At 64.3% G+C, this 114822-nt stretch carries 106 protein-coding genes and 2 tRNA genes (2 of these 108 cut by a window edge); 39 read left to right on the top strand and 69 right to left on the bottom strand.

Annotated elements, in window-relative coordinates; translation table 11 throughout:
* A protein-coding gene (gene recD, locus C41B8_RS03115) for an exodeoxyribonuclease V subunit alpha (protein ID WP_232225981.1) crosses the window boundary here: on the bottom strand, positions 1–1040 show its 5' portion. 955 nt of this gene lie to the left of the window's left edge; only the first 1040 of its 1995 coding nucleotides appear in the window; its start codon is at positions 1038–1040; its stop codon lies beyond the left edge, outside the window.
* Between recD and C41B8_RS20345 the strand changes: the two genes are divergently transcribed.
* Both C41B8_RS20345 and C41B8_RS03105 read left to right on the top strand, forming a co-directional pair.
* Positions 1020–1238: a hypothetical protein gene (locus C41B8_RS20345; protein WP_156962390.1), complete on the top strand. Its 219-nt coding sequence runs from the start codon at positions 1020–1022 to the stop codon at positions 1236–1238. The two genes, recD and C41B8_RS20345, sit on opposite strands and share 21 nt — an antisense overlap.
* Positions 1239–1354: 116 nt before the next feature.
* Complete coding sequence (locus tag C41B8_RS03105) at positions 1355–1639, top strand: HigA family addiction module antitoxin (protein WP_037333699.1); 285 nt, start codon at positions 1355–1357, stop codon at positions 1637–1639.
* 1190 nt (positions 1640–2829) lie between these two features.
* Here C41B8_RS03105 and recB read toward each other — a convergent pair.
* Both recB and recC read right to left on the bottom strand, forming a co-directional pair.
* The gene (recB, locus tag C41B8_RS03100; RefSeq protein WP_037333696.1) at positions 2830–6528 is read right to left on the bottom strand and encodes an exodeoxyribonuclease V subunit beta; all 3699 of its coding nucleotides are present in this window, start codon (positions 6526–6528) and stop codon (positions 2830–2832) included.
* On the bottom strand, positions 6525–9932 hold the full coding sequence (gene recC, locus C41B8_RS03095; RefSeq protein ID WP_037333694.1) for an exodeoxyribonuclease V subunit gamma: 3408 nt from the start codon (positions 9930–9932) through the stop codon (positions 6525–6527). Before recC ends, recB begins: the two co-directional genes overlap by 4 nt.
* A gap of 441 nt (positions 9933–10373) precedes the next feature.
* On the opposite strand from recC, the gene C41B8_RS03090 reads away from it, so the two are divergent.
* On the top strand, positions 10374–11084 hold the full coding sequence (locus C41B8_RS03090; RefSeq protein ID WP_037333691.1) for a PEP-CTERM sorting domain-containing protein: 711 nt from the start codon (positions 10374–10376) through the stop codon (positions 11082–11084).
* A 619-nt stretch (positions 11085–11703) separates the two neighbouring features.
* Complete coding sequence (locus C41B8_RS03085) at positions 11704–12135, top strand: GFA family protein (protein WP_037333688.1); 432 nt, start codon at positions 11704–11706, stop codon at positions 12133–12135.
* On the opposite strand, the gene C41B8_RS03080 is transcribed toward C41B8_RS03085, so the two are convergent.
* The 5 genes from C41B8_RS03080 to C41B8_RS03060 all read right to left on the bottom strand — a co-directional run bounded on the left by C41B8_RS03080 (position 12132) and on the right by C41B8_RS03060 (position 16079).
* Entirely contained in the window at positions 12132–12941 is an 810-nt protein-coding gene (locus C41B8_RS03080) for a TOBE domain-containing protein (protein ID WP_037333685.1), read from the bottom strand. The two genes, C41B8_RS03085 and C41B8_RS03080, sit on opposite strands and share 4 nt — an antisense overlap.
* Before the next feature lie 36 nt (positions 12942–12977).
* Positions 12978–13054: transfer RNA gene (locus C41B8_RS03075), tRNA-Arg, on the bottom strand.
* A gap of 107 nt (positions 13055–13161) precedes the next feature.
* Positions 13162–13899, bottom strand: a complete 738-nt coding sequence (locus tag C41B8_RS03070) for a ribonuclease T2 family protein (protein WP_037333682.1) — start codon at positions 13897–13899, stop codon at positions 13162–13164.
* 88 nt (positions 13900–13987) lie between these two features.
* Positions 13988–15256: a phospholipase D-like domain-containing protein gene (locus C41B8_RS03065; protein ID WP_084188415.1), complete on the bottom strand. Its 1269-nt coding sequence runs from the start codon at positions 15254–15256 to the stop codon at positions 13988–13990.
* 10 nt (positions 15257–15266) lie between these two features.
* Positions 15267–16079, bottom strand: a complete 813-nt coding sequence (locus C41B8_RS03060) for a 5'-nucleotidase, lipoprotein e(P4) family (RefSeq protein WP_051882887.1) — start codon at positions 16077–16079, stop codon at positions 15267–15269.
* A 222-nt stretch (positions 16080–16301) separates the two neighbouring features.
* Here C41B8_RS03060 and C41B8_RS03055 point away from each other — a divergent pair, with 222 nt between their 5' ends.
* Positions 16302–18308: an erythromycin esterase family protein gene (locus C41B8_RS03055; protein ID WP_084188414.1), complete on the top strand. Its 2007-nt coding sequence runs from the start codon at positions 16302–16304 to the stop codon at positions 18306–18308.
* A gap of 13 nt (positions 18309–18321) precedes the next feature.
* On the opposite strand, the gene C41B8_RS03050 is transcribed toward C41B8_RS03055, so the two are convergent.
* Positions 18322–18702, bottom strand: coding sequence for a TraR/DksA family transcriptional regulator (locus C41B8_RS03050; RefSeq protein WP_037333678.1), 381 nt, complete (start codon positions 18700–18702; stop codon positions 18322–18324).
* Between the two features lie 164 nt (positions 18703–18866).
* Between C41B8_RS03050 and C41B8_RS19320 the strand changes: the two genes are divergently transcribed.
* Positions 18867–19304, top strand: a complete 438-nt coding sequence (locus tag C41B8_RS19320) for a host attachment protein (RefSeq protein ID WP_051882885.1) — start codon at positions 18867–18869, stop codon at positions 19302–19304.
* A gap of 19 nt (positions 19305–19323) precedes the next feature.
* Here C41B8_RS19320 and C41B8_RS03040 read toward each other — a convergent pair whose 3' ends face one another.
* From C41B8_RS03040 to C41B8_RS03030, 3 genes are all read right to left on the bottom strand, one after another.
* Complete coding sequence (locus C41B8_RS03040; protein WP_051882883.1) at positions 19324–20340, bottom strand: lysylphosphatidylglycerol synthase transmembrane domain-containing protein; 1017 nt, start codon at positions 20338–20340, stop codon at positions 19324–19326.
* Between the two features lie 3 nt (positions 20341–20343).
* On the bottom strand, positions 20344–22884 hold the full coding sequence (mgtA, locus tag C41B8_RS03035; protein ID WP_051882881.1) for a magnesium-translocating P-type ATPase: 2541 nt from the start codon (positions 22882–22884) through the stop codon (positions 20344–20346).
* Positions 22885–22989: 105 nt separating this feature from the next.
* The gene (locus tag C41B8_RS03030; RefSeq protein ID WP_051882879.1) at positions 22990–23865 is read right to left on the bottom strand and encodes a S1/P1 nuclease; all 876 of its coding nucleotides are present in this window, start codon (positions 23863–23865) and stop codon (positions 22990–22992) included.
* Positions 23866–24327: 462 nt separating this feature from the next.
* On the opposite strand from C41B8_RS03030, the gene C41B8_RS03025 reads away from it, so the two are divergent.
* Positions 24328–26541 carry a TonB-dependent receptor gene (locus tag C41B8_RS03025; RefSeq protein ID WP_198025021.1) on the top strand — a complete coding sequence of 738 codons (2214 nt, stop codon included), beginning with the start codon at positions 24328–24330 and terminating at the stop codon, positions 26539–26541.
* On the opposite strand, the gene C41B8_RS03020 is transcribed toward C41B8_RS03025, so the two are convergent.
* On the bottom strand, positions 26538–27089 hold the full coding sequence (locus C41B8_RS03020; RefSeq protein WP_037333673.1) for a DUF924 family protein: 552 nt from the start codon (positions 27087–27089) through the stop codon (positions 26538–26540). The genes C41B8_RS03025 and C41B8_RS03020 overlap by 4 nt on opposite strands.
* A complete protein-coding gene (locus C41B8_RS03015) occupies positions 27086–29461 on the bottom strand; it encodes a bifunctional acetate--CoA ligase family protein/GNAT family N-acetyltransferase (RefSeq protein WP_037333671.1) in 2376 nt (791 codons plus the stop codon). Before C41B8_RS03015 ends, C41B8_RS03020 begins: the two co-directional genes overlap by 4 nt.
* 123 nt (positions 29462–29584) lie before the next feature.
* Here C41B8_RS03015 and C41B8_RS19315 point away from each other — a divergent pair, with 123 nt between their 5' ends.
* Both C41B8_RS19315 and C41B8_RS03005 read left to right on the top strand, forming a co-directional pair.
* Positions 29585–30190 (top strand): MOSC domain-containing protein, encoded by a 606-nt coding sequence (locus C41B8_RS19315; RefSeq protein WP_156962388.1) that lies wholly within the window; start codon positions 29585–29587, stop codon positions 30188–30190.
* A 233-nt stretch (positions 30191–30423) separates the two neighbouring features.
* The gene (locus C41B8_RS03005) at positions 30424–31122 is read left to right on the top strand and encodes an EAL domain-containing protein (protein ID WP_232225980.1); all 699 of its coding nucleotides are present in this window, start codon (positions 30424–30426) and stop codon (positions 31120–31122) included.
* Between the two features lie 46 nt (positions 31123–31168).
* On the opposite strand, the gene C41B8_RS03000 is transcribed toward C41B8_RS03005, so the two are convergent.
* Genes C41B8_RS03000 through C41B8_RS02985 form a run of 4 tightly spaced genes read right to left on the bottom strand, consistent with a single transcriptional unit; the run spans position 31169 to position 34144 of the window.
* Positions 31169–31486 (bottom strand): DsrE family protein, encoded by a 318-nt coding sequence (locus C41B8_RS03000; protein WP_037333668.1) that lies wholly within the window; start codon positions 31484–31486, stop codon positions 31169–31171.
* Between the two features lie 14 nt (positions 31487–31500).
* Positions 31501–32238, bottom strand: a complete 738-nt coding sequence (locus C41B8_RS02995; protein WP_037333949.1) for an ABC transporter ATP-binding protein — start codon at positions 32236–32238, stop codon at positions 31501–31503.
* Positions 32235–33029, bottom strand: a complete 795-nt coding sequence (locus C41B8_RS02990; RefSeq protein ID WP_232225979.1) for an ABC transporter permease — start codon at positions 33027–33029, stop codon at positions 32235–32237. Before C41B8_RS02990 ends, C41B8_RS02995 begins: the two co-directional genes overlap by 4 nt.
* 2 nt (positions 33030–33031) lie before the next feature.
* Complete coding sequence (locus C41B8_RS02985) at positions 33032–34144, bottom strand: ABC transporter substrate-binding protein (protein ID WP_156962387.1); 1113 nt, start codon at positions 34142–34144, stop codon at positions 33032–33034.
* Positions 34145–34437: 293 nt separating this feature from the next.
* Between C41B8_RS02985 and C41B8_RS02980 the strand changes: the two genes are divergently transcribed.
* The 5 genes from C41B8_RS02980 (at position 34438) to C41B8_RS02960 (ending at position 39492) form a co-directional block, all read left to right on the top strand.
* Positions 34438–35361 (top strand): recombination-associated protein RdgC, encoded by a 924-nt coding sequence (locus C41B8_RS02980; RefSeq protein WP_037333666.1) that lies wholly within the window; start codon positions 34438–34440, stop codon positions 35359–35361.
* A 10-nt stretch (positions 35362–35371) separates the two neighbouring features.
* Complete coding sequence (locus C41B8_RS02975) at positions 35372–35947, top strand: gamma-glutamylcyclotransferase (RefSeq protein WP_037333664.1); 576 nt, start codon at positions 35372–35374, stop codon at positions 35945–35947.
* 97 nt (positions 35948–36044) lie between these two features.
* Positions 36045–37571, top strand: a complete 1527-nt coding sequence (locus C41B8_RS02970; RefSeq protein WP_037333662.1) for a DHA2 family efflux MFS transporter permease subunit — start codon at positions 36045–36047, stop codon at positions 37569–37571.
* Between the two features lie 113 nt (positions 37572–37684).
* On the top strand, positions 37685–38752 hold the full coding sequence (locus C41B8_RS02965) for a glycosyltransferase family 2 protein (protein WP_051882874.1): 1068 nt from the start codon (positions 37685–37687) through the stop codon (positions 38750–38752).
* 32 nt (positions 38753–38784) lie between these two features.
* Positions 38785–39492 carry a polysaccharide deacetylase family protein gene (locus C41B8_RS02960; protein WP_198025018.1) on the top strand — a complete coding sequence of 236 codons (708 nt, stop codon included), beginning with the start codon at positions 38785–38787 and terminating at the stop codon, positions 39490–39492.
* 21 nt (positions 39493–39513) lie between these two features.
* Here the strand turns inward: C41B8_RS02960 and lon are convergent, their stop codons facing one another.
* The 9 genes from lon to C41B8_RS02915 form a co-directional block, all read right to left on the bottom strand.
* Positions 39514–41922: an endopeptidase La gene (lon, locus tag C41B8_RS02955; RefSeq protein ID WP_084188412.1), complete on the bottom strand. Its 2409-nt coding sequence runs from the start codon at positions 41920–41922 to the stop codon at positions 39514–39516.
* Positions 41923–41926: 4 nt separating this feature from the next.
* Entirely contained in the window at positions 41927–42331 is a 405-nt protein-coding gene (locus C41B8_RS02950) for an Hsp20/alpha crystallin family protein (RefSeq protein ID WP_037333939.1), read from the bottom strand.
* A gap of 72 nt (positions 42332–42403) precedes the next feature.
* A complete protein-coding gene (locus tag C41B8_RS02945) occupies positions 42404–43123 on the bottom strand; it encodes an LrgB family protein (protein WP_037333656.1) in 720 nt (239 codons plus the stop codon).
* Between the two features lie 3 nt (positions 43124–43126).
* Entirely contained in the window at positions 43127–43486 is a 360-nt protein-coding gene (locus C41B8_RS02940) for a CidA/LrgA family protein (protein WP_037333653.1), read from the bottom strand.
* 87 nt (positions 43487–43573) lie between these two features.
* Positions 43574–44665, bottom strand: coding sequence for a M42 family metallopeptidase (locus tag C41B8_RS02935; protein WP_037333650.1), 1092 nt, complete (start codon positions 44663–44665; stop codon positions 43574–43576).
* A gap of 120 nt (positions 44666–44785) precedes the next feature.
* Complete coding sequence (locus C41B8_RS19310; RefSeq protein WP_156962386.1) at positions 44786–45229, bottom strand: MliC family protein; 444 nt, start codon at positions 45227–45229, stop codon at positions 44786–44788.
* Between the two features lie 180 nt (positions 45230–45409).
* A complete protein-coding gene (locus C41B8_RS02925) occupies positions 45410–46024 on the bottom strand; it encodes a flavin reductase family protein (RefSeq protein ID WP_037333647.1) in 615 nt (204 codons plus the stop codon).
* Between the two features lie 194 nt (positions 46025–46218).
* A complete protein-coding gene (locus C41B8_RS02920) occupies positions 46219–46623 on the bottom strand; it encodes a DUF4168 domain-containing protein (protein WP_037333644.1) in 405 nt (134 codons plus the stop codon).
* A 123-nt stretch (positions 46624–46746) separates the two neighbouring features.
* Positions 46747–48408: a Na+/H+ antiporter gene (locus C41B8_RS02915; protein ID WP_037333641.1), complete on the bottom strand. Its 1662-nt coding sequence runs from the start codon at positions 48406–48408 to the stop codon at positions 46747–46749.
* A gap of 523 nt (positions 48409–48931) precedes the next feature.
* Here C41B8_RS02915 and C41B8_RS02910 point away from each other — a divergent pair.
* A complete protein-coding gene (locus tag C41B8_RS02910; RefSeq protein WP_037333935.1) occupies positions 48932–49747 on the top strand; it encodes a creatininase family protein in 816 nt (271 codons plus the stop codon).
* On the opposite strand, the gene ribA is transcribed toward C41B8_RS02910, so the two are convergent.
* Positions 49744–50883 carry a GTP cyclohydrolase II RibA gene (gene ribA, locus C41B8_RS02905; protein ID WP_037333933.1) on the bottom strand — a complete coding sequence of 380 codons (1140 nt, stop codon included), beginning with the start codon at positions 50881–50883 and terminating at the stop codon, positions 49744–49746. The two genes, C41B8_RS02910 and ribA, sit on opposite strands and share 4 nt — an antisense overlap.
* Before the next feature lie 111 nt (positions 50884–50994).
* Between ribA and C41B8_RS02900 the strand changes: the two genes are divergently transcribed.
* Positions 50995–51819 (top strand): RibD family protein, encoded by an 825-nt coding sequence (locus C41B8_RS02900; protein ID WP_051882869.1) that lies wholly within the window; start codon positions 50995–50997, stop codon positions 51817–51819.
* Between the two features lies 1 nt (position 51820).
* Here the strand turns inward: C41B8_RS02900 and C41B8_RS02895 are convergent, their stop codons facing one another.
* From C41B8_RS02895 to C41B8_RS02880, 4 genes are read right to left on the bottom strand one after another with little or no spacing between them, the layout of a single operon-like run.
* Positions 51821–52678: a class I SAM-dependent methyltransferase gene (locus C41B8_RS02895; RefSeq protein WP_051882867.1), complete on the bottom strand. Its 858-nt coding sequence runs from the start codon at positions 52676–52678 to the stop codon at positions 51821–51823.
* Positions 52675–53733 (bottom strand): glycosyltransferase family 4 protein, encoded by a 1059-nt coding sequence (locus tag C41B8_RS02890; RefSeq protein ID WP_037333638.1) that lies wholly within the window; start codon positions 53731–53733, stop codon positions 52675–52677. The genes C41B8_RS02895 and C41B8_RS02890 overlap by 4 nt, the downstream gene beginning before the upstream one ends.
* Entirely contained in the window at positions 53730–54128 is a 399-nt protein-coding gene (locus C41B8_RS02885) for a 6-pyruvoyl trahydropterin synthase family protein (protein ID WP_037333635.1), read from the bottom strand. Before C41B8_RS02885 ends, C41B8_RS02890 begins: the two co-directional genes overlap by 4 nt.
* Complete coding sequence (locus C41B8_RS02880; protein WP_037333632.1) at positions 54116–55120, bottom strand: zinc-dependent alcohol dehydrogenase; 1005 nt, start codon at positions 55118–55120, stop codon at positions 54116–54118. The genes C41B8_RS02885 and C41B8_RS02880 overlap by 13 nt, the downstream gene beginning before the upstream one ends.
* Before the next feature lie 166 nt (positions 55121–55286).
* On the opposite strand from C41B8_RS02880, the gene C41B8_RS02875 reads away from it, so the two are divergent.
* A complete protein-coding gene (locus tag C41B8_RS02875) occupies positions 55287–56519 on the top strand; it encodes an SAM-dependent methyltransferase (RefSeq protein ID WP_051882865.1) in 1233 nt (410 codons plus the stop codon).
* 152 nt (positions 56520–56671) lie between these two features.
* Here the strand turns inward: C41B8_RS02875 and C41B8_RS02870 are convergent, their stop codons facing one another.
* The 12 genes from C41B8_RS02870 to gspC all read right to left on the bottom strand — a co-directional run bounded on the left by C41B8_RS02870 (position 56672) and on the right by gspC (position 68341).
* Positions 56672–57430, bottom strand: a complete 759-nt coding sequence (locus tag C41B8_RS02870) for a type II secretion system protein N (protein WP_084188410.1) — start codon at positions 57428–57430, stop codon at positions 56672–56674.
* Entirely contained in the window at positions 57427–57930 is a 504-nt protein-coding gene (gspM, locus tag C41B8_RS19305; RefSeq protein WP_051882864.1) for a type II secretion system protein GspM, read from the bottom strand. The genes C41B8_RS02870 and gspM overlap by 4 nt, the downstream gene beginning before the upstream one ends.
* Complete coding sequence (gene gspL / locus C41B8_RS02860) at positions 57927–59150, bottom strand: type II secretion system protein GspL (protein ID WP_037333626.1); 1224 nt, start codon at positions 59148–59150, stop codon at positions 57927–57929. The genes gspM and gspL overlap by 4 nt, the downstream gene beginning before the upstream one ends.
* Positions 59151–59289: 139 nt before the next feature.
* Positions 59290–60225 carry a type II secretion system minor pseudopilin GspK gene (gene gspK, locus C41B8_RS02855; RefSeq protein WP_037333623.1) on the bottom strand — a complete coding sequence of 312 codons (936 nt, stop codon included), beginning with the start codon at positions 60223–60225 and terminating at the stop codon, positions 59290–59292.
* On the bottom strand, positions 60222–60857 hold the full coding sequence (gene gspJ / locus C41B8_RS02850; RefSeq protein ID WP_037333620.1) for a type II secretion system minor pseudopilin GspJ: 636 nt from the start codon (positions 60855–60857) through the stop codon (positions 60222–60224). Before gspJ ends, gspK begins: the two co-directional genes overlap by 4 nt.
* Entirely contained in the window at positions 60854–61297 is a 444-nt protein-coding gene (gene gspI, locus C41B8_RS02845; protein WP_051882862.1) for a type II secretion system minor pseudopilin GspI, read from the bottom strand. Before gspI ends, gspJ begins: the two co-directional genes overlap by 4 nt.
* On the bottom strand, positions 61294–61902 hold the full coding sequence (gene gspH / locus C41B8_RS19300; RefSeq protein WP_051882859.1) for a type II secretion system minor pseudopilin GspH: 609 nt from the start codon (positions 61900–61902) through the stop codon (positions 61294–61296). Before gspH ends, gspI begins: the two co-directional genes overlap by 4 nt.
* 17 nt (positions 61903–61919) lie before the next feature.
* Positions 61920–62387, bottom strand: coding sequence for a type II secretion system major pseudopilin GspG (gene gspG / locus C41B8_RS02835; RefSeq protein ID WP_051882857.1), 468 nt, complete (start codon positions 62385–62387; stop codon positions 61920–61922).
* Between the two features lie 38 nt (positions 62388–62425).
* A complete protein-coding gene (gene gspF / locus C41B8_RS02830; protein WP_037333616.1) occupies positions 62426–63646 on the bottom strand; it encodes a type II secretion system inner membrane protein GspF in 1221 nt (406 codons plus the stop codon).
* Positions 63647–63669: 23 nt separating this feature from the next.
* Positions 63670–65229 (bottom strand): type II secretion system ATPase GspE, encoded by a 1560-nt coding sequence (gene gspE / locus C41B8_RS02825; RefSeq protein WP_037333613.1) that lies wholly within the window; start codon positions 65227–65229, stop codon positions 63670–63672.
* A 35-nt stretch (positions 65230–65264) separates the two neighbouring features.
* A complete protein-coding gene (gene gspD, locus C41B8_RS02820; RefSeq protein ID WP_051882855.1) occupies positions 65265–67415 on the bottom strand; it encodes a type II secretion system secretin GspD in 2151 nt (716 codons plus the stop codon).
* On the bottom strand, positions 67412–68341 hold the full coding sequence (gene gspC / locus C41B8_RS02815; RefSeq protein WP_084188408.1) for a type II secretion system protein GspC: 930 nt from the start codon (positions 68339–68341) through the stop codon (positions 67412–67414). The genes gspD and gspC overlap by 4 nt, the downstream gene beginning before the upstream one ends.
* Before the next feature lie 362 nt (positions 68342–68703).
* Between gspC and C41B8_RS19295 the strand changes: the two genes are divergently transcribed.
* The 3 genes from C41B8_RS19295 to C41B8_RS19290 are packed head-to-tail and all read left to right on the top strand — an operon-like array spanning position 68704 to position 72028.
* On the top strand, positions 68704–70611 hold the full coding sequence (locus tag C41B8_RS19295) for an ExeA family protein (protein ID WP_051882854.1): 1908 nt from the start codon (positions 68704–68706) through the stop codon (positions 70609–70611).
* Positions 70612–71394, top strand: coding sequence for a general secretion pathway protein GspB (locus C41B8_RS02805; RefSeq protein ID WP_037333608.1), 783 nt, complete (start codon positions 70612–70614; stop codon positions 71392–71394). It abuts the gene before it with no gap.
* Positions 71375–72028 carry a DUF2845 domain-containing protein gene (locus C41B8_RS19290; RefSeq protein ID WP_332254097.1) on the top strand — a complete coding sequence of 218 codons (654 nt, stop codon included), beginning with the start codon at positions 71375–71377 and terminating at the stop codon, positions 72026–72028. The genes C41B8_RS02805 and C41B8_RS19290 overlap by 20 nt, the downstream gene beginning before the upstream one ends.
* Before the next feature lie 21 nt (positions 72029–72049).
* Here the strand turns inward: C41B8_RS19290 and C41B8_RS02795 are convergent, their stop codons facing one another.
* The 3 genes from C41B8_RS02795 to gloA form a co-directional block, all read right to left on the bottom strand.
* Positions 72050–72997, bottom strand: a complete 948-nt coding sequence (locus tag C41B8_RS02795) for an electron transfer flavoprotein subunit alpha/FixB family protein (RefSeq protein WP_037333605.1) — start codon at positions 72995–72997, stop codon at positions 72050–72052.
* Complete coding sequence (locus C41B8_RS02790) at positions 72994–73740, bottom strand: electron transfer flavoprotein subunit beta/FixA family protein (protein ID WP_037333602.1); 747 nt, start codon at positions 73738–73740, stop codon at positions 72994–72996. Before C41B8_RS02790 ends, C41B8_RS02795 begins: the two co-directional genes overlap by 4 nt.
* Positions 73741–73884: 144 nt before the next feature.
* Positions 73885–74397, bottom strand: coding sequence for a lactoylglutathione lyase (gloA, locus tag C41B8_RS02785; protein WP_037333599.1), 513 nt, complete (start codon positions 74395–74397; stop codon positions 73885–73887).
* 144 nt (positions 74398–74541) lie between these two features.
* Here gloA and C41B8_RS02780 point away from each other — a divergent pair, with 144 nt between their 5' ends.
* A complete protein-coding gene (locus tag C41B8_RS02780) occupies positions 74542–76197 on the top strand; it encodes an acetolactate synthase large subunit (RefSeq protein WP_037333598.1) in 1656 nt (551 codons plus the stop codon).
* Between the two features lie 71 nt (positions 76198–76268).
* On the opposite strand, the gene C41B8_RS02775 is transcribed toward C41B8_RS02780, so the two are convergent.
* The 8 genes from C41B8_RS02775 to gph all read right to left on the bottom strand — a co-directional run bounded on the left by C41B8_RS02775 (position 76269) and on the right by gph (position 83813).
* Positions 76269–76355 (bottom strand) — tRNA-Leu (locus C41B8_RS02775).
* 146 nt (positions 76356–76501) lie between these two features.
* Entirely contained in the window at positions 76502–77170 is a 669-nt protein-coding gene (locus C41B8_RS19285; RefSeq protein ID WP_051882850.1) for a response regulator transcription factor, read from the bottom strand.
* Positions 77171–77310: 140 nt separating this feature from the next.
* A complete protein-coding gene (locus C41B8_RS02765) occupies positions 77311–79512 on the bottom strand; it encodes a xanthine dehydrogenase family protein molybdopterin-binding subunit (protein WP_037333595.1) in 2202 nt (733 codons plus the stop codon).
* Between the two features lie 22 nt (positions 79513–79534).
* The gene (locus C41B8_RS02760; RefSeq protein WP_037333592.1) at positions 79535–80518 is read right to left on the bottom strand and encodes an FAD binding domain-containing protein; all 984 of its coding nucleotides are present in this window, start codon (positions 80516–80518) and stop codon (positions 79535–79537) included.
* A gap of 4 nt (positions 80519–80522) precedes the next feature.
* The gene (locus C41B8_RS02755) at positions 80523–81194 is read right to left on the bottom strand and encodes a (2Fe-2S)-binding protein (protein WP_037333910.1); all 672 of its coding nucleotides are present in this window, start codon (positions 81192–81194) and stop codon (positions 80523–80525) included.
* A 169-nt stretch (positions 81195–81363) separates the two neighbouring features.
* The gene (locus C41B8_RS19280) at positions 81364–82005 is read right to left on the bottom strand and encodes a nucleotidyltransferase family protein (protein ID WP_198025016.1); all 642 of its coding nucleotides are present in this window, start codon (positions 82003–82005) and stop codon (positions 81364–81366) included.
* Between the two features lie 67 nt (positions 82006–82072).
* Positions 82073–83062: an XdhC family protein gene (locus C41B8_RS02745; RefSeq protein ID WP_232225978.1), complete on the bottom strand. Its 990-nt coding sequence runs from the start codon at positions 83060–83062 to the stop codon at positions 82073–82075.
* A 55-nt stretch (positions 83063–83117) separates the two neighbouring features.
* On the bottom strand, positions 83118–83813 hold the full coding sequence (gph, locus tag C41B8_RS02740) for a phosphoglycolate phosphatase (RefSeq protein WP_051882846.1): 696 nt from the start codon (positions 83811–83813) through the stop codon (positions 83118–83120).
* A gap of 178 nt (positions 83814–83991) precedes the next feature.
* Here gph and C41B8_RS02735 point away from each other — a divergent pair, with 178 nt between their 5' ends.
* Positions 83992–85278 (top strand): MATE family efflux transporter, encoded by a 1287-nt coding sequence (locus tag C41B8_RS02735; protein ID WP_051882915.1) that lies wholly within the window; start codon positions 83992–83994, stop codon positions 85276–85278.
* Complete coding sequence (locus C41B8_RS02730) at positions 85275–85979, top strand: hypothetical protein (protein ID WP_051882845.1); 705 nt, start codon at positions 85275–85277, stop codon at positions 85977–85979. Before C41B8_RS02735 ends, C41B8_RS02730 begins: the two co-directional genes overlap by 4 nt.
* On the opposite strand, the gene C41B8_RS19275 is transcribed toward C41B8_RS02730, so the two are convergent.
* Complete coding sequence (locus C41B8_RS19275; protein ID WP_051882842.1) at positions 85974–86561, bottom strand: SRPBCC family protein; 588 nt, start codon at positions 86559–86561, stop codon at positions 85974–85976. The genes C41B8_RS02730 and C41B8_RS19275 overlap by 6 nt on opposite strands.
* A gap of 120 nt (positions 86562–86681) precedes the next feature.
* Between C41B8_RS19275 and C41B8_RS02720 the strand changes: the two genes are divergently transcribed.
* The 7 genes from C41B8_RS02720 to C41B8_RS19270 all read left to right on the top strand — a co-directional run bounded on the left by C41B8_RS02720 (position 86682) and on the right by C41B8_RS19270 (position 92501).
* Complete coding sequence (locus C41B8_RS02720) at positions 86682–87305, top strand: LemA family protein (protein WP_051882913.1); 624 nt, start codon at positions 86682–86684, stop codon at positions 87303–87305.
* A complete protein-coding gene (locus C41B8_RS02715) occupies positions 87305–88111 on the top strand; it encodes a TPM domain-containing protein (protein WP_156962385.1) in 807 nt (268 codons plus the stop codon). Before C41B8_RS02720 ends, C41B8_RS02715 begins: the two co-directional genes overlap by 1 nt.
* A gap of 3 nt (positions 88112–88114) precedes the next feature.
* The gene (locus tag C41B8_RS02710; RefSeq protein WP_037333587.1) at positions 88115–88732 is read left to right on the top strand and encodes a TPM domain-containing protein; all 618 of its coding nucleotides are present in this window, start codon (positions 88115–88117) and stop codon (positions 88730–88732) included.
* Between the two features lie 90 nt (positions 88733–88822).
* Entirely contained in the window at positions 88823–89314 is a 492-nt protein-coding gene (gene purE, locus C41B8_RS02705; RefSeq protein WP_037333585.1) for a 5-(carboxyamino)imidazole ribonucleotide mutase, read from the top strand.
* Positions 89311–90474 carry a 5-(carboxyamino)imidazole ribonucleotide synthase gene (locus C41B8_RS02700; protein WP_037333581.1) on the top strand — a complete coding sequence of 388 codons (1164 nt, stop codon included), beginning with the start codon at positions 89311–89313 and terminating at the stop codon, positions 90472–90474. Before purE ends, C41B8_RS02700 begins: the two co-directional genes overlap by 4 nt.
* On the top strand, positions 90467–91612 hold the full coding sequence (locus C41B8_RS02695; RefSeq protein WP_156962384.1) for an FUSC family protein: 1146 nt from the start codon (positions 90467–90469) through the stop codon (positions 91610–91612). The genes C41B8_RS02700 and C41B8_RS02695 overlap by 8 nt, the downstream gene beginning before the upstream one ends.
* An 82-nt stretch (positions 91613–91694) precedes the next feature.
* Positions 91695–92501, top strand: coding sequence for a hypothetical protein (locus C41B8_RS19270; RefSeq protein ID WP_051882841.1), 807 nt, complete (start codon positions 91695–91697; stop codon positions 92499–92501).
* A gap of 60 nt (positions 92502–92561) precedes the next feature.
* Here the strand turns inward: C41B8_RS19270 and C41B8_RS02685 are convergent, their stop codons facing one another.
* Together C41B8_RS02685 and C41B8_RS02680 are read right to left on the bottom strand one after the other, a co-directional pair.
* Complete coding sequence (locus tag C41B8_RS02685) at positions 92562–93419, bottom strand: N-acetylmuramoyl-L-alanine amidase (RefSeq protein WP_232225977.1); 858 nt, start codon at positions 93417–93419, stop codon at positions 92562–92564.
* Positions 93416–93829 (bottom strand): acyl-CoA thioesterase, encoded by a 414-nt coding sequence (locus C41B8_RS02680; protein ID WP_037333578.1) that lies wholly within the window; start codon positions 93827–93829, stop codon positions 93416–93418. Before C41B8_RS02680 ends, C41B8_RS02685 begins: the two co-directional genes overlap by 4 nt.
* 214 nt (positions 93830–94043) lie before the next feature.
* On the opposite strand from C41B8_RS02680, the gene hrpA reads away from it, so the two are divergent.
* Together hrpA and C41B8_RS02670 are read left to right on the top strand one after the other, a co-directional pair.
* The gene (gene hrpA, locus C41B8_RS02675; RefSeq protein ID WP_051882839.1) at positions 94044–98027 is read left to right on the top strand and encodes an ATP-dependent RNA helicase HrpA; all 3984 of its coding nucleotides are present in this window, start codon (positions 94044–94046) and stop codon (positions 98025–98027) included.
* Positions 98028–98406: 379 nt separating this feature from the next.
* Entirely contained in the window at positions 98407–98937 is a 531-nt protein-coding gene (locus C41B8_RS02670) for an invasion associated locus B family protein (protein ID WP_037333575.1), read from the top strand.
* Positions 98938–98994: 57 nt separating this feature from the next.
* On the opposite strand, the gene C41B8_RS02665 is transcribed toward C41B8_RS02670, so the two are convergent.
* The 3 genes from C41B8_RS02665 to C41B8_RS02655 are packed head-to-tail and all read right to left on the bottom strand — an operon-like array spanning position 98995 to position 100736.
* Entirely contained in the window at positions 98995–99576 is a 582-nt protein-coding gene (locus tag C41B8_RS02665) for an acyl carrier protein phosphodiesterase (RefSeq protein ID WP_051882835.1), read from the bottom strand.
* On the bottom strand, positions 99573–100115 hold the full coding sequence (locus C41B8_RS02660) for a GNAT family N-acetyltransferase (protein ID WP_084188403.1): 543 nt from the start codon (positions 100113–100115) through the stop codon (positions 99573–99575). Before C41B8_RS02660 ends, C41B8_RS02665 begins: the two co-directional genes overlap by 4 nt.
* A gap of 6 nt (positions 100116–100121) precedes the next feature.
* Positions 100122–100736: a carbonic anhydrase gene (locus C41B8_RS02655; RefSeq protein WP_037333572.1), complete on the bottom strand. Its 615-nt coding sequence runs from the start codon at positions 100734–100736 to the stop codon at positions 100122–100124.
* 152 nt (positions 100737–100888) lie between these two features.
* Between C41B8_RS02655 and C41B8_RS02650 the strand changes: the two genes are divergently transcribed.
* Both C41B8_RS02650 and C41B8_RS02645 read left to right on the top strand, forming a co-directional pair.
* Positions 100889–102610: a phospholipase C gene (locus C41B8_RS02650; RefSeq protein WP_037333569.1), complete on the top strand. Its 1722-nt coding sequence runs from the start codon at positions 100889–100891 to the stop codon at positions 102608–102610.
* A 123-nt stretch (positions 102611–102733) separates the two neighbouring features.
* Positions 102734–104347 (top strand): multicopper oxidase family protein, encoded by a 1614-nt coding sequence (locus C41B8_RS02645; protein WP_037333565.1) that lies wholly within the window; start codon positions 102734–102736, stop codon positions 104345–104347.
* A gap of 66 nt (positions 104348–104413) precedes the next feature.
* On the opposite strand, the gene C41B8_RS02640 is transcribed toward C41B8_RS02645, so the two are convergent.
* Complete coding sequence (locus tag C41B8_RS02640; RefSeq protein ID WP_037333562.1) at positions 104414–104998, bottom strand: acetate uptake transporter; 585 nt, start codon at positions 104996–104998, stop codon at positions 104414–104416.
* A gap of 827 nt (positions 104999–105825) precedes the next feature.
* Positions 105826–106128 (bottom strand): putative quinol monooxygenase, encoded by a 303-nt coding sequence (locus C41B8_RS02635; protein WP_037333876.1) that lies wholly within the window; start codon positions 106126–106128, stop codon positions 105826–105828.
* A gap of 156 nt (positions 106129–106284) precedes the next feature.
* Here C41B8_RS02635 and C41B8_RS02630 point away from each other — a divergent pair, with 156 nt between their 5' ends.
* Entirely contained in the window at positions 106285–107469 is a 1185-nt protein-coding gene (locus tag C41B8_RS02630) for an iron-containing alcohol dehydrogenase (RefSeq protein WP_037333872.1), read from the top strand.
* Positions 107470–107590: 121 nt separating this feature from the next.
* On the opposite strand, the gene C41B8_RS02625 is transcribed toward C41B8_RS02630, so the two are convergent.
* From C41B8_RS02625 to pnuC, 4 genes are all read right to left on the bottom strand, one after another.
* Entirely contained in the window at positions 107591–107974 is a 384-nt protein-coding gene (locus tag C41B8_RS02625; RefSeq protein ID WP_037333559.1) for a DUF4168 domain-containing protein, read from the bottom strand.
* Positions 107975–108088: 114 nt separating this feature from the next.
* The gene (locus tag C41B8_RS19955) at positions 108089–108484 is read right to left on the bottom strand and encodes a DUF3015 family protein (protein ID WP_084188402.1); all 396 of its coding nucleotides are present in this window, start codon (positions 108482–108484) and stop codon (positions 108089–108091) included.
* Positions 108485–108671: 187 nt separating this feature from the next.
* Positions 108672–109232 carry an AAA family ATPase gene (locus tag C41B8_RS02615; protein ID WP_051882833.1) on the bottom strand — a complete coding sequence of 187 codons (561 nt, stop codon included), beginning with the start codon at positions 109230–109232 and terminating at the stop codon, positions 108672–108674.
* The gene (gene pnuC / locus C41B8_RS02610; protein ID WP_051882831.1) at positions 109229–109837 is read right to left on the bottom strand and encodes a nicotinamide riboside transporter PnuC; all 609 of its coding nucleotides are present in this window, start codon (positions 109835–109837) and stop codon (positions 109229–109231) included. Before pnuC ends, C41B8_RS02615 begins: the two co-directional genes overlap by 4 nt.
* 272 nt (positions 109838–110109) lie before the next feature.
* Here pnuC and C41B8_RS02605 point away from each other — a divergent pair, with 272 nt between their 5' ends.
* The 4 genes from C41B8_RS02605 to C41B8_RS02590 all read left to right on the top strand — a co-directional run bounded on the left by C41B8_RS02605 (position 110110) and on the right by C41B8_RS02590 (position 113289).
* Positions 110110–111351 carry an NAD(P)/FAD-dependent oxidoreductase gene (locus C41B8_RS02605; RefSeq protein WP_037333553.1) on the top strand — a complete coding sequence of 414 codons (1242 nt, stop codon included), beginning with the start codon at positions 110110–110112 and terminating at the stop codon, positions 111349–111351.
* Positions 111352–111517: 166 nt separating this feature from the next.
* Positions 111518–111844 carry a hypothetical protein gene (locus tag C41B8_RS02600; protein WP_037333550.1) on the top strand — a complete coding sequence of 109 codons (327 nt, stop codon included), beginning with the start codon at positions 111518–111520 and terminating at the stop codon, positions 111842–111844.
* A 145-nt stretch (positions 111845–111989) separates the two neighbouring features.
* Positions 111990–112880, top strand: a complete 891-nt coding sequence (locus C41B8_RS02595; RefSeq protein ID WP_037333547.1) for a cation diffusion facilitator family transporter — start codon at positions 111990–111992, stop codon at positions 112878–112880.
* Positions 112881–112989: 109 nt separating this feature from the next.
* Positions 112990–113289, top strand: coding sequence for a helix-turn-helix transcriptional regulator (locus C41B8_RS02590; RefSeq protein ID WP_037333545.1), 300 nt, complete (start codon positions 112990–112992; stop codon positions 113287–113289).
* A gap of 133 nt (positions 113290–113422) precedes the next feature.
* On the opposite strand, the gene C41B8_RS02585 is transcribed toward C41B8_RS02590, so the two are convergent.
* Both C41B8_RS02585 and C41B8_RS02580 read right to left on the bottom strand, forming a co-directional pair.
* Positions 113423–113809, bottom strand: a complete 387-nt coding sequence (locus C41B8_RS02585; RefSeq protein ID WP_037333542.1) for a hypothetical protein — start codon at positions 113807–113809, stop codon at positions 113423–113425.
* Positions 113810–114193: 384 nt separating this feature from the next.
* Positions 114194–114822, bottom strand: partial view of a LysR family transcriptional regulator gene (locus C41B8_RS02580; RefSeq protein ID WP_037333540.1) — the 3' portion only. It continues 262 nt past the right edge of the window; 629 of the gene's 891 nt are visible here — the last part of the coding sequence; its start codon lies off the right edge, out of view; it ends in the stop codon at positions 114194–114196.

The raw sequence follows: 114822 nt of genomic DNA, 5'->3' as shown, positions 1-114822 counted from the left end.
GCCATCATCGGCAGGTCCACCATCGAGGCTTCGTCGACGATCACCACGTCGTAGGGCAGCGGGTTGCCGGCGTTGAAGCGCGGTCGGGTGGTCACACCGGTCAGGCCGAGCAGGCGGTGCAGGGTGCGGGCGGTCTGCGGGATGTGCTCGCCGACGGCGACGTGGTCGAAGTTGGTATCCGCGTCCATGTCGTCGAGGCCGTTGCGGACCGATTCGAGCATGCGGGCGGCGGCCTTGCCGGTAGGGGCGGCCAGGGCGATTAGCGGCGGCGTGTCGCCTTTCTCGATTGCGGCTTCGATCAGCACGCGCAGCAGCCGCACGATGGTGTAGGTCTTGCCCGTGCCGGGGCCGCCGGAGATAACGGTGAAATGATGGCGCAGGGCCGCGAAGGCGGCGACGGCCTGCCAATTGGTGGCGTTCGGGTTGGCTTTATCCGGCACGAACAGGCCGTTGCCGGGTTTGAGCGTATCGACGTTGACCGGATTCGGTTCGGCCGCCATCAGCTCGCGCAGGCGTTCGGCGAGCTTGGTTTCGTAGGCGTGGTAGCGCTGCAGGTAGAGGCGGTCGTTTTCCAGGATCAGCGGTTTGACCTCACCCGGTTCACCCACGAGATCGCTCGCCGCCAGGGCGGTGGGTAGTTCGGCCTGATTGGCGGCGCTCATCAGGCCGGTGGGGATCGCATCCAGCGCCAGGCAGGTATGGCCCTGGGCGACGGCCCAGCTCGCCAGGGCAAAGGCGCGGGCGACGAGGCGGTCGGCGCCGTGGCGGCGGGCCCAGTGGGCCAGGGCGAGATCTAGATCCGCAAGCGAGGCATCTTCTGCGGGGTACAACTCGGATTGCTCGACATCCGTGTGCGGCGTGTCGTCGTGTTCTATTTCCGGGATGTCGTCGAAAAGGTCTTTCATGGGCGCCGACCTGTATTGCACTCGTTGATCGACCTCACTGGGCTGCACATGCTCGCCGCCTCGCGGCGATGATAGGCTCGTAAACCATGTCGGGGCCTGTGGGGACGGCGAATCTTGAACGCGCTCAACGAACAACTCTCGTATCTCCGACTTTGGCTCGGGATTATGGTTGTCACGGGGATCAGCCTGATCGGCTGGCTACTGACCAGCCTCAACGCAGCGCCGTGGTATCTTTTAATTGGCGGTATCGTCGCGCTGATGTCCATTGCATTCGCTTGCTGGGCACTACACTTCAAAATCGAGAGCAAGATCGCAGAGATTTCGGAGCTTTGATTATGGAAATCTTGATGACTGTGGTTCTTGTGGCTGCGGGCGGTTTTCTTACGTATCTGGCATTGGATGCCGTCCGCCGCGCGAAATAGCGGCGAGTTCGATACCGGTTGATCCGCATGATTCCGGCAACTCGTATATCGACGCATCCCGGGATGGTTCTTTCCGCCGAGTTTCTGGAGCCGCTTGGCTTGAGCCAGAAGGCGCTGGCGACTCATCTGGGCATTTCGGTTCAGCGGGTTAACGAGATTATTCGTGGCAAGCGGGGCATTTCGGCGGATACGGCCTGGTTGCTGTCCGAGGCGTTCAATACGTCGCCGGAGTTCTGGATCAATTTGCAGACGACGTACGATTTGTCGGCGCATCGGTCGACGCGGCATGTTGAGCCGATTGTGGCGGCTTAGCGCGCTGCGGAGCGGGTAGACATTGGCAGACCTCCGGCCTGTTTGGGTCGGGTTGGTTTTAATGTCCTGCGGCTTTAATTGGCTGTGAGTTGTGTTTGAGTTGGGGTTTCGCGCTGATGCGCGAGTCACTTTCGTTTGCTTGTCCAAACGAAAGTGACCAAAGGAAAGGACACCCTGTCTTGCGTCGATGCTTCGCATCGATGCCCTGCGCGGCTCCGGCCGCAAGAGGGACAGCCGCGAAACTCGCGCCGCTGCGCGGCCCTCAGACACACGGCTGTCTTTTTCCTCTTGCGGCCTCCACTGCTCGGCGCTGCGCCCAAGGGGACCCGAATACAGCGCGGGCCCGTTATGCCAGGGGAGGGAGTGCCTGTATTCCATCCCGTTACACGGCGACGGAGACGCGCAGCGGCGGCGGGTGTCCGGCGCATTGCGCCGGTGCGGCAAGGTGTTTGAGGACGGCCAAAGCCGTCCGAGTTTTTGCCGCATCCCGTCGCCGCGAGCATCGCAGTGCACCGGCGTAGCCGGCGCCGTGTCGGGTGCCCTTCTTTTGGTGACTTTTCTTGGGCAAGCAAGAAAAGCCACTCGCGCATCAGCGCGAAACCCCAGCTTTGAAATCAGCATCGTAGCCGGAACGTCGATACCGCTAAGTTGACTGCTCGACTCGCCAGCCGCGTTGGCCAGATTAGCGAAGCGTAATCCGACGTAGGTTAGGGCCGTCGTGTGGTGGTGCGCGTGGCCATGTCGGCTTACGGCCTGCGGCCTAAGCCGACCTACGTGTAGTGTCCGCAGCGGCCCGGCGCGATGCCGGAGGCCGGCACGTACCGTCTGTATTCGGCCCCGTTGTACGGCGACGGAGAGGCGTAGTAGCGACGGGTGTCCGGCGCACGGTGCCGGTGTGCGCAGCCTGTTTGAGGATCGCCAAAGCGATCCGAGTTCTGCGTGCAGCCCGTCGATGCTGCGCATCGGAGTGGACCGGCGAAGCCGGCGCTGTGCCGGGTGTCTTTTTCTTTGCTTACTTTCGTTTGGACAAGCAAACGAAAGTGAGTCGCCCATCAGGGCGAAACAGAGGGTTCGATGAACTGGTGAGTGCCGAAAGACTCGCGGTTTGAGCCGCGACGGTGAGTGCCTCGGGCCATGGCCATGTCGGCTTACGGCCTGCGGCCTAAGCCGACCTACGTGGGGTTGGGTGGTCATGCCGAGATTTTCCGGTCCGCGGATTGCCCGTCGAACAACGCATCGAGTGCTTCGACGAGCTCGATCGGGGGGCGATCGGCAAATACGCCGATATCGCTTTTGCCATCCATGGCCCGCACGAACAGATACTGCACGCCGCCCAAATGCACGGCGGGGTCGTAGGCCTCGCCGAGGCAGCGCCGCAGGTGCCGATGCAGGGCGACGGTGTAGATCAGGTACTGCAGGTCGTAATGCGCCCGGCCGATGGCGCGGGCGAGTGCGTCGTCGCGATAGGCGGCGGGCGTGTCGCCGAGGCGGTTGGTCTTGTAGTCGAGGATGACGTAGGCGCCGTCGACTTCCACCACCAGATCAATGAACCCCTGCATGAGCCCGTAGAGGGTTTGCGCCGGGTGGCCGCCGAGGGCGGCGGGCAGGTAGCCGGCGTCGCGCAGGGTTTCGACGAGCGCGCCGAGGCGATGGCCGCCGAGGCGCAGCATGAATTCCATTTCCGTGAGCAACTGGCCGTGATCCAGCCCGGCCAGGGGGCCGATGCCGGGCAGCGGGGTATGCAGGGTGCGGGCGACGAGATCGGCGGTGTCGTCGATGCGCGGGTCGGTTTCGTCCTCGGCGATGAGGCCGTATTTGCGCAGGATGTCGTAGACCTGCCGGCGCTGGGCGTGCGCAAGCGCTTCGCCGGGGGCCGGCCAGGGGCCGTGTTTCGGGTTCTTGAGCTGGGCTTCCAGCAGATCGTGCACGGCAGAGCCGAAGCGCACGCCGGACAGGCGATCGTCCAGTTTCGGCAGTTCGCCTTCGGCCTCGGCTTCCAGCGTATCGGCGGGTTGGCTGGCGAGTTCGTCTTCTGCGCCGGGCTCGGGCAGTTCGGCCGGGGCCGAATCGGCCGGTGCGTGGGCCAGCCGCGAGAAGCTGTAAGTAGACCAGCGCGGGCGGCCGGCCGGTAGATCGGCGCGGGCGGCGATGAGCCGTTCGGCGTCCATCGGTTCGGCGGCTTCGACGGCGGGCGGCAACTGGGCGACGTCGATGGGCTCAATGGCGATCGCGTCCGGCGCGGCCTGTCGCAGGCGATCGAGCGCGCCGCCGCCGGCGACCCCGTTGCGATAAAGCAGATCGCCGAGCGCGCCGCTCACACCGTAGTCATCCGGTTCGCGCCAGCCGACGATGAGCGCCTGTTCGGCGCGGGTCAGCGCCACATAGAGCAGGCGCAGCGCCTCCGAACGGGCTTCGACCACGGCCTGGGTGACGTTCGCGGGGTCGTCGCCGACGAGGTCGATCATGGCCTGGCTGTCGGTGTCGTTTTCGCCTTGGGCGTGAAAGATCAGCGGCGGCTTGCCCGGCGCGCCGGCGGTGCCGAGCCATTGGGCGAACGGCAGGAACACGATCGGGTATTGCAGGCCCTTCGATGCGTGCACGGTGCTGATGCGCACGAGATCGGCATCGGATTCCAGACGGAGCTGGCTTTCGTCCTCGGCGCCGAGCGCGCCATCTTCGGCGGCGGCGATGCGGTCGTCCAGCCAGCGCACGACGCTTGCCATGCCGAAGCATTCGGCTTCCGCATTCGCGAGCAATTCGCCGAGCTGGAGATAGTTGCTCATGCGCCGCTCGCCGTCGGTGAGCGCAAGCAGACCGGGCGCGGCGGCCACGAACAGGTCTTCCAGCGCCGAGAGCACGCCGCGCTTGCGCCAGGCATCGTACAGCGCATGGAAACGCTCGATGGCGAGCTGCATGGCGTGGTCGTCGTCGGCCAGGGCGATGAGATCGGCCAGGCGCTGGCCGAGCAGCGCGGTCGGCTGGGCCGCACGCACGGCGGTGGCATCGTCCGGCTGGGCCATAGCGCGGAGGATGAGCCGCAGGTCGGCCGCTTCTTCGCTGGCAAACACCGAATCGCGATGCTGGCAGACCGCGCGAATGCCCCGAGCGGCGAGCGCCGCCTGTAGCGTGGTGGCCTCGTGATGATTGTTCACGAGCACGGCGATATCGCGGGCCGCCACGGGGCGTGTGGTGTCGTCCGCCATCTGCCAATGCGCCGAGTGGCCGTCCAGCAGCCGGCCGATGGCGGCGATGGTTTCGTCGATCAGCCGGCCGTTGTCGTCGGCCTTGGACGGGTTCTTGGTCTTGCCGTTCTTCAGCTCGCTCTCGTTGCCGTGGAGCTGCCAGAAGGTGAGGGCGTGTCGTTCGTGGCCGTCGGCCATGACGAGGCGGCGATCGCCGCTGCTGCGGCCGGCGTCCACATGCGGAAAATCGATTTCGGAGACGATGAACGGATCGGCGCCCGGCATGCCGTAGAGCGCCTCGATGGCGTCGAGGACGTGCTGCGTGGAGCGGAAGTTGGTGGTCAGCGTATAGCGGGCCTCGCGGGCGGCATGGGCCGCGGCGAGATAGGCATAGATATCGCCACCGCGGAAGCCGTAGATGGCCTGCTTCGGGTCGCCGATGAGCAGCAACGCGCCGTGTTCGCGCGGCGGTTCAAGATAGATACGCGACAGGCTGGCGTACTGCAGCGGGTCGGTATCCTGAAATTCGTCGACCAGGGCGTAGGGCCAGCGGGCGTGCAGGGCATCGGCCAGGGCATTTCCCGTGCGCTCGTGGGTAAGAGCGGCGTGCAGGGCGACGATGAGATCGTCGTAGCTGTATTGCCGGCGCTCGATCTTGCGCGCGGCGGCACGCTCGGCCACGGCGCGCGCGGCGGCATCGATGGCGACCAGCCGGGCCAGTGGCTGGAGTTCGATCAGCACCGCGAGCGCGTCTTCGATCGCCGCCAGTGGTTCGGCGTAGGCCTGGTGCTTGGCGGCCTTCTTGAACTGGCTGGCCGGATCGGCCAGCGCGAGCAGCCATTCCGGCAGCGCCGGCGGCGTGTCGGCCTCGATGGCGGCGGTGATGCGCGTATCGAGATCGGCGAGCATCGCCGGGATGTCGGCCTGGGCCGCCAGCGTCTTGTACAGATCGCCGCTCTTGAGCAGCGCATCGGCTTCGAATGCTTCGCCCAGCGCGGTGGCCAGCGGCTCGGCCGTGCCGGGCCAGGTTTCGCCCAATTTGGTTTGCAGTGTGGCCAAGCGGCTGTGATCGATGCCGGCCAGCCGTGCATGCGGGCGAGCGAGCACCGGTGCGATGGTCTGGTAGAGCGCGTCGGGCGAGGGCCAGAGGGCGAGTACATCGCCGGCGGCTGCCTCGGCACCAAACACATGCTCGCGCCAGTAGTCGGCGGCGGCCTCGCGATACAGGCTCGGGTCGTCCACCGCGTCGCCGCGATCGAACGCCAGCGCGGATTCGAAGGCATTCTCGGTCGCCGCGCGCTGGGCGAAGCCGTGGATGGTGACGATGGTGGCTTCGTCCACCCGCGCGGCGGCATCGGCGAGCCGACGGGCCAGCGCTTCGGCGGGTTCATCGCAGCCGGCGATGATTTGCTGCGTAAAAGCATGCTCGGCGTTGTTCGGATCGGCCAGTTCCGGCGCATGGGCGATGCGCGCGGCATCGGCCAGCCGGGCACGGATTCGCTCGCGCAATTCCTGGGTGGCGGCCCGGGTGAACGTCATCACCAGCACGTCGCGCACCGAGGCGCGTTCTTCGACGATCAGGCGCAGGTACAGCCCGGCGAGCGAAAACGTCTTGCCGGTGCCGGCACTCGCCTCGATCAGGCGCAGGCCGGATAGCGGCAGCGTCGCGGCATCGAACGGCTGGCTGACGTGGGCTGAGTCGTTCATGCCGGCGCCTCGGCATCGCTCTCCGCGGGGCGAATCGTCTGGTTCATGGGGCCGCTGACAGCATCGATGGCCGCAATGAACGGGCTGTCGTCCTCGGTTTCGCCGAGCGGCGCGTCGGGCGGGCCGAGCAGCATGGCGAAGTAGGGATCGCGCAGCAGGTGGTGCGGGTGGTACGCCGCCGGCTTGAAGCGAAAGCCGAGGTTGTCGAACGCTTTGTTCTGGTGCGGGTTGTAGCTGTCGTCCAGATCGGGGTGATAAGCGATCGGCCGGGTCTGGCCCTGGATATACAGCCGCACGAGATGGGCCAGCTCGGCGTGGGCGGTGTCGCAATCGATCCGGCCGGCATATTCAATCCGCTCGGCGGTCTTCTTGTCGGGCGCGAAACCGGCCATGTGTAGATCGAGTTCGTGGCCGGCGGCCACCGTCGCCAGATACTCGATCCAGTAACGCAGGCGAAAACGCGTCTTGAGCTTGCCGGTGCGTAGCCGACGCATGGCCTTCGGCCAGCACTGGGCAACGCGGCCGGTGACGCGGATTACGCCGAGTTCATCGATATCCAGATCGAGCTGGATATCGAGCGTCTCGGGTGTGCCTTCGGCTTTCCAGCCCTGCCAGATCGGCAGCAGTTCGTTCACGGCCTCGGCCTGCGCGGCATAGTTTGGCGCGGCCAGTGGCGGGGGCGGCAGCGTGCCGCGGGCGCGTTCGAGCGCGGTGGGTTCGAGGTCGATCTCAGCTTCGCCGGTCTGGTCGGCGGTCTCGAACAGCCGGTCGCGCAGCTGGGCGGCAGCGAGCGGGTCGAGCGCGATGGGCTCGGCGTCGTCGACCTGGTGATCCTCGATTTCGAGATTGAGCTTGATGCGCTCGCGAAAGAACGCCCGCGGCGGGTGGTCGAAAAAGCGCTTGAGCGTGTCGAGGTCGACCGCTTCAATGGCTTCGGTCACCGGCGCGGTGCTGTCGTCGAGCAGTGGCTCGCGGGCTTGCCGGGCCCCGATGGACGCGCGCGTGGCATCGCGCCAGTCGCCGGCATAGGTGAACACGCGCGAATCGTCTTCCTCCGGCGAGAAATAACGCAGCGAGAACGGCTGCATCGGCTGGTGATGAATCAACCGGCGCTCGAAGGCTTTCTTGTCGTCGCCCGCGAAATAATACCGGCGCAGGAACTCCAGCGTCTCGCCCACGATCGGCGAGGGGGGCAGTTCCTCGCCGGTATTCATGTCCTGGCCGATATAACTGATATAGAAGGCATCGCGCGCGGCGGTGAGTGCCTGCAGGAACAGCAGCCGGTCGTCGTCGCGGGTGTTGCGGTCGCCCAGGCGCGGGGCGTCGAACATCACGTTGAAGGCCCGGCCAGTGTCCTGGCGCGGGAAGGCGGAGTCGTTCATGCCGAGCACGCAGACCATGCGGAACGGCACGGCGCGCAACGGCACCATGCCGCAGAAGGTGATGCCGCCAGCCAGGAATGGTTGGCGCTCGGCTGCCGTTTCCAGCGTGGCGCGCAGGCTGTCGCGCACCGCCGGCCAGGACAAATCCCGGTCGGCGGCGAGCGGCTTGTCGCGGGTGCAGTTTTCGGCCGTGTCGAACCGGGCGAAGACGTTGCGCAAGGAATCCACGGCGCGTTGTTCGTCCGGCGCGTCCATCGATGGTTCGATGAGCAGATCGACCATCGTGTTGAGCCGGGTCTGCCATTCGCCCGGCGTGGCCGGCTGGGCGAGGCCGTCGGCGACGGTGGCGAGGGTGTCCTCGAAGCGCCAGAGCTTGCCGAGCGCGGCGGTGATGCCGCCTTCCAGATCGGACCAGGGCGCAACGCCGTCGGTGAGTGTCTCGTCGTCCGACTGGGCTACGCCGAGTAGCAAGCGGTCGAGCCCGAAGCGCCAGCTGTTTTGTTCGAACGCGCCGGCGCCGAGTTCGGCGCGATGGTCTTTGTCCCGGCCCCAGCGGATGCCGGCTTCTCCCACCCAGTCGGTGATCGTGTCCAGTTCGCCGGCCGACAGCCCGAAGCGCCGCATGACGGCCGGCACCGCCAGTAGATCCAGCAGCTCGCTGGCGGCCCAGCGCGACAGCGGCAGGTCGAGCAGAGCGGAGACACAGGTCACGATCGGGTGGGCGGCCGAGCGGGCACGATCGGCGAGACCAAACGGCAGATAGCGATCGGGCGCCGCACCGCCGAACACGGCCTGGATCGCCGGGGCATAGGCGGCTACATCCGGCAGCATGACGATGATGTCGCGCGGAGCGAGGCGCTCGGTTTCGCTGATTTTGCCGGCGGCGACGCGCTTGTCGTCTGCGGCCAGCCGATCCAGCAGCTGATCCTGTAGCACCTGAATCTCGCGCAGCGGGCTGTGGCAGGCATGGACCTCGAACGACGTATCGGCGTTATCCATGCCCTGCGGCGAGGCGCTGCAATCCAGTTCGACGATATCGGCCTGCACGCGATGCAGCAGCGTGTCGGCGGCCGGCACGTCGTAATCCATCAGATCGCCCAGCTCGGGCTCGATCATGCCGGCGAACTCGTCGGAATACAGCACGCGCAGGGTGTCGCGCGCCATGCGGCCGAGCGCGGACAGCAGCGGATGACCGGCCTCCACCGCGGCTTCGCCGGGCAGCAGGGCGTCGTCGTCCGGCGTGGTGGTATCGGGCAGCTCGAGCGGCAGCCGGCCCGCGGTGATATCGCCCCAGTAGGCCGCGCTAGGGTTGGGCAACAGGAAATGCACGTCGACATGCTCGGCCAGCGCATAGAGCAGGCGTAGATGATCGGGCGCGAGCGCCACCAGGCCGAAGCAATAGAGCTCGTCCGGGCAATAAGCGATCACGCGTTGCTGCAGGCCGCGATCGTTGCCAAGCCGCGTGATGAAGTTCGTGAGCACGCGGGCGCGATGGGTGGTGCCGAGCCGGTGGTTGCGCGTCAGCCAGTGCCAGACCCGGGCCTGCCAGCGGCCGGGGTTGGCGGCCGGCACCTCGCCGGCTTCCCAGGCAGCCAGCATGTCGGCGCGATAGATCAGGTATTGGTCGAAGACATCGGCAAGCTGGCGGGCGAGCTGATAGCGCCGGACCTCGTCCACCGGCGTGCCGAGATAATCGGCGACCGCCGGCACTTCACGCGCGATCTCGGGCAGCGCGGCGTAAAGATGCCAGGGCAGACAATCCGGCTCGAAGTGATCGCCCGCGTCGGCGTCATCCATCGTGGCGTGCAGCATGTCCCAGATGAATTCGCCGGGCAGGCGCCCGTCGATATTGGCTGCGATGCCTTCGCTCTCGGCGAGCTGGATGCGCAGCCAGCGGCCGATGCCGGCGTTGGGCGCCAGCACGGTATCGATCCCCAGCGGGGCGCGGGCGCGCCGTCCACGCAGCGCGCCGAACAGTTCGGCCAGACGCGATAGATCGTTGTGGTGATAGAGATAAAACATGCGCCGGGCGTCGCCCTCTGTTGCAACGTTCGCCAGTCTAACGAGACGGCGGGTCAGATTGTGACCCTTGGAGAGTGGCCTGAACGAATTCGGCTACCGAGGCGAGCACTCGCTCGTTTACAGACCTTCATGCGCAGACTTGTTTGGTTGGTGTCGAGCATCAGCCTGCGACGCGGCAGGCTCGGTGTCGGACAATCTTACGCCATTGCGGCGGCCGGTCCGGGCCACGCGGAGCTGCGCGTCGGCTCATCTAACACCATCCACTGCAGGTGCTTCTGCGCTGCTGGGGAGGCTGAAAAATAAATAAATAATATCAAATAGATAAAAGAATTTAGCAGTGTTCTTTTGCTAGGAATGGTTTTTGCGGCAAGGGGCCGACACGTCGGTTGCGTCTATTTCGCGCTGTCGGCTTGTGACCTGCAAAGCGTTCTAGGAGATTTCATGCAGTTCAATCATCTCGCTGCAACAACGGCGGCCATCGCCGCCCTTGGGCTGAGCGTCTCGGCTTCGGCTTCTGTGATCAATTTCGACCAGCACGGTGCGGCGGCGCCGGCCGGTTCGGTCAGCTATGACGGCAACGGCGGCCCGCTCGTTGGCTCCGGCATTTCGTTTGACGAGATCAATAGCGACGCGGCGAACAGCCCGAATACCCTCACCTGCAACAGCTGCACCATCAGCATTACCAGCGGAGCGAATACATCCGAAGGCCCGAGCGAGTGGGATTTCGGCGCCAACACCGATCCCTACGCCCTGACGCTGTCCGGTACGGCAATGACCAAAGACAGCAACAAGGTCATCGCATCGGGCGCGCTGTTCCATGGCTCGATCAGCAGCGCGACGGTGTTGAATTCCCCGTCGGCGTCCCGCCTGACCAGTATCGTGGTAGGTGAGGACGACATTAACTCCGGTCTGGCCAATTACTACGGTCTCGATTCGTCGGCCGGCTTCAACTTCACGAACACCGATATTGCGCTCGGCAACGCCACGTTCGGCGACAACGGCAGCTTTGACAGTGGTCAGCTGCAGAACGCCGATGTGACCGTTGAGCATTCGGTGCCGGAACCCTCCCAATTCGGCATGTTCGGCGTCGGGTTGGCGCTGGTCCTGGCCGGGCTTGGTTTCCGCCGGAAGCAGAGCGGCAGCGCGGCCTGATAGCGGCTCGCCGAGCCCGGTTTCATAACCCGGCTCCGGCGTTCCCGGAATAGAAACGGCCTCGCCCCTGGGCCGTTTTTTTGTCGCAGGTCTGGCGGCGTATAGCTGCGATTCAATCAGCGGTCGGCTTGAATCGCCAGATCTGACGCCGGCGGGGGCTGCCGAGAGGATCGGCCACGGCCGACACCTCGCGTGCGATCATCGCCCGCGTCGCGCTCCGAACACAGGTCGGCCGGACGCGGCAGGGCGTGAAATGAGCGGGAGTTCAAATCTGGTGAGCTACCTCCACCACGGTGGTAAACAGATGGTACGGGCCTGCTGAGTCGGAATTTCTTACACGCCGGGGTGTTCCTGTTTGTGCGTTTTCGGCGACGCCGAATTTTTTCATCGATAAATCAGGGCGCTATAAAGAAAACGGCGTCGCTGGGCGAACTGGCGCGGAAATTGCTCAGTTATCCACGGGTGGCGTGCAACCTGTCTTGCGAGACAGGGCCATAATAAAAACAATAGCTCCCTGCAGCCGGGTTCTCGATCCGGCTCTCCGAAGTATCGGAGCTCGCGGCCTCGCGTTGGCGGGGCCGTTTTTTTGCGCGGCGGGCATGGTGCCGAGGAGCGGGCTATGAATCTGGACATCGACAGCATCGACGGCGCTTGCCATTGCGGCGGCTTGCGCTTCCATGTGCGACTGTCCGATGGCCTGCACTCGGCCAGACGGTGCAATTGCTCGTACTGTCGGATGCGCGGCGCGGTCGCGGTGTCGGCTGCCCTTACGGACATCGCCATCCTCGAAGGCGCCGATTTGCTGAGCTATTACCAGTTTGGCACGCGTACCGCCAAGCATTACTTCTGTTCGCGCTGCGGGATTTATACTCATCATCAACGCCGTTCGAACCCGGAGCAGTACGGCGTGAACGTTGCCTGCCTTGAGGGGCTGAGCCCGTTCGATTTCGCCGAGGTGCCGGTGGCGAACGGTATCGAGCATCCACGCGATCACGACGATCGCAAGCGGGCACCGTTGGCGGGTGTTCTGCGTTACGAGGCGATCGACTAGTCGGACTGGGCCAGGATCACGCTCGAAGCCTTGAACAGGGCAGTGGCCGTATCGCCTTCTGATAGCCCCAGGGCGTCGCCCGATTCGCGCGTGACCACGGCCGCCAGCCTCGCGCCGCCGGGCAGACGCAACGTGATCTCGGCAGCGACCTCGTCGGAGGTAATCGATTCGACCGTGCCGACCAGGCGGTTACGCGTCGACAGCCCGCTGGATGACAGGTCGCCCGCGGCCAGAATCAACCAGCTGGCTTTGATCAGCGCGGTGAGGGTGACGCCCGGCTCGACGCCGAGGTTGTCGGCGCTGGTCTGAGTGATAACCGCCGCCAGTGGATCACCGCCGGCCAGTTCGAGGTCCACTTCGACGTTGACCGTGCCGCGTTTGACGGCGGTGACACGGCCCAGCAGCTGGTTGCGTGCGCTGGTCTGCATGGCAAGACGCTCCATCAGATTGAGATCGTCACCGGCGAGATGCGCCAGGCGCCGATTGAGTTGCGCGAGAAAGCGTTGCTGCTCGGCCTCGGCCGCGCGATAGGTGGCGACCAGCCGCTGGCCGCGCTCGGTGAGCCGGGTGCCGCCGCCGCCCGCGCCGCCCGTGGTGCGCTCGACCAGCGGCGTATCGGCGAGATTGTTGGCCGCGTTGACCGCATCCCAGGCGCCCTTGTAACTCAGGCCCACGGCCTTGGCCGCGGCCGTGATCGAGCCGGTTTGCCCGATGGCCTCGAGCAACGCGATGCGACGGGCCCCGATGCCACCCTGGCGCGGGCCGAGATGCAGTTGCCCCTCAAGGTGCGAGACGTCGGATGTCATGGGTTGCTCTCGCTGCATCCACGGCGGTGGAATGAGTGGCGTCCCCGACAGGAGTCGAACCTGTGACCTGCCGCTTAGGAGGCGGCTGCTCTATCCTGCTGAGCTACGGGGACGCGCCGAGCGCGTAGATTAACGCAGGGGACGCTGGAAGACGAAGCCGAATGGCCGCGCGTCCGGGCCAAGCCGCGCCGCAGCGCGGTTGCCGCGGCTTGCCTTGCGGCTACGACGACCAGTCCGGCAGCCGGAACTGCGCGGGGCAGTTGTGCTGCGCGATTGGCGCTTTCATCAGCCCGGCGTCCTGCGGGAATGCGGCCAGATGTGTGCGCGGAATGGTGAACCAGAGCTGGCTCAGATAACGCGAATCGTGGGGCCCGCTGCAGCGCAGTTGCAGGGCCGCGGTCTTGTTCGTATGGAACGTGCGATCGAATTGCGCCAGCACGTCGGCCCGGGCGACGCGTTGCCCGGCGTGCTCGCGCAGCCAGTCGCCCAGCGGGCTGCCGGCGATGCGCTGGCGCAGGTCGAGCGCGGTGGCGAAGAAGCGCTGGGTGTCGAAATCGAAGCACTGGACATGCTTGTCGTATTCATGCGTCAGCAGGCTGGGATCGAGTTGCGGCATCACGCGTTCGAGATTGCGCCGGGTCGGGCCGTCGAGATCCGGCGTGGCGTTACTGTGATGATAGAAATCGCAGCCGCGTGACCACCATTGCTGCGCCGCCACACCGCGCGAGATGAGATCCTGCGGCCGCGACGCCCACAGCCCGTGCAAGCCGATCCGAATATCGTGGTTCTGGTCGGCATCGCACTGGCCTTCCGCACAGAACCCGGGCTGCCAGGTCAGGGCCAGGGTGTAGTGGCCGAAATCCCCGTGTTTTTTCGGTGCCAGCAGTGAATCGGCCTGGGCCGTGGCGGCGCCTGCGATGGCGATCAGGACAATGGCGAGGGCAATACGAATACGCATGGTCGGCTTCGGCTTGGTTTGTCTGCAGGATGATTCGAACGAGTGGGAGTGCACGCGGGCCGCCGGGCGCGGATTACGCGCATCCCGCTTAGTGCGTACGCGGTGGATTGTAATGGCCGCCGGGTTCGATCGTATGGACGTACGGGCCGTTCCAGTCACGCTCGAAGATAGCGTTGAGCGTGTGCGCCGCGGGCCCGTCGTGCATGAACAGCGAGGCATTGACGCTGGCATCGAAATAGCTGCGCGTCCAGTTGCCGGTGCCGACATACACGGCGTCGTCGTCGGCGACCGCGTACTTGCAGTGTTCGACCCGGGCGTAGGGAATGAACCCGCGCGGCGCGATCGGCACGTGGCTGTATTTGACCGTAATGTTCGGCAACACGGCCAGGCTCTTGAGGTAGCTCTGCATCGGTTCGCGCAGAGCCCAGTCGGCGACCACGATCTGCACGGCCACGCCGCGGGCGGCCGCATCGCGTAGCGCGCTGTCCAGCGCCGGCCAGTAACCGGGCGGCCCGTATTCGTTGATCGCCGAGAGCTTCATCACCTGGATGCGGATACGGCGTCTCGCCGAGTGGATGAGCCGGACCAGCGCCGATTGCTCGGTGGTGATCCAGCCGGGCATGAGCGCGGGCGGCGAGAACGCTTCGAACGCGGTGCCAGTGATCCGGCCATTGTCGTCTGCCACCACGACCGGCGCCTCACGTGTGACCGGATCGAATGCCGGCGGTTGGGCCGCGCGCTTGCGGGCGGCCGGCAGATCGCCGTTGGCGGCCAGCCGCCAGTCAAAATCGAAGGTGGCATCCAGCGTGCGGGCCATGCGCGGGCTGTCGATACGGACGCCGAGCTCGTGGATCTGGTCCATGGCGCGCCAATCCCAGTTGGCGCTGCCGATGAAGGCATCGTGGCCGTCGACCACGAAATATTTGGCGTGCAGCACGCCGCCGGTGAGCTTGTTCACGGGCAGGCGGCGGATGGTGACGTTGGCGAGCTTCGCCAGTGGCGCGAGGCTCTGGTCGGTTTCGTCGGCGAAGGTCGGGCCGGTGAGGATGCGCACGTTCACGCCGGCCTTGGCGCGTGCGGCGATGGCGTCCAATACGGGCGCGAGCGCTTCGCCCGGCTTGTTGGCCACATAGAACGCCGCGATATCGATGCGCGTGCGGGCCGCGTCGATCATCCGACGCCAGACCTCTGGCGTGCGCGGTACGCCGGGCTCGCCGTACATGCTGTGTGTCGGCACGCTTTCGACAATTTGGATATGCGCCGGCGTTGTGCCGCCGGCGGCGTGGGCGTGTTCGGGCGTGGAGGCCGTCGCCGGGGCGAGGAAACCGGCAGCGAGCAGGGCAATGACGACGCGCATGAGGCAGCAATCAGTTCGCGGCATGGGGCGCCGGGGCCTGTTTTCGGGGCGCGGTGTTCGCTGCGGGCTTTGCCGGCGGTTGCCAAGCATGCAGCGTCGCCTTGGTCCAGTTGCCGTAGCTGGCATTGGGCAACACGATGAAACGATTGCCGAAGGCATGGCGCATACGCATGACGGCCGCCCGCTGGCTCGCAAGCGAGGTGCCGGCGAACTCGGCATCGAAGTCGTGCAGCGTATCGCCGACGAGCAGCAGGATGTCGTAATGCTGCGCGATCGCATCGCGGCGCTGTTTCTTCGATGGGCCCTTGAGCTGTACCGACTGGGTCGAGACCTGTGGCAGACCGTCGCGTTTCAGATTGGCGATGGTCGCGGCCTCTTGTTTCGCCGATCGATTGGAGACATAGAAAATCGCTACCCCGCGTGCATCCGCGTGGCGCAGGAATGCCCGCGCGCCGGGAATCAGTGGCGCCTCGGCGGCGTCCACCCATTGATCCCAGTGCTTCGGAAACGAGAACCCGTCGAGCACGCTGGCGGCCTCGTAGGGCGAGTTGTCGAGCACCGTTTCGTCGAGATCCAGCACCACCGCTGGCTGGCGCGAACCGTGATGATCGGCCAGCAATTGATCGAGGCGGCGTGTCGCCACGTTGTAGGCCTGGAGTTGCAGCGCACGCACTTCGGCGCTCGCCTGCTGGTAGCGATCACCCATTAGATGCGGGTTGTGTGCGGCCGGTCCGGGCCCGGCGCTGTCATCGGCATAGGCCGATGGCACGGCGGCGGCGATGACCAGAACGGCGGTCGCGAGCCAAGTCGGGTATGGCGTCATCGGAGCTTGCTCGAGCTGGGTTGTGGGCTGGGGCACGGCGGCGGCTGGCGCGAGCGATGCGGCTACCGTAGCCGCGATTAAACCGGATGGCGATGACGCGCGTATGTCAAAGCAATAGGCAAGCGCAAGGGCGCCCGGCCGATCGGCCGTTTTGATCATGATCAACGCCGGCCGGCGGCGAGACGCCGACACTCTTTTCATACCCTTGCCGGAGCGTGTGACATGACCCTGTTGTTCCGAAACCGGCGCGATGCGGGGCGGCGTCTGGCGCGCGAGCTGGACGGCCACGCTGATCATTCAGATGTCCTCGTGCTGGCGCTGCCGCGAGGCGGCGTGCCCGTGGCCTTCGAGGTAGCCCGTGCGCTGGGGGCCGAACTCGATGTACTGGTCGTGCGCAAGTTGGGCGTGCCGGGCCACCCGGAAACGGCCATGGGCGCGATTGCGGCCAATGGGCGCCAGATCCTGGATCGTGAGCTCATCCGCCATCTGCGGCTGGACAGCGCGGCGATCGAGAGGGTGATCGCGGCCGAGCGCCAGGAGTTGGCACGTCGAGAACGGCTTTACCGCGAAGGGCGCGAGCCGCTGCGCGTTGCCGGCCGCCGGGTGATTGTGATCGACGACGGGCTGGCCACGGGCGCGAGCATGGCCGCCGCGCTGCAGATGGTGCGTGAGATGGGCCCGGCACGGCTGATCGCGGCCGTGCCGGTGGCCTCACCGGAAGGCATGGGCCGACTCGGCGATCTGGCCGACGAGGTCGTCTGCCTGGCGGCACCCGAGGATTTTCGTGCCGTAGGGCTGCACTATCGTGAGTTCGATCAGACCTCGGACGATGAAGTCCGTCGCCTACTGTCCGAGGCGCGAGCCTGTCATGCGTCGGCCACGACGGGCACGCGTCTACATACGCCGCTCACGGCCACCCGTGCCGCGGCCGTGCGGCTTTCGGGCTCGGCCAGCGACTACGATCTGCTGATATCACAGGTGGGCGATCGCGATCTCGTGCTCATCGGCGAAGCCAGCCACGGCACGCGCGAGTTCTATCGCATGCGGGCCGAAATGACCCGGCGGCTGATCATGGAATGCGGCTTCGACGCGGTTGCGGTCGAGGCCGACTGGCCGGATGCGTATAGCCTGAACCGCAACGTACGCGGCATGGACGACCGGGACACGCTCACTGCGTTCGATTCGTTCGAGCGCTTCCCCGAATGGATGTGGCGTAACCGCGAGGTGTACGAGTTCATTATCTGGCTCAAGAGCCGCAACGCGGTACGACCGATGGACGCGGGCGTGGGCTTCTACGGCCTCGATTTGTACAGCCTGTATCGTTCGGCCGACGCCGTAATCGATTATCTCGAGGCCACCGATCCCGAGCAGGCGATGATTGCGCGGCGACGCTATGCCTGCCTGGATCATGTGCGCGACCCGCAGCAATACGGCCTGGAGGCGGTGCGCAACCTGCGGCCGTCGTGTCGTGAGGCGGTCACGCGCCAACTCATCGAAATGCGTCAGCGCGACGGTACGGCGCTCGCCGGCAATCTGGCGATGGCGAACGACGATGAACGTTTCCACGCCGAGCGCAACGCGACCGTGGTGCGCAACGCCGAGATGTACTATCGCGCGATGTTCGGTTCGCGCGTGAGCAGTTGGAATCTGCGCGACGATCACATGGCCGATACGCTGTTCGCGCTGCAGGCGCATTTGCGATCGCAGGGCCGGCGCGGACGGATCGTGGTCTGGGCCCACAATTCGCATCTGGGCGACGCCCGGGCGACGTCGATGGGGCGGGCCGGGGAATGGAATCTGGGCCAGCGGGTGCGTGAACGGGTCGGGCCGGAGAATGCGCTATTGGTGGGGTTCACGACTTATACCGGCTACGTCTCGGCGGCACACGACTGGGGCGAGCACGTCGAGCGGATGCGTGTGCGCCCGGCGCTGGAAGACAGCATCGAGCATTTGTTCTACTGCACGCGCCTGGACCGCTTCTGCATACCGCTGACCGGCCCCGCGGCCCCCGATTTGCAGGCGCCGATGCTCGAGCGCGCGATCGGCGTGATCTACCGTCCCGAGACCGAGCGCGCCAGCCATTATTTCGATGCCTCGTTATCGCGCCAGTTCGATCTGGTGTTTCATCTCGACGAGACCGAAGCCGTAGAGCCGCTATATGAAGCGGTCTACTGGTACGACGACGCCGACGAACGCGAGCTGCCGGAAACCTATCCATTCGGTGTTTGAGCGGGTTTCGGTCTTACATTCCCTGCGCCCGTTCGACCGCCTGCTGGCAGGCGTAACAGCGCTTGGCGCTGGGATAGGCCTCCAGGCGCGCGAGCGCAATGGGTTCGCCGCAGTCCACGCATTGGCCGTAGCTGCCGTCGTCCATGCGCGCCAACGCGGCGTCGATGTCGTGGATCTCGGCGGCATCGCGCTCGATATCGGCAAGATCCAGCTCGCGCACCATGCGCACGAACGCCGTGTCCTCCATGTCGAGCACTTCGCCGGCACTGAACTCGTGCGATTCGTGCACGGAGTGCTCCAGCGCGTGGGCGACCTGGGCGCGTAATTGGACCAGGCGGTCGCGCATGTCGGATTGCAGGCGATCGAGTTGTTCCGGGGCCAGGGGTTGGGTCATGGTCGCTTACCAGATTGAGGCCGCGGTCGATCGCAGCCGGGTACCGGTTGATGAGCCCAATGTAGGCACGACACGCCGAAGGGTTTTGACCACGGTCAACAATGCCCCGCGTGGCGCTCGCACACTGGGAAGTGTGAAAGTTCCCGTGCTCCGGAGGCCTGTCGATGCGTACGATCTGGGTGGTAGCGGCCGACCGGGCCCGAGCCCGAATTTTCGAATGCCGGGGTGCCAGCGGTATAGCTCGGGAAATTACGGATCTGGTGCATCCGCAGTCGCGTCGCGCCGCCCACGTGGCGGGGTCTGATGCGCCCGGTCGGAGCTACGACCGCTTCGGCGGTGGCCGCCATGCGATGGCGCCGCGCCGTAACAAAACCGTGGGCGATATCCGTGTCTTCGCCGACGAGATTGCCTCGTATCTTGCCCGGGCTTGTCAGCAGCGCCGCTTCGATCGTCTCTACCTGCTGGTCGAGCCGCGTGTGCTCGGCGCATTGCGCCAGGCGCTGGATATGCCCACACGACGCCGGATCGTGGCCCAGTACCCCCTGGACGTGGCCGGCATGCCGGCCGCCGCCATTCGGGCCCACTTGCCGCAGTATCTGTAGCCCGGCCGCTAAACGCTGTTCAAGGCCTGGCGGCGCCACCCAGCGCGCCGCGCATGAGCCACAAGCCGGGCAGCATCGGCAGCCAGAGGGTCAGTACCCGCAGTATGAGAGTGGCCGTCAGCGCAGCGGCCAGCGGGATGCCCTGATGCGCCAGTGTCGCCGTGCAGGCGGCCTCGAACGTGCCCAGCCCAAGCGGCACGAAACCGATCGTCGCCACCATCGAGGTCACCATGAAGGCGGCCAGAGCCGATGTGGCGCCGGTGTCGGCGCCGATGGCATGCAGACACGCCCAGAGCGTGCCGGCATCGCAGACCAGAATCAGAAGCTGCAGCCCGCCGAGCCGTGCGATCAATCCTGCCCGCCAGATGTCCGCGGGTGCTGCGGCCAGCGCATCGATGAGCAGCTCGACCATCGGCAGGCGCTGTACGAGTGCTGCCGGTGGTAGCCGATCGAGCCAGCGCAGAGACGCCGCCAGGGCGACGATCGCACTCACGAACACCAGAAAGAGCGCGGCCGAAACCACTATCCAGTGCGACAGTCGATGCTGAAGCGCGAGCACGGTCAGGGCCACCGCGGCCATGAGCACATAAGCGGCATAGCCCGAGATAAGACTGGCGAGCAACGCCCCCAGGCAATGCGCGCTGTCGATGCCGCGGCGGCCGAGCGCGGCCACGAAGAACGCCGCCCCGCTGACACCGCCGCTGGGCACCGCCTGTTCGGCGAACAACTTGGCCACGCTCAGCGGCAGCAGGGCACGCCGGGCGACGACCTCGCCCTGCGCCTGCAGCGCGTCATGCCAAACGAGAGCGGTTAGCGCATAGGTGGTGGCCTGTAGCCCGAGCGCCAGCGCCATCCAGCCCGGTTTGGCCTGTTGCATGAGCCGGGCGGTGCGTTCGAGATCGGCCAGATGCAGCACGAGCATCACGGTGCCCAGCAGCAGCACGACGCCGATCAGCCAGCCTCCCAAGCGACGCCAGCCTCCCAAGCGACGCCAGCCTCGGAGCGGGCGGGCGAACTGATGTTCAGTGCCGCGCACGGGTCAATCGAAGCGACGAAAAAAACGTCGCTTGGTGGCCTCGGACACCAGCACATAGCTGGCGCTGATGCCGAGCAGCGCGGCCAACAAGTGGGGCGGCGGGCCGACAAAACTGAATGCCGTCGCCACTGGCGGGATATAAGGCAGGACGAGGGTGAGCGCGAATACGGCGATACAGCTGGCCAGCAGAAAACGGCCGGGTCGGCTGCGATAGAACGGGCGGCGCGTGCGCACGATCAGCAGGATCGAGACCTGCGTGAGCAGCGATTCGACGAACCAGCCGGTCCGGAACAGGCTCGGCGCGGCATGATACAGCCACAACAGCAGCCCGAACGTCATCAGATCGAAGGCGCTGCTGACCAGGCCGAAGGTGATCATGAAATAACGAATCATCGACAGATTCCATCGATGCGGGCGATCGCCCCATTCGGCATCGATACTGTCGCCAGCGATGCCCAGCGCCGGCACGCTCGATAACAGATTGTTCAAAAGGATCTGAGTGGCCAGCATCGGCAGAAACGGCAGCAATAGCGAAGCCAGCGCCAGGCTCATCATGTTGCCGAGATTGGCGCTGGTGGTGATGAAGATGTACTTGATGGTATTGGCGAATGTTCGTCGTCCCTCGTCGATGCCGGCTCGCAGTACCGCCAGGTCGTGGGTCAGCAACACGAAATCCGCCGACTCGCGGGCGACGTCGGCTGCGCCGTCCACCGACAGGCCGACATCGGCGGCATGCAGTGCGGGCGCGTCGTTGATGCCGTCGCCGAGATAACCCACGACGTGGCCGGTGCGCTGCAGCGCACGGATGATCCGTTCTTTCTGATTCGGCTCGATCTCGGCGAAGACCGTGGTATCGACGGCACGCTGCCACAGCGCTTCGTCGCGCATGTCGACGAGCTCGGCACCGGTTAGCACCTGTGTGGTGGCTAGCCCGACGGCGGCCGCGATATGACGACAGATGAGTTCGTTGTCGCCGGAGATGATCTTGATCGCGACGCCTGCGGTCGCGAGTGCGGCCAGCGTCTCGCCGGCATCGGCTCGCGGCGGATCGCGGAACAGCAGAAAACCGGCGAAGATCAGCGCCTGCTCGTCGTCGCGATCGTAGCGTGGCCGGGTGTCGACGCCGCCCAGGGCCAGGCCGAGCACGCGATAGCCCTGGGCGCTCCAGGTTGCGAACCGGGCCTCGATGTCGGCGCGAGCCGGGGCGTCCAGTACGAAGTTATCGACGAGATCGCCGTAGCGGCTGCAGACTTCGAGCACGGAACGCAGCGCGCCCTTGGTGATCAGGCAGGGCTGAGGCTGGTCTGGAAACCGCACGACTACGGTAAGGCGCTTGCGCAGGAAATCGTAGGGGATTTCATCCAGCTTGACGGTGCGGTCGGTCGACAGCCCGGCGGCTTCGCCCGCGGCCACGAGTGCTTCGTCCAGCGGATTGCCGAGTCCGGTCTGGAATGCGGCGTTGGCGAACGCGGCAGCCAGAACCGCCGGCGAGCGCACACCCCGGGCGTCCGGCGTGTCCTCGAGCGTCATGCGGGCTTCGGTGAGGGTGCCGGTCTTGTCGGTACACAGCACATCCATGCTGCCCAGGTTCTCGATCGCATCGAGACGGCGCACGATCACGCCGCGACGCGCCATATTCTGGGCGCCGCGGGCCAGCGTGAGCGTTAGGATGGCGGGCAACAACTCCGGCGACAGCCCGACGGCCAGGGCCATGGCGAACAGCAGGGTATCGACGGTCGGCCGGCCCAGCAGCAGATTCACGCTGAGGACCACAAGCACGACCAGCAGCATCATCCGCATCAGCAACAACCCGAAGCGGCGCAGGCCACGTTCGAACTCGGTTTCTTCGTCCGGCCCCGCCAGGCGGTCGGCGATCCGCCCATAGGCAGTCGTTCGGCCGGTATAGACGACCACCGCCGTCGCCGTGCCGCTGCGAATCGATGTGCCCATGAAAAGACAGTTGTGGCGGTGTGCCAGCGTTGCTCCTGGGGCACTCGCGCCAACGGTTTTTTCTACCGGAAACGTTTCCCCGGTCAGCACGGCCTGGGCGGCGAACACATCGCGTGCCTCGAGCAATACGGCATCGGCCGGAATCAGGCTGCCGGCGGCCAGCCGCACGACATCGCCCGGTACCAGTTCGCTTGCCGGGCAACGGGTCTTCAACCCGTCGCGAAGCACATCGCAGCGAATGGCGACGCTCGCACGCAGGCGTTCGATAGCACGCGACGCGTGAAACTCCTGCAGGAAGCTGAGCCCGCCGCTGGCGGTCATGATCAGTAGGATGATCACGGCGTCCGTCCAGTCGTGCACCACGAGCGCGATGGCCGAGGCGAAGACGAGGATCAGGATGAGCGGGCTGCGCAGTTGTCGGACCAGCGGTCGCCAGGCGGCGTAGCGGTCTCCCGCTTTGAGCGTATTCGGGCCGAAGCGTGCCAGCCGGGCCCGGGCTTCGGTCTGGCTCAGCCCAGCCGAGGAACTCTCGAGTCGAGCCAGCAGCTCATCCCGGGTCCAGGCCCAGTACGCCTCCGTGGATTCGGTCGACATGCTTTCGGCAGCGCAAGAGGGCCCCGATAAGCCAGACTGCCGGCATTGTTGCCGTCATGTATTGACCGGAGTCAATGTCGTAATACCCGCTCGACCGTATCGAAGTTATCGGCCGAGCGTGGTATTGAGCACGGCGGCCAGCCGGACGCCGCCGCGCTCGAGCTGGCGGCGTACGACCGGCCACGCCTGCTGCTGATAAGTTTCGGACCAGTGGCGTCGCGGCGGGGCGGGTAGGTCGCCGTAGGCCACGCGCCGGGCCAATCGGTGGGCCTGGTTCGCCCAGCGGATGGCGGCGGCATTGAGGTGCCGGCTGTTGATACCGCGCGTCCATTGTTCGCGCTCGCGCGGGGTAATCTGCCGGTCGAGTCGGATAGCGGCGGCACGCGTTGGGCCGTAGTCGATGGAATAGTCCGATCGCACGTGCAAATCCAAGGCGTGATCGACGATGCCGCTGTCCCAGATGCGGTGCAGATTGGTTCGATGGCCGAAGTAGCTGAGCCGTACGTCGTTGCCGCCCTTGTCGTCGTGGTCCTCGGCGTGCATGGGCTGTTGGACATCGCCGACGAAATGCACGAGAAATTTGAGTGCCTCGATGCGCTGGCGCTGCGATGCCGAGCGATCACCCAGGATATGAGCGAAATACGGGATACGCGCGACCACGCAGTGGTCGTGTGGGCAGTCGCGGCTCGCCTTGTAGCCCGCCGCATCGAGCGGAATATCGACGTAGTGCCAGCGGCCGGTGCGCGGGCGGTCGTGCCGGATAGCGTCCGGCCACGAGGCGATTTCGTCCAGGCGATGATGCCCCTCCGCTGCCAGCAGGCTGGAGACTTCGGCGCGCACGGCGGGCTGCAGATGCGCGGCGGCGATATCCGCGATCAGAGCATGGCCCTGTGGGCCCCAGGCCTGGGCGGCGAATGACAGACCGAGCCCGGCGGCTAGGCATAGCACCCGAGCAAGACGATGGCGGAAACGACGGCGCATAACGAGCAGCGATCCGAGGATGGCGGCCGATTTGTAGCACGCCTGGGGGGAAGATACAGCCGTCGTTGACCCGGCCTTCGCCTTGACGCGGCGATACGTCGAGGCCCGGTATCGGCCCGCGCTACCGCGGGTGGCACCGCGGATCGACGGGGGCCGCGCCCCCGCCGTGCCTGCCCCGATACCAGCCCTTCGCGAACATCCACCGCGCCGTATCTGGATAAAGCTCTATTCAAATAGGGTTTAAGCGCTTGGGTATCCATCGAACGCCTTGAGCGCATGGCTCGCCTTGGTTTGAGACGGCGATGCCGTCCGGTAGGAGGCATTCGGATATCGGGGCGTCCGTGACACGCCGATGCAACAAAGCGCGGCTAGCGTGACCGCACGGTCTCGGGATCTCGAGACGTTTCCGACGGGGCGGGGGATCGCCTCATGCAAACACAAGCCAAGGGAGGCTTTGGGGGTATGTTTTCTACGGAGCAAGTACGACCGGTGCTCGGCGCGTCGTTGTTACTGGCCTGTGGTGTCGTTCTGGCACCCACGGCCATGGCAACCGACAACGATCACACCAACACGAATGGCACCGCCCCGATCGCAGCCGCTGCTCCGGCCGCTGCGGCGCCCGTGCCGGCCGCGCCGGCCGCGCCGGCCGCGAGCAGCGCTGCCGTCAGCACGACGACGCTGGACAACGTGACGGTGACCGGACAAGCCGATTATCTGAAAATGCTGACCGGCCAGGCACAGATTCCGGAGTCGACCCGCACCCAGACCACGGTGACCCAGGCTCAGATTCAGGATGCCACGGCCCCGGTGCAGGATTTCGCGGCCGCGCTGACGAACCAACCGAACTTCGTTCGTTCGCACACCGGGTCCAACGACAGCGGCAGTACGTATCGGCTGCGCGGTTTCGATCAGAACCATCTGGGGTTGTTGATCGATGGCATCCCGGTGAATTCGTCGGACGATGGCTCCGTCTATACCAACGACATCACCAACAACTACGCGATCAGCAGTATCGACGTGATGCCGGGCGCCGGTTCGGCGTCGACCATGGGGTTGAGCAATTTTGGGGGCACGATCGCCATCCATACCAAGGATCCGCAGCCGGATTTCTATATCCAGCCCTATCTCGGCGTGGGCTCGTTTCATGCCAAGCAGTACGGGGCCCAGATCAATACCGGCTCGTTTCTCGACGATTCGACATCGGCGATCCTGAGTCTGTCTGCGCGTGACGGCGATGGCTATTACGACCACACCAATACCAAGTACCGCAACGACGCGACGTTCAAGTCGATCAGCAAGCTGCCGCTGGGCAAGCTCACGCTGTATTTCCACAGCACCGACCAGAGCTACAACTATTATCGTGGCATCTCGGATGCCGAGAAGGCGCAGTACGGCAAGCGCTACAACGGCTACAACGAAAATCCCGACTCGATCGAATACTTCGGCTACAACTACAACAAGTTCTATAACAACCGGACGTACATCAAGTACGAGATCAACCGGAACAACATCCACGTATCCAACCAGCTCTACTACTACTACGCCCGGGGCTATGGCGCCTCGGCGACGTCGTCGAACAACAATGAGCTGTACCAGGTCAAGAGCCGGCACAACGAGGATCGTGTCGGCAATATCTTCCGGTTTGCCTACGACATGAAATACGCCACATTCCGAACCGGTGTGTATTGGAGTTACCAGGACACACTGCATCGGGCCGACCGCACGCCGATTGAAACGAAACAAGGCAAGGGGCCGCCTCTCGGCCCGGAGTACAGCGAAACGGTGAAGAACAGCACCGAGCAGCCGTATGTGGAAGTCGAGATCCGGCCGTTCAAGCACTTCACGATCACGCCGGGTCTCAAATACGCCCGAATCGACCGCGATTTCTACAACAATCTGGCCGGTACGCATCAGGCGGTATCGTATAACCGGTTGTTGCCGTCGCTCGGGTTGAACTATCAACTGCTTGAAGGATGGAACGTCTACGGCAACTACACCCGATCGTTCAAGCCGCCGGGGTACAACCAGTTCTATTCCGGTCGTTTCAATACCAACCTGGCGCCGGAAGAAGCCGACAGCTACGAAGTGGGCACGATCTGGGACAAGGGGCCCTGGAGCGGCCGCCTGACCCTGTTCGAAACGCACTATTTGAGCTATATCCGCTCGGAGAGTTTCGGTAAGGGTTCGACATCTTACTCGCAGCTGGTCAACGCCGGCGGGCGGGTGAACCAGGGCGTGGAGCTCGAGAACAGCTATGCGTTCAATGGTTGGCTATCGGGCTTCGCCAACATCGGTTATCTGAACGCCTACTACAGCGACCACGCGCAGCCGCCGGAGCAGTCACCGCGCAACACCGATGCGCTCGGCCTGCGGGTGAAGTACAAGGGCTGGTCGGGCGGCATCTCCGGCCAGTATGTATCGAGTTATTACGTCGGCCTCTACGACAACCAGTTCTATAAAATCAAAGATCACGTCGAAACGAAGGCGTATGCCAAGTACGACTTTCCGGACGCCATGGCGAAAAACATGGGCGTGAAGAAAATGTCGGTGTCGGTGAATCTCGACAATCTGCTGAACAATCAGTACGTCGTCGACGCCGGCCAGGGGCCCGATAATCCGCGCAAGAAATATGCGGAGCCGTTCAACGTTTTTGCCGGCTTATACGTGCGGTTTTAAAACCCCGAACCCGGTTGGGCCAGAAACGCCGTTTCCTCGTCCGTATTCGTACGGCCGAGGGCGGCGTTTCTTTGCGGATAGCGACCAAACCGCTCAAGCACGGCGCGGTGTCGGTGTTCATGTTGCAGCTGTTGTTCGAGCCCGGGCTCGGAGAACAGTTCGAGCGCCCGGTCGTGCTCCGCCAGCGACTCGCTGTGCATGAACGGCAGGTAGAGAAAAGCGCGTTCGCGTGCGGCGAGATGCTGCGCTGCGCCGACCTCGATCGCCTGTTTCGCCAGTGCCAGCGCCATGTCGTCGCCGGCGAACGCATCGGCGTGCCCGCGAAAGACATTGCGCGAGAACTGGTCCAGTACGAGGATTTCGGCCAGCCGTCCGGTGGCCGAGACGCGCCAGAACTCCAGCGCCCCGGCACGCGCCGCCGGGATCAGCGCGCCGAATTCTGCCGCGATGCGACGATCGAGTGCGTCGTTGCTGGCGAACCAGTCGGCGGGCGCGAGGGTTTCGAACCAGAAAGTATGGACCTCGCGGGCCGGTACCGGGGTATTCATGGGGCGTCGTCGCTGTCTTGTGGTGGTGGGAGCTCGGCGTTGCGGTAGCGGGCCACGTCAATCTCGGCGCGCACACTGGTGGCATCGTCGAGCGAGCGGCGGATGGTGAAGCCGAGGCTGCGGGCCAGTTCCAACATGGGCCGGTTGTCGGCGAGGATCTCGCCGTAGACGGTGCCGATGCCGCGCGCGTGGGCCTGACGCAGCAGGCAATCGAGCAGATGCCGGCCGAGGCCGACGCCGGTATGGGCATGGTGCACCAGCACCGCGAATTCCGCCTCGCGACCATCCGGGTCGGCGATGATGGTGCCCATGGCGGTCAGCTCGCCCGGCCTCTTGGCCGGACTGATCACCAGCGAGACCTCGCGGTCGTAATCGATCTGCGTCATGCGCGCCGCCATGTCGTGCGAGAAATGCCGGATCGTGTTGAAGAAGCGCAACCGGATCTCTTCCGGGCTGAGGCTTTCCAGCAGGTCGAGCACCAACGGTTCGTCCGAGGGATGAATCGCGCGCACGATGTATGTGCGGTGGTCGCGTAGCGTGACGCGATGCCGCATGCGCGCCGGGTAAGGCGACATGGCCAGACGGCGGCGGGGCGGCCGGGGATCGGCCGTGATCTCGATCAGCGTATCGGTGGGCGTATGCAGTCGGCCGTGCGGACCGATGGCCAGATGCAAGTCCAGCCGCGTGATTTCGGCGATGTCGACCACCAGCTTGGACAAGCGCACCAGCGCTTGTGCCAGGGCTTCGACCGCCTCCACGGTCGCGGACAGGCGACCGGCACTGGCGCCTTCCAGCATGCGCCGTGCCAATAAGGCGTCCAGCGGGGCGAAGCCGTAGGCCGGGGCCACACCGAGTGACTCGTCGGTCACACGCATGACCATGCCGAGTTCGGGATGATCGATCACCTCGATGCGGACGCGGATCGACGGGTCGGCACCCGCGCGTCCGCTCGGACCACCGACGATGCCGTAAGCCGCCAGCGTTTCCTGGGTGTCCTCGGCCGATAGCCATTCGACCCCGTCTTCGGCCAACACGTGCAGACGATGCCGGATTGCGCCCGCGTCGGCGGTGACTGTGGGATCGGGTGGCGGTGTGGCCGTGAGCAGTTCGTGCGCTTCGTGATAGCTGCGACGGTAATGGATGGCGCGGGCGGCCTCGTCGGCGGAAGCGAACGTGGCCAGACGGGCCTGGGCGCTCGCCGCCCGCGCCGGCAGCGCGGTGTGCAGGCCGAGCCATACCGTCATCAGACGTGCATCGAGCTTGGCGTCGGCGATGGCTTCGACCATGGGTTCGTGCGGATGCCCGGCGACCGGACTGTGGACGAGCAGGGCCGCGTCCACGCTGCGATCGGCGAGGGCCAGACGCAAAGCGGCCAACGTCTCGGGGATGTCGGAGCTGGCCAGGTCGATGCCGGCGCCCGTGTTGTGCGCGCGCGGCGCGACTTCACCCAGTTTTTCGACCGTATCGGATCCGGCCTCGGCGGGGGTGAGGGCGGCCCGCCGCAAGGCATCGGTGCCCAGCGCGCAGACCCCGGCCCCGTTGCCGAGCACCATGACGCGGTCCTGACGCACGCTCGGCAACAGTTCCAGCGCGGCCAGACCGTCGAACAGGCCGCCGAGGTTTTCGCATTCCACCAGCCCGGCACGCGCAAATGCCGCTGATCGGGCCGGGTCCGGCCCGGGCGGCGTACCCGGGCGATCGGCCCGCGTCTGGAGTACGAGCACCGGCTTGACGCGCGCGGCCGCCCGGGCGGCCGACATGAATTTGCGGGGTTCGGCGATTTCGCCGATCTGTAGCACCACGGCGCGCGTACGCGGATCCAGGGCGGCATGATCGAGCAAGTCCGCGGCGTCGATATCGGCCTCGGCGCCGGTGCAAGCCAGCCACGAGAAACCCAGATTACGGCCCAGCGCCCAGTCGACCGCCGCGGCGGTGAGCGACTGCGACTGGCTGATCAGCGCGACCTTGCCAGGCCGGGGCAGCGAGGCCAGGGTGGTCATGTTCAGACCGTTGCGCGTGTCGAACACGCCGGCCGTGCGCCCGCCGAGCAGCCGCATGTTGGTGGGGCGCGCCGCACGGAGCACGTCGTCGCCAATCCGCTTGGGCGCCGCCCAGACCACGGCACGACAACCCGCCTCGGCAAGCGCGGCGATGATGTCGGGCTTGCCCCAGCGCGGATCGAGGATCACCGCGCACGGGCCGGGTTGGGCTGGCAACCGGGCGCGATGCGCGCGCGCGGTCACATGCATGACGTCGTCATCGGCGCTGGACGTCAGATTGGCCAGCAGCTGAGTCTGGGCCGACGTGGTCGTTCGGCCGAAAACGGTCGCGCGCGCGCCCGAGAACAGCGCATCGATATTGCGCAGTGTCATGACGCGGCTTGATCGAGGCGGCGATGTTCGGCGATGGGCGCGATCGGCATCACAGTCCTGTCGTCGGCTTGAGGATTCCCGTCACTATACGTCGCTTGTGGCCTGCCACGAGGTGCGTAGCCTATGCGGCATAAGACCCGATGCATTGGCCATGACAGCAGGCTGTCGACGCCAACTCAAGTTGACTTTCGGCGCAGCTACCCCGCTGCAGGCCCCGATATGCGACTGATCGGGCGGCTCGCGGGCGTGTACATCGCGGCCGAGCGAAGTCTGCCGATGACGGCCCGCGATTCGGTGCGGGCCGACGCCGGACACGGCCTCGTGGGCGATCGTTATCATCGCGGCACGGGGACATTTTCCCGCCGGACGCCGCTGATTTCCGGCGCACGGGCGTTGTCGATTCTGGATACCGAGACGCTGGCTATCTGCCGTCGGGGGCTGGAGCACGAGCTGCCCGCCGCCATGCTGCGCCGCAATCTGCTGATCGAGACCGGACGGCTCGAAACATGGGCGGGCCGAGAGCTCCTCATCGGCGAGGTCCACATCATGCTTGCCGGCCGCTGTCCGCCTTGTGGTTACCTGTCGCGACTACTGGAGGCGGATATGCGCGCCGCGCTGCACGGGCTTGGGGGTATGCGGGCGCGGATCGTCAGCGGCGGACACCTGAGCATCGGCGATCCGGTATATCTCGTCGACGATTCCGGAACCCAGCGGGGCCTGCCGGGTTGATCACGCCTGGCCATGCCACGGATCACGCGGCGTAACCGCTCAAAAAGATGCGTTTTCTGGGCACGATTACCCAGTTCATTCGGGGCGTGCCTCGGCTACACTCGAATCATTCGGAATCAAGTGGCAGCTGGCGCTCGCGCGGGGCGTTACTGGGGAAATGCATGATGGATCGTGATGGCGCCGAGACAGCGCCCTGCTTGCGTTGCGGCGGCACGCTCGACTTTGAGTTCACCATGGCCTTTCAGCCCATCGTGGATGTATTCACCGGTACGGTGCATGCCTACGAGGCGCTGGTGCGCGGGCCCGGCGGAGAGTCGGCGGCGTCTATTCTCGACCGGGTCGATGATCACAACGTCTATACATTCGATCAGGCTTGTCGCGTGCGGGCGCTGGAGCTAGCCCACGCGTTGGGCTGCGATCGCACGATTTCGATCAACTTTCTGCCGAACGCGGTCTATGCGCCCCGAGCCTGCATCCAGGCCACGCTCGCGGCAGCCGAGCGGTTGCAGTGGCCTTCTTCGCAGTTGATGTTCGAGGTCATCGAAACCGAAGCCGTGCGCGATCGGCGTCATCTGCAGAATATCGTGGAGTCGTATCGCGCCATGGGGTTCGTCGTCGCGCTCGACGATTTCGGCACCGGGCATGCCAATCTCGATTTGTTGATCGACTTACGGCCCGATTTGATCAAAATCGATCGAGAACTGATCCGTGATATTCCCGCGGCGCCGCGACGCCAACGGCTGGTCGATGCGCTGGTCACCCTGGCGACCGCATTGGATATCCGCCTGCTCGCCGAAGGCGTGGAGACGGCCGCGGAAGCCGCCTGGCTGCGTCGCCGCGGCATTGCGTTGCAGCAGGGCTACTACTTCGCGCGGCCGGGGCTGGAGCAGCTCCCCGTGGTCGACGCCGACCGCTTCGCGGCATTGAACTGATCCGGTACGGCGCCTCGGCCTCCCTCGCGGGCAGCCGCCGACGCGCTCAGGCTCGCATGTAGGCCCAGCCGTCCCGTTGACGCTGGGCGATATAGAGCACGGCCGCCTTGACCCGGGCGATCTCCGCCGGGGCTTCGAGATCCTGATTGGCCAGGGTATTGGCGCACAGCCGCAACAGACGGTCGGTGTCGTCCGGTGTGGCCAGCGCCGCCGCCACGGCCGGGCCGTTGAGCACAATCTCCACCGCCGCGCTCGGCTCGGCGGTCAAGAGGTTTCGCGCATTGTTGCGGGCCCGGGCCAGCGAGGCCTCATCGGCGGCATGGATGAGCAGGCAAAGCGGTTCTTGGTCGGACGTATCGGTCATCGAGGCGGTTCCGTTCAGAGCGAGTCGGCAATCTCGTGCGTGAGGGCGGCGAAGGACGTATCGCTGCGATCGCGCGGGCGCTCCAGTTCGATGCACTCGTCGCGCACGATGGCTGCCGGGCTGCCGCGCATGACCTGAATACGATCGGCGAGGTAGAGCGCTTCGTCGATGTCGTGGGTCACGAACAGCACGGCCATGCCGAGCCGGCGCCAGATCGCAAGCAGTTCGTCCTGCAGGCGGCGTCGCGTGAGCGCATCCACGGCGGAAAACGGTTCGTCCATGAGCAGCAGGCGCGGATGTACGGCGAGCGCACGGGCCAGCCCGATGCGCTGGGCCTGGCCGCCGGAAATCGAATGCGGCCAGCGATCGCGATAGGGCGTCATCGCCGTCAGTTCCAGCACTTCGTCGACGCGTTCGCGGCGCTCGGCGCGCGACAGATCCAGTCCCGCCAGCCCGTACTCGATGTTAGAAGCGATCCGCCGCCAGGGCAGCAGGCGGGTGTCCTGGAATACGAAGCCCCGGTCGCGGCTGCCGCGGTTGCGGGCCGGCGAGAGTGCGATGTTGCCGCTGCTGGGCGGGATCAGCCCCGCGATGTTGCGCAACAAGGTGGATTTGCCGACGCCCGAGCCGCCCACGATGGCCACGAATTCGCCGTCCGCGACCGAGAAATCCAGGTCGGCGAAGACCGGATGATCGCTGCCCGGGTAGTGATACGACAGCCGTTCCACCGTCAGTAGGGGCGCGTTGCTCATGGCCGCCACCGCAGCACTTGTTTCTCGACCAGCGCGAACAGGCCGTCTGAAATCGAATAAATCAGAGAAATGGCCAGCATGTAGACCACGACCGCATCGTAGGCGCCCACGCCGGCGGCCGAATTCATTTGCTGGCCCATGCCGGGCACGCCGAGCAGTTCGGCCGCGATCAGCGTCATCCAGGCCTGACCAACCCCGGTCCGCATGCCCGACAGAATGCCGGGGGCGGCGCCGGGCAGCGTGATGGTGAGCACGCGCGAGATGAAACCGCCGTGGCCGAACGCCCTTGCCAGTTCGTAGTAGCGCGGATCGACGTTGGCCACGCCTGCGGCGGTGGCGAAATAATTCACCCAGAACACGCCGATCGAGATCACGAACGCCGCGCCGGCATGGCTGACGTGGAACCAGGCGATGGCAAACACCACCCAGGCCAGCGGCGGGATCGGGCGCAGCACGCGCGCGAGCATGTAATGCAGGTCGTCGAAGGCGCGCGAGCTGGCCGCAAGCAGCCCGACCAGGAAGCCCGCGGCGGTGCCCGCGCCCAGGCCCCAGACGTAATGAATCAGGCTGGAGCCGATGGCGGGCAGCAGATGGCCGCTGCGCCATTCACGGACCAGCGCGGCCGGAATCTCGAACGGATCGGGCAGGGTGCCGCGCGGGGCCCAGTTGAAGACATACGCGGCCTTCCAGATACCGATAAAGATCGCGAGCCCAAGTAGCCCCAGGCCGATGCGGCGGGCACCGGCCCGCTTTTCGGCGCGACGTCGCCGTGTTTCCGCCGACTCCGCCAAGATCAGCTGCCGTTGGTGTCGTTGCCCGAGGCGCCGTTTTTGTTAGTCGCCTGGTCATAGAACGACGTATCGAACAGCGCATCGATATCCAGCTTGGCCTTGAGCGTGCCCTCGTCGCGCTGGAACTGATACATGCGCTTGGTGGAATCGATGATGCGATGCGGATTCGCCACGAAGTTGGATTTCGAATGATCCACCGCGGTGGCCACGATATCGCGCGGCAAACGGCCGCCGCCGACATGCTTGGCGACTGCATCGATCGCCGACGCCTTGCCGGCCTGCAGCGCCTTGGTCGCCTCGATATGCGCGGCGACCAGACGGGCCACGACCTTCGGATGTGCCTTGAGGAACGATTCACGGACGGCGACTACGGCGCCGGGCTGGTTGTCGAACATCTGGGCGCCGCTGGCGACTACCCGCGCCTTCGGCTCGCGCTTCTCCACGATCGAGACGACGGGTTCGAGAATGGCCGCGCCGTCGACGGCGCCGGTCAGCAGCGACTGCTGGACCTGCGAGGTGCCCTGGTAGATCACGTCGACATCCGACGGATCCGCGTGCAGCTTGTTCTTCAGCCAGTAGGCGAACACGGTTTGTGGCACCGAGCCGACCGGAAAGGTCGAGATCTTGGCTTTATGACCGGTTCCTTTGCGGAAGCGCGCAAACGCCGTGGCCGGGTCGCCGTTTTCGAAATAGGGGGCGAGATCGCCGAGCGCGACTACGCTGATCTGCTGGATGATGTTCGAAGCCACCACACGAATGTTCGCGCCCTTGGAGCGCGCCACCATGGTCGGGCCGATGCCGAAATAAGCGATATCGAGCTGGCCCGAGGCCAACGCCTGCACCATGGCCGGGCCGTTCTGGAACGACACCAGATCCGGATCGATGCCGGCCTTGGCGATACCGCCGTCTTCCAGATTCACGAAGAGCTGGGCGTCGGGCAGGATCGGCATATAACCGATCTGGGCCTTCACCTTGGCGGGCTGCGTTCCGGACGTGCTTTCGTTCGAAGCCTGAGCCGAATTGGAATCGGACTGACCGCAGCCGGCGAGTGCGGCTACGAGACCGAGCGCAAGGATCAGCGACAGCAGGCGGCGAGGCGAAGGGCGTCGAAACATGGCACAAACCCGGAAAAACCGATACGAATTCCCGGAGCGTGGCCGGGCGTGATGCAGCGCGATAGTGCCACAGCCGGCTTTTTTTATTAATGCCGAGCGTACCGCCCGCGCGCTCGTCGCGGGCGCGAGCGGGGGCCCGGGATCCGGGATTCGAGCCAAGGCTGCATGCTCGGGCGACCCGACAAGCGGCGCTTGAGGCCGGCGCCATGCCCGCGTATTGTGCGCCTCGATTTCGGGCGCACGCGCGCACACGGCGCGCCGCGTCGTCATGATTTTCCCGAGGGCAACATCCTATGTGGCTACGTAATCTGTGCGTTTTTCTGGGTACCGACACTTTCCCGTGGAGCGCGGCCGAACTCGAGAACGCGCTGGGCGAGGCGCTGTGCCCCGAGTGCGGTGAGCAGACTGTATCCGTGGGCGGTTTCGTGCCGCCGATCAAGGGCGAACACGCGATGACGCATGTTGTCGATGGCCTGGCGATTTGCGTCTACCAGGAAATCAGCCGCGTTTTGCCCGGTCCGGTGTTGACCGAAGAGGTCGAAGAGCGCATCGAGCGTATTCAGGCCAATGAGGGCCGCAGCGTCGGCCGGCGCGAGAAAGCAGATATCCGCGATCAGGCGCATTTCGAGCTGTTGCCGCGTGCCTTCACCCGCTCCAAGCGCACGACTTGTGTCATCGATCTGCGCGCCAGCCGCGTGTGGGTGGACGCCAGCTCCGAAACCCGCGCCGAGACGGTGGTGACCGCGCTGCGCGAAGCGCTGGGCACGCTGCCGGTGACGCGCCCCGAGCCGCGCATGAACCCGGCCGAGGAACTCTCGCGCTGGGTCAGCGACGAAAACGCGTTGCCCAATGGCTTCGAATGCGGTGATCGCTGCCTGCTGGAGTCCACGGATGAGGTGAAATCCAGCGTGCGCGTCAACGCCATGGATCTGCAGGCCGAAGAGATCCGGGCCCATCTGGCCGGCGGCATGCAGGCCACCAAGCTCAACGTAGCGGTCGACGATGCCATCGAGTTCGATCTGGATGACCAGCTCGATCTCAAGCGTATTCGGGCGCTGGACCTGATCCAGGACGATCTGGATTCGCTCGATGCCGACGACGCCGTGGCCGAGCTGACCGCCCGCATGGCCCTGCAGGGCGAAGCACTGCGCGGCATTCTGGACCGGCTGTACACGCATTTCGGCGTGGCGGGCCAGGCCGCCGAGGCTGCGGCGTAACGCGCACGCGATGTCGTACGACACCATCGAAGCGAACCGCCGCGCGGGCACGTTTGCCGATCACGATGAGCTGTGGCTGTTCGGCTATGGCTCGCTGATCTACAAGGCCGGGTTCGAGTACGACGAACGCCGGCCGGCGACCATCGAGAGCTGGGTGCGCCGGTTCTGGCAGGGCTCGCATGATCACCGCGGCACGCCGGACGCCCCGGGCCGCGTGGTAACGCTGGTCGAAGCGCCGGGCGAGACCTGCTTCGGCATGGCCTATCGCATCACGCCGGCGCATTTCGAGTATCTCGATCATCGCGAGAAGAACGGTTACCTGCGGTTTGCCCAGCCGATGACGTTTGCCGACGGCAACGTCGAAAAAGGGCTAGTGTATATCGCGACACCCGACAACGCCGCCTGGCTGGGCGAGGCCTCGATCGACGCCATCGCCCGCCAGATCGCGGCCTCGACCGGGCCGAGCGGGCCCAATCGAGACTACGCGCTCGGCCTGGCCGATGCGCTGCGCGCGCATGATGCCCACGACGACCATGTGTTTGCCGTGGCGGATCGCGTGCGCGAGTTGATCGACACCGAATCCTGATTTCCTCGGCCGGTCCGTGTCGCGCCAAGGCGAGCATGGGACTCGATTAGTGTAAGATGCAGCGGTTTATTCTGCCGCCGGAAGCTTCGACCGCCCGATGAGCCGCGCCTCGTCTGCTGCATCCGAATCGCTCCCGCCGGGCCAGCTCGTCGCGCTGACGATCGCGCTGTCGCTGGCGGTCTTCATGAACGCGCTCGACGTGTCCATCGCGAACGTTTCGGTGCCCAATATTTCGGGCGATCTGGGCGTGTCGTCGCAGCACGGTACATGGATCATCACGTCGTTTGCGGCGGCCCGGGCCATTCTGCTGCCGATTACCGGATGGATGGCGCGCCGCGTGGGCGAATTGCGCTTGTTCGTGTGGTCGACGCTCGCGTTCACGGCGTTTTCGTTGCTCTGCGGCCTGGCCTGGAGCTTTCCCGTCCTGGTCGCCGCGCGCGCCTTGCAAGGCATGGCGGCCGGCCCGGTGATGCCGCTGTCGCAATCGTTGCTGTTGGCCAATTTCCCGCGCCATCGGCACGGCTTCGCCAACGGCATCTGGGCCATGATGATCGTCGTGGGGCCGGTGCTCGGGCCGATTCTGGGTGGCTGGATCACCGATAACTACCACTGGCCCTGGATCTTCAATCTCAACGTGCCCATCGGTGTGGTTGCTGCGCTTGTAACCTGGCTGTTGCTGCGCGATCGGATGCCGGCCCGGGGCCACGATCGCACGCCGATTGATCTGGTCGGTCTGGCGCTGCTCGCCACCGGTGTCGTGGCGCTCCAGACCCTGTTCGATCAGGGCAACGACGATGCCTGGTTCTCCTCGCCGTTTATCGTCGGCTGCGGGCTTGTGGCCCTGGTCGCCTTCGCGTTCCTGCTGGTCTGGGAGCTGACGGACGAGCATCCGGTCGTCGATCTTGCGTTGTTCGCGCGGCGCAATTTTCTGGTCGCCACCATCGCGATCACCTTCGGCTATATGGCGTATTTCGGCGGTATCGTGGTGTTGCCGCTCTGGCTGCAGAACGACTTCGGCTATACCGCGACCTGGGCCGGCATCACCACGGCGTCGCTCGGCATCGGGGCGGTGCTCTTTTCGCCGATCGCCGGGCGGCTGACCGATCGCTTCGATCCGCGGCTGCTGGTGACCTTCGGTTTCCTGTTGTTCGCGGTGCTGTCGTTCGCCAAAGCCGATGCCAACCCGCAGATCACGTTCGAGCGCTTGTTTCTGACGCGCTTGCCCTGGGGCGTCGGCTCGGCCTGTTTTCTGATCCCGTTGTTGACCCTGTCGACTGCCGGGTTGCCCCCGGACCGGGTGGCCGCCGCATCCGGGCTGTTCAATTTCATGCGGCTGTTAGCGATGTCGTTCGGCACGTCGTTGTCGCAGACGGTATGGGATCGCCGGCTCGATCTGCACGATCACCATCTCACCAGTCAGCTCGCCGCCCATGGGCCCAATGTCGAGCGCTGGTGGGCTCAGGCTCGACAGGCTGGCCTGTCGCACGAACAGGCGATGGCCGAGCTTTCGGCCACCATCAGCCACCAGTCGGCACTTTTAGGATTGAACGATGCCTATTGGCTTGCCGGGTGGCTGTTCATCGGTCTGACGGCGCTGATCTGGTTCGCGCGGCCGGCCGAATGAACCGGCACTTATATGTTGGGCAATGGAATATTAATTTTTTATTGAATCGACATTAAGATCGATGCATTGCGCAGGTTTTCGCCGGTGATTTGTCCTGATAGCGGAGGGCAACAATGACCACGGTGCGATCCGCGCCGCGTGTGAGCGTGGTAATTCCGACCTATAACAGCGCGCGTTATCTCGATGACGCCATTCAGAGCGTTCTGGCGCAGGACTATGCCGATTTCGAGCTACTCGTGGTCGACGACGCGTCGACGGACGATACCGCCGATCACGTGGCGCGCTATCGCGACCCGCGGGTGCGCTATCTGCGTAACGACACGCAGCGCGGTATTGCCGGGGCGCGTAACCGCGGCATCGACGCGGCGCGGGGCGAGTTCATTGCCTCGCTGGATGGCGACGATCGGGCCTATCCGTCGCGGTTGTCATGCCAGGTCGCGTTTCTCGACGCCCATCCCGACCATGCGGCCGTGGGCTCCTGGGCGCGTTGGATGGATGCCGAGGGTCGCGCACGACCCGGCGTCACCCGTCGGCCCACCGACTGGCGTGATGCGAGCGCTCAGCTGATCTACAAAAGCAGCCTGCAACAGCCGTCGGTGACGGCACGCGCGGCGATTCTCGCCGAGTACCGTTACGACGAGTCTTTTCGTCTCAGCTCGGACTACGAGCTCTGGACGCGTATCGCGACCCATCACCGGCTGGCGAGCCAGCCGCGTGCGCTGGTGCGCTGTCGTCGCCATACCCGCAGTACCACGCGTAGTGAGCACGATGGCGTGATCGCATGCCAGCGTCGTATATTCGCGCGGCAACTCGATCGCCTCGGTCTGCGCTATTGCGATGAAGATCTGGAAGGGCATCGACTGCTCTGGCGCCCGGGCAAGCGCGGTGATGAGCTCTCGCGGGATACGCTCGCCTGGGCCGAGGACTGGCTGATGCGTCTGGCCGCGGCCAACGCGCGCGAACGCTGCTATCCGGACGCGGCTTTTCGTGCCGTACTTGGGTGGGGCTGGTGCCAGATCGGGTTCAGTGCCCTGCGGAGCCGCTCGCCTCGTGCCGTGGCACGCTGGTCACGCGGTGCGCCCATGCGGTTTGTCGCCAGCGCACTGCAACGGCGCGTGCTGAAACGTGGGGAACCGCGAGGCCCGCTCGGCTATCGCCGCCACTCGACAGGTTCGCAATGAGGCGGGGTTCGAGGCGCGGCGAGCCACTTCGCGTGCTGCTTTACCACCACGTCGGGCGGTTCGCGCGCCCAGCGCGCCAGCTCGGCTTGTATTGTCATGCGGACGCATTCGCGCGTCAGATGGCGTATCTGGCGCGGTCGCCGCTGACCGTGGTCTCGCTCGACCGCGCGCTGGCCGCGATCACGGGTCAGGCGCCGCTGGGGGCACCGTCGGTGGTGCTGACCTTCGACGACGGCTTCGAGGATTTTCGCGAATATGCCTGGCCGGTGCTTCGCGCGCACGGATTTCCCGCCACGATGTTCGCGGTCGCCGATCGGCTCGGCGCCCGTGCGGACTGGCTGACGTCACCCAGCGCTGGCGATGATCGTTTGATGGACGCCGCGACGCTGCGCGCGCTCGCCGATGACGGGCTCGATATCGGCGCCCATTCGGCGACCCATCCGCGGTTGAGCCGATTGCCGCCAGCCAAACGCGACGCCGAGATCGCCGATGCCCGCAACCGGCTGCAGGACGCACTCGGGCGTCCCGTGAAGCATTTTGCTTATCCGTATGGCGATTACGACGCGGATGTTCGCGACCGCGTAGCGGCCGCCGGCTTTGCCAGTGCGCTGACCTGCATCCGCGACCGCGCCGAGCGTGCCGCGAATGCGTACGAAATCCCACGCGAGGGTATTTCGTACAAGGACGGGCGGCTGCGTTATGCCTACAAGACGCGTTGGCGCCATAACCGGCGGCGCTGAGCGCCGCCGGACGGGTTGCAATCAGGCCGCGACTGGCTCGTCTTCCAGCGCGATCTCGATCGCCTGCTCGACGTCGGAGATATAGCGGATATCGAGCGCTTCGCGAACGTTCTCCGGAATATCGTCCTCATCCTTGCGGTTGCGCTCGGGCAGCATGACGGTCTTGATGCCGGCCTGATGAGCGGCCAGCGTTTTTTCCTTCACGCCGCCGATCGGCAGCACCTGACCGCGCAGGCTGATCTCGCCGGTCATGGCCACATCGGCGCGCACATTACGATCGGTCAGCAGCGACACAAGGGCGGTGTACAGCGCCACACCGGCACTCGGGCCGTCCTTCTTGATCGCGCCCGCCGGCACGTGGATATGCAGATCGGATTTGTCGAGTCGTTCCTGGTCGATGCCCAGCGCGTCCGCACGGGCCTTGACCAATGACAACGCTGCCTGGGCCGATTCGCGCATCACATCGCCGAGCTGGCCGGTGATGGTGAGCTTGCCGTTGCCCGGTGCGCGGGAGGCTTCGACGAACAGGATGTCGCCGCCGGCCGGCGTCCAGGCCAGGCCCGTCGCGACTCCGGCCACGCCGGTGCGCAGGGCGACTTCGTCGTCGACCCGGCGCGGGCCGATGATGTCGTGCAGGTCGTCCGGGCCGATCGTGCCCGGGCCCGGCTTGCCCTCGGCGACCTGGACCGCGGCATGCCGGGCGATGGCGCCGATCTCGCGCTCGAGGTTGCGCAGCCCGGCTTCGCGGGTATAGCCGGAAATGAGCGCGTCGAGGGCGTCGTCGGAAATATCGCACTGTTCTCGCGTCAGCCCGGCCTGCTTGAGCTGGCGATCGATCAGATAGCGCTTGGCGATCTGTTTCTTTTCCTCGCGCGTATAGCCCGGCACTTCGATCACTTCCATGCGATCGCGCAGCGGCCCGGGAATGGTGTCGAGCACGTTCGCGGTGGCGATGAACATGACCTTCGACAAGTCGAACGGCGTGCCGAGGTAATGATCGTTGAACGAGTCGTTCTGCGACGGATCGAGCACTTCCAGCAGGGCCGAGGCGGGATCACCGTGGGCCGACGCGCCGAGCTTGTCGACCTCGTCGAGCATGAACACCGGATTGCGCGTGCCGGCCTTGCGGATCTGGCTGATGATCGAGCCGGGCATGGCGCCGACATAAGTCCGGCGATGGCCGCGGATCTCCGATTCGTCGTGTACGCCGCCGAGCGCGGCCCGCACGAACTCGCGATTCATCGCCCGTGCGATCGAGCGCCCGAGCGAGGTCTTGCCCACGCCGGGGGGACCAACGAAGCACAGGATCGGCGCCTTGCCGTCCGGATTGAGCTTGTGCACCGCCAGATGCTCGAGGATGCGGCGTTTGATCTTGTCCAGGCCGTAGTGGTCCTCATCGAGGATCTCGCGCGACTCGGCGATATCGATCGCGTCCTTCGACAGTTTGTCCCACGGCAGCTCGGCCATCAGTTCGAGATAGGTCCGCACCATGGAGTATTCGGCGGAGGATTCGTTCATCCGCTCGAGGCGCTTGAGCTCGCGCTCGGTCTGCTCGGCTGCTTCCTCGGGCAAATGCGCCTTGTCCAGCGCTTCGCGCAGGCGTTCGGCTTCCTCGGCGACGGATTCGTCCTCACCGAGCTCGCGCTGGATCGAGCGCATCTGTTCGCGCAGCATGGCCTTGCGCTGATGCTCGGACATGCGCTGCTGCGTCTGCTGGTTGATGTCGTTCGACAAGCGCATGACTTCCAGCCGGTAGTCCATGAAGGACTGCACCAGCTCGAGCCGCGATTCGATGTCGATCGTTTCCAGAATACGCTGTTTTTCCTTGGGCTTGAGGCCCAGATAACCGGCCGTGGCATCGGCCAGCAGCGACGCGGACTCGATCGACTGGATGGCGTTGGCCAGCTCCTGCGACGGGCGGTCCATCAGCTGGATGGCTTCCAGCGCCCGATTGCGCAGGTTGGTCATGCGCGCATCGACCTGCTTGTCGCCCTCGGCTTCCGGCTCGTCGATCCAGGTGACCTTGGCGGCCAGGCCGCCGTTGTCGTCCTCGATGAACTCGCGTACGCGAAAGCGCGAAATACCCTGACACACCAGATGATGCTGGCCGTCATTGCCGGTGACATACCGCAGGATGTTGGCGGCGGTGCCGATCTTGTGCAGGCTGCCGGGCAGGTCGTTGGCGTTGCCGTCCGGGTCGCCCAGCAGCAGGCCGACCGGTTGATCCGCGCGCATCGCACGCTGGGCCGCATTGATGGCCGGTTTGCGATCGAGCACGATCGGCATGACCAGCTCCGGAAAGAGCACGGTCTCGCTCATCGGCAGAATGGCCAGCGTGTCCGGGCGCGGCGATTCGGTCCGGTTGTAGACCAGCGTCGTGCTCGGCCCTTCCACGGTCTCGGGGCTGTCGTTATTGTCGTGTTCGCTCATGATTTCAGCGTTTGGCGAGCGTCAGGTAGAGACATCCGTCAGCCAGCTCGTGGCCCGTGATGACGAGTCGAGGCCAGGGCAGCACGACTCGGCGCTCGAAGTGCCCGTGTGGAATCTCAAGACGATGCAGTAGGGCATCGCCGGTGGGCGTCGGCACGCCGCGATTTCCGGCCACGTAGAGGGTATCGCCGGCGACTTCGAGATCGGTCAGGCTGCGATCGGACACACCGGGCAGGGCAACGATCACGTAGATCGCCTCGCTGGTTTCGAACACGTCGACCGGCGGCTCCCACTGCTTGCGCTGTCGCGCCTCGACGCGACGGAAGAATTGCCGCTGAATACGATCCGCGCGTTCCTGGCGGCGCATCGCTTCGGCCCACATCCAGCTCTCGAAATCGTCTTCGGACATCAGATCGCTCGATTGATGATTGCTTTCAACATAGGGACGCGTGCGTGGCGAGACAACCTTCGCCAACGCTGTTTAGTACAAGCCGAACAACCAAACGATCAGCGGGACCAGAATGGCCGTCAGCGTGCCGTTGAGTCCCATCGCCAGGCCCGAGAAGGCGCCGGCCTGTTGGTTATATTCGAACGCGCGGGCGGTGCCGATACCGTGCGAGGCCACGCCGAGCGCAAACCCGCCGGCGATCGGGTCCCGCAGACGCAGGGCGCCGAGCAGCGGCAAACCGAATGCCGCGCCCAGAATGCCGGTGAGGATCACGAACACGGCGGTGAGCTGCGGACTGCCGCCGATCTGGTCGGACACGCCCATGGCGATCGGCGTGGTGATCGAGCGTGGTAACAGCGACAGCAGCATCTGGCCGTCGATGCCCAGCGCCCAGCCGATCGCCAGCGTCGAGAGAATGCCGGTGAGCGAGCCGACCGCGAGTGCGATCGACAACGGCAGCAGGGCTCGCTTGAGCGTATCGATTTGCGATGCCAGGGGTACGGCAAGCGCCACGGTCGCCGGGCCCAGCAGGAAATTCACGAACTGAGCGCCCTGGAAGTACTCGTCGTACGGGGTGCCGGTCGCTGCCAGCAGGGCCACGATGGCGGCCACCGAAACCAGTACGGGGTTGAGCAGGGGAAACTGTCGTACCGCGAAATAAAACTGCTTGGCCAGCCAGAACACACCCACCGTGAGCGCCAGCCATAGCAGTGGCTGCTCGGCGAGATAAACCCAGATCCGTGTGATCGACATGGTCTATTCCCACTCGCCGTCGGGCCGCCGCCACTTGAGCAACCAATGCAGTGTGGCCGCGGTCACCACCAGGGTGATCGTGGCGCTGGCCACGATCGTGACTGATAGCGCGATCCATTGATCGGCCACGGCGTGCAGGTGCGCGATGATGCCCACGCCGGCGGGCACGAACAGCAGGGCCAGATTCTGCAGCAGGCCCTGGGCCGTGCGCTCGAAGGGTTTCGGCGTGGCGCCCCGCCAGAGCAGATAGACGAACAGCAACAGCATGCCGACTACGGGCCCCGGCAGCGGAATGCCGGTGAGACGGATCACAATGGTGCCGATCAGTTGCAGCACCAGCAAGGCGGCGATCGATCCAATCATGGCGTTCGATGAGAGTGGATGGCGGCCCGGGTTGCGCAACCCGGGCCGGGTCGAGGCCAACCGGCCTGAAGCTGGTCGGCGTGCGGATTATTCGAAGTAGCTGAAGGTGGTGCCGGACTCGATGCCGCGTACGCCTTCGTACATCAGACGGATCACGTCCTCGACGTCGTCGCGATGAACCATCTCGACCGTGGTATGCATATAACGCAGTGCTAGCGCGATCAGCGCCGAGGGTACGCCCTGGTTGCTATAGGCGAACGCATCGGTATCGGTGCCGGTGGCCGGTGCCCGCGCCTGGCGCTGGAACGGAATGTTCTCGCGCTCGGCGGTGGCGATCAGATGTTCGCGTAGCTTGTTCTGTACCGCCGGTGCATAGGCGATCACCGGGCCGTCGCCGATCTTGGTCGAACCGTGGGTGGTCTGCTCGATCATCGGCGTCGACGTATCGTGCGTGACGTCGGTGACGATGGCGACGTCCGGCTTGATGCGCTCGGCGATCATTGTCGCGCCCTTGAGCCCGACTTCTTCCTGCACGGCGTTGACGATATACAGCCCGAAGTTCGGCTTGTTGCCGGACTCGAGCAGTAGCCGCGCGACTTCGGCGATCATGAAGCCGCCGATACGGTTGTCGATCGCGCGACAGACAAATTTGTTGCCGTTGAGCACGCTGAATTCATCCGGATACGTCAGCACGCAGCCTGGATGGATCCCCATTTGTTCGACTTCTTCCTTCGATGCCGCGCCGACGTCGACAAAGATGTTGTCTTTGGTCGGCGCTTTTTCGTTGCCCGGATTGCGGGTATGGATCGCCGGCCAGCCAAACACGCCCTCGACCGGGCCGTTGGCGGTATGGATATTCACGCGTTTGGAGGTGGCGATCTGGTGATCGGAGCCGCCGTTGCGCAGCACGTAGATCAGGCCCTTGTCGGTGATGTGGTTCACATACCAGCCGATCTCGTCGGCGTGGCCTTCGATTACGACCTTGTAGTCCGCGTCCGGATTGATCACGCCCACCGCGGTGCCATAGGCATCGGTAATGAAGTCGTCGACATACGGCGCCAGGTACTCCATCCAGAGTTTCTGGCCCGCCGACTCGTAGCCGGTCGGCGAGGCATTGTTCAGATAGCGCTCGAGAAACGCCATCGAGTCAGCGTTGAGAATGGATTCGTTATCGGCCATGGAGAGTTCCGGTCGTGCGCAGAGGGACGCGCCTGAATTGAATGTGGAGCATTGTCCGGCCGCCCGAGGGGTCGTTCAAGCGGCCGGGAGACGGGTCGGGCGAGTCGTCACGAGGACGCTCTACTGTTCGCGGCAGCTCGTGATTTGATGGCCACTCGAGCCGTCGTCGGCGTGGGTATACAGGGTGGCCTCGGCGTTGCGACCGCTGCCGCGGGTCCACCATTCGTAGTGGGCGCCGACATAGCGGGCGCCGTCGGCTGACATGGCGATATGCATCGCCAGTTTCTTGCCCTGATAGTGCACCACGGCATGGTCGGTGTCGGGATAACGGGCGTTGATACGGCTGCCGTCGTTACAGACGTAGTGGATCAGGCCGTTGTCACTCGATCCGTTGGTGCCGGACTGGAAATCCGGGCCCGGACGGCCGTCGACCGGCCCGCCGGTTGTGGGCGTGGCCGAGGCGGCCGAGCCTTCGGGCGGTGGCAGCGTGTCGGGTGCGCAGCCGGCCAGTGCGGTTAGCGCGGCAGCCACGGTCAACGCGGGGACAATGGAAGATCGAAGCATGGAGAGATTCCTGCAATATGAAATAGTTTCAGCTTCGCACAGCGCCGGCAACGCTGGCGAGGGATTTGGCCCGCGTGCCGCGCGGCGGGTCGCCTCGACGTCCGGACGCATGGCGCGATGCCGGCGGGACACCGATGGGGCGAGCGGCACGCGGCCGCGTCGCCGATCCGCTCGCCACCCTCAGCCCGGGCGTTCCATCTTGAACAGATCGTCGTGGCCGATGCCGAAATAATCGGCCGGGCCGCCCGCGCGCATGATCGGCGCGGCGGCGACGGTGTCGAAAATACCATCGACCAGCAGGCGCTCGTCGATATGTACGCCGACCACTTCGCCGATGGTCAACCAGGCATTGGTCGGCTCGCCATCGGCGCTATGCAGGTGCACGACCTGGCAGAGTCGGCATTCCATGGCCACGGCGGCTTCGGCGACGCGCGGCGCGGCGACGACCTTGCCGGGTACCGGCGTCAGCCCGGCCAGCTCGAATTCGTCGACCTTGGGATCGACGCTGGCGGAACTGCGATTCATCGCCTCGGCAAGTTCGCGGCTGGCCAGATTCCAGACGAATTCGCCCGTGGCTTCCACGTTGCGCACGCTGTCCTTATAGCCGTAGCTGGAGAACGCGAGCATCGGCGGGGCGGCGTTGATGGCGTTGAAGAAACTATAGGGGGCGAGATTACGATGCCCCTGATCGTCGAGGCTGGACACCCAGCCGATCGGCCGCGGCGCGATAATTGCCTTGAACGGATCGTGGGGCAGCCCGTGCCCCTTGGCAGGTTCATAGAAATGGAAGGCCATGCAAGATGTGGACGTGATTTATACCCACCAGATTAGCCGATATCCCGACCGGCTCGCAGCCCGCTGCCGGCTTCGGGCGATAAAATCGGGCCGGGCCGACTTGGCGTCGACCCGGCCCGAAAGCGCAGCGGTTTCATGCCGCTGCTCCGGCTACGCAGCACTGGAGTTGCCAGACGGGCGGCTGCCCGGGCGAATCAGTCCTGCATTGCTTTTTGAATGCGGTGCTGAAGCTTCTGATTGCCGCGACTGGCCTGGGCGATCTTGTTGTACTGCTGGACCGACAGGCCATCGTTCTTGATCGTCTTGACGATCTTCTGGTTCATCTGCTGACGATATTGTTTCGCCTGCTTCTGATTGCTCGCGCTTTTGATCTTCTGTTGCGAATTGCGCACCAGCGACTGCATGTCCTTTTGTGCCGCGGCGAATTTCTGGACCTGGGCCTGCGAGACCTGGGTATTGCCAGAGTTCGACTGCGCATAGCTCGATTGCATGCCGGAGCTGCCGGACGTGTTCGAGCCTTGGGCGAATACCGGCGTGGTGACGGCGGCCAGGCTGAGCGCGATGACGGTTGCGGTGGTGGCGAAGAGCGGTTTGTTCATTGCTCTTGTCCTTACAGTTGCGTGAGTGAGCGGCCCGCGATTGCGGTACCGCACACCCACCAACGCACGGATATCGCCAGCGGTTCCCGAATTCCTTCAATCGATTCGGAATCGCCGCTGCGATCAGCGCTTGCCGGAGCGGCGACCGCTGCGTAACGAGGCCTCCGTGAGATCGATGTCGGCCATGATGCGGCGCATGGTGACGTCGTTGATCTCGGCCTGGCCACGCAGGCGATAGAGCTCGTCGCGCTCGGCGTTGAGCGCGGCGAGCCGGAGCGTGCGCTCCATTCCGAAACCGCGCCGGGCACGTTGCTTGTCCTCGGCGTCCGAGTCCGGGTCCAGCCAGGGTTGATAGGCCGCCATGACGCGGGCCGCCACCTCCGCGTACAGCGACGCCTCGTCGGCGTCGTCCGATTCGGCCTTGTATTCCTCGCGCATGCGATCGAGCGCTTGAATGGCGGCTCGGGCCGAGGCGGCACGGGCATCGCGCTCCTCGGTGGCGCGTGGATCATCCTCGGGCAGTTGAATACGCCGCAGCAACGGCGGCAGAGCGATCGTGGCGATGATGAGCGAGGACAGGATCACACTCACCGCGATGAATACGAATACGCTGCGGCCGGGAAAAGGGGTGCCGTCGCTCTCGGTCAGCGGCAACGAGAGCACGGCCGCGAGTGTGATCGCGCCGCGTACGCCGGCCAGCGTGGTGGTAGCGATGATCCGCGACGATACCCGGGTCACAGCTTCGCCGCGCCGGCGGGCGCGCATCACGACCAGCTTGAGCATGACCCACACCCATAGATAGCGCGAGACCATCAATAGAACCAGCACGGCCAATGGGTACGAGGCGAGATGCCACCAGTCGACCCCGATCGAGTCCTTGGCGTCGCCGGCGTGGGCCAGAATCACGGGAATCTGCTGGCCAAGCAGAACAAAAATCACGCCGTTGAAGATGAACTCGAGCATGGCCCACATACCGCGGTTCTGCATGCGCGTGGCCAGTTCGCCCTTGAGCGTATCGATACTGTTGAGCGTCATGCCGGCCGCGACCGCCGACAGAATGCCGGACACGCCCAGATGCTCGCCCATCAGATAGGCGCCGAATGGCAGCAGCAGCAGCAGGGCGACATGGCTTGATGGATCGTCGCCGCGCCACTGAGTGAGGAAGTAGCGCACCTGGGCGAACAGCCAGGCCAGTGCCCAACCGACCGCCAGCCCGCCCGCGGCGATGATCACGAAGCTCAGCGCGGCCTTGGGCAGGGAAAAGGCGCCGGTCAGCGTCGCGGCCACGCCGAAGCGCAGTGCGACCAGACCCGAGGCATCGTTCATCAACGCCTCGCCCTGAAGGATATGCAGCAAGCGCGGCGGAATACGGGCATTGCCGGTAATCGCCGATACCGCAACCGCGTCGGTGGGCGAGAGCACCGCGCCGAGCGCGAACCCCGCCGCCAGCGGCACCTGTGGGATCAGCCAGTGCACGAAGAAGCCCACGCAGATCACCGTCACCATCACCAGCCCGAGCGCGAGCGCGGTGATCGGCCCGAGCAGACGTCGGAATTCGCGGCGCGGCATACGCCAGGCGTCGGCGAACAGCAGCGGAGGGATGAACAGCAGGAAGAACAGTTCCGGGTCGAGCCGGACATGCAAGCCGAAGCTCGGCACGGCCAGCGCGGCGCCGAGGGCGATCTGCACCAGCGGCCGGGGCAGGCGGAACGGCAGCAGGCCGATCAGCACGCCGGAGATCGCCACGGTGAGCAACAGGATCAGGGTAGTGAATACGATCGTCATCGAGAGTCGAGCAAAGCCTTGGTTCGTCAGGCCCCGGCCGGGCGGCGCGAGAGCATGCCGACACCGGGTGGCGGCATCCATCGAGGATGACCCGGATCGTCGGATGGGAGCATTCCCACTATTCTAGCCGCCCACCGTGTCTCGATCCCGTCTGCTAGGGACTGTTGCCGTTTCGTGAGAGCGCCGCGTTGGCGTCCGCAAATCGTGTCCGGCAAGGCGCGAGTCGCCGCGTCGTGGCGAGCCACGACCCAAGCTCGCAACGCCGCCGGGCGGGATTTGCGGCCCAACCCGAAGGGACAAGCGCTGTTTTGCGGCAATACAGCGTTGTCGCTCTCTCGCGTGGGCCAGCTACGCCACGTTCGCTACGCCTCGTCTTGCCGCAAAACAGCGCTTGGCGCGGACTCGCACGAGACGGCAACAGTCCCTAGAACGGCTCTTGTGAGAATTCCGCGAGCCGGTCGGCTGGGCATGGCCGCCGGGGGCGCGCATCATGGGTCGCTCGATGGCAACGGGGCTGCTGCTTATGACGGAAATCGAACACTGGTCGGCGTTGACCGGGCCGGAACTGGCATCGATCGCCGCGCGCGACCCGGTCGCGTTGTTGCCGGTCGCGGCGGTCGAACAACACGGCCCGCATTTGCCACTGAATACCGACGGGGTGATCGGCGATGGCATCGTGACGGCCGCCGGGCAGTGTCTACGCGATCGCGGGGAAGCGCTGGAGCTGTTGATTCTGCCGGCCATGACGGTCGGGGCAAGCCTGGAACACACCGGGTTCGCCGGCACGGTCAGCCTGACTGCCGAGCAGGCGATCGCCCAGATTCATGCGATAGGTACGGGCGTGGCGGCTGCGGGCATCCGTCGACTGGTGTTGTTCAATAGCCACGGCGGCAACAAGGCCGTGCTCGATCTGGCGGCGCTACGGCTGCGGGCCGACTTCGGTCTGCTGGTGGTCAAGGCCAATTATTTTCGATTCGCACCACCGGCCGATGCGCTGCCGGCTGAGGAGTTGGCGCACGGGCTGCATGGCGGCGCGCTGGAAACATCGATGATGTTGCATCTTGCCCCGGCGGCGGTGCGTCGCGACGCGCTGGCCGATCATGAGTCGCTGGGCGCGCTGCGTGCCCGCACTGGGGCCACGCTCGGCCCCGAGGGCGATGCCGGCTTTGCCTGGATGGCCGAGGATCTGAACCCCGCGGGCGTGACCGGCAACGCCGCGGCTGCCGACGCCGAGACCGGTGCCCGCCTGGTCGAGGCGTTCGGGGTACGTCTGGCCGAGATTATTGTCGAGACGGCGTGTTTCGACCTGCGCGAGTTCGGCGGCCGAGGCGCGCGCTAATCCTGCTCGTTGCGATCGGAGTCGGTCGATTCGCTCAACACCGGCTCGGACAGCAGCGCATCGAGCCAGTGGCCGGCGCGCTGGGCCTTGGTGGCGAGATAGCGTCGATTCTGCCGGGTCAGCCGGCCATATACACCGCGACGGCGCGCCACCTCGATCGGTTCGCGATTCATGGCATCGAGCTTGGCCGGGTTGTTCGTCAGCAGTTCGATATGCGCGACATCGAGCTGCGCCAGCATCTCGCGGGCGACGGCATAGTCGCGTTCGTCCTGGTCGAAACCGAGAACGCGGTCGGCATCGACCGTATCCAGCCCGTCGTCCTGCATCTGGTAGGCCCGCATCTTATTGGCCAGGCCGATGCCGCGGCCTTCCTGGGCCAGATACAGCAGGACGCCGCCGCCACGCTTGCTGATGGTGGCGAGGCTGGCTTTGAGCTGTGGCCCGCAATCGCAGCGCAGGCTGCCGAACAGGTCGCCGGTCAGGCACGCGGAGTGCAGGCGCACCGGGACTGGCGTGGCCCATTGCGCGGAATCGCCGATGATGATGGCCACATGCTCGCGCATGCCATCGGCCTCGCGGAAGATGACGAAGCGAGAATGCGGCGCGGCTTCCAGCGGCACGTTGGCTTCGCTCACTCGGCGCAGCAGCGAGGGCGCCGCGTGCCGATGCGCGAATACGTCGGCCGCGGTCACCGACAACAGGTCGCCGCGATCGAGTCGACGCTGGATCGCCGGTCCGAGGCTGTCGTCGGGCTCGATCACGATCGCGGCCGGAATGAGCAAGCCGCGACGCATCAGCGCGAGCGCGGCGTGGCCGACGTCGGAAATCGCCACCGGCTGACGAGAGGGTGGCCAGTCGGCGTCTGGATCGGCCGCCCAGCGAATCACGTCCTCGCGCGCGTCGTCGGTCTGCAATTCGATGGCTGCGGGGGCGTCGGCGTTCGAGCGGCCGAGATGGGCCAACCGATGCTCGGTCAATACAAGCTGCGGCGCGGTGCGGGCGCCGTCCTTCATGTCTTGGAGCAGATCCGAGGTGGCCGCCTCGATCGGCGCCACGAGATGTCGCGAGTGCCGCCCCTCGATGACTACGGGAAGACCGCGCCGGAGATCGAAGATCGCACGCTCGATGTGTTGCATGAAACGGTCCTGTATCGATTCCAAATGCTGGGCAGTCATGCAACCGTGCCTTAGGCTGGCGTGAATCCGCGGACGATAGGGCCGTCCAGGCGCGTTTAAAGGCTGCGTATAATGCCAGTTATCGATTCCAAGTACGCCTGGCGCGTGATCCGCGATGCGCGCGAGCGCAACGCCTCGGGTCCGTGGCAGGTCGACGACCGGCTCGTCGTCGAGCCGGGCGGGCGCTGGTCAGCACAGACTGCCGTAGACGATGACGCGGCGCAGCTGTTCGACAGTTTGCTGCCGGTGGCCTACGGCCCGCGGGCGATCGTCATCGCCCAGCTCGGGCAAAGCCTGGACGGTCGTATCGCCACCGCGAGCGGCCATTCGCATTATGTCACCGGCGAAGCAAGCCGGATGCATCTGCACCGGCTGCGGGCGCTGGTGGATGCAGTGATCGTGGGCGCGGGCACGGTCGAGGCCGACGATCCGCAACTCACGGTACGCCACGTCGAGGGCGAGCATCCGGTTCGCGTGGTGCTCGATCCGCGCGGACGGGTGTCGCGGGATCGCCGGTTGTTTCGCGATCATGGGCCACCGACGTGGCATGTCGTGAATGATGAGCGCGACGCCGCGCCGGGCGCGATGGCGCTCCGCATCGATGCCACCGGTGCAGCGGACTTGCCGCATCGTTTGTTAGCGGCGCTGGCGGCCCGCGGCTTGCATCGGGTGCTGGTCGAAGGCGGCGGCGTGACGATCTCGCGCTTCATCGACGCCGACTGTATCGATCGTTTGCATACGGTCGTCGCGCCCCTGTTGATCGGCTCCGGTCGCCCCGCGCTGGCGCTGGCCGAGATCGAGACGCTGCACGACGCGCGCCGGCCGGCGTGTCGGTCTTACCCGCTGGGTGACGACCGCCTCTATGACCTGGATCTGCGCGCGAACGCGCCCGGTTGAGTCAGCCCAACGGCTCGCGCCCCGGCAGCCCTAGAATGTCGACATGGCCGACCCGTAATGCGCTCGCGCCCGTGACGATGCCATCGATGCGCTGCTCGGCCCAGCCGCGGATTCGCCCAGCTTCAGCCGGACACTGACTTATGGCCGCGTCGCGCCAGCCCGTGATGAGCGCGCGTGCCAGCTCGGCATCGGTGGCGTCGATATGCCAGTCGCTCGGTTGCACGGTGATTGCATAACCCCGCCGGGTTAGCGCGTCGATCAAAACCCCGGGCGCAGCGGCGCCGAGTGCCGGGCCCAGCCCCTTGTCGCGCGCCTGGTCGCGGGCGAGGGCGCGACGCACGAGCGCGTCGCTCGGGTCGACATCGGTGAATTCGAGGCGGCCGTCGATACTGACGGCGATCAGCACCGCAGCGCGGGCCGTGGCGCAGGCGTCTATGAAACGCGACACCCAGTCGGCCGATACGAGATCGAGCAATGCCGAGGCCGTCACCAGATCGGCGCCCGCGAGCCTCGGCGCCAGCGGGCCGCGCAGATCGAATACTTCGGCGGCGATGTGGTGGTCGTCGTCTTCCGCTCCTTTCGGCGCATCGCGAACGGCCGCGTTCAACAGGTCGCGATCCTGATCGAGCAGATGCCAGTCGATCCGGCCGCCCAGGCGAGGCTTCAGATAACGCAGATTGGAGCCGCTGCCGGCACCGAGATCGATGACGCGGGCGCGCCGGGGGCCGCAACGGGCCGCCAAGTAGTGGGCCGCGAACCCGGCGAGCCCGTGTGCTCGGCTGCGATGATCCATCGCTTCGCGTAGCGACAGCCAGTCACCGGTGAATCGGGAGCCATCGGCCGGGAGAGGGGCTTTCATGCGCGTTCGATGCGATCGAGCACGCCGGCAAAGCGCGCCCCCGCCTGATCCCAGTCGGGCAGAGCGGCTGCCGCACGCTTTGCTCCGGCCGCGAGGGCATCGTATGCCTCGGGGTCCGATAGCAGTCGACGCAGACTGTCGGCGAGCATTTCGGCGTCGCCGGGCGGGACGGCGACGCCGGCGTCGTCGGGCAGGGTGTCGGCGAGTGCGCCTCCAGTAGTCGTGATCACCGGCAGGCCGTGGGCCAGGGCTTCCGTCACGACCATGCCGTAGCCCTCGTAATAAGAGGGCAGTACGAACAGGTCGGCGCCGGTATAGGCGGCCGAGAGCGTGGCTGGCGGGCGGCTGCCGGTCAGATGTACGCGCGCCCCGAGCCCATGGCGTTCGATGGCCTGACGGACGTCATTCACGCAGTCCGGGTCGCGCTCGATGTCGCCGATGCAGTCGCAGCGCCAGTCGAGATCGGTGAGCTGAGCCAGCGCTTCGATCAGCACGGTATGGCCCTTGCGCGGAATGAGGCTGGCCACACAGAGCAGGCGCGGCGTATCGGTGCGGGTTCGCGGCGCGAGCTGTGCGGGCTTGTCCAGCCCCGGTTGGACGATATCGAGATCGTGGCGTGCGACGCCGTAGGCCGCGACAAGACGCCGTGCAGTGAAGGCGCTGGTCACGATCACGTGGGCTGCGTGGGCGAGCGCGCGGCGTTCGCTGGCGAACAAACGATCGGCCAACGCGCCGTCGATGCCGGATTCGTCGGCCAGCGGATGATGGACGAGGGCCACCAGCCGCAAGCGCTGGGATTCGCGTTCGATGACGTCGGGCAGGGCGCCGAACACAAGCCCGTCCACGATCACCGTTTGGCCATCGGCTCGCGCCGCGAGGGCAGCGCCCAGCGCGTCCGCGGCAGCCGCGTTAGCTTCAGGAAACTGCCCGGCCAGTCCGATAGTCTCGATCGGGCGCCCGGCGGCCGTCATGGCGCGCGTGATCCGGGCGTCGTAGATATAGCCGCCGGTATATTGTTCCGGGTCGCCCGCAACCAGGAATACGGTCGATTTCACAGTTCGGCCTCGTATCCGGCCCAGGCGATATGCGACTCCGACAGGCGCACGCCCATGCGGGACAGACCGGCTGCGTTTTCACCCAGCCGGCCCTCGGCAATGGCCTGCTTCATGCGCGAAAAGATGATGCCGGCCATGTATTCGGTGGTCGTGTTGTGGCCGGCCAGGGCCGGATTGTCGTCCAGGTTGCACAGATTGAATTCGGCGAGTACCGCGGACAGCGCCGACGAGGCGGCCCCGATGTCGACCACCAGGTCGTCGGCGTCGAGCGCCTCGCGGTAGAAGGTGACATCCACGACGTAGGTGGCGCCGTGCAGCGCCTGCGCCGGGCCGAAGGTCGGGCTTGAGAAACTGTGGGCGATCATGACGTGATCGCGCACGGTCAGGTGGAACATGACGAATCCTGAGTCTCGGAGTAGACGATACGCTGACACAGCGTACGATCGGTCGACTCGGCCAGCCGCGCCATCACGGCGGGCAAGTCGTCGAACGCGGCATCCACGGCGAACAATACGTCGAATCGGGGATCGGCACACAGCTCGAGTGCCAGAGCCAGGCGGCGGCCATGATCCCAGCGGGCGGCGCGGGCCGGCGATACGGTACCGACCTGGCTGGCCCGCAGCGTCAGACGCTGGGAATGGAAAGCGCCGCCGAGTGCGACCGTCGTCGGATGGCTTCCGAACCAGCTTAGTTCAATGACTTCGGCTTCGGTGCCGGCCAGGTCGAGGGCCGTGTTGAGGCCGGCGGCGCTCGCGCTGGCATGAAAAACGAGATCGCGGCCCCGTTGCGCGCGATCCGGCGCCGCGAAAACCGCGCCGAGCGCCGTGGCGATTCGGGCGCGCTCGCTGTCGATATCCACGAGTTCGACCTCGACGCCGGGCAGGCGGGCACACAGTCCGGCGACTAGACTGCCGATCACCCCGGCCCCTACCACGCTGACGCGATCGCCGATCCGCGGTCCGGCGTCCCAGAGTGCGTTGACCGCGGTTTCCATATTGGCCGCGAGCACCGCGCGCGCGGGAGGGACGTTCACCGGTACCGATATGACCGCGTCCACGGGCGCGACGTAATGGGTCTGGTGTGGATAAAGACAGAATACATAGCGGCCGCGCCAGGCCGCCGGCCCGGCCTCCACAACGCCGACATTGGCGTAGCCGTGCTTGACCGGGCCCGGCAGCTCGCCGGCCTGAAACGGCGCGCGCATGCGCTGGTATTCGCTTTCCGGCACAGCACCGTCATAAACTAGGGTTTCGGTGCCCCGACTGATCGCCGAGAAGCACGTCCGGATGCGCAGTTCGTCGCTACCAGGCGTGGCCAGAAACTCGGTACGCAACTCGGCGTGCCGTGGCGGCACGAGCCAAAGTGCTCGGGCAATATCGGCAGTCATGATGACCGGGCGATGGAGCGGGTCATCAACACTAAGCCCTCGACGGGCGCTTGACTAGACGCGGACGCGCCCGGCTGCACTATACACTCACGCAGCCTAAGTTGTATTTTAAGGGAATAATTGGACGGGGTTCGGCCGGCTGAAGCCGGGCCAAAGGGATTGGGTCGTGAAGAGTAGTCTGTTCGAGCGTTTCATCAGCCGAGGCACCCTGGTTCTCCACCATGCCGACGGTCAACAGGCGCGTTACGGTTCGGGCGAGCCGGTCGCGCATGTTCATCTGCGGAATCGCAAAGTGATCACGCGCTTGATGGCCGACCCGGAGATGGCCTTCGGCGAAGCGTATATGGACGGCGACTGGTGGCCCGGCGAAGGCGGGCTACAGGCCGTGTTTCAACTGTATTTCGCCAACGCCAACAATTTCGAGTCGAATCGACTGGTGGATCTCGCCCGGCGGGCGTTTCGCGGCGTATCGGAAATGAACAATCGCATGCGTTCCGAGCGCAACGTCCAGCATCACTACGACATCGACAACGAGCTTTTCCAGCGTTTCCTCGATCCGGAAATGCAGTATTCCTGCGGCTATTTCGAACGCGACGACATGTCGCTGGACGAGGCCCAGCGCGCCAAGCTGGCGCATATCGGCCGTAAGCTGTTGCTGGAACCGGGGCAGAAAGTACTGGACATCGGCTGCGGCTGGGGCGGCATGGCGCTGTTTCTGGCCCGCGAATACGATGTCGATGTGGTCGGCCTGACGCTGTCGAACGACCAGTACGATCATGCCCGCAAGCGCGCCGAGGCGCTCGGCCTGAGCCACCGCGTGACCTTCCTCAAGGAGGATTATCGCGAGCATCAGGGCCGCTACGACGCCATCGTGTCGGTCGGGATGTTCGAGCACGTCGGCCGGCCGCAGTATCAGACCTTTTTCGACCAGGTGGCGCGGTTGCTCAAGCCGGACGGGCGCAGCCTGATCCATTTCATCGCTCGCAACGGGGTGCCGCCCCGGGACAGCCGAACCTGGATCCAGAAATATATTTTCCCGGGCGGTTACATCCCGTCGCTATCGGATTTCGCGCCCTGCATCGAAAAGACGGGGATGTGCTTGTCCGACCTCGAAGTGTGGCGACTGCACTACGCCCGTACGCTGGCCGCGTGGAACGAGCGGTTCCAGGCGCAGCGCGATGTGTTCCGCGAACGGCTGGGCGAACGCTTCTGTCGGATGTGGGAGTTCTACCTGCTGGGCTGCGAAGCAATCTTCCGTTACGGTGATCTGGTGGTTTATCACGTACAGCTCGCGCATCAGAACGACATCGTGCCGCTGACCCGTGATTATCTGTATCGCGAGGATGAGCAGGACGAGACCGCTGCGGTGGCGCCTCACTCGATGAGCGCCGCGGGCTGAAAAAGGCTCATGCGCCCGCGGGTTCCGTCAAACACGGCCCGCGAGGCGTGTGACGGCATCGCTTAGGCGACGAGCAACAGTGTTTATAACGCGGTATTGCCGGCGAACAGTGTTCTCGCTTGCTGCAGGGGTCGAGGAAACCTCAATAGGCCCTAAAGCGAGCCGCGTTCCTGGATGTGGTACCAGCCCTGACTGTCCGGTTGGCCGATCTGTTGCAGGATCTGCTTGAGACGATCATCGGCGCCCGCGCGGGCCCGTAGCTTGACGTTCAGGTCGTAGCGACGGTTATCGGAGAGTTGCACATCGCCGGTGAGTGCCAGCGGCCCCGTGCTGTCGAGTATACGAGCCTGGATACCCTGGTCGCCGCGGTCCAGTTTGGCTTCGAAACGTCCCAGTTTGAGCGGCGGGTTGAGCAGTTCCCAGCGACTGTTGGTGAGTTGGATCGTGCCGTCGAGGGCGCTGACGTCGAGATTGTCGTCGAACGTCACGTGATCCAGATCCAGACCGATCCGGCCCGACACGGGAACGAAGGTATAGCCGGCGAGCCCCGAGAGCCAGCCGATGGTGGCTTCGCCCTGAACGTTGTCCAGCGTATTACGGCCGAAGATGCTGCGATGAATCTGCCCCTCGATATGACCGAGATCGCTGTCGGCCCGCACCGTGGCCGACACGCGGCCCAACAGGAACGTCATGGGATGGACGTTCCAGCGCACGTTATTGAGCGCGCCGTTGGGCAGCGAGGCATAGGCGGCCTGGCCGTCCAAAAGGGTGCCGGAAACGCCTTGCAGGTGGACCGGTGTGTCATCGGCGACCCACCCGGCGACCAGCGACGCCGGCAAATAAGTGACCAGCCCGACGACGAAAGCGACCACGCCGACGATCACGAAACGCATGATCCGCCAGTTCATCATTGCCCCCCTCGCACGAGGGTCAGGCGTGCTTCGACTTGGCCGGGCGCATCCTGGGCCCGCGAGATGGTGGCTTCGCTGGCGACCACCCCATAATCGGTTTGTAGCGTCCGGAGCCAGAACAGCATGCGGTTGAAGTTGGCCTTGTCGAGGGTGACGGTCGCTTCGTCGTCGTTTTTGGGTTGAATATGGGTGACGGCGCCACCGAGGTTGTTGGCGCGGCTGGTGGAATCCACGATCGAGAGCAACGATTCGTTCTGGCCCTTGGGTTCGCTGTGGTGCGTGGACGAGCGCAACAGCTGGGCCTCGTTGCGGATACCGAGCATCCAGCGCGCCTGATTCGATTCGGCCGTGACCTGTTCGCGCGCGTTGGCCAGCGCGGTGTTCAACGGATGCCACAGGCCGTAATAGAAGATGGCGATCAACACCATGACGGCGGCCGCGGACACCATGACCCGTTCGCGCGGGGCCAGGCCGTAGAACCATTCCTTGACCGCGTTCACGAGCTCGCTCCCTGGCTGACCGTCGCCTGGATCTGGACACCCGAAGCACTGGCGTCCGCGCTCTGGACCGAAAGCTGGATGCCGTTGCGTTGGGCAAAGCCCGCACGCAGCGTTTCCACCGACTGCACGTTCTTGCCGTTAAGGCTCAGGCCGAGCTTGCCGTTGCGATATTGCATGGACTGTACTTGCAGATCGTCGGTCTGACCGGCAACGGCCGCGACGGCTTGCACCAGCGGAAACAGGCCGCCAGCGCCACCGGTGCCCCGAAGTTGTTGAATGCCTTGCTCGGCCTGCACCCGCAGATCGTTGATGTTCTGCACCCCGGGAAAAGCGTCGTGGAAAGCTGCCAGGGTTTGCTGATGAAGCGCATCGATGCGTTGGTCGAGCTGCCAGGTCTCGATCCCGCGCGCGACGATTGCCACGACGAGCCACGTGGCCGCCAGGGCGCCGGTCAGTACCAACGGTCGCCACTGCGACTGAAACTGCGACCGCCGCGCGAACGCGCCCTGGCGCAGATTCACCGCTCCGCGTAGGGCCTCGGGCTGGGCCAGAAGGCTCGCCAACAGGGCGTCCGCATCCGGGAAGCCGACAACATCTGCCTCGGGCGCCTCGGCCTGTTCACCCCAGTCGATGTCGAGCAGTCGCCGGGCCCGCCCGGTATCCGCCGTGCGCACCGTAGCGGAGGCCGGGGTTTCCAGCGCCGGCGCGATGACGGGCCACAGGTCGGCGTCGCAGGCAAAGCCGGCGACGGGGTCGGTGCGCGTCAGGATGCGATCTTCGGTGGCGGCGATCTGCCAGGTCGCGGTATCGGGGGCGGGCAGGGCCATGTAATCGGGCAGGATGCGCGCTGCATCGATGCCGGCCGTATCGAGCGCGTCACACAAGGCCGTCATGCGATCGAGATCGATCACCGCGACCGGCGTTTCGCCGTCACGATCGGGCGCGCCGATCAAGGCGAAGTGGAGCTGCTCCACGCGACCGGCCAGGCGATCCTCAAGGGCGTAACGCGCGGCCTGCAGCCGGCGTGCCGCCGAACGGATCGGCGGCAGCGGCGCGCGGGTCAGCAGCACGTCCTCGCCGGGAATGACGACCGCAACCTCGTGATCGTCGAGGTCCGCCGTGGCTGCGAAATCATCCAGCGAGCCGCGTGCCAACCCCTGCTGCTCGTCGAGCCAGGCCGCGCTCTGTCCATCGAAATACAAGGCCAGCCGTTGGGCCACGTCAGTTCCCCCAAGCCGTGCGCCCGTCCACCCCCGGGCGCAGCAAACCGAGGCGGCAGTCTAACGCAGTCCGCGTGGCGGGTGAGTCGTGATGTGGTGCAAGTACGGCCATCGGTTGTCCTGGGGTCGGCTTCTTCATTCAGTACGCTCCGGTCGCCTGGCGTATGACGTTGACCGCGCCGGAACTGTCGCGATGCAGCACGCTGTAGAACTGGGTCGTACCGTCGCCGACCTTGATCCGACCGGCCACCAGGAAATACTGCGTGGAGACCGATAGCGATGCCTTGTCGGTATCGCGGCCGGCCAGGGGGTTGGCCGCGCGAAAGCTCTTGATCGATTGCCACGGCGAGCCGGAGCGCATGGCCACCAGTTTCTTGCCGGTGCCCTGCGGCAGCTGGGCAATCGCCTGTAGCACCGGCGCCGGGGCGGTATCCACGTTGATCGCGGTCGCGGTAGGCAGGGCGCTGATATAGGGCGCGAGTTCACGATACAGCAGCGGCGTCATGCCGCGCACCGCCCGTAATTCGCTGGGGCTGACCATAAGCGTGTTGCCGGTGCGATAGGCGGGCGACAGGCCGAGATAATAGTCGTCCTCGGCCCCGTAAGGCCGGGTCGGGTTGATGTCGGAGTCGATCCAGTCGTGAGCCGATTGGGCGATCGTGCGGGCTGTGACCTCGTCGGTATCCGATACCGCCTGGATCAGGCGCACGAATTCGGCTTCGGATGTTTTCGGATCGCCCAGCACCAGATTGTTCAGATTGAAGCGGCCCTGCAAATCGATGATCTGTCCGCTGATCGACCCGCCGTCGATCGGCAGGTAATCCACCGGCCGGGCCCATAGCTCCTGCAGATTGTCGGTCTTGGAATGCCTTGCATCCTCGCGCAGTTTGGTGCCCAACCAGTTCTCGATGCCGATGCCGTACCACCACGCCTGTTCGGCGTTCCATATATTGCCGGAGCGGTGCATGGCCAGCGTCATGCGCGAAATCATGGCCGCGCTGATGATGGCGGCCAGCGCGACGATCAGCATCGCCGTGAGCAGGGCAATGCCGCGTTGTGACCGGGGCGCGGTCACAGATGAGCTCCCGGCAATGCGAACAGCAGGCGCAAATGGCCCCAAGTCTTGGTATCCAGGCGCAGCTCGATGGCAATCGGAGGCGGGTGGGAAGCCTCGCCGGCGGTATTGGAGACCGAGCCGGTGTTGTCCGGCGGCCAGCGGTCCTGCCACTGGCCGTTCTTGTCCAGAAATCGCCATTCCAGCTGGGTCACACCGCTCAACAGATCGGCGTCGACCGGCTCGCTGTCCTGCGCCTGATCGAGCACGCGATAATAGGACCGCACCAGATGGCCGTCGGGGTCGAGCCGGTAATGCACTCGCTGCAGCGTCGAGCGCGGCTCGGCTAGCGGATTCGGCCAGCCGTCTCGCGTGATCGTGAGACCCGTGTCGGCGCTGGCCATCACGGCCGGTTCGGCATCGCCAAAACGATTGCGGGTCGGTCGATCTACGACCTGTTCGATGTCTTGCTGCAGGCGCCAGGTCGCCATTTGCAGGGTCTTGCTTCGATCCAGGGCGGCATCGATCGAATCGCGGGTATTGATCACCGACGATAGGCCGCCGTAGGCAATCGCCGCCATCACGGCGAACACGGCCATGGCCACCAGTAGTTCGACCAGCGTGAAGCCGTGCTGTGCGCGCGCCCGACTCATGAGCTGCCGGTCGACTTGGCGGATGTCGCGGCCGCACCGTTTTTCGATTGTTGCTGCGCGTGCTGGGTTAGGAACCCGCTCAACAGTACGACCGAATCCTTGTCTGGCTGGTGCGTATCAGGGTTGGTCGCGAATACCCGCACGTCGGCGCGCCGAACCTGATCGTCGGGCGTGCCCGTGATCGTGGCTTCCCAATGCCACCGACTGCCGGCCATATTGACATTGCCCTGGCGCCTGCCGGTGCTCGGCCAGTTCGCGGCAACCTGATATTGAACGAGCTGGTTGCGGGCAATCATCTGGGCGATCGTGCGCTGACGGATATAGGTTGCGTAGTCTGCGTTCTGGGCGCCCGCGGAGACGAATGCCACCAGGGCGATCGCCACCACGGCCAGTGCGACCAACACCTCGATCAGCGTGAACCCCCGGCTGCGGCGCTTCATCGATCCACCCGCTTGAGCGTGATGTCGCCGTTCGGCGAGCCGATGATGTCGAACCGGTGTTTCACGCCGTCGGCCGAGAGCTCCAGCGTAAAAGGCAGCAGTTCCCCGCTCGCTAGAAAAAGCGCGGCCGGCACGGCCAGCTGTGGTTTGTCGTTATTGTTGTTGTCCTCTTGTACCGCGGGCTCGCCGGCCTTGCGCCCGGCGATGGGCGAGGCCGGGAGCGTCAGGCTTTTCGCCTGCCGGTTTTGCTGTTTACGGTCGCCGTTGTTGTTGATGCGGTCGATATGGATGTCGTCGTCGAGCCGGCGCGGCCGTAGCGGCGAGTCGCTATCGTCGATGGTTTTCCAGCCGCGGTCGGTCAAGCGGATAAAGCGATAGCCCTGATCGCCGATCTGCAGACCGATCGTCTGACTCGAGAGAATGGCTTCGTCGGCAGCATCCTGGGCCAGCGCCAGTAGGCGCTGCGCCGCGGTATCGAGTCGGTCGCCCGGGCCGCTGGGATTGACGGAAAGCGTGGCGAAGGTCAACACGATGCCGATGATGACCAGAACAACCAGAACCTCGATCAGCGTGAAGCCGCTTGTGGATGACCGGCGCGAGTTCACGAACGGTTCATGCCGGGTTACGGGTTGTCGTTGAGCGTCCAGTTGCCGATGTCGGCGTCCGGACCGTCTCCGCCTTTCTGGTTATCGCGGCCGAGCGTGTAGATGTCGATCGGCCCATGCTGGCCGGGATTGCGGTAATGATAGACGTGGCCCCAGGGGTCGGTCGGCAGGCGATCGAGGTAGCCGCCGGATTTCCAGTTGCGCGGCACCGGCTCGCTGGTCGGCTTGGTCACCAACGCCGCCAGCCCTTGCTCGGTGGTGGGATAACGATAGTTGTCGAGCCGATACAGTTTGAGCGCCGAGTCGATGGCCTTGATGTCCTGGCGAGCCTTCGCTTCGCGCGCCGCGTCCGGGCGGTCGATGATGTTGGGCACGACGATGGCCGCGAGAATACCCAGAATCACGACCACGACCATGATCTCGATCAGCGTGAAGCCGCTCTGGCGGCGCGGCGACGTGGCGGCACGATGACGTGGAAACTGCATATCGAAACTCCTCGCGGGAAACGATGGAAGCGGGGCGGTCACTTGACCAACTGATTGAGATTGAACACAGGCAGCAGAACCGCCAGCACGATCATGAGCACGATCCCGCCCATGGCCAGGATGACGGCCGGCCCGAGAATGCCCATGACGCCTTCACGGATCGTCTCGACCTCACGATCCTGATGATCGGCGGCCCGACCGAGCATGGTATCCAGCTCGCCGGACATTTCGCCGTTGGCGATCATGTGCAGCGTGATCGCGGGGAAAAGTTGTTCGCGCTGCAGGGCGCGGTGAATGGCATCGCCTTCACGCACCCGCGTCGCGGCGCGCTTGATGGCTTCACGCATGGGCACGTTGGTCACCACGTCGGCGCCGATGGTCATGGCATCGAGCGCGGGCACGCCGCTGCTGGTGAGAATGGCCAGAGTTCGGGTAAAACGGGCGGTGTTGACCGAACGCACGAAACGCCCGATCAACGGAATTCGCAGTACGAAGCTGTGGAAGCGGCGCTTGAAGGCCGGCCGCCGCATTCCGTAGATGAACGCCGTAATGGCCGCTGCCAGCAGGATCGCCAGCAGCCAGCCCCAGGTGCGCAAGAAGTCGCTGGTGGCGATCAGCGCTACGGTGAGCGCCGGCAGTTTGGCGTGCACGCTGTTGAACACATGCACCAGCTTGGGCACCACCGTCGACAACAGCCCGATCACGATCGCGATCGACACCACCACCAAAAAAGCCGGATAGATGAGGGCGGCGAGGATCTTCTGGCGCAGCGCTTGTTGTTCCTCGACGTAATCGGCCAGTCCGTTGAGGACCTCGTCGATATGGCCGGATTGCTCGCCGGCGGCGGCCGTGGCCTGGTACAGCGGGCTGAAGCTCTTGGGGAAATCGGCCAGCGCATCGGCGAAGGTGTTGCCTTCGACCACCTGCGAGCGCACGCCGACAATGATCTTTTGTACGCGTTCGTTCTCGGTCTGCTCGGCGACGGCCTTGAGCGCTTCCTCCATCGGTAGGCCGGCATGGGCGAGGGTAGCCAGCTGGCGCGTGAACAACGCCAGCTCGGTCACGCTCATCCCGCGCGAGAACGACAACAACGAACGGCCGGAGGACCCGGTGGCGCGTTCGGCGACCTCGTTGACCTCGATCGGGGTCAGGCCGCGCTCGCGCAGCTGGGCCCGGATCGCGCGCGCGGCGTCGCCCTCGAGCACGCCTTTCTTGCGGCGGCCCCGGGCGTCCAGCGCGGTGTATTCAAATGCACCCATCGGTTATCCCGGTCCTCGCCCCGTCAGCCTTCGCGAGTGACGCGCAGGACTTCCTCAAGCGTGGTCCGGCCGGCCAGCACGTTGGCACGGCCGTCGTCCCGGATACTCGGCGTCGTCTTGCGCGCCTGGGCTTCGAGGGCATATTCGGCCGCCTGCTCGTGGATCATCTGGCGCAGTTCGTCGTCGATCACCACGAGCTCATAGATGCCGGTCCGGCCGCGAAAGCCGGAGTGATTGCAATGCTCACAGCCGCCGGGCTTGTGCAGTGTCGGCGGGTTATCCGGATCGGCCTTAAGCAGCTCGCATTCGCGCCGGTCGGCGGTGTAGGGCACCTTGCAATCCGGGCAGAGTGTGCGCACCAGACGCTGCGCCATGATGCCGATCAGCGATGACGAGAGCAGGAATGGCTCCACGCCCATGTCGCGCAGGCGAGCGATCGCGCCGACCGCGGTATTGGTATGTAGAGTCGAGAGCACCAGATGACCGGTCAGCGAAGCCTGCACGGCGATCTCGGCCGTTTCCAGATCGCGGATCTCGCCGATCATGACGACGTCCGGATCCTGGCGCAGGATCGCGCGCAGGCCGCGCGCGAAGCTCATGTCGACCTTCGAATTCACCTGGGTCTGGCCGATGCCGTCGAGGTAGTACTCGATCGGGTCCTCGACCGTCATGATGTTGCGCGTACGGTCGTTGATGCGTGTGATACCGGCGTACAGCGTGGTCGTCTTGCCCGAGCCGGTCGGGCCGGTGACGAGGATGATGCCGTGCGGCTTGTGCACCAGCGCGTCGATCGCGGTGAGCGTGTCGGCGGGCATGCCCAGCTGCGGCAGATCCAGCCGGCCCGCCTGCTTGTCGAGCAGACGCATGACGACGCGCTCGCCGGTGCCCGAGGGGATCGTCGAGACACGCACATCGACCGGACGACCGGCGATGCGCACCGAAATGCGCCCGTCCTGCGGGATACGTTTTTCGGCGATGTCGAGTTTGGCCATCACCTTGACGCGCGAGATGAGGCGCGGGGCGAGCTGGCGCGGCGGATTCAGCACCTCGCGCAGCACACCGTCGACGCGAAAACGCACGGTGAGTCGGGCCTCGAACGGCTCGATATGAATATCCGAGGCATTTTCCTTGATCGCCTCGGTCAGCAGCGCGTTGATCAGCCGGATGATGGGCGCATCGTCGGAGGATTCCAGCAGATCGGCCGGCTCGGATAGCGCGCGCGCGGCGTCGGACAGGTCGAGATCGTCGTCCATACCTTCGACGATCTGGCTGGACTCGTTGTCGCGATTTTCATAATCGTTCTGGAGCATGGCCTCGAACGCGCCGGCCGCGACGGTTTCCACCCGAAGTCGACGTTTGGTGTGGCGCCGGACTTCCAGCAGAGCGGCAGCGTTGACCGGCTCGCGCGCGATTACGCGCACGCTGGCATCGTCCTGGTCGCCGAGCATGACGCCATAACGCTTGGCGAACGCAAAGGACAGTCGCTCCAGCCGCGAATCCTCCGGTGTGCCGGTATCCAGATGCGCTCCGTTGGCCTCGCCGTCGAGGGGTTCGAGCGTGAGGGTGTCGACGCTTTCGCTCATGTCACGATCCTCCCGGTCGACAAAGCGGTCACGAACTAATCCGAGAACTGGTCGCCACGACGCTTGCCCGAGGACGACGAACCCTTCGTGTCCGACTGCGGCCCGGTATGGGTGCCACCGCTGAACCGATCCATCGGCGGCAGTTGGGGACGCATGTTCTGTTTCATCAGGGGCAAGCGCTTCTTCGACTGCTGCATCTGCAAATTACGCAGATACTTGTACTTCGCAGCACTGTAGCGATTGGATTCACCGTCGCCGCGCAGAATGGTCGGACGGATGAAGTTCAGCAGATTACGCTTGTTGCGATCCACTGCGTTATAGCGGAACAGTGATCCCAGAATCGGGATATCGCCCAACACGGGCACCTGGTTATGCGTAACCTGCACGTTGTTGTCGATCAGCCCACCCAGCACCAGAATCTGGCCGTTCTGGACTTCGACGGCCGTCTGCAAGGTTCGGCTGTTGGTGATCAGGCCGGCACTGGTCGTCTGCTGGGCACTGGGCGCGATCGAGGACACTTCCTCGTCGATCGTCAGTTGGATGGTGTTGCCGGCACTGATCTGCGGGATGAAGGCGAGCTGCAGCCCGACATCCTCGCGGTCGATGGTCTGGAACGGGTTGTTGCCGTTGCCCACGCCGGACGTACCGCTGGTATAGCTGCCGGTCACGAAAGGCACCTTCTGCCCGACCTTGATCTGGGCTTCCTCGTTGTCGCGTGTAATGAGCGACGGCGTGGACAGCACGTTGGTGTCGACGTTGTTCGACAACGCGTTGACGAGCAGGGCGAAATTGACTTCGCCGTTGGTGCTGCCGAGCGCTACGTTGAGGCCTTGCTGAATAAGGTTGAGCGGCGTGCCGTTGGCGGCAGCCTGGCCCACGGCGGACAAGGTCTCGGAGTTCAGAATACTCGCGGCCGCCGGGCCGCCGTTCTTGAGCGCGGCAATGTTGATGCCAAGCTTCTTCGATTGCTGAATCCCGATTTCGGCAATAATGCCTTCCACCAGCACCTGGCCACGCCGAATGTCGAGCTTGGAAATGATGTGCTTGATCTTGCCCATCTTGTCGGCCGGGGCATGAATGATCAGCGCATTCGCGCCCGCCTCGGCGATCACCGCGACATCGCTGTCCTTGGACCCGGAAATACCCTGAACGCTGCCGCCGCCCGAGTTCGAGCTTCCGCGATTGATCGGGCTACTGCTGCCGAACGAGCCGCTGTTGTTGCCGTTATTGCTGCCAAACCCGCTGCTATTGCCGATATTGCTCAACCCGCGGTTGCGGGAGTTACCGGAGGAATAACTTTGTCCGGTGGCATAGGCCTGCAACACCGGCGCGAGCGTCTCGGCATCGGCATAGTTCAGATAGATCACCGCCGTGTCGCCGGATTCCTGCGACTTGGTATCCATGTTGTGGATGATGCGCCGGAGCTTGCGTCGCTGTTCGGCGGTGCCGGAGATGAGTACGCTGTTCGTGCGGTCCAGCGCCACGACGCTGCTGCTGGCGTTCTTCTTGTTATTGCCTTCGAGCTTTTGGATGGCATCGGCCACATCGGACGCATTGGCGTTGGACAGATGTACCTGATCCACGCTCGACGAACCGTTCGAGTCGATCCGGCGTACGATCTTGGTCAGTCGGGCGACGTTAGCCTCGCGGTCCGAGATGACCAGGGAGTTGGATGCCGCATAAGCCGCTAGATGCCCATATTGCGGCACCAGCGGCCGTAGGATGGGTACGAGCTGGTCCGCCGGCACGTTATTCACGTGGAGGACCTTGGTCACCACATCCTCGTTCGTGGCCCCGCCCGAGTGGCCAAAACCACCATCCTGCTTGGCATTGATCTGCGGGATGATCTTAATGACCTCGCCGGATGGCACGGCTGCAAAGCCATGCACGTCGAGTACCGAGAGGAAGGTCTGGTACAGCTCTGCCGGCGTCATCGGTTGGTTCGACAGCACGGTGACCTGGCCCTTGACTCTCGGGTCGACCACGAAATTGCGTCCGGTAACCTCGCTTACTGTCGCGATCAGCGTGGTGATGTCGGCATTCTTCAGATTCAGCGTGAACGAATCGTCCTGGCTGTTCTGGCGGGAAATGCCGGTGGGCGCGTTGGTCTGGGCCAGGGCCGCGGCGGGCACGCAGACGATGGCCGTGCCGATCGCTGCCCCGGCCAGGCGCTGTACCCAGCTCATTGTAGGTTGATCCGAACGGTGCGGGTCTGGCCGTCCTTTTGAAGCGTTACGGTCGCCGTCGACGCGTGCGCCAGGCTGCCAAGCAGCTGCAATGAGGCCGCCGGGTTATCCAGCGGCTTGCCGTTGATTGCCGTCACAAGTTCCCCACTTTGAAGCCCCGCTTTTTTAAACAGGGATTTGTCTGCCCCCGGGTAAATCCGGTAGCCCACGAGATTGCCGTTTTGTCGGGCCGGTCGCAAGCGGATGTAATGCGAGGCCGTCGACGGATCCGCCAGGATTTTTTTGCGGATCGTACCAATGCGATCGGCGACATCGCCCGACACGGTTTGCGATGCGGCGGGGTGGTTATCCTGCGTCGCATCGCTCGACGTATCGGCGGGCGCGGCGGCCGCCGGACTACGGCTGATGCCGGTCATCGACCGTATTTTCTTGATGCTTTCCAGCGTGAGCGTTTCGTAATGTCCGCTGCGATCCAGAATCACCCGATCAGTATAGATCGCGTGCAGTTTGACGCCCGAAACGATCGACTGGCCGACCTTATAACTATCCTGCTTACCCTTCGGATTCTTGATTAACGCGCGCGAACGCTGGCCGCGGCTGTCCGAGACGATACCCGTGAGCTCGAGGTTGAGATGCGTCTCAGGTGCCTTGATCTGTTTGACTTGATCGGCCTTGCTATCGGCGGCGGGTTGTTCGCCGAACAGATGCGCGCCGGCGATCGCGTCGATGTCGATCGATTGACTCGATGCGGCTCGGCTACTGGCATCGGCGCCGCTCGGGGCGACCGCCTGTGCGGGCGGCTCGGGCCAGACCAGCCAGAACAGGCGCGCGGCGGCGAGAGCGATCAGCGCAATCAGAATGAGATTGGCGATATCGGGAGCGCGCATCGCCCAGCGGCGTGCGTCGCGCGGGAGTTCCATAGCCATGGCGCGAGTCTAACCAACAGGACGACGCCTGCGTTATATAAATTAGTGGTGGTTGTACTTGATCTTGCGCGGGGTAGACTAGAGCATCGTCTGCTACGAGGCCGTGACAATTACCCGAATTCATGGGCGCGGTCGAGCCAGGCGCTTGTACTCGAGCGGCCGCGAGGGCGGAAGAACGGTTTGCTTATGGGCAATGAACGACTGACAACGCCGGCCGTCGGCTTAGTGGGCGCCAGTGCATCGCCGCGGCCGCGCCGCCGTATGGGCGCATGGGCGGGGCCAGGTGTGTCAGCGAGTAATACGCGCGGTGCCGGCTCGGCCCGACGTCATCCGGCGCGGGCCCGGCCCTGGAATCGTTAAAGATGTACCTCGAGTACTTCGGCTTCGATAGTTACCCGTTCGCGGTTACACCGGATCCGTCCTTTCTTTATCTCAGCCGCAGTCATCGCGAAGCGCTCGGCCACCTGCTTTACGGCGCCGGGGAACACGGTGGTTTCGTGGCGCTCATCGGCGAAGTCGGCACTGGCAAGACGACGTTGATCCGTGCCGTCGTGGCGAACGATACGCCCAATCTCGATGTCGCGCTCTGCTGGAACCCGCATCTTGGCGTGACCGAATTCGTGGGCACGATCTGCGACGAGCTGGGCGTGAGCTACGACGCCGAGCGCGACACGACGCTCAAGGCGCTCGTCGATCGCTTGAACCAGCATCTGCTCGAGGCGCATGCCGCCAACCGCCGGACTGTGTTGATTATCGACGAAGCACAGAATCTGTCGCGCGAGGTGCTGGAACAGCTGCGTTTGCTCACCAATCTGGAGACGCACAAGGATAAGCTTCTGCGCGTGATCCTGGTCGGCCAGCCAGAGCTCGAGGGCGTACTCGCGCGTCACGACCTGCGCCAGCTGGCGCAACGGATCACGGCACGTTTCCGGTTGCAGCCGTTGGGCGTTGCCGAGACACGTGCTTATGTCCAACATCGCCTGGCGCGTGCGGGCGGCCCGCAGCATCTGTTTTCCCGTTCGGCGATCGTCATGTTATGCGCGCTGACTCGTGGGGTGCCGCGCTTGATCAACATGGTCTGCGAGCGTGCGCTGATGGGCACATACGCCCACGGTCGTGCCTATGTCGGGCCGTGGACCGTGCTGCGGGCGGCGATGGAAACCTTGCCGGCGCGGCCGCGCCGGGTGCGTTCGCGCTGGTGGCGCTTCGCGGTGCCCACCGGGGCTATTGCATTGATCGGTATCGTCGTAGGGCTGGCATGGTTGCCGGATATCCCCTTGACGAACGCCGCCGAATGGATTCGCGGTGCGAAGGCCAGCGGAGATCAGGTCGCGCAGGCCGACGATAGCGGCAAGGACAGCCAAACCAAGACGGCAACAGAGGCGTCGAAGAAGGACAGTGCCGCCAGCGATTCGAAGGCCAACGCGCCTACGGCGACCGCCCAAGCTCAGGACACGGATAAGAACAAGGACGCTAAAGACCCGGATCCGGCAGACGCCCAGAAGAGCGGCAGCAAGCCGGACGTGAAAGACGCCGACAAAACGAGTCATGATCCCAAGTCGGATGCAGGCGCCAAGTCGGACGACCCGAGCAAGAAATCCGACAAGAACCAGTCGAAAGACCAATCTAAGGACAAGCAGAGTCCGAAGAAAGACACGTTCACGCTGCCCAAGGGCAATGCCGACATTAACCAGGTGCTACGGCTTTGGGGCGTATTCGGTGCGCAGATCCGTAGCGGCTGCTCCGATCTGCATGTCGGCGATTTGCGTTGTCTGGACGACACCGGCGATTTCGCGACGGTACGACGTTATAACCGTCCGGCCTTGCTGATTCTCAATGAGAAGAATCATCACCAGACCGTACTCCTGAGTGGGGTGAACAAGGACGGTACGGTCACGCTGGTGGGTGGCGACGGTACGCGCGATGTGGATCGCGACCGCCTGCTCAAACTATGGACCGGGCGGTTCGAGGTGGTCTGGCGCTCGGACGCCGGCGTGGCGCTGATTCAGCCGGGGTCGGTGGGCAATGCTGTCGTCTGGTTGCGCAAGCGCTTGATGCAGATCGACGGCAAAAACCCCGACAATCAGGTAGGCAAGCCTTCGCCGGTGTACGACGACGCGCTTGGGAAGCGACTCAAGGCCTTCCAGAAATCCCACAACCTCAAGCCCGACGGCATCGCCGGTCCGCGGACTCAGATGATGCTTAACGGTGCGGTGCCGTCACCTGGCGCGCCGTCGCTGACACCGGTCAAGCCTTCGGAAAAGAAGTAAGTGTCTTATCTCGTCGATGCCTTGAAGAAAGCCGAGCGCGAGCGGTTCACGCGTCAGGCACAAAGCGCGAACGCGTTGTCGGTCGACAGCATGCCGGTTGCATCCGGATCGCGCGCAAATGGTCCGCTGATCTGGTTGGTCGCCCTGCTGGTCGCGAGCAACGTGGCGCTGGCGATTTATGTCTGGCGGCCGCGCCCGGCGACCTCGGCGCCGGCCGTACCGATGGCTGCGGCACAATCGTTAACGCAGGTCGATACGTCATCGACGCCCGATTTTTCCGTGGCGAACAGGTCGGCGAGCGAAACCGCTAACGGCGCAGCGCCCGCCAGCGGGCCCACGAAAAGCTCGCCAGCGCAGACGCCTGCTGTCAGTGCAGCGACGGCGCCACCTGCCGTGGCGGAGCGGAAAAATGCCCAAGTCGCGGACGCGAGTAGCGCGAACGGCGCCAGTTCGAACGGGCATGTGACGTATTCGAAGACTCCGCTCACAGGCGCGGGCAGTCAGGAGGCCGCCGCGGGACGCGTGGCGCACACGAGTGGGGAGAGCCAGGGCTCGGGTGACGCGAATGTGCCCGATCAGGCGGATATGAGCGACGTACCGTCGGTCGAGATCAACGGCCAGCTGTATAGCACCGTGCCCGGACGCAGTTTCATTCTGGTCAACGGTCGGCGGTATCACGAAGGCGAGCGCCTTGCGGCCGGCCCGGCGGTCGAAAGTATCGGCCCGAACGGGGCGACCCTGCGCTACCACGGGCAGCGCTACCATGTGCCGGGACCGGGTTAGCGGGGCCATCTTCCCTCGGGCGCGTCGGGCGATGCCGGGCCGCCTGAGCAGAATTGTTCTCTTCGTTCTGGCCGCAACGGCACTCTCCGGCGTCGCGCAGGCCGATTCGCTTCGCTGCGACGGACGGCTGGTCACCGACGGGGACCCGGTCGTCAGCGTGCTCCGTGCCTGTGGCGAGCCAAGTTTTCGCGATCCCTGGTGGGGTAATGCGCCATCGAGCGGCGTGCCGCCAATGATGGAATGGACCTATAACCACGGGCCGCAGCGTCTGATGAACCAGATCGTCTTTCGCGAGGGCAAGGTCATCGCGATCCGCACGGCCGGTTACGGCTTTCGTGCCGGCACGCCGCCGCCCAGCGGCAGCTGCGAACCGACATCCATCGCGCCCGGCCTATCCAAGTACCGTCTGATCCAGTTCTGTGGCGAGCCGGTCCAGCGTAGCGGTGGCTATGTGTACTCGACCGTGTACGACGACGGCGTACAGCGCTATTTTCTGCGCCATGGCGGCCATGCCGTCTATCGCGAGCGCTGGATCTACAACTTTGGCGCCAATCGCCTGTTGCGCGAGGTCACCCTGGAAAACGCGCGTGTTGTATCGGTCCAGACGCTGGGACGCGGCTTCGATCGGCGCTGAATGAAGGCGCGCGAGGTCGGATCAGCCGATGGCCCGGGTCAGCGCCGGGATCACCTCGAACAGATCGCCGACCAGCCCGTAATCCGCGATTTCAAAGATCGGCGCGTCCTCGTCCTTGTTGACCGCCACGATCGTGCCCGCGTCCTTGATGCCGGCCAGATGCTGGATGGCGCCGGAAATACCGAAGCAGATATATAGCTCCGGGGCGATGATCTTGCCGGTTTGGCCGACCTGCATATCGTTCGGCACGTAGCCCGCATCGACCGCCGCCCGTGAAGCGCCGACCGCCGCGCCGATGTGATCGGCGAAGTCGTAGATCACGCGAAAATTTTCTTCGCTCCCCACGCCGCGACCGCCAGTGACCACACGCGGCGCGGTCCCGAGGTCGGGGCGTTCACTCGTATGCGTATCGGTGCTGACGAAGCGCGTGTGCGTCGGCAGTTCGACATCCAGCGACAAGGCTTCGAGTTCGGCATCGCCGTCTTCTGCGGCGGGCTCGAACGACGCGCCGCGGGCCGTGGCGACCAGGATGCGGTCGGCGGGCGCGACGATGGTATCGACGGCGTTACCCGCATAGGTCGGCCGCTGAAACTCATAGGCGCCGGTGACGTGCATCAGATCGGTGACCATGGCCACGCCCAGCAGGGCGGCTACGCGCGGCATCACGTCCTTGCCAAAACTGCTGTTCGAGCCCAGGACATGGCTGTAATCCCCAGCTTTCACGGCCGCGACGATCTGCGGCGCGGCCGTGGCCGCCATCGGGTGGGCATGGGTCGGGTGATTGACATAGCGAACACGGCGTACGCCGCTCAGCCGGGCGGCCTGGGCGGCGACTTCCGCGCCGTCCTCGGCGAGCACGAGGATATCGATGGCATCGGCGTCGAAATCGGCCGCACAGCGCACGGTCTTGCGCGTGGCGGTACTCAGCTGGCCGTCACGATGGTCGGCGATGATCAGAATCGTGCTCATAGCAGGCCCTTGTTCTTGAGTTCGCTTACCAGCGCTTCCGGCGAATCGACCATGACACCCGGCTTGCGCGGGGCGGGTGCGGCCGTATGCGTGACGCGCAACGACGTGTCGGCCTCGACCCCCAGCGCCTCAAGGCTGGATTCCTCGATCGGCTTCTTCTTCGCCTTCATGATGTTCGGTAGTTTGAGATAGCGCGGTTCGTTGAGGCGCAGATCCGCGGTAATCACGGCCGGCAAGTCGATATCGAGCGTCTCCAGGCCGTCATCGACCTCTCGGGTCACGCGCGCCGATGTCTCGTTGATTTCGATTGTGGAAGCGTACGTTGCCTGGGGCCAGCCGAGCAGGGCGGCGGTCATCTGGCCCGTCTGCCCGTTATCGTCGTCGATCGACTGTTTACCCATCAGGATAACGTCGGGCGCTTCGCTTTCGACCAGCGCCGAGAAGGTACGCGCGGCGGTCAACGGCGAAACCGCTTCCTCGTGCGCTACGCGGATCGCGCGGTCGCAGCCGAAGGCCAGGGCCGTGCGCAACTGCTCGGCACAGGCCGCGTTGCCGATGCTTACGGCCACCACCTCATCGACCGTGCCGGCTTCCTTCCAACGGATCGCCTGTTCCAGCGCGATTTCGTCGAACGGATTGACGCTGTGCTTCACGCCGTCCGTGATCACGCCGGAGCCGTCGTCGGCGATGCGGATATGCACGTTGTAATCGATCGCGCGCTTGATGGTCACCAATACTTTCATAACAAGTGTCGTTGCATGAACCAGGCCGGAGCCGGCCGAACGGCGCCCTAGGGTACAGGAGGCGGCCGCTGCGTATCCGGGGGAGACGCAAGCCAAAGAGCGGGCCCGCGGCCCGCTCTTCGAGTGCGCTGGATAGCGGCTCGATTAGCCGTGTTCGACGAGCTCGATCCAGTAGCCGTCGGGATCCTTCACGAACGCAATATGGTGCATGCGACCGTCTTCGGGGCGCTTCTTGAACTCGACGTTATTCTTATCCATCCAGTCGCAGGCGGCCTGCAGGTCCGGGACGGTGAAGCAGATATGGCCGAAACCCTGCGGCTCGGAGTTACCGTCGTGGTAGCGGGCGTTCGGATCCTTTTCCGTGCCCCAGTTATGGGTCAGTTCCAGCACGCCTTCACGGCGACCCACGTATTTGGCGCGCTCGCTGTCGTCTTCGGGGACATCATCGCCTTCCGTGGTGGCGAGGAAGTACAGCGTGAATTCCCCGTTCGGGTTTTCGCTGGTACGCAGCAGGCGCATGCCGAATACCTTGGTATAGAACGCGAGTGACGCTTCCGGATCGACCACGCGGATCATCGTATGGTTGAACACGAACCCTTGGGTTTCGCCCGGTACCTGCTCGTGTACGCCCGGGCCGTTCTCGGTATTGAAAGCCATGTGTCAGTTCCGACTTGGATTGTGCGCATACTATGCATCAGCCCGGCGCGTCTGAGAAAGCACGGCCGGCCACATCGGGTCGCGTTCGATTCAATGTTGTATAGAATCGATCGAGTCCAATCGACCCAAGCTCAGGAGCGGCTCTTGAAAGCGTCCGATCTTTTCGTTCGATGTCTCGAGGAAGAGGGCGTCGAATATGTGTTCGGTGTGCCCGGCGAGGAAAACCTCGACCTCATCGAATCGCTGCGTGGCAGCCGTATCCAGCTCGTGGTCACGCGGCACGAGCAACATGCGGCTTTCATGGCGGCCACCTACGGCCGTCTTACCGGCCGTGCCGGTGTGTGTCTCTCGACGCTCGGCCCGGGCGCAACCAATCTGTTGACGGGCATTGCCTATGCCCAGCTCGGCGGCATGCCGTTGCTGGCCATTACCGGCCAGAAGGCCATCCGGGATAATCGACAGGGCAAGTTTCAATTGATCGATGTGGTGGATACGTTCCGCCCGGTCACCAAGTGGAACAGTTCACTGACCGACAGCGGCGTGATTCCGCGCAGTATCCGCCATGCGTTCAAGGTCGCCGAGGCCGAACGGCCGGGCGCCGTGCATTTGGAACTACCGGAAGACATTGCCAGCGAGGCGATCGAGCCCGCGCGTCCTCAAAAGCGGGTGACGTTGCGTCGGCCGAACGCCGACGAACAGGCGCTGGACGTGGCCGCGCGCATGATTCGCGACGCCGAGCAGCCGGTAATCATCTACTCGGCCGGCGCCAACCGCAAGCGTATTACCGAGCAACTGACGCGCCTGTGCGAAGAACTCGCGCTGTATGCGATCGGTACGCAGATGGGCAAGGGTGTGGTGCCGGACGACCATCCGCAGAGCCTGTTCGGCATGGGCATCCACAAGCACGACTACGTGCATACGGCGATCGATGAGGCCGATCTCGTCATCACGCTCGGTTATGACGTGGTCGAGTATCCGCCCTCGGTCTGGAACGAGGGCAAGGACAAGACCATCCTGCACATTGATTTCGTGCCGGCGGATCCGGACGAATACTACAGTCCCGCGCACGAGGTGATCGGCGATATATCGAATACGCTGAAGGCGCTCGGGCAGCGGCTGGAAGGCGTACGCTTCGATAATCCGCGCATGACGCGTCTGCACGACTATGTCGCCGAACAACTGCACGTCAGCGCTTCGGAATATAGCTATCCGCCGCGCCCGCAGCGCGTGGTTCAGCAGGTGCGCAGCGTCATGGGCCGGCACGACATCATCAGCCTCGATAACGGGATCTACAAGATCTGGTTCGCGCGGATGTACCCGGCCTACAGCAACAACACCGTCTTGCTCGACAACGCTCTGGCTAGCATGGGCGCGGGATTGGCGGCGGCGATGTCGGCCAAGATGGTGCACCCGGACCGACGCGTTATGGCGATCTGTGGCGACGGCGGTTTCATGATGAATAGCCAGGACATGGAAACCGCGGTACGGCTCGGCCTCGACTTGGTCGTGCTGTTGCTGCGCGACAACGGTTTCGGCTTCATCCGCTGGAAGCAGGCCGGTGACGGCTTCGCCGATTTCGGTATGACGTTCGGCAATCCGGATTTCGTCGACTATGCCCGTGCCTACGGGGCAACCGGGCTGCGCCACAGTGAAGACAACACGCTGTCCGACGTCCTGGAACACGCCTTTGAGATCGGCGGTGTCGTGTTGGTCGACTGCCCGATCGACTATCAAGCCAATGCCGCGCTGAACGACATACACGCCGTGCCGGACGCCATCCTCGACGGCGAGGGAGGTTAGGCCGGACGACAGCAATAGGGCCGGGGGCGAAAGCGCCCGGCTCGAAAAACGGAGCGGGCGCAATTTCAGGATGGTGCCGCCGGAGGGACTTGAACCCCCACAGCCTTTCGGCTACTAGGACCTAAACCTAGCGTGTCTACCAATTCCACCACGGCGGCGTGCGGCGCATTCTAACCGATCCAGACGCCGTCGCCCAGCTATCAATGTTCACCCTGCTGTGCCACGGCATAGCCTTTACAGGCACAGCAGGAGATCGAAATTGCTTTAAAAGTAGAATCTGGAGATCGACGCTAACTTGTTGAAATTAGTGTGCTGCGTCGAGCTGGTATCCGACACCGTGCACGGTGCGGATCATCTGGCGGGCGGTGGGGCGTTCAAGCAGCTGACGCAGTCGATGGATATGTCCGCGCAGCGCCGCGTCGGATTCCGGCGGGTTGTCGTTCCATATCTGTTTTTCGATCTGGGCACGCGTGACCACGCCGGGGCAGGCTCGGACGAGCAGCTCGAGAATACGGAAGCTGATCGGCGCGAGTTCGACGGGCACTTGGCCGCAGTAGACACTGTGGGCTTCCAAATCCATATGCAGCTCACCGGCGGTGAGTTGTGAAAGCCCGCGTCCATATTCAGTGAGCAGGGTCTTGAGTTGTTGATGCAGTTCTCGCGGCTCGGTTGTGCGCAGAGCAAATGCATGCGGGCCACAGGTTTCGGGCTCGCAGGGCTGTAGCGAACCTGCCGCGAGCGCCAGAACAGGTGTACGGCGCCCGGCGGCCTCGACCAGCCGCTGGCAGAACGCATCCACGCCGCAGCCGGGCATGGCGCTGTCGAGCACGACGATGTCGTACCGATTCATTTTGCATAAGCGAAGCGCGAGCCCTTCGTCGTCGGCGTAGTCCGGCTCGTCGCCGGCGGCTTCGATCGTGTCCCCGATCTGGGTGGCAAGAGGGATATCGTCTTCGATGATCAATACATGCATTGCCGGGATCCCGAGTCTGTTGTCTATCGGCGGGGGTACCGCATCCCAGCGCTATGACAATGATTTAGCGGCAAGGTTTACTCGGGAGGGAAAAAAAAGACGACCCGTAGGCCGCCTTGAATCCGGGCCGTTGGTGTGGCTCAGGTCTGGATTAGATCCTCGATTCGTATCGGCAGATCGCGGACTCGTTTGCCCGTGGCATGGTAGACCGCGTTGGCGACTGCGGCGGCCATGCCGGTGATACCGATTTCGCCGATGCCGCGAACGCCGAGTTCGTTGAATTTCGTGTCGGGGTGATCGAGCAGGATTACATCAACAGACTCGGGCTGGTCGAGATGGGTCGGCACCAGATATTCGGCATAGTTGTTGTTGATCGGCATGCCCGTACGGTGGTCGTACTCGGTCTGCTCGAACAGCGCCATGCCAATACCCATGTCGATCGCGCCTTCCACTTGGTTCGCGGCGGTCTTGGCGTTGACGATCTGGCCGACGTCGATGGCGCTGACCACGCGATGCACGCGCAAGCGCGAAATGCCCGGGTCCCAGCCGATCTCCACGAAATGAGCGCCGAACGAGCGGAATGAGTACTCATCGCCGCTGGCAGCATTCGTGTGCGCTTCGCCGAATGCCTCGCCGATTTTTCTGGCCTTGAGCACGTCGGCGAAACTGAACGACCGGCCGTTGCCGTGCAGTTTGCCGTTCACGAATTCAAGCTGACCGGCGTCGCGGCCGGCGAGCACGCCGTCTTCTTCCACCGCATGCTGTTTGAGCGCGTCGATCGCCTTGGCGGTGGCATTGTGAATCGCGGGCAGGGCGGTTGCGGTCGCCCACGATCCGCCGGATAACGGGCCCTTTGGATACGAGCTGTTGCCGAGTTCGACCTCGATGCGCTCCAGCGGCAAGCCGGTCAGGCTGGCCACGGTCTGCGCCACGATGGTGTACGTGCCGGTGCCGATATCCTGAGTGGCGCAGGAGGCGAAGGCGGTGCCGTCGGCCCGCAGGGACACGCGTGCGTCGCAGTCCCGTTTCATCGCTTCCCAGTTGCAGGCCGCCATGCCCCAGCCGAGGATTTCCGGGCCGCGCATCATGGACCCGATCTTCGGATTCCGCTTCGACCAGCGGAACTTGTCGGCGGCCTTGTCGTAGGCTTCCAGCAGGTGGACGCTGGAGAATGGCAGATCCTTGCTGCCGTCACGATCCGTATAGTTCCGACGCCGGAATTCCAGCGGATCCATGCCGATCTGTTCGGCCATTTCGTCGATGGCCGATTCCAGCGCGAACAGTCCTTGGGCGGCGCCCGGCGCCCGCATCGAGGTGGGCGTGCCGTGGTTCACCTGTACCGTGGATTCGGTAATGCGAACATTGTCGCAGCCATACAGGCTCTTGGTGCAGCTGCCGCAGCTCTCGACGTAGCGGTTGACGAAAGAGGTGGTATTGATCGAGTCGTGGCTGATCGATACCAGTTTGCCATCGTCGTCGGTGGCCAGGCGGATCTTCTGTTGGGTCGCTGCGCGATGGCCCGTGGTCGTGAACATCTGCTGGCGCGGGACGACGAGTTGCACCGGCCGGTCGAGTTCGCGGGCGGCGGCGGCACAGGCTACTGCATGCGGCCAGATCCATAGTTTGCTGCCGAAGCCGGAGCCGATGTACGGCGCGCGGGCATCGATCCGGGCCGGATTGATGCCGAAGATCGCTGCCATCGTGTGCTTGGCGAACACCACGCCCTGGCTGGCTTCGTAGAACGTCAGATGACCGTCGTGCCAGTGCGCGGTGGTGGCATGCATCTCCATCGGGTTGTGGGTTTCGATCGGCGTGGTGTAGGTCGCTTCGATCTTGTGTGCCGCGCCGGAATACGCCGTATCGGGGTCGCCACGCTCGTGCTTCTTGTTGTCGGCTGGCTTGGGCTCGCCTTGCGCCAGCGCCTGGGCCAGACTCGTGACCGGCTTTTTGGCGCGATAGGCCACGTCAACGTGATATGCGGCGTCGCGCGCATTTTCGAAGGTATCGGCGACCACGAGGGCCACGAACTGGCCGCCGTAGTAAACATGATTATCCTCGAACGGCAGCCGGGTTTCGTCGACCTTGTTCTGCTGGACGAAGCTCGACGGTGTGCGATGCAGGTTCGGGAAGTTGTCGTGGTGAAAGATTTCGATCACGCCCGGCATTTTTTTCGCCCGCGAAACGTCGATCGACGTAATCTCCCCGGCCGCGATAGTGGAGAACACGCCGTAGGCATAGGCCAGATTCGCGGGATAGTGGTCGGCGGCATAGGGCGCCGACCCGGACAGTTTCGCGGTGCCGTCGATGCGCGGCTTGGCCGCGCCGATGATATCGGTACTCATTGAGATATGCGCTCCTCGGCCTCTAGGCGGTGACCGTGGTCAAGCTGCGGACGATGGCCTGGCGCCCGAGTGGGATCTTGAAGGCGTTATCCTCGGTCGGTCGGGCTTCGGCCAAGGCCATGTTCGCGGCATGGCCGAAGTTGTCGGCGGTGGCCGGTTTGCCGACCAGATACCGTTCGGCGCGCTCGGCCCGCCAGGGCTTGGTGCCGACGCCGCCGAGCGCGATACGCGCATGCCGGATCACACCGCCCTCGGTCGCAACGATCACGCCCGACGATGCCAGCGCGAACTGATACGACGCCCGGTCACGCAGCTTCAGGTAGTGCGACTTGGCGCCGTCGATCGGGGCATCGAGCGTGACATGGGTGATCATCTCATCGGACGCGAGCGCATGCTCCCTCCACGGCGTATCGCCGGGCAGGAGATGGAAATCGCCAAAATCGATGTCGCGTTTGCCGTTCGGGCCCGCCACGCTCACCGTTGCGCCAATGGCTGCCATGGCCACGCACATATCGGACGGGTGCGCGACGATGCACTGCTTCGACGTACCGAGCACGGCATAAACGCTGCGGCTGTGGCCGTCGATGGCGGCACAGCCCGATCCGGGATCCCGCTTGTTGCAGGGCGAGACATTGTCGCGGAAGTACGAGCAACGACAACGCTGCATCACGTTGCCGCCGGTGGTGGCCTTGTTGCGGATCGAAGTGGACGCGCCCGACAACAAGGCCTCGGACAGCAGCTTGTGATGCGTCGTGACGTCCTCGTGGTAGGCGAGGTCGGTATTGGTGACGTTCGTGCCGATGCACAGGCGGCCATCGTCGAGGCGCTCGATCCGGTCGAGGCCGGTCCGGCGAACATCCACGATATGGCCGGGGCGCATCACTTCCAGCTTGGCCAGATCGAGCAGGGTCGTCCCGCCCGCGATATAGGCCGAATCGGCGCCCGAAACATGGGACTTGATGGCAGCACCGACATTATCGGCGCGGTCGTAGGAGAAATCTCGCATATCGCTACCCCGACACCTTGCCGCGGGCGTCCTGGATGGCCGCCACGATGTTCTTGTAGGCACCACAACGACAGATGTTGCCGCTCATGGCATCCCGGACGTCCCGATCGGACGTGCCGATGCGCTTGTCGGCGAGGATGTAGCAAGCGGTCATCATCTGGCCGGCCGTGCAATAACCGCACTGGTAGCCGTCGTGCTCGAGGAATGCCCGTTGAAGCGCGCCGAGATTGTCCGCGTCGCCCAGACCCTCGACCGTGGTGATTTCGTCGCCGTCGTGCATTACGGCCAGACTCAGACAGGAATTGATCACCGTGCCGTTGACGTGGACGTTGCAGGCGCCGCACTGACCGTGATCGCAGCCTTTCTTGGTGCCGGGCATGCCGAGGTTGTGGCGGATGGCATCCAGCAGCACGGTATTCGGCGTGACATCCAGCTGAGTTGGCTCGCCGTTGATCTTGAAGCTCACGCGCTGAGTACCGGCGGCCGGCCCGTGGGTGGCTGCATCCGCTGTCTCGGCGGCCACGGCATTGCCGAACCCGGTGCTGGCCGCACCCGCGGCCAGTCCCGACAGCCCTATGTTCTTGATGAAGCGTCGACGCGACGGCGAATACGGGGCCGCCGTATCGGGTGACGACGTCGTGTCTTGGCTTTGCGTCGAATCGGAATCGTCGGTCATGAGGCTCCCTCCGTGGCCGAGCCGTGAGGCGCCGGCATCTGGCTCGATGACCAACCATTCGTACGGGACGGGTAATCGTCAATATCGACCGCGCTATCAAGCGCGGTTTATAGGCAATAAAACGTCAGTATTACGGACATTTTGGTACGCGAAAATTTTTTGATGCGATCTATTCGTAAATAATATTGCGTAGCATTTGCCGTCGATCAATATCGTTGACGCATGCCCGAGAGCCGGCGATTTCGCTCCAAGCGTCGGCGGGGAGCTTTTTGAGGTACGTCTGCGGATCGCGATGGGTGGTGGGTTCCGGACCCAGCGCCCGATCGATCCGAAAACGTACGGGGTGGCCGGGACAGGCGGCGTGCCAGGGGCGCGCCGCCGCCGCGCCGGCCTGAATCGCGCGACGCATTCGGCCCACTGTTCGGGCGTCGATGCCCGGTACGTCGGCTAGATGAATCTGCAACGAAGTTGAAAGACGGGGCGCGGCCGCGACGCCTCGCGTACGCGACCGGCTCATGTCACGTCGCAGGCCCGGCTCGTAGACGATGTGAAGGCGCCGGTCGAGAAGACCGTGACGCACAAGTGCCGCACGCAGTGCTCGAGCTTGATGATCGACCACCAGCACCACGGGACCGCGCGTGGCCGCCAGCACATTTGCCAGCGTCACCGCGATCAGGGGCCGGCCGTTAACGGGCGCCAATAGCTTGTTGGCCCAGCCAAATCGGCGCGAGCGGCCGGCGGCGAGCACGATTGTGGTCAATGGGGCGCGCCCGTGAACGCGGTGAAACGCTGGCGCTTGCGGCGGCAGCAACCTTCGCACCGGTTCTCCAGCACGGCGAGGAGCGATGTCGCTCGCCCGGATGGCGACGAGTGCACGATCAAAACGCGACCGGGCGGGCGCGGGGTCGATGAGCGGTGATCTCCGCGAGGATCGAGAGCGCGATCTCGCGCGGGCCGGTCGCACCGATGTCCAGCCCGGCCGGCATGTCGAGCCGCGCGAGGTCGGCATCGTCGAAACCATCCGCGTGCAGATCCACGCGCCGCTGCTCGGCCTTGCGCCGGCTGCCCAGCACGCCGACCCGAAAAGCCGGGGAACGCAGGGCATGGCTAATCACGCTCTGATCGTCGGTCATGTCGTGCGTGAGGCTATAGACGGCCGTCCAGGCATCCAGCGGCAGATCGGGGAGGGCGCTGGCCAGCGCGCGGGTGTCGTAGTGGCACAGGGCCATGCCCGGCGGGGGCGCGCTCGGTCCATAGGGCCGAATCAGGCCGACTTCGACGCCCATCAGGGTGGCCAGTTCACCAATCGCGAGCGTGACCGGATCGCCGCCGACCAGCATCAGGCGTGTAGGCGGCGGATAGTGCTGGCGAAAGCCTTGGCCCTCGGCGCGAGGCTTGGGCTCGCGGTGTGCGACGGCATCGCCGCTATCGAAGTCGATGTCGACGAACAGCTCGGCCCGTTCGCGGCGCGCATTGTCGTGTTGGGCCACGCATTGCGCCAGATCACCGATGCGCCGCAGGAAAATGCCGATGCGCCCGCCGCAGGTCAGCTGCACGTCGAGTACCGGGCTGCCAGCGCCGTAATCCAGTAATTTGGGTCGGCCATCGGCCAGCACCGACTCGGCCTGGACCGCGACCGTGCCTTCGACGCAGCCGCCCGAGACATAGCCAGCGACGTTGCCGCGTGCGCTGATCGCCATTTCGCTGCCCAGCGGGCGCGGCGACGAGCCGCTGATATGAACCAGCGTGGCAATGGCTGCGACATCGTCGTGCTGCGCCCAGTGGCGTAGCGCGGGCAGCAGATCGTCGGACAGCCCGTAGGTCGGCCAGGCTGGCCAATCGTCAACGGCGAATGCGGAGTCGCGCAAAACCATATCGCGTACGAGGGTAATCGGGGCTATTTACACTTGCACGCCGGCTAATTCAATGGCTGCGCAGCGCGGCGACCGCCGCGTCGAGGCCGCGCCAATGACTGATGACGCCATCCGCGCCCAAGTCGGCTACCGGGCCCGCCGCATAGCCGAATTCAGCCAGGACGACAGGTAGCCCGGCGGCATGGCCGGCCTGGCGGTCCACGGCCATGTCGCCCACATAAACCGCGGCATCGGCGTCACAATCCAGCGCTTCGAGGCAGGCGTAGAGCGGCGCCGGATCGGGTTTGAGTGCGTACGCACCGGCCCCCACGACGACGTCGATATAGTGGTCGAGCCCGAGATGCGCCACCACGCGATCGGCGATCGCCTGCGGCTTGTTGGTGCACACGGCCAGTTTCACGTCGCTCGCCTGTAAAGCGCTCAGCGCATCGCAGGCCCCGTCGAAAACCACGCTGTCGCGACAGGGCACGGCTTGATAGCGCTCGGTGAATACCGCGGTCAGGCGCTCGAGCTTGTCGTGATCGGCATCGACTTGGTGGGCGGCAAGCACGCGCTCGATGAGTTTACGGGCGCCGTCGCCGAGATGGTGCCGGGCGGTGGCCGCATCGATCTCGATGCCGTGTTCGGCCAGCGTCGCGTTGACAGCGGCTGCGATATCGGGCGCGCTGTCGATTAGCGTGCCGTCCAGGTCGAAGATCACGGCGCGAGGCCAGCGGGCCTCGGCCCGCGCGGCGGGCTCGGTCATGGTCGGGACTTCCGGGCTCGAATAAAGGCCGACAGTGTAGCCGCATGGCACCGGGTTCGCGTGCTTGGCGTAGAATGACGCGCAATCTTTTCTCTTTCCTGAGGCCCGCGTGTCGGAAACCTCCGCCTACGCCAGCCTGTGGTCGTTGCGGCGTCAGTTGTTCTCGCAGACCTGGCCGATGGCCATCGGCGTGCTGTCGCTGCTGGGCTTCCAGCTGGTTGATGCGGCCTTCGTGGCGCGCCTCGGCACGGGGCCGCTGGCGGCGCAATCGTTCACCTTCCCGGTGACGTTTCTCATGATCGGCATCCAGGTCGGTCTGGGTATCGCTATCGCCGCCCTGATTTCGCGCACCATCGGCGCGAACGACATCGAGCGATCCCGGCGCCTCGGCTCGCTGGTGCTGATCGGCGGGAGTGTGACGGTTGGCGTTGTAGCGATCGTCCTCTGGTTCGCGCACGGCCTGATCTTCGCGCAGCTGGGTGCGAGCGCCGAAAACCTGAAGCGGATCACGCCGTACTGGGCGCTGCAATTGGTCGCCAACTGGCTATCAGCGCTGCTTTATTTCGGCTACACGTTGTTTCGTGCGCACAATAAAACGCGCTTGCCCGGCATGCTCATGGTGCTTACCAGTCTGTGCAATCTGGCCCTCGATCCGTTGATGATCTTTGGCTGGGGGCCGATCGGCGGCTTCGGCCTGCCGGGGGCGGCGATCGCCACGATCATCGCGTTTCTCATCGGGCTGGTGATTCTGGTGTGGCGGCTGTCCGACCAGGATTGGCTGTCGCTATCCGGCCTGGGGGCGGAAGCGCGGCGCTCGACGCGGCCGTTTGCGACCATCGCCGGCCCGGCCATGATCAGCCAGCTCATGCCGCCGTTGGCCGCAATGACGGCGACCGGCCTGGTGGCCACGCTGGGCGATCCCGCGGTGGCGGCCTGGGGCCTGCAGAGCCGGCTCGAGACCATGTCGTTGATGGTGGTGCTGGGGCTGACCATGTCGCTGCCGCCGTGGCTGGGTCATTGTTATGGTGCCAACAACTGGCCGCGCATCCGCGCGTTGACGCATATCGCTTTTCAGGCAGTGCTGATCTGGCAGCTTGTGTTCGGTATCGCGATGGCGATCGCCGCACCCTGGGTGGCCGGGGCGCTGGCCGGCAATCCGACCGTGCAACACGATCTGACCCAGCTGATCCGATTCATGCTGCCGAGCTATGCGCTGCTGGGCATCTGCATGATCGTGGTCTCGGCCTCGAACGCGCTCGGCTGGCCGGTGCGTGCGATGCTGATTTCGTTCGCGCGGTTGTTCGTGTGCTATCTGCCGTGTGTGGCGGCCGGCGTGTTTGCCGGCAGCATGACGACCACGGCACTGGGCGCGCTGGCCGGTAATATTCTCGCCGGCGTCATGGCCTGGCTGATCTTTCGCGCCAGTCTTGCGGGCGTGGACGACGAAGGGCAGCGCCGGTCATGAGTGCGCCAGCGGTCAACGACGCCCCACCGGCGCCACTACCGCGCGCCCATGCCACGCGCTTGCGCCATTACTGGCGTTCGCAGGGCTGGGCGTGCCACGACAATATCGATATCGATCTGCTGCGCTGGGGGCTCGTCATTGAACGGGGAGACGACGATGCCGCGAGCTGCCTCGCGCTCACGGATGCCGGCCGGGGGGCGCTCGGCGACGGCTTGAAGCGCAATCGAGCGGCGCGCGATGCGCATAGTCGGGCCACCGAAGCGGTGGCGGCCCGCCTGGCGGCCGCGGGGCGGCTGGTATTCACCGAACTGTCGGTCCGTACCGAGCACGAGGGTCGATGGCGTTCCTGCAAACCGGATGTGTTTTCGCTGGTGCGCGGGCTGCGCGCTGATCATCTCGCGCCGCAGGTTCATGAAATCAAGGTCAAGCGCGCCGATCTGCTGGGTGAACTTCGAGGTGGCAAGATCGAGCGCTATCGTGAGCTGGCCGCCGCCATTTATCTGGTGATCGCCGACGGCATTGCCGATCCGGACGAGATCCCCGCCGACTACGGGGTCGGCCTGGTGTCAGCCGAGGCCGGCTTTCGGATCGCGCGCACCGCGCCGATTGGTGACTACGCGCTGGAAACGCGCCACTGGATGGCGCTCGCCAAGGCCACCCCGTTTACCCACGAGCCGATGAATCCTCAGCTGTCGCTATAGCCCGGAATTGTCGGCCGTCTTGTCGGACGGAGCGGATGGCGCCGCGGACGGGTTGTTGTTGGTACCGAGCATATGCTTGACGTGGATCAGCGCGCGATGAATCCGGTGTTTAACGGCCTTGCGCGCTTTCGCCGGATCAGTGTCCGGCGCGGCCTGGAAGCTGGCCTGCCAGAGTAGCCGGGTGCCGGACCGGGTCGGTTCCACGCGAATGCGCTGGCGATAATGACGGACCGGCAGCGCCGGGTGAATCGTGCGCGTCGCGAACTCGCGCTTGTGGGCATTCCAGGCCGTGAGCGTGTCGTCGATGGTGGCACCCTCATCGGTGGTCATGTGTCGGCGTGCGCCCGGGCTGTTGTTCTTGCCGTGCGTGAGCGTGGTGCTCGTAATGGACGGGTCCCAGACGCTGGGGGCATCGTAGTCGCGCACCGTGGACCAGACGATGTCCGGCGCGGCGCCAATCGTCACACTGTCATTGACGGTTAACGTCGGCGCCGATTTCGAACCGGTCGCCGATCCGTTGGCAGCGACAGCGGTGCCCACGGCGAAGCTCAGCAACAGCGTTGTCAGTACTCGTGCCGTCATTTCGTCTCCCATTCGGCGCTATGCGGATGTGTTTGGGAACGCTGCACACGCCAAAGGTTCCTGACGCGCCGGCAGCGTTACCTTTACTATCGGCGCATGGCCCATCCATCGCCGATCTCGATGACCGCTTCGTCTCCCGTGTTTTCCGCGCCTCGCCTGGCGAGCCTGCGCTGGCTCCTGGTTCTGGCTCTCGTGGGGCTCCTGGCTGGCTGTGGGGTCAATACCATTCCGCGCGATAATCAGGCGGTGAAGGCGGCCTGGGCACAGGTGCAGAACGAATACCAGCGCCGGGCCGATCTGATTCCGAATCTGGTATCGACCGTGAAGGGCTACGCCAAGCAGGAGCGCGAGACGTTGACGGCCGTGACCCAGGCGCGCGCCAAGGCCACGTCGATCCAGGTCGACGCCAGCACGATCGACAATCCCGACAAGCTCAAGCGTTATTTGTCGGCGCAGGATCATTTGTCGGGCGCGCTCGGTCGGCTGCTGGCGGTCTCGGAGCGCTATCCGGATCTAAAATCCAACCAGAATTTCCTGGCGCTGCAGTCGCAGCTCGAAGGCACCGAGAACCGGATCGCCGTGGCCCGGCGGGACTATATTCAGGCGGTACAGAAGTACAACACCGATCTGGTGACCTTCCCGGGCCGGATCTGGCACTGGCTGTTGTATAGCGACATGAAACCGCACGCCAATTTCAAGGCGTCCGCGCCGAACGCGGAACAGGCGCCCAAGGTGTCGTTCTGATGCGGGCCGGCCTGCGCCGGACGTTCGTCGCGCTGGTCGCGCTGCTGTTGGTCGCGACGGCCATCGCGGCTAGCGCCAAGCCGGATTTTCCCAAGCTTACCGGTCGCGTGGTGGACGACGCCCACATGCTGTCGCCGGCCGCGACGTCCCGCCTGACCCGCATGCTGGCGGCGCTGGAACAGGCCAATGGCGATCAGCTCGTGGTGGTGACGCTGCCGGATCTCGGCGGCGACTCGATCGAGACCTATGGCTATCAGCTGGGGCGCGCCTGGGGCATCGGGCAGAAGAAGCAGAATAACGGCGCGTTGCTCATCATCGCCAAGAAGGAGCACAAGATTCGCATCGAGGTCGGCTACGGACTGGAAGGGCAGCTCACCGATGCCAAGTCGTCGGTGATCATTCATCAGGTGATCGAGCCGGCCTTCAAGAAAGGCGATTACGATGCCGGCGTGTTGCAGGGCACAGCGGCGCTCGTACAGCTGCTGGGCGGTAAACCGCCGTCCGAGCTGGTGGCCCAGGCCTCGAAAAGTATCCAGCAACATCAGCGCGACGATAACCGCCCGACGCTGGGGCATACGTTGATGTTCTTCGTGCTGATGATCGCCATTATCGCGCTGTTCGGCGGCGGGGGCGGTGGTGGTCGCGGCGGGCGTCGACGGCGCCGGGGTTTCTTTCCCTGGTTCATCCCCATGGGCGGCGGTTTCGGCGGCGGCTCCGGTGGATTCGGTGGCGGCGGCCTTGGCGGCGGAGGGTTCTCCGGCGGCGGCGGCAGTTTCGGAGGCGGCGGCGCCTCGGGAGGCTGGTAGACCATGACGGTTTTCAACGAACGAGCGCGCCAGGCGGTGGCCGACGCGGTCACCCGGATCGAACGCGATACCGATGCCGAAGTGGTGACTGTGCTTGCGCAGCAGGCGGATGAATACCGCTGGATCGGATTGTTCTGGGCCGCGCTCGTGGCGCTGATGCTGCCGGGGCTCGTGATCTTCTTCCCGGCCTGGTTCGACGTGCGGACGCTGCTGCTTTTGCAGTGGGGTGTGTTCGTTGTACTCGGCGTGATCTTCCAGCTGCCGGCCGTCACGCCGCGCCTGGTCCCGAAAGGACTGCGGTATGCACGCGCGGCAGCGCTCGCACGCAGCCAGTTCCTGGAGCAGAACCTGCATCGGACGGCCGCGGCCACCGGCGTACTTATCTTCGTGGCCGAGGCCGAGCGCTATGTCGAGATTCTCACCGACCACGGTGTGGCGGAGCGCATCGACAACGCCGCCTGGTCGGCGATCATCGAACGCTTCACCGCGCGGGTCGCAGCCGGAGAGACCGAGGCGGGTTTCGTCGAATGCGTGGAAGCCTGCGGCGCGCGACTCGCCGAAGCCGTGCCGGCCACGCACGAACGCAACGAGCTGCCGAACCGGCTCGTCGTACTCGAATAAGGCCGGCGTTCCCTCATTGGTCGTAGGGCGAAACACACCGCCTGGTTGTTGGTAAACTAGACCGCTTTTCTGCGACCCGCAGGGGGCACGATGGCCGAAGACAAACCGCTCGTCGGTGTGATCATGGGCAGCACGTCCGATTGGGACACCATGAGCCATGCGCACGAGATGCTCGAGCGTTTCCAGGTTCCGCACGAGTGCCGTGTGGTATCGGCCCATCGCACGCCGGATCTGATGCGTGAATACGCCACCACCGCGGAAGAACGTGGGCTGGAGGTGATCATCGCGGGGGCCGGTGGCGCCGCTCATCTGCCCGGCATGGTGGCCGCCCAGACGCTGGTGCCCGTGCTCGGCGTGCCGGTGAAAAGCCGTGCGCTACAGGGCATCGATTCGTTGCTGTCGATCGTGCAGATGCCGGGCGGCGTGCCCACCGCTACTTTTGCCATCGGCGATTCCGGAGCCAAGAACGCCGCGCTATTCGCCGTCGCTCAGCTCGCGACCACGCGCGAGCCGCTACGCCGGGCGCTGGCCGAGTTCCGCGCGGCGCAGGCGGACAAGGTAAAAAACGAGACATTGTCATGACGCAGGCCAAGAGCTTTCGTTCGACCATCCTGCCGGGCTCGACCATCGGGGTTCTGGGCAGTGGCCAGCTGGGCCGCATGTTCGCCTTGTCGGCGCGCCGCATGGGCTACCGCGTGCATACCTTTTCTCCGGGCGATGACACCCCGATGGGGCAGGTCGCCGACCGCGAGGCCGTGGGCGACTATCAGGATCTCGATGCGGTCGCGGAATTCGCCTCGCGCGTGGATGTGGTGACCTTCGAGTTCGAGAACGTGCCGTTCGAGGCCGCGGCCACGGCGGCCGAGCATGTACCGGTCCGGCCCGACGGGCGTGTGCTCCATATCGCCCAGCATCGCCGGCGCGAGAAGGATTTTCTGCACGAGGCCGGTTTCCCAACCGCGCCTTTTGAACACGTACCGGACCGGGAAACGCTGACTGGTGCCATCGAGCGCCTGGGCACGCCCTGCGTGCTGAAAACAGCCGGTTTTGGCTATGACGGCAAGGGCCAGTACGTGATCAAGTCGCCGCAAGAGGCCGATACGGCCTGGGCGGCGATCGGGCAGGGCGAGGCCGTGCTCGAGGGCTTTGTGGATTTCGAAAGCGAAGTTTCGGTGATCGCGGCGCGCGGGGCCGACGGCGCGTTCGCGCACTACGGCGTGGTCGAGAACCGCCATCGCGATCATATTCTCGATGTGTCGATTCCGGATGCCGTCGTCGATCCGGCCGTGGCCGACGAGGCCATCCGCATCGCTCGTGGCGTACTCGAGGCGCTGGACGTCGTCGGCGTACTGTGTGTCGAGTTCTTTCTTGGCCACGACGGTACGCTGCGCGTCAACGAACTGGCGCCGCGGCCCCACAACTCGGGGCATTTTTCCTTCGACGCCTGCGTGACCAGCCAGTTCGAGCAGCAGCTGCGCAGCGTCTGCGGTCTGCCGCTCGGCGACACCACGCGGCTGGCGCCCTCGGCCATGGTCAACCTGCTCGGCGATCTCTGGCACAACGGCGCGCCGGACTGGACGGCGGCGCTGGCCGACCCCTCGCTCAAGCTGCATCTCTACGGCAAGGGCGACGCGCGCCCGGGCCGCAAGATGGGGCACATGACGGTGTTTGGCGAAGATCGCGAGGACGCAGCGCGGCGCGCGGTGGCGGCTCGCGATCGGCTCGTGCGGTCGGGTGGCTGAGCGGCACCTTCCGTTTCTTGAAAAGCGCCGACGGCGGCGCTTCGCGCGGCGTCGACACAACCGGCTGACACGCCGCCTCGGCCATCGCAGCTGGCTGGGGTATTTCGGGCATCTGGCGCGCTCGCCGTATTTCCGCTATCGCAACGCGCGTTATCTGCATGCGTTGCGCGTGGCGGTCGCCATGGGCGCCTCGATCGGGCTGACCACCGGGCTCGGCGTGCCTTACGGGTTCTGGGCGTCGATCACGTTGCTGGTGGTGATCGGTGGGCTGCAGCACCACGGCAATATCCGAAAGAAAGCATTCGAACGCGGCGTGGCGACCGGTATCGGTGCCGTGCTCGGGCTGTGTCTTATCGCTCAGCACAGCGTGCTGGGCATCACCGCGCTGACCTATGTCCTGACTTCGATCCTGGCCGGCATCTGTGCGTATTACGCGGTCGGCAAGGCCGGCTATATTGCCTTGTTGACCGGCATTACGCTGGTGATCGTCGGCGGCCACGGCGACAACGCGCTCGATATCGGCCTGTGGCGTGCGGCCAACGTCGGCATCGGTACGCTGGTGGCGCTGGTGTTCTCGTTTGCTTTTCCCTTGTATGCGACCTACGACTGGCGTTTCCGCCTGGCCGAGAACCTTCGTGAATGCGCGCGTCTGTATCCACGGCTGATGATCGGCTCGGCCATGAGCGCGCGGGAACAGGTCACTATTTTCGCGAAACTCTCGCGCCGGCTCGTCGCGCTGCGCTCGCTGATTGATCCGGTGTCGAAGGAACTCGGTGTGCCGGCCGAGCGACTGGAGGAAATCCAGCGTTTGCATCGGTCGATTCTGAGCGGCCTGGAAATGCTGGCCACGGCGGCGACCCAGCGCGAAGGCAGCCCGCAATGGGGCGCGACGCACGAGCTTCTTACCGCCCGCCGCTCGGCCATGCGGCGAATGCTGCTGGCCAGCGCGCGAGCGCTGCGTTCGGGCGACACACGCAAACTGCACGCACTTGCGCGTCATGAGGTCGGCCGCACGCCGGGGCCGAATCCCGATGCCCGACTGGCCTACGACATGCAGGGATCGTACTGGCTGGCCCAGCGCCTGAGCGAACAGTCGCGACAACTGGCGCTCGAGCTCGCGACCATCGAATTGAAGTAAGCTGGAGTCTCGGCTATTCGCACGAATGCCATCGCATTCTGATATGTTGCTTGTGCACAACTTAATAGCGAGGCGCATAATAATGAAACACGGGATTACAAACACAACCCGCACCCGCGTTGCCGTCACCTGCGCGCTGGCGCTGGCCGGCGCCGTCGTTGCCCTGCCAGCGATGGCGGCCGATGCCACGGTGCATCTGCGTGGCAAGATCACGGCCGTGAACAAAAATGGCTTCACCATGATCACGAACGACGACACCAAGCGTCGGATCGTGCTGTCCTCCGAAACCAAGATCGCGGCGGTCACGCCGGGCGATCTGTCGAGCATCGAGAAGGGCACGTTCATCGGTACGGCCAACGTCAAGCGCGACGGCCAGAATCAGGCACTGGAAATGGTCATCTTCCCGGCGTCGATGAAGGGCACCGGCCTGGGCGATTACGGCTGGGACCTGTCGCCCTCGATGGCTCAGGGCGGCCATTCCGCGAGCCAGACCGCCAACGGTGGCGGTTCCATGACCGCTGGCTCGAGCATGACCAACGGCACGGTTACCGCCAAGTCCGATGGTTCGATGTCGGGCGGTTCCAGCATGACCAATGGTAGCGTGACGGCGAAGTCCGGCGGCTCGATGAGTTCGGGGTCGAGCATGACCAACGGTACGGTCATGAACCAGTCCACCAGCCGCGGCAGCATCACGCTACAGGTGAATTACGGCAAGGGCAGCAAAACCATCGTGGTGCCCAGCGATGTGCCGACGGTCAAGGTCCAGCCGGGCAGCCGTGCCGATATCAAGACCGGCGCCCACGTGTTCGTCGCCGGCCCGAAAACGAACGGCCCGGTCACTGCCGGCCGCGTGATCGTTGGCAAGAACGGCACCGTGCCGCCGATGTAGGCGCCGATCGTACGAACGACGACGAGACAACGCCCGTGCCCATCGGGGCACGGGCGTTTTTTATCGATAGCGCTCATCGAGCGCCCAGAGGCGGGCGAGCGTGTCGTCATCGGCGACGCCGTCGACCGTCGTGGGCCGGAAGTGCATCTGGAAGGCTCGGAGTACGGTGTGCGTACGGGCGTCCATCTGCCCGGTCACCGGCAGGTTATAGCCATAGTCGGCGAGCTTGCGCTGGATCGCGCCGACATCCGGCTTCTGCTGGATGAATTGGGCGCGGTAATACGCGACGCGCTGCGGGTTGGGCCAGGCGCCGATGCCGGCTTCGTAGAGTCGATGCCAGGGAAAAGCTGGCCCCGGGTCGATCTTGCGGCCGGGCGCGATATCCGAGTGGCCGACCACGTTGGCCGGTTTGATGTCATAGCGGGTGACGATATCGCGGGCCAGCGCAATGACGGCCCGGATCTGGGCATCGCCGTACGGCTGCCAGCGGCGCGGCGTGCCGGGCGCGTTGATCGGGCCGAGATTGACGATCTCGATGCCGATCGAGCTGTCGTTGATATGGTGACGTCCAGCCCAGCTGCTCACGCCGGCATGCCAGGCGCGCAGTCTTTCGGGCAGTAGTTGTCGCACGATCGGTTGGCCATCTCGCGTGGCCGGATCCGGGCCCACCAGGTAATGAACGCTGACGCGTGGCCCGGTGAGTACGCGCAGCGCCCGATCGGCATGATCGCTGGTGTAATGCAGCACGAGAAACCGTACACGATGGTTGTAGGCCGTGGCCTGCACGCTCTGATCGGCCCAGTAGCCGTGGCGTTTCACCAGAGTAGGCGGCGGGCCGCAGCCGGCAAGGGCGGCCAGTCCGGCCAGCGCGCCGACGAGGGCTGCGCGGCGCAGGATAACGCCGGAGCGACGTTTCACGAATGCGCTGCAGGTCCGGCGCTATCAGGCCGATCACTGTCGTCGTAATGAATCTCGGTCTTGCCGTGGGGTTTGGGGCGCCCGTTTTCGTCGACCGAAACGAACACCATTTCGTCGATCGTAAGAATGGATTTGCGGCTGATCTTGTTGCGCACCGTGCAGCACATGGTCAGCGAGGTCCGCCCGAACTTGGTCGCCATGATGCCGAGCTCGATGATGTCGGACTGTACGGCGGTCGATACGAAATTGATTTCCGAGATGTACTTCGTGACGATACGCGGATTCTCGAGCTGGATAATCGCGTAAATCGCCGCTTCTTCGTCGATCCAGCGCAGCAGGCTGCCCCCGAACAACGTGCCGTTCGGATTCAGATCCTCCGGCTTGATCCATTTGCGGGTATGAAAATTCATGGCGTTGTCTCGACTGAAGATGTCGCTATTCTAAAAGCACGCCATGCAGCCGGGGAAATCGGACGTTCGTGGCCACGCGCGATCTGACGACCTGCGTGTGGTGCCTCGGGCCATTGCGGCGGGCGCAATTTGCGACAATGCCCGGGGGCCGGCCGCCACAGCGCGATCGGCCGGATCTCGCACGACACTTCAAACAGGTTCCAGGAACTCGCTGTTGTCCACTGATACCCAGGCATCGATTGAAGACCTGCTCGCACAGGTACAGACCCGCGACCGCTACCGCCTGACCCGGCAATGGCATAAGGCGCGCCAATCGGAAGAGCGCACCGGCGTCGAGCAGCGTATTGCGGCCAGCGCGGCGGCCACCGAACGCCGCGTCGCCGCGCGCCCGTCGATCGAGCTTGCCGAGGGGTTGCCGGTGACCGGCCGGGCGGACGAAATCCGCGACGCGATCGAGGCGAATCAAGTGGTAATCGTCTGCGGCGAAACCGGTTCCGGCAAGACGACCCAGCTACCCAAGATTCTCATGCAGGCGGGCATCGGCGCGCGCGGGCTGATCGGGCATACTCAGCCGCGGCGATTGGCGGCCCGCAGCGTGGGACAGCGCGTAGCCGAGGAGACCGGCACCGAGTTTGGCGGGTTAGTGGGTTTCCAGACGCGGTTCGAAAACAAGCTCTCGGATGCCACCCAGGTCAAACTCATGACCGACGGCATTCTGCTGGCCGAAACCGCACGCGACCGGTTTCTCAACCAGTACGAAGCCATCATCATCGACGAGGCCCACGAGCGCACGCTCAACGTCGATTTCCTGCTCGGCTATCTGAAGCGGATTCTGGCCAAACGCCCGGATCTGAAAGTGATCGTCACCTCGGCCACGATTGACCCGGAGCGCTTCGCCGAATTCTTCGACGACGCGCCGATCATCAATGTGGAAGGGCGCGGTTATCCGGTGGAGGTGCGCTATCGGCCGCCGGTGGAACCCGAATCCGAACGCGCGCTCGATCAGCCGGAGGCGGTCGAGGACGCGGTCCGCGAGCTCTGGCGCGAGGGGCCAGGCGATATTCTCGTGTTTCTGCCCGGCGAGCGTGATATCCGCGACGTGGAGCGGCATCTGTCGAAGGCGCTGGCCGGCGAAAAATATAGGCCAGAGATCGTGCCGTTATATGCACGGCTGACGCGCTCGGCGCAAAACCGGATCTTCTCGCCGTCCAACGGCCGGCGCGTGGTGCTGTCGACCAACGTCGCCGAGACCTCGCTCACGGTGCCCGGCATTCGCTATGTGGTGGATACGGGGCTGGCGCGCATCAGCCGCTATTCCACTGCGGCCAAGGTTCAACGGCTGCCGATCGAGCCGGTGTCCAAGGCGAGTTGCAACCAGCGCGCCGGCCGCTGCGGGCGTATCGCGCCCGGTATCTGTGTCCGGCTGTTCGACGAGGCTGATTACGAAGCCCGGCCGGACTTTACCGATCCGGAGATCCGGCGGACCAATCTCGCCAACGTCTTGTTGACGATGGCCGATTTGAAACTCGGCGCGATCGAGGAATTTCCGTTCATCGATCCGCCGGAGCGACGTTACATCAACGATGGCCGCAATCTGCTGGCCCAGCTGGAAGCGCTGGCGGATGGCCGGATCACGAAACTCGGGCGCCAGCTCGCCCGCCTGCCGCTCGACCCGCGCATCGGGCGCATGCTGATCGCCGGGCACCAGTTCGGCGTGCCGGCCGCCATGCGCGTGCTCGCCGCGGGCCTGACCATCCAGGACCCGCGCGAGCGCCCGGCCGGGTTGCGCGAGGCGGCCGACGAGGCACAAAAACCGTTCGCCGACAGCCGCTCCGACTTCATCAGCCTGCTGAAGCTCTGGGACGGCTTCGTCGAAGCCCGCCGCGAGCTGTCGGGCAATAAACTGCGCGCCTGGTGCAAGAACCGCTTCGTGAACTTCATGCGCATGCGTGAATGGGAAGATCTGGCGCGCCAGCTGCGCCGGATCGGCCACGATCTGGGACTCTCGGGCGATCCGGCGCGCGGACGGTTGGCCGAAATCGATCCGGTAGCCCTGCATCAGGCGTTGTTGCCGGGGCTGCTCGATCATATCGGCCAGCTGGACGAACCCGCCGACGGTGAGGGGCAGAGCCGGGGCAAGACCGGCGGCAAGCCGCGCCGACGCGGCGCCGAGTATCTGGGAGCACGCGGGCGCAAGTTTCGGATTTTCCCCGGATCCGGGCTGGCCAAGCGGCCGCCGAAGTGGATCGTGGCCGGCGAACTGATCGAGACCAGCGCATTGTTCGCGCATACGGTCGCGGGCGTCGATCCGAAATGGATCGAAGCGGCCGCGGGCCATCTGGTGACGCGCGAGCGCTACGATCCGCACTGGGAAAAGCGTCGTGGGCAGGTGGCGGCCCGCGAGCGCGTCAAGCTGTTCGGGTTGACGCTGTCGGACGGCCGCAAGGTGGATTTCGGTCGGATCGACCCGACGCTGGCGCGCGAGATCTTCATCCGCGACGGGCTAGTTGCTTTCGCGGTAACGGATCGGCGCGGGCGACTACCCGAGTTTCTGGCCTATAACCAGGCTGTGGTCGAGGAAATCCAGGATCGCGAGGCGCGTTTCCGTCGGCGCGATCTGTTGGTGGACGAAACCACACAGGCCGCGTTCTACGATGCCCGCCTGCCGGACTCGGTCTGCGATCGCAAGACGCTGGAAAAATGGCTGAAGCAAAACGACGCCGACGCGCTGCACTTCGACGAGGACGAACTGCTGCGCTCGGCCGGCGTCGAGCTCGAGGAAAATGCCTATCCGGAATCAATGACGCTCGGCGATTTGCCAGTCAAGCTCGATTACGCCTTCGAGCCGGGCCGGGCGGAGGACGGTGTGACCGCGCGTGTGCCGCTGGCGGCCCTCAACCAGATGGATAGCGCGCGGGCCGACTGGCTGGTGCCCGGACTGATCGAGGAGAAATTCCGGGAATATCTGAAAGCCTTGCCCAAGACGCTGCGCAAGCGCGTGGTGCCGGTGCCGGATTTCGCCCGGGCCGCGGCCGAGCGCGTGGAGTTCGGGACAGGCGACCCGGAAACGGCACTGCGCCGGGCGATTCACGAGATGATCGGGCTGGAGATTCCTGATGACGCCTGGGAAGGCTTCGAGCCGAGCGATCATCTGCGTATGCGCTTCGAGATCGTGGACGATGACGGCCGGGCGCTCGCTACGGGCCGGGATCTGACGAAACTGCGGGACGAACTCGGTGAACGCGCGCGGGCCGCGGTGTCGCAGTCGGCCGATCACGGCATGCGCCGCGAAGGGCTCACCGAATGGCCGGATGACGTCGCGCTCGATCGCGCGGTCACGCTCGAACATGCCGGTGTGCGCATCGAGGCCTGGCCGGCCCTGATCGACCGGGTCGATCATGTCGATCTGGAACTGCTGGATGATGCCGAACAAGCCGCGCGCGCCCATCGCCGCGGCGTGATCCGGCTCATCCGCCTGGCGGCAACCCGGCCGATGCGCCTGGTCAAACGCGATCTGCCGCATCTCAAGCGCTATGCGGTCGGCCAGTTCGCCACGCCGCCGGAGACGGCGGGCGTGGATCCCGATCTCGTGGCGATCATCGAGGGCGACAACGAAGCGGTGCTGGTGGCCGATCTGCTGACCGCGCTCATCCATGGCCGGATCGGTGAAACGCCGACCACGAAGGACGACTTCGATGCCGCTGTCGAAGCCGTGCGGGCGCACATCATGGCCGATGCGGTGGCGCTCTGGGACGCGCTGCAGCCGGCGCTGGATGCCCTGGCGCGTGTACGTAAGCGGTTGTCCAAGAACATCGGGCTCGACTGGGTGGCCTCGGTCGAGGACATCAACGATCAGTTGGCGCATCTCGTGCACGTTGGCTTCGTGAGTGCGGCCGACGATCCGATCGCCCGGGCGCGCGACCTGGCGCGCTATCTCAAGGCTGTCGAAGCCCGAATCGACAAGCTCGCCGCCGATGGCGCGGCTGCCGACAAGGCGCGGATGCGTGACATCGCGCCGTATTGGCAGGCCTACAAGGACAAGGCTGGCAAAGCCATGCGCCGCGGCGCGTGGTCGGCCGAACTCGAACTGCTGCGCTGGATGGTCGAGGAGTTCCGCGTGCAAGTGTTCGCCCAGCAGCTCGGCACGGCGATCAAGGTGTCGGCCAAACGCCTGGATGTACAGTTGAAGGCATGTTGAGCCCACGGCAACTTAACGGCGCCCGGCTTTACGACGGGTGAGCCGATCTCACCGTAATTTCCTGCCTGTCTCGACGAATACGCTCCGGCTGGACGGGCGCGGTGGCCATGCTGTGGGGCGTTTCTCGGATCGGCCATTTCGGAGCGGCGCGGGCCGGTTACCCTGCAGACTTGGATTGCGGCAAGGCATAATGGCAACTACAGTTTCGCGTTGCTGCCGGTCGCGCGCCCTGTTGCCGTGATCGTTGCGATCTGCGCCACGCTCGGGCGAGAATCGCGTGGCACCGAATTTGCTGCATCGGCGTCCTCATTCAGACGCCGACACCGCGGGTCGCGGCACGCCAAGGGCCCGTGTCCAATCCATCGAAGGGGAATAACAAATGTCGAGAGCTTTCCGGTTTTCCGCGGTCCTGCTTTGCGCGGCCAGTCTTTTGGGTGTCGTCGGCACGGCGGCAGCTCAGAGTTCTTCCAGCCAGTCGGCGCAGGACAACGTCAAGATCACGCACTACAACGACTGGGAAGTGCGCTGTCCGAAGTCGGGTAATAAGAACGAGTGCGAGATGACGCAGCTGGTCAAAAGCCCGGATTCCGGCAAGCCGATCATGCGCGTAGTGATGGGGTATCCGCCGCAGATTGATACGGCGGCCATGATTTTCATTCTGCCGCTGGGAACCCGTCTGGCGCCGGGCGTACAGCTGAGCGTGGACGGCGACCAGCCACGCCGCTTCCCCTTTCAGATTTGTCTGGAGCAAGGCTGCCGCGCCGATTTCCCGATCAAGAATTCGTTGCTGAACAAGCTCAAGCACGGGCATACGGCGCAGGTGACGATCGTGGGCCCGAAGGGTGACCAGATCAATCTGAAGGTGTCGCTGTCGGGCTTCACCGATGCGAACAACGCCATCGCGCATTAATCGTTAAGCGCACACGACGCTTACAGGCGCCGATCGGAGTGTCCGGTCGGCGTTTTTTTATGTCCGACGCAAATGATGGTCGAGCGCCGCTTCCAGACTGGCCAGCAGTTCCGGCAGCCTGGCGGCAAAGCCCGGATACTCGGCCAACACGGCATCCAGCGATCCCGACAACGGGTTACGTCGCGTGGCACGCCGCCCGACCACGGTCAGGGCGCGTTCGATACCGGGGGCTTCGGCATAGCCGGTCAGCATGGCCGAAAAGCCGCCCACGGGCGGCGGCTGGAAGGACGTTGTGGTGGGCCATTCGTCGACGACACGACGGGCGGCCCGGGCCGCGAATTGTTCGAGCGGCTCGCTACTGTAATGCCGCCAGTCGCATGCGAGCGCGTGATCGAAACCGATATCGACAATGATGCCGGCATAGCGGCGAAGCGGGGGCCGGAACCGCTCGCGTAGCGCACGGTGAGCGGGGTGGGCATCACTGGTGGAGTCGATGGTGCGATGTAGTCGAATGCCCCGGCTGATCTCGGCGTCAAACGGCGTGTGGTCGAGCCTGCCTTTAACCAGGTCGCCGAGAATCTGGCCGGCGGCCGAGGTGCCGGTTCGCTCGGCCAGCCAGAGATGAGCCAGCAAATTCATGAGCAATCGCGCCCGTCTTGCCCGATCTCGCGCTGGTAGTAGGCGACGTCGTGGGCACGACCGAACTTGTATCCGGCGGCTTCGATAACGCCGATACGCCGGAAGCCGAGCTGTTCGTGAAAACGGACGCTGACCGGGTTGGGCACGGTGACTACGGCGATCGCCATGCGGCGCCCCTGATCGGCGAGTATGGCGAACAAAGCGTGGTAGAGGCGGGCGCCCAAGCTGCGGCCTCGAGCGGCCTGGTGCAGATAAACCGATACTTCGACTGTTCCTCGGTAGGCTTCGCGACTGCGAAACTCGCCAGCGTAGGCATAGCCTAGACACTGGCCGTTGCATTCGGCGACCAGCCAGGCATGGGTGGCATCGATGACGAGCGCGCGTTGGGCCATGGTGTCACCGTCTGGCGCTTCGTATTCAAACGAGATAGCGCTGTCGGTGACGAACGGCGCATAGATCGCCGACAGTGCGGGGCCATCGGTTGGGCGAACGCGGCGTATCGTCGTGGTAGCCCGCTCAGGGGGCGATACAGATGTCATGGCGCGTTATATGTTTAAGAAATCAACGGCGCCCGTTTCAACCGAGTATTCGGCGCCGACCACCTTGAGGTCGTCGGTCTCGATGAGGTGTTCGAGGATCGCCGAGCTGTGCCGCAGTTGATCGACCGATTTTTCGATATTCGCACGTACCGCCGCAGCCGCCAGGGCCACGCGGTCATGACGTAACTCGGTGCCGAGCAGGACATCGACCGACGGCCGGACGCGATCTACGATCGCTCGTAGATTGGGCGACTGTTTTTCGCGGGGCTGTTGCAGCTGATCCAGGGTTGCCTTGATCGCGCCACACTGTGTGTGGCCGAGCACCACGACGAGCCGCGTGCCGAACATTTCCGCGGCAAACTCGATGCTGCCGATCTGGGACGGGGCGACAACGTTGCCGGCGACACGAATGACGAACAGATCGCCGAGCCCCTGGTTGAACACGATTTCAGCCGGCACGCGCGCATCGGAACAGCCCAGAATGATGGCGAAGGGTTGTTGTTTCAGACCGAGTTCGGCGGACGCGCCAAGGCCGGCCAGCGTTTTGGAACCCGCGATATGTTCGACGAAATCCAGGTTGCCTTTTTTCAGCCGAACTAGCGCGTCGTCAGCAGAAAGCATGGGCTAACGGCCCTTTGATCGTGTAATGGACAGGCATTGTGCCACGCCCGACTCAAGCACGCCCCGCGACGTCATCAAACGGTCATGCCCAGGGCCTATTTTAATCGGCGGCATCGCTCGCCAGACAAGCACAAGCAACTTGGGGAAGTCTCATGTCTTACCGTCAATGGACGGCGTTGATCGCCGCCACCGGTCTAATCGCCTTTGCCGCGGGGTGTAACGACCACAACAACAAGAACACATCAGCCAGCAACGACAGTTCGGATACCACGGCCACACCGATCCAGCATGTGGTCGTCATCTTCCAGGAAAACGTGTCGTTCGATCATTACTTCGGGACCTATCCGTACGCCACGAACCCGAGTGGCGAACCGCAGTTCACGGCCGCTTCCGATACGCCCACGGATATCGATAACTACACGCTGGAACTGTTGAACAACAATCCAAATCTGAATCCGGCGAACGGCAGTGGCGCGAGCAACCCGTTCCGACTGGATCGCAGCCAGGCGCTGACGGCCGACCAGGATCACAACTACGAGCCAGAGCAGATCGCGTTCAATAATGGCGACATGGATCTGTTCCCGAGCTCGGTTGGCAAAGGCGGCCCGCCGCCGGACGTGCAGAACGCCACGGCTACCCAGAACACCGGTCTCACCATGGGGTATTACGACGGTAACACCGTCACCGCGCTCTGGAACTACGCCCAGCGCTATGCCATGAGCGACAATTCCTACGACACCAATTTTGGCCCGTCGTCGCCGGGCGCGATCAATCTGGTTTCCGGTCAGACCAACGGCATCATCCAGATGTCGCCGGCCGACAATACCTACGGTTACGTGGCCGACGGCAACGGCGGCAAGACGTTGATTGGCGATCCGGATCCGCTGGGTGATGTCTGTTCGGGCAACACACAAGTGCGCATGGGCGGTCGCAACATCGGCGACATGCTGAACAAGGCCGGGGTGACCTGGGGCTGGTTCGAAGGCGGGTTCGATCTGACGGTGACCAACAGCGATGGCACGACCGGCTGCGATCGCAGCCATCAGACCAGTGTGTCGACTACAGGCAAAAACACCAATGGTCCGGTGACCTCGGCCGATTACATCCCACATCACGAGCCGTTCCAGTATTACTCGTCCACGGCCAATCTCGACCACAAGCGGCCGTTCAATGTGGCGTCTATCGGGCATACCTACGAGGTCGACAGCAACGGCAAAAAGACCGACACCAAGGACCCGGCCAATCATCAGTATGACAGTCACGATTTCTTCGATGCGGTTAAGGCGGGTAACTTCCCGGCCGTGAACTTCCTCAAGGCGCCGGCCTACCAGGATGGCCATGCCGGTTACTCGGACCCGATCGACGAACAGGATTTCATCGTCAAGGTGGTCAATTTCCTGCAGCAGCAGGGCGAGTGGAAGCACACGGCCGTGATCGTCGCCTATGACGACTCGGACGGCTGGTACGACCATCGCTACAGCCCGAACGTGAACCCGTCGGCGAGCATGCAGGATGCGCTCAACGGCACGGGCACTTGTAACGCGGGTGGCAAGGACTCGGTACAGCGCAGCCAGCCGCTGGACGGCATTGATGGGAAGCCGGCCCAGGGCCGCTGTGGTTACGGTCCTCGGCTGCCGCTGCTGGTGATCTCGCCCTGGGCCAAGCAGAACTTCGTCGACCACACGGTCACCGATCAGACGTCGGTGATGCGCTTCATCGAAGACAACTGGCTCGGCGGCCAACGCCTTGGCCAGGGCTCGTTCGACAAGATCGCCGGTTCGCTCGACAACATGTTCGACTTCGGCGCCAGCAGCGCGCCGAACGCCAGCACGCTGTTGCTCGATCCGAATACCGGCGAGCCCAAGAGCAGCTGATGTGGCTTGGGGCGCCGGCATGGGTGCCGGCGCCCGGCCGCTTTTTTGCGACGTCCGATCGGGTCACCGGCGGACGTCTTTACGTTTCAGCGCCTCGGTGAAACGCGAGATCAGGAACCGATCATGACGATATCGCGACGACATTTTCTGCGTATGGGAGCGGCTGGTGCCGCCACGGCGGGTATCGGCATGCCCGCTCTGGGTTGGGGCGACGAAGGGCGCAAATCACCCCAGGCACTATCGATGGACCCGCGAACTCTGGCGCGATACGTCGATGCGCTCCCGGTGCCGCCCAAGGCGGCACCGACGCGACAGTGGCCGCTACCGGACGAGCACGGACAACGCATTCCGCACTATCGGGTCAGCATGAACGAAGCCGAAGTGCAGGTGCATCGCGACATGAAACCCACCCGAATGTGGACCTACGACGGCAGTCATCCCGGGCCGACCTTCGACACGGTGTCCGGCCAGGCGATATCGGTGGAATGGGTGAACAACCTGCCGTCGGAGCATTTTCTTCCGGTCGACTATACAGTTTGTGGCATGAAGCCGGGTGCGCAGTCGGTACGCAATATCGTGCACGTGCACGGCGGGCGGACGCCTGCGGCCAGCGACGGTTATCCCGAAGACTGGTATCCGCCCGGCGAATCCAAGACCGCGCATTATCCGAACGGGCAGGAGGCCACCACGCTCTGGTATCACGACCACGCCATGGGCGTATCCCGTCTCAATCACTATGCCGGCATGATGGGGGCGTTTCTCATTCGCGATGAGGTGGAGGCCGCGCTTGGATTACCCAATGGCGATCAGGAAATCCCGCTTATCATCTGCGATCGCTATTTCAGCCCGGAAGGGCAACTCTATTATCCGACCTCGGGCATCCCGGGGCATCCGTGGATTTCGGAGTTTCGCGGCAACGCCATCATGATCAATGGCAAACTCTACCCGTATCTTGAGGTCGAGCCGCGTAAATATCGATTCCGGGTGGTCAACGGCTCGAATCAGCGCTTTCTGCGTCTCGCGCTGGGTGGAAAGCGCCCGTTCCATCAGATTGGTAGTGATCAAGGTCTGCTCTCGGCACCGGTGCCGATGACCGAAATCCTGCTCGCGCCGGCCGAGCGGGCCGACTTGGTCGTCGATTTTGCCGACTGGTCGCATCAGACGTTCACTCTGACCAACGACGGACATGCGGTCATGCAGCTGCGCGTGGGGGGCAAAACGCATCGAGATCGATCGCAGATGCCGTCGACGTTGCGCCCGGTGCCGCGCATACCGGAAGCCCAAGCGGTGCGGACCCGGCACCTCACGCTCAACGATTACATGCGTCCTACGGGCGACTCGATGCTCATGCTGCTCAATGGCACCCGCTGGTACGCGGAGCCAACCGAAGACCCCGAGCTCGGCAGCGTCGAGATCTGGAATCTGATCAACCTGACCGAGGACACGCATCCGATTCATTTGCATTTGGTGCGCTTTCAGATACTGGATCGACGACCGATCGACATGTATCTCTACGAAAACCACAAGAAACTGCGTTATGTCGGTCCATCACAAGGGCCGGCAGCGAATGAGGTCGGTTGGAAAGACGTCGTGCAGGCGCATCCCGGCTCGGTGACGCGCATCATCGTACCGTTCGACGGATATCCGGGGCGCTATGTCTGGCATTGCCATATTTGGGAGCATGCGGCCAACGAAATGATGCGCCCATATATTGTCCGACCGCCGGCGGCGACCTGAGCGCGCCGTCGGTCACCGCAACAGGGCGGGCCGGTTGCGAGCCGGCGCCGCCCTGGGTGCTATCGATCAGTCGCGGGCACCGACCGGCGCCACGACGCGTCCGAATGTGGCGTTGACGACTTCGGCAAAGCTGGTGTACATCGCCGATGCGCCGCACAGGATGCCGACATAGCCGCCCGCAGTGCCGATGGCCGATGCGCCGAACGTGTCGCCGATACCCAGCAGTAAGAACGTAATCCAGAGCGTGAGAAAAACGAACCACAAGGCGCGGTTCAGACGGAAAGTCGCGATCCACATATAGAAGGTAAAAACGCCCCAGAGAAGAAGCGCGACCCCGATGGTGGGGCCAGCCGCACTGAGATCGAGCAAACCATTGCCCGAAAACAACAGCAACATGGCGAACCACCACCAGAAAGCGCCGTAACTGAGAAAAGCGACCAGCCCGAAGGTATTGCCGGTTCGAAACTCGAGAAGCCCGGCAATAAGTTGAATCAGCCCGCCATAGGCCAGCGCCAGTGGAATGACGACGGCTTCGCCTCCACTCGGCAGAATATGGGCGTTGATGAGACTAAGCAGAACTGTCGTCAGACCGAACCCGACAAGGCCCAGGGGGCCGGGGTTGGCCAGGGGTTTCATCTGAGCGTCGGACATGAATTTCTCCTCCCCAATTGGAATTGTGCTTTTGGGAATTTGAGATTATCAGCAGCGCTCGTGAAAAAGATGACGACTTTCGTTGCACACAGCACGAATTCGGCTGTGGCGTGCCTCACGCCAAAGTTGGGGCGCCGACTGGACGCCTGGAGATCGGCCGATCAACGCACCCAAGCGCGCATTGGGTGCCGTTAGTCAGCTCCGTGCAATTCGGGATTGAAAAAATAACAAAACCGTGAACGTATCGAGAAACGCCGTCATGACGGTGATTGCAGCCGATTTGAGCGCGACGGCCGTAGTTTCTGATTCGATTGGCTAATTGCCAAATACGCGCGCTTGGCCAATACTAAGCACTAGACGATCTGGTTGTGCCCAGCGTCGTCTATGGTCCTGGCATTGTATTTGCGTACTGTCAGGCTGCAACGTGTACTGACGGCGTGCGGCGTTTAGTCTGAGGCTAAACGGCCGTCAGTGAGCGGTTTGTGACGTGCTGGCGGCTTCCTGTCCCGGAAGCCGCCTTTTTTATTTGCGGCGTACGACGTCAGTTTCAATCGCTGGCTTGTTGGCCATTTTGTTTGTGTAACGTCGTACTAGAAAGCAGGGCTGGTACCGCCAGCCATGTTATTGGCCCGAGCGCATGTGTATGGTCGCTTCATGACTCGGGATGGCGCTGATCATAGCCGCGGCTACCTGAACGGCACCTTGCAGCTCTCGATCGTGCGTCCCGGTACGTGCACGTACCGCCGTAACCCGGGTTGTCGCGCGCGTCGAATCGGGCTCGACATTGCGTGCTCGCGCCTAGCCAAAGCTGGCGGTGGCCCTTCGCATCACACGATACCGAAGAAACGCACCACCGGGTCGGATGCCAGCAGGGGCGCCGTGGCGTCCTTGAACGGTTGATAGTGCGGCATACGGGTGTGCGCTTCGAAAGCCGCCCGATCGGTATAAGCCTCGTGCAGCACGACGCTGTTCTCCGTGGACTCCGGCACCAGAATATCGAACTGATGGCAATCCGCTTCATTGGCCAGTGATTGGCGCGCGTCCTCGCGGGCGTGCTTGAGAAACGCATCACGTTGACCAGGCTTGAGAGCGAACTCGGCGATGACGACAAAACCGGGTTGAGCGGTCATGAACTTCTCCTTGATGGACGATGCGGCCGCGTCCGACACGCCGGTACGGGTAGGCCCCTTATCTTGACCCACCGCTGGCGGATGCCTACAAAAGACGAGATCAGAGGACGCAATCGGCCCGGCCGCGATGAGGCCGCCATAATGGAGGAGCTGGACATGCCCCACAACATTCTCATGCCGCGGATCATGGAGGTCGGCGGCGGCGCGCTCGACCGGCTCCCCGGTGTGCTTGCCGCGCTCGGTGTACAACGCCCGTTGATCGTCACCGATCGCATGATGATGGAGTTGGGCTATGTCGACCGGGCCCAAGGATTGCTGCGCGACGTGGGCATGGTATCCGATGTGTTCGCCGACACCGTGCCCGAACCCACCGAGCGATCTATCACAGCCGGGGTCGAGAAGATGCGGCAGGGATTGGCCAACGGTCAGGGCTTCGACAGCGTTGTTGCGATCGGTGGTGGTAGTCCGATCGATTCGGCCAAAGCGATCGGCGTCCTGGCCCACTTCGGCGGCGAAATCCGTGACTACAAATTTCCGCATCAGGCGGATCAATCCGGGCTGCCCTTGATCGCCATCCCGACCACGGCAGGGACCGGTTCCGAATGCACGCGATTCACGATTATCACCGATGATACGGTCGACGAAAAAATGCTTTGTGTCGGTGTCGGTTTCATGCCGACGGCCGCGATCGTCGACTATGAACTCAGTCTGTCGGTGCCGGCGCGCGTCACCGCCGATACCGGTATCGATGCCTTGACGCATGCCATCGAGGCTTATGTCAGCCGCAAGGCCAATGGGTTTTCCGACCAGCAGGCACTGGCGGCGATGCGCCTGATCGGTCCGAATCTACGGATCGTTTATCACGAGCCGGACAATCGCGCGGCGCGCGAAGCCATGATGCTCGGTGCCAGCCTGGCCGGATTGGCCTTTTCCAGCGCTTCGGTGGCCCTGGTGCATGGTATGAGCCGGCCGATCGGGGCGTTTTTTCACGTGCCACACGGGCTGTCGAACGCCATGCTACTGCCGGCGGTGACGCGTTATTCGATCGAAGCGGCACAGCAGCGATATGCGACCTGCGCCCGTGCCATCGGGGCCGCGAATGCCGCTAACTCGGATGCCGCAGCGGTGCGATTGCTCGTTCGAGAACTGCTTGCTCTGAACACGGAATTGGAAGTGCCCGGGCCAGCGGCCTACGGAATTTCGCGGGACAAATGGCAGGCGGCACTCGATACCATGGCCGAACAGGCGCTGGCTTCGGGCTCGCCCGGAAACAATCCACGTGTGCCAGACGCCGGGCAAATCGTGGCGCTATACGAAACGGTTTGGCATCAGCGCATGTAGACGATATGTCGCGCCTATTCGGAGGTTTTGACCACCGACGCGAAGCGGCGGCCGCTATTTCGCTGCAAGAAAACCGCGCCCGGGCAGGGCGCGGTGTCGGGGCTGTCGAGAGCTATGGTGCTTACTGTGGCGTCATGAACGACTGAATGCGCTTGGTCAGTTCCGGATCTTTCTGCGCCTGTTGCGCGATACGGTTGTATTGCTTGGGCGTCAAACCGCTGTCTTTAACAGCCTGGACCATGGCCTTGTTTTCTTTTTTCTGAGCGGCTTTCTTGTCGTCCGCTTTTGCGACCTTGTCATCCCATTTCTTGATGACCGCCTGAACATTCGCCTGGGCCTTGACGAATTGCTTGAGTTGCTTGTCGGTAAACGGATCCGCCGACTTTGCCTTGGTACTGGCGCTAGCCGCCGCACTCGGGTTGTCGGCGGCCAGCGCCGGCAAGGCAAATAGCGTGGTGGCGCCCAGTACGAAAGCAATGGCCGTGCGACTCTTGATGAACTGCATCCTAGCTCCTGTTAAGAAGTGTAGTTCCGGATGGGTGTATCGATCTTGCAGGATCGAGGCCAGTTTGCTGGCTACCGCGGTGCGGTCCTGAACGCTTTCAATCGATACACGAGTCTAGCTACGAGCGCTTTGCAGATTCTGAACGAATGCCGCCGTGCTCTGCTGAGGCGCGAACAGGCGGTTGTAATGTTTCTGCATCCACGGCCCCAGAGCCGGGGCGTTGTCGCGACCCAGCAATTCGGCTAGCGCGTCGATGTGTTCGCCGCCGCCGCGGGCAGCTTCGCGCCGTAATTGGGCCATTTCCGAGCGGACGTAAGCGCGTGTTTGCGCCGCGCGTGCGCTCTGTGGCTGGCCCCGGGACGCATTGGTGCTGGATCGGCTCGATACCGATATGCCGTGTCCCGCGGTTTGTAACGCGTCGGCCGTCGTGTTGGTCGTGCTGGTGACGGCAGCGCAACCGGTTATTCCGAAGACGGCGACGAGGGCGGCAAGGCCGAGAGGTTTAACCATGACGTATTCCGGGAAGAGCAAATGGCACAGGCGGGGCAAGCCCCCCGTGTCGTCTAACCGCCCGAATAGGACATATTCGACCGATCGTTGTCGAGCATGACGTCTGGCCGCGCTCTCTCCAAACACAGGCGTGCGATGCAGCGTGATTCGATGATCGAGACCCGGAAAGAGTCGGGCGCCGGTCGAATCAGCGCGTCGAACCGGGGCTGGCAACGGTGACGCCGGCAACGCGTTCGATGGCAGTCGCGGCGTGCATCAGTCGCGTTTCCAGCGAGCCGCTGACCTCCACGAACGGCAAATTGCGCGCGATCAGAGCCTGCCGCCAGATTTGCCGACAACGTTCGCGTTCGGCGGTACCCGGAAAACAGCGTTGCCCGTCGTCCACGAATTCGACATCGGTATCGCAAAGCAGGTAAAGCGCATAGTTTGGCGCGCGGCGTTCCGCTTCCCGACGCACCCAATCGGGGCAAGCACCGGGAAACAGAAGATCTGCCCAGATTGTGTTAGTGATCAGCTCGGTGTCACAAATGACGATCGAATCGGCCCGAGCGGCTGCGGTTTCCTCGTTTTCTATTTGGCCTTTGGCGATGGCGCCGAGATCCTCGTCGCGAATGACGCCGTTATGTTCATCCCAGAAGCAACGCACGTATTCCGGGGCCCAAGGCGCGGCGAACAGGTCGGCCAGCCGGCGTGCGAGGGTGGTTTTGCCGGTCGACTCGGTCCCGAATACGGCAATGCGCGCGGTCACGCGGGCGCGTCCTGCCGGTAGCTGATCGACCACGAACGCAGGCCAATGAAAGAGAGCACCAAGTAAAGGCTATACAGGAATACGAACCAGTACAGCCCGATGGCGGTATACACGGCTAGGCCGGCGATATTCACTACAACCCATCCGCCCCAGGCCTCGATCTTTTTGCGCGCCTCGAGCCATTGCGACAATACGCCGAACGCGGCGATGAAAGCATCGCGCCACGGCATAGGGTCGCCGAGCCGAGCGAGCAGGGCCCCCCAGCCCGCGGTCGCGATCAGGCCCAGCGTAATCAAACCGACGAGTTGCGTTGTACCTAGCCGGGTCACCGGCAGACGCGAACGGCGGTGATTAGGGTGCGTCCAGCACCACCAGCCATACACCAGAGCAATGAAATAAACACCCTGGAGCGACATATCGGCATACAGCCGTTGTCCGGCAAAGACGATAGCGGCGAGCACCACCTGTACCAGCCCGATCGGGAAATTCGCGAGACTCTGGCGCGTCGCCAGCCATACCCCCAACAAGCCGAGCACGGTGGCCGTCTGCTCGATCCAGGACGCATCGAAGAAACCGTGCCAGAGGGCGTCGAGAAAAGCGCTCATGACGCAGCGCCGAAGATGGTGTGCAAATGTTTCATGGCCATTCCTACGCCGGTACTAACCGGATCAGGTACGAGGGCCTGCAACTCGTCGATGGCGAGCAGTGTCGCGAAACGCAGGCCCCAGGGTCGTCCGCTTTGTGCGGACCTCTCAGCCGTTTGGCTCCCCTTGGACACCGGTCATGCTAGTCGTCGTCGCTGCGCCTTACAAGCCCGTGCTTGACCGCCGCGGCAAGCGGTTTAGCATTAGTCTCACCAACGTCCATCGGGCCGAGCATGTCTCGACACACTGTGGTACTCGGAGCCGGCATGGTCGGCGTTAGCATTGCCTGGCATCTTCGCTTGCGCGGCCGCGAGGTCACGCTTGTCGACCGACGCGAGCCCGGTCGCGAAACATCCTATGGTAATGCCGGGCTTATTCAGCGCGAGGCGGTCAAACCGCATCCGTTTCCGCGTGATCTGTCCGATATCTGGCGCGTCCTGCCCAACCGCAGCATCGATATTCGCTATCGCACCGGCGCCATGTTCGCCGAAGCGAATCCGCTGTGGCAGTACTGGCGGTATTCGGCGCCCAAGAGTTTTGCGCGCATCGTGCCCGAATATGCGTCGCTTATTCAGCATTGCACGACCGAACATGAGGTGATGTTCACCGCGGCCAACGCCGAACATCTGATTCGTCGCGACGGCTGGCTGCAGGTGTTTCGCTCGAGCGATACCTTCCAGGCCGAGCTCGCCCAGGCCGCCGAGTTCCGCGAGCGATTCGGGGTGACGTTCGAGGCGCTCGACGCCGCCCAGTTGCATACGATCGAGCCGTCCCTTGGTTCCTGCGCTATTGGCGCCATTCACTGGACCAATGCCTGGTCAGTGGTTGATCCCGGTGCTCTGGTACAAGCCTATGCGGACGATTTCGTCGCCCGCGGTGGGCGTATCGAAAAAGCCGAGGCTCGCAGCGCCGAGCCTTCGGGCCATGGCTGGCGTCTCGATACCGATCGCGGCGAACATCGGGCCGACGACCTCGTGCTGGCCACCGGGCCGTGGTCGCCGGTCTGGCTCGACCGGCTCGGCTACCGCATGCCGATGTTCGTCATGCGCGGTTATCACATGCATTACGAACCGGCCGAGGGCAGGGCGCTCAACTATGGCGTGATGGACTTTGAGAAGGGCTATCTGCTTACGCCGAAACGGGCAGGTCTGCGGCTGACCACCGGCGCCGAACTTAATACCATCGACGCGCCGGCACGTTTTGGTCAGCTGTCGGCGGCCGAAGAGGCGGCCCGCGAAATGTTCGCGCTTGGCGCACGTAAGGAGGCCGAGCCGTGGAAGGGCGCGCGGCCGTGCTTGGCCGATATGAAACCGGTCATCGGGCCCGCGCATCAGCATGAAAACCTGTGGTTTGCCTTCGGTCACGGGCATCAAGGGTTCACACTAGGGCCGACGACGGGCCGTCTGGTCGGCGAACTCATGGACGGCGAGCGTCCGATCGTGGATATGAAACCGTTCCGGAGCGACCGGTTTTGAGCGCGACGGCGGTCATGATACCTAGCTGCTCGCGAAACCAAGTCGGTCGTCACGCCATCTTCATGGCCGTGATTGACCCGGCGAGGACATGAATTCAGGCCACAAGAGCGAGTATCGTCTCGGTAAAAGCGAGTTCTTAAATTTGAATTTGCGATAAGTAATCTATATGAGCGTAACCGATCCGCATCGACTTCCGTCTTCACATATCGACATCGGTGGTGTCGCGTTGCCGCGCGAGCAATTGGCGAGCGTTCTCCCGGATATCGAGCGCTTCGAAGCACATCTGACCGATGCGCTGGCCGTCGATTCGCATATGAGCAATGGCGATGGCAGCGTGCCGTCCTATGTGCAGAAATGGTCGGAAGAACGTCTCGCCCATGTCGTCGCAACGCTTAAAGAGCTCGGCAGCCTGCGCGAGCAGCTGGGCCAGCAGAAAATCGGGCCAGCTACGCCTGGCGGCGAGGGGCCGAAAATGGACGACAAACCCAATTAGCAGGGCAACACGGTCGGCGTGGTAACAAACTTGGCAAGATGAAAGTTTGGTAATTCAGGCATAAAAATCGACCCTACGGGGCGAAATTGCAATTTACAGGCGTACGCCTCTATTATCCGCAGCCGTTTCCCGGCACGGCTGCTCAGTGATTACGACCGTTCGTTACGCCGTCGGCAGCGTTATCGTCGGCATCATCGTGTTTCTGCTGAAGTACGTGGCATACGCGGTCACGGGCAGTGCCGCGCTGTATTCCGACGCGCTCGAGAGCATCATCAATATCGTGGCCGCCGGCGCCGCAGTTGTCGCGCTTCGCGTCAGCGCGATGCCGGCCGACGAAAATCATCCGTACGGTCATCACAAGGCGGAATATTTTTCCGCCGTGCTCGAAGGCGTGCTGATCGTGATTGCTGCGCTGGCAATATTTCGTGAAGCGGCGCAGACCTTCTTCGAATTACATACGCTCAATGCGCCACTGCGTGGGCTTCTGCTTAACGCGGCGGCCACCGTAATCAATGCCGTATGGGCGGGGGTTCTGGTACGCCAAGGCAGACGAGTGAAGTCGCCAGCGTTAGTCGCCGATGGACGCCACCTGTACGCGGACGTGGTGACATCGGTCGGCGTTTTTGCCGGTGTCGTGCTCGTCGGTCTCACCGGGTGGCTATGGCTGGATCCGACGATCGCAATTCTCGTGGCAATCAATATCCTGTGGTCCGGCTGGCAACTCGTGCGGGAATCCGTGGGTGGCCTGATGGATGAAGCGGTATCCGAAAACGAACTCAATCGAATACGGACCGCGATCTTTCACCATTCGGAGGGGGCTTATCAGGCCCACGATCTACGGACACGGCATGCCGGCCGACGGACGTTCATCGATTTTCATCTGGTAGTGCCCGGTAACATGTCGGTCGATGAAGCCCACGTCATCTGCGACCGGCTTGAAGCCGCAATCGAAGATGAGGTCGCTGACAGTACGGTAACGATTCACGTCGAGCCAGAAGACAAGGCCAAGGTCTCGAACGTCTATCTGCCGCAGTAGTGACGCAGTCTTGCGGCATTCAGCAGTGCGGAACGAAATCGGTCATAACATAATTTAACATAATATACATTATGCACAGTATCGGACGCGGCTGAACTCGTCGGCCTCGGTGCTCGATCGAGTCTGGTTGCGGCCGGATCAGATTACGACGTTGCTGGAGATCTCGCCGGCGACGCTCTACCGCTGGCGATCCACCGGACGCATGCCGCGTGCGGCGTTTCTGGTGCTCGCCTCGGTGGCCTCCGGTCTGCCGGTGCTGCCGTCGCGTTCGCATCAGTGGTCCGGGCATCGGTTCGGTCGCGATGGCGCGCTGTACACGCCCACGGGCTACCCGATCTATCCGGCCGATCTGTGGCTGTTCGAGTTCGCCCAGCGCAACGACGGATGCCTGGAACCCGCGAAGCGCTGAGCGAACCATGCGACGAACAGCACCCATGATTTCGGTGTCACTGCCGCCTGTTCGAGAGCTCACGGGCTGGAACTGTTGAGGCGACACTATCAACAACCTGGCGCGCCTCAGGTTGAGCTAAGCGCGAGCTCGACTACTTCAAAACGACGCCTGTATCAATGTAATGCTGGTAGCGGCGACAGGCGTCACCAGCTCCCGAAATCGTTGTCTGCGTCGGCGTAGCGCTGGCATTACGAGTCCACTCATCACAGAGAAAACGAAGCCGCTTTCCGGTCTTCGTGTTTTGACGGTCGCTGGCATTGATCTCGGCACGATCCGACGAGACCTGCGCGTTCGAGGATATCGTTGCCGGCCCGGGTGACGACGATGAAGACACGGAGCCGACGATCTCGTCGAGATGGGAAGTCACCGCGCCGAGCCAGAGCATGGCGGCGAACCACGAAAAAAGCGAAAACACCAAAAGGCCAAGGAATACGCCGGCGGCTACCGACAGGGTCAATCTGAAGTAGTTCGGTTCCATGCGAGCCCCCTATCGTCCATGGAGCTGGAACGTACCCGTTTTTGGAGACGAAAATCAGCTTCACAGACGGCAACACGCTACAGCGATGAGCGAAGTGGATCTGCGCCAAGCCAACTAGGGCGTGTTGTCATGAGATACACCGCCGCACCCGCGCCCGCGAGGTGGCAAGACAAGGCATCGTGAGCGTCGCGTGGCCCGGCCACGTGAGCGAACGATAACGCCGGATTGCCGCCTCACGGGCACGGGCCCTGCGGGTGAGGCCCGCCCACCGCGCCAGGCGGCGTTGCATGCCTTGACCGTGGGGCCCGCCACGCTCGGCGGCATGCGCCTTGCCTGACACGATGGGCGGACCTCATGCGGTGGCGTCTCTCATGACGACACGCCCTAGTGCAGGCGAAAATGCTCGATGAACGCCCGTAGCAAGCCGAGCTGGCGTACCGACCGCGGGTAATACAGACAAAAGCCCGGCCGCGTCGGCGTGAATGTTTCGAGTACCTGGACGAGACTCCCGCTCTCAAGTTGCGCCTGAACGCCCCGCTTTAGCGACCAACCGATGCCCAGCCCCTGGCGAGCCGCGGCGACCACCGTTCTCAGGTCGTTGAATATCAGCCGCCCGTGCGGCTCGACCGCGAATTCGCCCTCCGACGTCATGAATCGCCATTCGGCCATGCGTCTCGAGGTCGATCGCCGGTGCCTGATGCAGTCGTGATCGAGCAAATCCCGAGGCGTCGCCGGCACACCGTTGCGTTCCAGGTACTGCGGCGATGCGACGTATGCGCCCGGTTCCGACTCGGACAACCCGACTGCGACGTGCGTGTCTTGCAGATAATCGCCTAGTCGTATGCCGGCATGGAAACCGTGAGCTGCGAGATCCACCAGAGCTTCGTCGATCGTCAGGTCTAGCTCGATCCTGGGATAAGCCGCCTGAAACGCATCGATCCGCGGCGCGATGATGAGCTGCCAGGCGCGAAACGGCAGCGTGATCCGCAACCGCCCTGCCCGTGCCCGGCGGA

Origin of the sequence: Salinisphaera hydrothermalis C41B8, from assembly GCF_000732535.1 — a bacterium.
GTDB lineage: Bacteria > Pseudomonadota > Gammaproteobacteria > Nevskiales > Salinisphaeraceae > Salinisphaera > Salinisphaera hydrothermalis.
Note: the sequence above shows the minus strand (reverse complement) of the source record. Positions and strands in the feature narration are given on the sequence as shown.

Coding starts and splice junctions, on each gene's coding strand:
- C41B8_RS03105 (WP_037333699.1), top strand. CDS start 1,355: ATGATTCCGGCAACTCGTATATCGACGCATCCCGGGATGGTTCTTTCC.
- recB (WP_037333696.1), bottom strand. CDS start 6,528: ATGAACGACTCAGCCCACGTCAGCCAGCCGTTCGATGCCGCGACGCTG.
- recC (WP_037333694.1), bottom strand. CDS start 9,932: ATGTTTTATCTCTATCACCACAACGATCTATCGCGTCTGGCCGAACTG.
- C41B8_RS03090 (WP_037333691.1), top strand. CDS start 10,374: ATGCAGTTCAATCATCTCGCTGCAACAACGGCGGCCATCGCCGCCCTT.
- C41B8_RS03085 (WP_037333688.1), top strand. CDS start 11,704: ATGAATCTGGACATCGACAGCATCGACGGCGCTTGCCATTGCGGCGGC.
- C41B8_RS03080 (WP_037333685.1), bottom strand. CDS start 12,941: ATGACATCCGACGTCTCGCACCTTGAGGGGCAACTGCATCTCGGCCCG.
- C41B8_RS03070 (WP_037333682.1), bottom strand. CDS start 13,899: ATGCGTATTCGTATTGCCCTCGCCATTGTCCTGATCGCCATCGCAGGC.
- C41B8_RS03065 (WP_084188415.1), bottom strand. CDS start 15,256: ATGCGCGTCGTCATTGCCCTGCTCGCTGCCGGTTTCCTCGCCCCGGCG.
- C41B8_RS03060 (WP_051882887.1), bottom strand. CDS start 16,079: ATGACGCCATACCCGACTTGGCTCGCGACCGCCGTTCTGGTCATCGCC.
- C41B8_RS03055 (WP_084188414.1), top strand. CDS start 16,302: ATGACCCTGTTGTTCCGAAACCGGCGCGATGCGGGGCGGCGTCTGGCG.
- C41B8_RS03050 (WP_037333678.1), bottom strand. CDS start 18,702: ATGACCCAACCCCTGGCCCCGGAACAACTCGATCGCCTGCAATCCGAC.
- C41B8_RS19320 (WP_051882885.1), top strand. CDS start 18,867: ATGCGTACGATCTGGGTGGTAGCGGCCGACCGGGCCCGAGCCCGAATT.
- mgtA (WP_051882881.1), bottom strand. CDS start 22,884: ATGTCGACCGAATCCACGGAGGCGTACTGGGCCTGGACCCGGGATGAG.
- C41B8_RS03030 (WP_051882879.1), bottom strand. CDS start 23,865: ATGCGCCGTCGTTTCCGCCATCGTCTTGCTCGGGTGCTATGCCTAGCC.
- C41B8_RS03025 (WP_198025021.1), top strand. CDS start 24,328: ATGTTTTCTACGGAGCAAGTACGACCGGTGCTCGGCGCGTCGTTGTTA.
- C41B8_RS03020 (WP_037333673.1), bottom strand. CDS start 27,089: ATGAATACCCCGGTACCGGCCCGCGAGGTCCATACTTTCTGGTTCGAA.
- C41B8_RS03015 (WP_037333671.1), bottom strand. CDS start 29,461: ATGACACTGCGCAATATCGATGCGCTGTTCTCGGGCGCGCGCGCGACC.
- C41B8_RS19315 (WP_156962388.1), top strand. CDS start 29,585: ATGCGGCATAAGACCCGATGCATTGGCCATGACAGCAGGCTGTCGACG.
- C41B8_RS03005 (WP_232225980.1), top strand. CDS start 30,424: ATGGCCTTTCAGCCCATCGTGGATGTATTCACCGGTACGGTGCATGCC.
- C41B8_RS03000 (WP_037333668.1), bottom strand. CDS start 31,486: ATGACCGATACGTCCGACCAAGAACCGCTTTGCCTGCTCATCCATGCC.
- C41B8_RS02995 (WP_037333949.1), bottom strand. CDS start 32,238: ATGAGCAACGCGCCCCTACTGACGGTGGAACGGCTGTCGTATCACTAC.
- C41B8_RS02985 (WP_156962387.1), bottom strand. CDS start 34,144: ATGTTTCGACGCCCTTCGCCTCGCCGCCTGCTGTCGCTGATCCTTGCG.
- C41B8_RS02980 (WP_037333666.1), top strand. CDS start 34,438: ATGTGGCTACGTAATCTGTGCGTTTTTCTGGGTACCGACACTTTCCCG.
- C41B8_RS02975 (WP_037333664.1), top strand. CDS start 35,372: ATGTCGTACGACACCATCGAAGCGAACCGCCGCGCGGGCACGTTTGCC.
- C41B8_RS02970 (WP_037333662.1), top strand. CDS start 36,045: ATGAGCCGCGCCTCGTCTGCTGCATCCGAATCGCTCCCGCCGGGCCAG.
- C41B8_RS02965 (WP_051882874.1), top strand. CDS start 37,685: ATGACCACGGTGCGATCCGCGCCGCGTGTGAGCGTGGTAATTCCGACC.
- lon (WP_084188412.1), bottom strand. CDS start 41,922: ATGAGCGAACACGACAATAACGACAGCCCCGAGACCGTGGAAGGGCCG.
- C41B8_RS02950 (WP_037333939.1), bottom strand. CDS start 42,331: ATGTCCGAAGACGATTTCGAGAGCTGGATGTGGGCCGAAGCGATGCGC.
- C41B8_RS02945 (WP_037333656.1), bottom strand. CDS start 43,123: ATGTCGATCACACGGATCTGGGTTTATCTCGCCGAGCAGCCACTGCTA.
- C41B8_RS02940 (WP_037333653.1), bottom strand. CDS start 43,486: ATGATTGGATCGATCGCCGCCTTGCTGGTGCTGCAACTGATCGGCACC.
- C41B8_RS02935 (WP_037333650.1), bottom strand. CDS start 44,665: ATGGCCGATAACGAATCCATTCTCAACGCTGACTCGATGGCGTTTCTC.
- C41B8_RS19310 (WP_156962386.1), bottom strand. CDS start 45,229: ATGCTTCGATCTTCCATTGTCCCCGCGTTGACCGTGGCTGCCGCGCTA.
- C41B8_RS02925 (WP_037333647.1), bottom strand. CDS start 46,024: ATGGCCTTCCATTTCTATGAACCTGCCAAGGGGCACGGGCTGCCCCAC.
- C41B8_RS02920 (WP_037333644.1), bottom strand. CDS start 46,623: ATGAACAAACCGCTCTTCGCCACCACCGCAACCGTCATCGCGCTCAGC.
- C41B8_RS02915 (WP_037333641.1), bottom strand. CDS start 48,408: ATGACGATCGTATTCACTACCCTGATCCTGTTGCTCACCGTGGCGATC.
- C41B8_RS02910 (WP_037333935.1), top strand. CDS start 48,932: ATGACGGAAATCGAACACTGGTCGGCGTTGACCGGGCCGGAACTGGCA.
- ribA (WP_037333933.1), bottom strand. CDS start 50,883: ATGCAACACATCGAGCGTGCGATCTTCGATCTCCGGCGCGGTCTTCCC.
- C41B8_RS02900 (WP_051882869.1), top strand. CDS start 50,995: ATGCCAGTTATCGATTCCAAGTACGCCTGGCGCGTGATCCGCGATGCG.
- C41B8_RS02895 (WP_051882867.1), bottom strand. CDS start 52,678: ATGAAAGCCCCTCTCCCGGCCGATGGCTCCCGATTCACCGGTGACTGG.
- C41B8_RS02885 (WP_037333635.1), bottom strand. CDS start 54,128: ATGTTCCACCTGACCGTGCGCGATCACGTCATGATCGCCCACAGTTTC.
- C41B8_RS02880 (WP_037333632.1), bottom strand. CDS start 55,120: ATGACTGCCGATATTGCCCGAGCACTTTGGCTCGTGCCGCCACGGCAC.
- C41B8_RS02870 (WP_084188410.1), bottom strand. CDS start 57,430: ATGATGAACTGGCGGATCATGCGTTTCGTGATCGTCGGCGTGGTCGCT.
- gspJ (WP_037333620.1), bottom strand. CDS start 60,857: ATGAGTCGGGCGCGCGCACAGCACGGCTTCACGCTGGTCGAACTACTG.
- gspI (WP_051882862.1), bottom strand. CDS start 61,297: ATGAAGCGCCGCAGCCGGGGGTTCACGCTGATCGAGGTGTTGGTCGCA.
- gspG (WP_051882857.1), bottom strand. CDS start 62,387: ATGCAGTTTCCACGTCATCGTGCCGCCACGTCGCCGCGCCGCCAGAGC.
- gspF (WP_037333616.1), bottom strand. CDS start 63,646: ATGGGTGCATTTGAATACACCGCGCTGGACGCCCGGGGCCGCCGCAAG.
- gspE (WP_037333613.1), bottom strand. CDS start 65,229: ATGAGCGAAAGCGTCGACACCCTCACGCTCGAACCCCTCGACGGCGAG.
- gspD (WP_051882855.1), bottom strand. CDS start 67,415: ATGAGCTGGGTACAGCGCCTGGCCGGGGCAGCGATCGGCACGGCCATC.
- gspC (WP_084188408.1), bottom strand. CDS start 68,341: ATGGCTATGGAACTCCCGCGCGACGCACGCCGCTGGGCGATGCGCGCT.
- C41B8_RS19295 (WP_051882854.1), top strand. CDS start 68,704: ATGTACCTCGAGTACTTCGGCTTCGATAGTTACCCGTTCGCGGTTACA.
- C41B8_RS19290 (WP_332254097.1), top strand. CDS start 71,375: ATGTGCCGGGACCGGGTTAGCGGGGCCATCTTCCCTCGGGCGCGTCGG.
- C41B8_RS02795 (WP_037333605.1), bottom strand. CDS start 72,997: ATGAGCACGATTCTGATCATCGCCGACCATCGTGACGGCCAGCTGAGT.
- C41B8_RS02790 (WP_037333602.1), bottom strand. CDS start 73,740: ATGAAAGTATTGGTGACCATCAAGCGCGCGATCGATTACAACGTGCAT.
- gloA (WP_037333599.1), bottom strand. CDS start 74,397: ATGGCTTTCAATACCGAGAACGGCCCGGGCGTACACGAGCAGGTACCG.
- C41B8_RS19285 (WP_051882850.1), bottom strand. CDS start 77,170: ATGCATGTATTGATCATCGAAGACGATATCCCTCTTGCCACCCAGATC.
- C41B8_RS02765 (WP_037333595.1), bottom strand. CDS start 79,512: ATGAGTACCGATATCATCGGCGCGGCCAAGCCGCGCATCGACGGCACC.
- C41B8_RS02760 (WP_037333592.1), bottom strand. CDS start 80,518: ATGCGAGATTTCTCCTACGACCGCGCCGATAATGTCGGTGCTGCCATC.
- C41B8_RS02755 (WP_037333910.1), bottom strand. CDS start 81,194: ATGACCGACGATTCCGATTCGACGCAAAGCCAAGACACGACGTCGTCA.
- gph (WP_051882846.1), bottom strand. CDS start 83,813: ATGACCGAGCCCGCCGCGCGGGCCGAGGCCCGCTGGCCTCGCGCCGTG.
- C41B8_RS02735 (WP_051882915.1), top strand. CDS start 83,992: ATGGCCATCGGCGTGCTGTCGCTGCTGGGCTTCCAGCTGGTTGATGCG.
- C41B8_RS02730 (WP_051882845.1), top strand. CDS start 85,275: ATGAGTGCGCCAGCGGTCAACGACGCCCCACCGGCGCCACTACCGCGC.
- C41B8_RS19275 (WP_051882842.1), bottom strand. CDS start 86,561: ATGACGGCACGAGTACTGACAACGCTGTTGCTGAGCTTCGCCGTGGGC.
- C41B8_RS02720 (WP_051882913.1), top strand. CDS start 86,682: ATGACCGCTTCGTCTCCCGTGTTTTCCGCGCCTCGCCTGGCGAGCCTG.
- C41B8_RS02715 (WP_156962385.1), top strand. CDS start 87,305: ATGCGGGCCGGCCTGCGCCGGACGTTCGTCGCGCTGGTCGCGCTGCTG.
- C41B8_RS02710 (WP_037333587.1), top strand. CDS start 88,115: ATGACGGTTTTCAACGAACGAGCGCGCCAGGCGGTGGCCGACGCGGTC.
- purE (WP_037333585.1), top strand. CDS start 88,823: ATGGCCGAAGACAAACCGCTCGTCGGTGTGATCATGGGCAGCACGTCC.
- C41B8_RS02700 (WP_037333581.1), top strand. CDS start 89,311: ATGACGCAGGCCAAGAGCTTTCGTTCGACCATCCTGCCGGGCTCGACC.
- C41B8_RS19270 (WP_051882841.1), top strand. CDS start 91,695: ATGAAACACGGGATTACAAACACAACCCGCACCCGCGTTGCCGTCACC.
- C41B8_RS02680 (WP_037333578.1), bottom strand. CDS start 93,829: ATGAATTTTCATACCCGCAAATGGATCAAGCCGGAGGATCTGAATCCG.
- C41B8_RS02670 (WP_037333575.1), top strand. CDS start 98,407: ATGTCGAGAGCTTTCCGGTTTTCCGCGGTCCTGCTTTGCGCGGCCAGT.
- C41B8_RS02665 (WP_051882835.1), bottom strand. CDS start 99,576: ATGAATTTGCTGGCTCATCTCTGGCTGGCCGAGCGAACCGGCACCTCG.
- C41B8_RS02660 (WP_084188403.1), bottom strand. CDS start 100,115: ATGACATCTGTATCGCCCCCTGAGCGGGCTACCACGACGATACGCCGC.
- C41B8_RS02655 (WP_037333572.1), bottom strand. CDS start 100,736: ATGCTTTCTGCTGACGACGCGCTAGTTCGGCTGAAAAAAGGCAACCTG.
- C41B8_RS02650 (WP_037333569.1), top strand. CDS start 100,889: ATGTCTTACCGTCAATGGACGGCGTTGATCGCCGCCACCGGTCTAATC.
- C41B8_RS02645 (WP_037333565.1), top strand. CDS start 102,734: ATGACGATATCGCGACGACATTTTCTGCGTATGGGAGCGGCTGGTGCC.
- C41B8_RS02640 (WP_037333562.1), bottom strand. CDS start 104,998: ATGTCCGACGCTCAGATGAAACCCCTGGCCAACCCCGGCCCCCTGGGC.
- C41B8_RS02635 (WP_037333876.1), bottom strand. CDS start 106,128: ATGACCGCTCAACCCGGTTTTGTCGTCATCGCCGAGTTCGCTCTCAAG.
- C41B8_RS02630 (WP_037333872.1), top strand. CDS start 106,285: ATGCCCCACAACATTCTCATGCCGCGGATCATGGAGGTCGGCGGCGGC.
- C41B8_RS02625 (WP_037333559.1), bottom strand. CDS start 107,974: ATGCAGTTCATCAAGAGTCGCACGGCCATTGCTTTCGTACTGGGCGCC.
- C41B8_RS19955 (WP_084188402.1), bottom strand. CDS start 108,484: ATGGTTAAACCTCTCGGCCTTGCCGCCCTCGTCGCCGTCTTCGGAATA.
- pnuC (WP_051882831.1), bottom strand. CDS start 109,837: ATGAGCGCTTTTCTCGACGCCCTCTGGCACGGTTTCTTCGATGCGTCC.
- C41B8_RS02605 (WP_037333553.1), top strand. CDS start 110,110: ATGTCTCGACACACTGTGGTACTCGGAGCCGGCATGGTCGGCGTTAGC.
- C41B8_RS02600 (WP_037333550.1), top strand. CDS start 111,518: ATGAGCGTAACCGATCCGCATCGACTTCCGTCTTCACATATCGACATC.
- C41B8_RS02585 (WP_037333542.1), bottom strand. CDS start 113,809: ATGGAACCGAACTACTTCAGATTGACCCTGTCGGTAGCCGCCGGCGTA.